The organism is Pantoea sp. USHLN256 (assembly GCF_037149875.1).
GTDB classification, from domain to species: Bacteria; Pseudomonadota; Gammaproteobacteria; order Enterobacterales; family Enterobacteriaceae; genus Pantoea; species Pantoea nemavictus.
Genome location: NZ_JBBCQO010000003.1, coordinates 402,101 through 517,443, shown reverse-complemented (window position 1 = coordinate 517,443; position 115,343 = coordinate 402,101). Strand labels below are relative to the sequence as shown.

The following is a 115,343-nucleotide window of genomic DNA, read 5'->3' as shown; positions in this document are numbered from 1 at the left end:
TTGGCGGCGGCATCCGCAACCGCGATGACGTAGCGGCGCTGCTGGCCGCGGGTGCCACGCGCGTGGTGGTGGGTTCCACCGCGGTGAAGCAACCGGAAGAGGTGAAAAGCTGGTTTAACGAGTTTGGCGCGGACGCCATCGTGCTGGCATTAGATGTGCGCATTGATGGCAACAACCGCAAAGAAGTGGCGATCAGCGGCTGGCAGGAAGCGGCCGGCGTAACGCTGGAAGAGGTGATTGGCTGGTATCAGCCGGTGGGCCTCAAGCATGTGTTGTGTACCGATATTTCGCGCGACGGCACGCTGAGCGGCTCTAACGTTGAACTGTATAAAGAAGTGTCTGCGGCCTTCCCGGACATCGCCTTCCAGTCTTCTGGCGGCATAGGTTCGCTGGATGACATCGCGGCGTTACGCGGTAGCGGCGCGCAGGGCGTGATCGTCGGTCGCGCTTTACTGGAAGATAAATTCACGGTGGCGGAGGCGATTGCATGCTGGCAAAACGGATAATTCCTTGTCTTGATGTACGTGACGGGCAAGTGGTGAAAGGCGTTCAGTTCCGTAACCACGAAATCATCGGCGACATCGTGCCGCTGGCGCAGCGTTATGCGCAGGAAGGCGCGGACGAGCTGGTGTTCTACGATATCACCGCCTCTTCGGATGGCCGCGTAGTGGACAAAAGCTGGGTATCGCGCGTGGCGGAAGTGATCGATATTCCTTTCTGCGTGGCGGGCGGCATCAAAAGTGAAGAGGACGCGGCACGCATTCTGCAGTTCGGTGCCGACAAGATCTCTATCAACTCACCGGCATTGGCCGATCCAACACTGATTACGCGCCTGGCCGATCGCTTTGGCGTGCAGTGCATCGTGGTGGGCATTGATACCTGGTTTGATGAAGCGAGCGGCAAATATCACGTCAATCAGTACACCGGCGACGAAGCGCGCACCAAAGTCACCACATGGGAAACTCTTGATTGGGTGCAGGAAGTGCAGAAGCTTGGTGCGGGTGAAATCGTTCTCAACATGATGAACCAGGATGGCGTGCGGAATGGCTATGATCTGGTGCAGCTGAAGAAAGTGCGCGATGTCTGCAAAGTGCCGCTGATCGCGTCCGGTGGCGCGGGCACCATGCCGCACTTCCTTGAAGCCTTTGAGCAAGCGAACGTCGATGGCGCGCTGGCCGCTTCAGTGTTTCACAAACAAATTATTAATATCGGTGAGTTGAAAAACTTCCTGATCGACAACGGTGTGGAGATTCGCGCGTGTTAACTGCAGAACAACTGAGCAAGCTGGATTGGGTCAAAACCGCGGGCATGATGCCCGTTATCGTCCAGCACAACGTTTCCGGCGAAGTGCTGATGCACGGTTATATGAACGAGGAAGCGCTGCAAAAAACCCTCAGCGAGGGCAACGTGACTTTCTTCTCACGCACCAAAAACCGCTTGTGGACCAAAGGCGAAACCTCGGGCCACTTCCTGCAAGTGGCGAGCATCACGCCGGATTGCGATAACGACACGCTGCTGGTGCTGGCCAATCCGATTGGCCCAACCTGCCATCTCGGCACCTCAAGCTGCTTCTCGCCGGCTGCGCCCGACTGGACTTTCCTCTACCAGCTGGAGCAACTGCTGGCGTCGCGCAAAACCGCCGATCCGGAGAGCTCGTACACCGCGAAACTTTACGCTAGCGGCACCAAGCGCATTGCCCAGAAAGTGGGTGAAGAAGGCGTGGAAACCGCGCTGGCGGCTACGGTTAACGATCGTCACGAGTTGACCAATGAAGCGTCGGACCTGCTTTATCACCTGCTGGTGCTGCTGCAGGATCAGGATCTGGATTTGAGTACCATCATCAATAATCTGCGCAAGCGTCATAAATAACTGATTGTGCAATATGCTGCTCAAAATTGGCTGATGAAGCCAAAATTGAGCAGCATGCTTCTCAAAAAAAACAAAACAAACTAGAATTGAGCAATATACTGCTCAACTTGGGTTTCCCATGCTTACTCTGCAGATCTACCTGGATGGATGCTGGCATGATGCCGCGGTGCTTGATTTTAAAGCGCCGCTCAAAGGCCGCGACGGCGAAGCCCTGCTTGCATACGACTTCAACTATGCCGTTGAACATTTAGACCGCAACGATATGGCCAGCTGCAGCATCAACTATCCGGTCATGCTGATTGGCAGCCATTTTGCTAAACCCTGGTTTGGTTTTCTTGATGACATCATTCCCGCCGGTGCCAGCAGACGTTACTGGATTACGCAGCTGGGTCTGCAAAGTAAACCTGCGAACGAGCAAGATTACACGCTGTTGAAGGCTGGAACCATCGCGCCTGTGGGCAACCTGAGAATAAAAGAGTCACTGCCGCAACTGCCGCCAGACAGCCGACTGAAAAGCCGACGTTTTCCCGCCGAATGGGCGATTGAACGGGATACCGACTTTCTTGAGTACGCGCAGCAAATGGGCGCGGCAAGCGGTGGTGCAACGGGCGCAGGCGGTGAAGCACCAAAATTACTGTTGCGTCGTAATAGCAACAGCGAAGTGTGGATCGATACCTGGCAAGATGATCAGCTGAATCAAGACACACCTTATCTGGTCAAATATCCTCGCGGCGCACGCACGCCAATTGATTGCGACATCCTGCGAGCGGAATACCATTTCTATCACGAACTCACCGCGCTTGGGGTTGCAACCATCGATACGCAACACATGTTGCTGTGCGAAGGCGAGCGCTACCCTTCCCTTTGGCTGCCGCGTTTCGATATTGATTTTATCGCCGGTAAAAAAAACCTATACGGGCTGGAATCCGTTTACTCAATTATGCAAAAAGCGCCGGGTAGCTTTCTCAACCATTTTGAGGTTATACGTTGTCTGGTGCGTGTGCTGAAATTGAACAACAAGCAAACAGCAGAAATGGTTATTGAGTGGGTGAAACGCGACATGCTGAATATCGCCTTTGGTAATTCTGATAATCACGGCCGCAATAGCGCCATTCTGAAGAAAATTGGCTGTATGTGGCTGGCGCCTGTTTATGATTTCGCACCGATGAAAGCCGACCCGGAAGGCGTGGTACGCACCACGCAATGGGGATCGCCGTATGAGGAAGGCGGCAATTATCAATGGCATTTTATTGCGCAGCAACTTAATGACTTGGTATCTGAAAGTGTCCTCCTGCAAGAGCTAAGCGTACTAGCAAATAAGTTGAAAGGATTGAAAGCCCGGCTGAAGGCTCGCGGCGTACCGGCTTCGATATTGGAGATGCCCGGCATCGGCTTTAACCACCTGGATGAGCGCATTGCAGGATGGAAATTATGAACAAAAACCTGTCGCCGTTTGAGCGCGAAGCCATGTTATTAGATTTGCTGCAGCAGTTTATAGAAGAGAAATTCACCCAAGGCGTGTTACTCATGCACCTGCGCAAAAAAGTGTTGGGGTTTTCCCAGGATCGCTATGCCGCACTCGCAGGGATTAGCCGCCGCACGTTATCGGATATTGAGCAGGACAAAGAGAGTGTTACGTTAAGTACGTTGAATCGGGCATTTAAGCCGCTAGGTTTAAAACTCGGTTTACTGCCACGCCAAACACATATGATGCAGGCACTTCTTACTCAACTCACTCAACACGGAGAAAGCCATGACCACGCATGAAAAACTGCTCGCGCTGCTCGAGCAACATCAGGCGCGCTATCGCGTGATTGAGCATGAAGCGACTGGCAAGTGTGAAGCGGTGGCAGCGATTCGTGGCACCGAAGTGGGGCAAGGCGCGAAGGCGCTGGTGTGTCATGTGAAAGGTAATGGCGTTAAACAGCATGTGCTGGCGGTGCTACCGGCCGATCAGCAGGCCGATCTCAGCAAAGTGGCAGCTGCGGTTGGCGGCCGACGCGCTTCACTGGCCTCGCCTGCGGAAGTCGATGCGTTAACCGGCTGTGTGTTCGGTGCTATTCCGCCGTTTAGTTTTCATGCGGATTTACAGCTGGTGGTCGATCCACTGCTGTTCGAACGCTATGACGAAATCGCCTTTAATGCTGGCGTGCTGGAGAAATCGGTGGTGCTGAGTATTACGGATTACCAATTGATCTGCGCGGGGAGTTCAAGCGTGGCGCGGATTATTGCGGAGCAATAACACGCGCCTTTGAGATTATTCTTTATGCTGCTTGGGCTGAATAGTGCACAACGCTACGACGATAGTAAACAGCATTGATGTCGGTGAATAGATCAACACAGAATCGGTCATTCCCATAATGAACAATGCGGCTACCGGCATGGAAATACCCATTAATGCATCGCGCTTGAACCAGATTATAAGTACCGCAGCATATAAGAAGATGAATATTGCTACGCCTAAAATACCTTGTAGAGTAGCGATCTCCAAAAATTCGTTATGCATATTATATTTTACGTTGGCATAACCCTCGGCATTGCCTGGGTGAACACGCGCAATATATTCCCTGGCGGTTACCGTACGTACATCTGGTGAAGAAAAACCAAGATGTTGTGGCAAAAAGTGAATTCCGCTGTCCCAAATGGCGACGCGCGCGCCTACCGATGTTGAACTATTGCTACTGTAATCTTCAATGTCACTGATGCCTTGCTTCCAACGTTCGCTAGTCAATCCGGCTAATATAACAAAGAGAATAAGTGCATACAGCCGATTGCGCTTAGGCCTTAAAATTTCCAGCAGACCGTAAAAGCGGCTAATCTGGCAAAGTGTAATGAACATAAAAGCCAATAGTGAAACACGCGTTCCGCTTAAGATAATCAAACTTAATATGATAACTGCAAATGAGGCATCAGCAAAAATCCATTTACGATTTGCGTCTTTAATTGATAACCACAGATAAGTGCAGTAAAGAAACATGACCATATAAGATGAACTTGAGGCGCCATCTGCAGTGAGTTTAATTCGTTTTCCAGTTTGTAAGTATTCATGTATACCAAACAACAACGCAACTGATACTCCAAGCCAAATCATTGCTTTACTGATATAAATGGTATTTTCTGAAATATCATCGTTATACATAGCAATCACAGCAACAACAAAGGCAGCTAACATCAGTCGTTTACCACCCAGCCTGTAATTATTCAGGATGTTATTGGTTGGCGTAGTAAAATTAGCATAATTGTCATTGATATAAACCGCCCAACCAAAACGTAGCGCCCCCATAATGAACAGCGCTGAGAATAACAGAAGTATATATCTATTCATCCGCATGCGGTTAGATGGCGAGGCAAGCGTATAAATAAATAGAAATCCTGAAAGATAAGCAGCAATGTAGAATACTTTCTGCGCGAAACCGTAGGTAAACAAATTAGTGGCAAGCGTGCAACAAAGTAAGATCACAATCGTATTTACTGTTGCTGCCTTTCCTACCATAGGTAAGTTGGGTTTAACTATGTTCAATCGGAGCGTCCTGATCGATGATATTTGTTAGTTTTTCCATGTAATTTTGCTCGTTGAATGCTATCACACTGTCTTTGATGCTCTGCGCATCTGGCAGTACTTCACCCTCAACAATGGATTGTAAAATTGTGGTCAATCGAACCACATCATTGACGGGATAGAGATATCCATTTACGCCCGATGAAATGATTTCGGACGGACCGCTGACGCAATCAGAAGAAATACAAAAAATTCCGCGCGCCATCGCTTCCAGCAAGATCAGCGGAAATCCTTCATGGTTCGAGGTCAATACTAAGGCTGTCACCTGTTTGATATAAGACGCAATATAATCCCATGCATTTTGCTGCCAGCCATGCCAGTGTATGTTGTCTGCGATACCTAACTGCTGCGCATAGGCTTCACATCTCGCGCGATCGTCCCCATCACCCACAATATCCAATAGCCAGTCACCGCGAACGTGCCGTAATGCATCAAACAGATCTTTCAGCTGTTTCTGTTCTTCAAAGTGCACCCGCCCCACAAACAAGAAACGTGCAGTCTGCGGCTGCGGAATCACAATATTAACCATTTGTACCGGGTTAAATATCACATGTACGTGCTCAGGATGGGCACCAAGCTCAATCAGCTGTGACTTAATCGCCTCACTGATTGCAAGATGCTGATCTGCCAACATCAAATAGTGTGGGCGATAGCGTTGCTTCGGTGGAAGGTGCATCCAGGAATAGAGTGTCGCCTTATGGCCGCTGTAGTTAAGCGCTTTGCGGGCTAGCATGCAGGGGACAGTATTGAGCGCAATGATGTGATCGGGCCGATGCTGACGGATGAATTTTGCCAACCGCTGGACGTGGATAAAATTGTATATTTTAGAATTGCCTGTCAAGCGACGGCTTTTTCCCCATACCAGCTCATTCGCCCAGTTATCGGACGTAATCTTATTAGATGATTCGAAGAGAAACAGTCCAGCGTTGAAGTGACTGTCGCGGTTAAGTTGATCAATAACCTGTCTGGTCACGTTTTCCATGCCACCGTGACCGCTCAGCGTTTCAGCTACAAAGAGAATTTTACTTGGTGTTAGCGTCATGCTTTGGATCTCATTGCAGTATATCGCTGGTCTTTATAAGCAGAATTAAGGCAGAACTTATTGGAACGGTGGCTTTTCTACCATGATTGCCCTGCTTAAGCAACTCACCGCAATTAAACCAACCTAGATGTAGAATATAGCACAGATTAGCAAGGTAATGCTTACAGTACACAATTGCAACAATCTGAAAGTATTGCCTAATTTGATTTGACTGATACCGCGGGTTACTCTGCCAATCTCAATAATACAACGATAGAAGACAGATACTATGGCAAACCCTCGTTTTAGCGCCCGCCTGCGTCAGATGCTGGCGCTGGCTGTGCTGGCCGGTTGCGCATTTGGCGCGCAGGCAAAGATTGATCAGGTGCGTTTCGCGGTTGATCCCACCTATCCTCCTTTCGAATCCAAAACGCCGCAAGGCAAACTGGTCGGTTTTGATATCGATCTCGGCAATGCGCTGTGCGCGCAGATGCAAGCCAAATGCGTGTGGGTAGAGAGCCAGTTCGACGGCATGATTCCGGCATTGAAGGCGCGTAAGTTCGATGCCATTTTGTCTGATATGGGCATCACTGAAGAACGTCTTAAGCAAATCGATTTCACCGTGCCGCTCTACGACACTCATACGCAGCTGATTGCGCGCAAAGGCTCTGGCCTGCTTCCAACCGCTGAATCGCTAAAAGGCAAAACCGTGGGCGTGGAGCAAGGCACCGTACAGGAACGTTACGCTCTCGCAAAATGGCAGCCGCATGGCGTGCAGGTTGTGCCTTATGGCGACCAGGCACAGGTTGAAAGCGATCTGATTTCTGGCCGACTTGATGCAGTGTTTACTGACGCTGCGCAGGCTGCAATCGGCTTCCTGAAACATCCGCAGGGTAAAGACTTTGAACTGGCGGGCCCGATTGTGCAGGATCCGATCATCGGTCCGGGTACTGCGATTGGGCTGCGTAAAGGCGATGCCGAACTGAAAACCGCACTGGACAACGCTTTTGCTGAGATCAAAAAGAACGGCACCTTCGACAAAATCCAGAAACAGTACTTCGCCACTGATATCTCCATTCAGCAGTAACCTTTTGGGCGGCTTTTGTGCCGCCCTTTTCCAGTCGGCACTATAATTCCAATCATCTGATTAAAAAGGCGCGATTGAAACGTGCCGTGAGCAAGGACATCGAAAGCGTTATGCAACAACAACATCATCCTCTACTCAGCGCCTCACTGGGCACGCAACGCGAAATTGTTAGCTTTCACTTCGGCACGGATTCGCAGCAACGCGTCTACATCCAGGCAGCGTTGCATGGCGACGAGCTTCCGGGCATGGCGGTGGCGTGGTATTTGAAGCAGAAGCTGCTGGCGCTTGAGTCTGCCGGACAGCTGAAATCCAAGATCACGCTAGTACCGGTCGCCAATCCTTTGGCGATGGGCCAACACTGGCATGGCAGCCATTTGGGCCGTTTTCATACCTTGTCGGGACAAGACTTTAACCGCCGCTTTCCAGCGTTAGGTGAAGCATTGGTTGAGGAGTTAGCTGAATCACTTACCCAAAGCGAATATGAAAATAAACGGTTGATCAGGGATGCTATTGATCGTCATTACCGTGACCGCATAGCGCGTACCGAATTAGATGCTCAGCGTTTTACGTTGATGCGCATGGCGAGCCAGGCAGATCTGATGATTGATTTGCACTGCGACTGGGATGCGTTGCCACATCTCTATACCACGCCGCACGCATGGCCAGATATTGAACCACTGGCGCGTTGGCTGGGTAGCGAAGTGCAATTGCTGGCACAGATTTCGGGCGGTGAGCCATTTGATGAAGCATGTTGTGAGCCGTGGTTGACTCTGGCTAAACGATTTGGCGATAAGTTTCCTATGCCGCGGGGATTACTGCCGGTGACGTTGGAACTACGTGGTGTTGCGGATGTATCGCCTGAGATGGCGGAGAAGGATGCAGATGCAATCATCAGTGCGCTAATTGAGAGCGGCTATATTGCAGGTGAAGTGGGCGAATCCCCTGCCCTGATCAATCCAGCGACTGCATTGGCAGGTTGTGAGTACATCCATGCGGCACAATCGGGATTGGTGTTGTATCGCCGTAAGTTGGGTGAATGGATCAAGGCCGGTGAAGTGGTGGCAGAGATTGTTGATCCAATTACTGATCAGGTGATGCCGCTGGTAGCAGAGTATGGTGGCGTACTATATGCGAGAAATTTAACCAAGTTTGTGACGGCTGGGATGTTGGTAGTTAGGCTGGCTGGTGAGAATGCGGGGAGACGTGGGGAGTTGTTAGTAGGGTGAAAGAACCGGCCTTAATAGGCCGGTTTGATTATAATTAGTGCCGATTACGATAGCCTCTAACTATAATTCGACCAAGAACAATTGATGAGCCTAACACTCCACCAAGAATAAGCGCGAATAATACTGTTAACGTTTTTTTAGGACTATCGCGTCTTAATGGGAGATCAGCTTTAGCAATGTAACGGAAAGATTGCAAATTATCAGTTTGAATCTGTACATGAGTTACTGCCAGCAATGCACGTTCAGCATTATAATAATCGCCGTCAAAATCTAAGGGCTTAGTCGCTTCATTAACGATCATTGCATTCAATGCATCACTACCTAAAAGGTAAAGAGTATCATCTGATAAATATTCAGCCTGATTGAGTTGCGATTTATTTATTCCAGATTGCCTAGCAATTCTCAATGCCTGATTAATAACATCAATACGATGTTGTTTCTTGTTAATAGCAATCTGTTTATGCGCATCGAGAATGTTAGTAAGTTCTTTTGCTTTAACACTAAGATTTTTTTTAAGATCTAATCCATAATCATTCACAACATCTTCATTAACGGCTGAAATGTATTTCGTCAACTGTTCTTGTGACTGGCGTGCTGTTTCCGAAACAAATGAGATTACTAGAGAATCATTGCTTCCTTTGTTAACCTGATCAATACGCAATGTTAAGGGTTTTTCAAGATTAGCCAGAGAACCTGATAATGCACTCATCGACGAATTAAATCTCGTAAACATCTGATTTTGCAAGTCAGTAATTGAAGGTTTATCCTGTGGATTCTGAGCATAAAGTGTACTTAGTGTGGCATTATAATTAGCAACTTGTCCTGCAGAAGGGAGAGTCACTATCGCTTTTGACGTCCACTTTTCTTTTACTACGCTTAGATAGACAAGACACAATGCGAAAGTAAGAACCATGGTAGCCAGAATAATTAGCTTACCTTTCCATAGTTGCACTATAATTTCAATTAAATCGAATTCGTTATCATTATTATATAGTGTTTGCTGTGAGATAGAGCTATCAGAATTGAGACTTTCACTTTCTTTCATATATAAAAACACTCACAAAAATCAAGAGACTCGTAAAAAAAGCATCTCTCATCACTGAGAGATGCTTAATATAATTAATCTAACCACTCGGTGTGGAATACACCATCTTTATCAATGCGCTTGTAAGTATGGGCACCGAAGTAGTCACGCTGAGCCTGAATCAGATTGGCTGGCAGAACTTCCGAGCGATAGCTGTCGTAATAAGCAATCGCAGCCGAGAAGGTAGGTGTCGGAATACCATTCTGGATTGCATAAGACACGACATCACGCAGGGCTTGCTGGTATTCATCAGCGATGTTCTTGAAATAAGGATCCAGCAACAAGTTTGCGATATCAGCATCTGTAGCATAAGCATCAGTAATTTTCTGCAGGAACTGAGCACGGATAATGCAACCTGCACGGAAGATTTTGGCGATTTCGCCATAATGCAGATTCCACTGGTTCTCTTCTGATGCAGCACGTAACTGAGAGAAGCCCTGAGCGTAAGAAACGATTTTGCCTAAGTACAGAGCACGACGTACTTTCTCTACAAACTCTGCTTTATCACCAATGAAGGCTTTAGCTTGTGGACCGCTCAGTACTTTAGAAGCAGCAACACGCTGAGACTTCAATGAAGAGAGGTAGCGTGCAAACACCGATTCGGTGATCAGAGACAGCGGCTCACCTAAATCCAGTGAACTTTGGCTGGTCCACTTACCCGTACCTTTATTTGCGGCTTCATCAAGAATGACATCAACCAAATATTTTCCATCTTCATCTTTCTTGGTGAAGATATCTTTAGTGATATCGATCAGATAGCTGCTCAGCTCACCGTTGTTCCAGTCAGTAAAGGTTTCAGCCAGCTCTTCGTTGTTCAAACCCAATGCACCTTTCAACAGAGCATAGGCTTCAGCAATCAGCTGCATATCACCATATTCAATGCCGTTGTGCACCATCTTCACATAGTGGCCAGCACCATTTGGTCCGATATAGGCAACACAAGCTTCGCCATCTTCAGCACGCGCAGCAATCTTATCCAAAATTGGTGCGACAAGTTCATAAGCCTCTTTCTGACCGCCTGGCATGATTGATGGACCTTTTAAAGCTCCTTCTTCACCACCGGAAACGCCGGTGCCAATGAAGTTGAACCCTTGGTCTGACAATTCTTTATTACGGCGAATAGTGTCTTTATAGAAGGTATTACCGCCATCGATTAAAATGTCACCTTTATCGAGATGGGGGGTCAGAGAAGCAATAGTCTTATCTGTAGCTTCACCCGCCTGCACCATCAACAAGATGCGACGTGGTTTTTCAAGCGATTCAACGAACTCTTCAACAGTGTAAAAAGGCGCGAGTTTTTTGCCTGAATTCTCAGCAATGACTTCATCGGTCTTCTCACGCGAGCGGTTGAAGATTGAAACGGTATAGCCACGGCTTTCGATGTTAAGAGCCAAGTTACGGCCCATTACAGCCATTCCTACAACGCCGATTTGTTGCTTAGACATTACATACTCCTGTCAGATGTGTTAGCTGCGCATTTTTATTAGCAGCACAAAAGTACTTCGATGTTAACCCACTAAAGATGACACTGGATAGCCTAAGATGCTAAGCACGATTTGTTTGGATAAATGTCAAGCACCAGAATAGAGGAAACATAGCCAAATAACTTATCCACAATACCATTGTGGAAATGATTTGGCATAATCAGGGTCAAAAGGCCCTTCCTTAACCTCAAGCATTAACGCGCGATCCGAGATACACTCGACGCTATGAATATCCCCTGGATGGAATTCAACTAAACAAATACCCGTTTTGGGGCCGGCATTAAACGACTTTAATATTCCGCCATTCGAATCATATAAAGTTATCTCCAGCTCTCCTTCTAATACACTGAATAACTCCCATTGATGGGGTAATTCGTGATAGTGCGGCTCGACATAGCTTCCTTTAACAAGAGCAATGAGTAATTTTTGCACCTTGTCCTTATGAGAATGATGGAGAAGAAGATGGGAACGTTTTCTTTCAGACTTCAATGCATTATCGAATATAGTACTAATTGTGGCATCATCAAAGATTTTCATTGTTAATCTCTAAACTATGTTCAATTATATCTGCAGCAGAAGAAACCGAAAACTGTTCATTTAAAAGATTGAATGCCGCAATTCCTTTGCACTTGCGTAATTCAACATCTTCTAATAGTTTAACTGCCGACTGAAAAAGCAATTCATCTTCGCCATTTAGGTGAATGAAACCTGCTTGAGCATCATTTACAACACCTTCCAAATCATTTCCTGCATTAATACTCCCGAGAATAGGCAAACTTTCGACCATATAGCCTAGTAATTTACCCGGGAAATTGAAAGCAGTATGATTAGCAGCAAGGGAAAACAATCCTACATCCACTTCAGAAAGAATAGATTTGAAAACAGATTGATTTACCGAAGGCAAATAAGTGAAATTTTTAAGTGACCATTCCTTTGCGAGGTCATTAATTAAAGAAACTTCATCACCCTGCCCAAGATATAAAAAATGTGCCTGCTCATATTTCACCATGTTACGAGTTAAGCGCATTAAATTAGCCATATCTTGAGCATGACCAATATTACCGCCATAGAAAAAAATGACTTTATCAGTTAGTTCTAATGACTGTCGAATTGAGACATAATCATTAGATCGAGTTTTAAAAGGTGCGACTTCAGCCCAATTCCTGAGTATTTCACACCTGAGATTTGGGTTGATTTTATTAAAAAGCGTAAGATTGTTTTCTGACATTACACCAATGTTATCAGCATTAGTATATGACTTCATTTCAAAGTGACGGAAGTATTTTTCAATCAGAGAGCCACTTTTTATCATGCCAGCGTCGATTGCCCACTGGGGAAACATGTCGCGCAATACCAAATAAGACCTGCATAGACAACGTTGTTTGATTTTTTTGACCAAGCCACCCCAAAACACACATGGAGAATAATAAACAATTCCGTCGAAAGTATTGGCTTTAATCAGATGACGAACAGCTTTCCAAGCTCGAAGGGATAGTAGCGTTTCGTTTACACCACGAGTCAAATAGCTAACATCTTTAATCGGCCCATTTTTGAAACGCCAGACTGCCACGCCATCTAAAGAATCAATAACGAGATCTTCATGCTGCTCGGCTTTAGGGGTTATAACAGTGACATGGTGTCCGCGTTTAATAAATTCCAGAGCGAGCTCATGGAACATCTTTGCGCCGACACGTGTACTTTCAGGTAGATAATCATCGATGATTAAAGCCAAATTCATTAATATTTTTTCCAGACAACTCGCTTTATGTAATCCGTATAGGAGTGAACAATTCGCACAATCTTATCTGATACATTTGGCATACTGTAATCATTAACCTGCCGAAGCAGCCTCTCCTCACCACGGGGCTGAGTTTCTAATACCGCGAGAGCTTGTAAAACACGATCAGTTTCGAGTCCAACCATCATTACTGATGCTTCCTCAAAACCTTCTGGACGCTCATGAGCTTCGCGAATATTGAGTGCAGGGAAGTTCATAATAGATGACTCTTCCGTAATTGTTCCACTATCTGAAAGTACTGCTCGAGCATTTTTTTGCAAATGATTGTAATCATGAAAACCTAATGGTTTTAACAATTGGATGTTTTCATGGAATAAAATACCATTTTGCTCAATACGATTCCGGGTTCGAGGGTGCGTGGAAACGATTACCGGTAATTGATATTTCTCCGCAATGGTATTAAGAATGTCTGCTAGCTTAACCAATTGTATAGGGGCATCAACATTTTCTTCACGATGAGCACTAACGACAAAAAATTCGTTTTTCTTTAAACCAAGACGATTAAGTACATCAGAACCATCTATTTGTGGCATGTAATGATTCAACACTTCAAACATCGGGCTGCCAGTCTTAATGATACGATCGGCAGGTAATCCCTCTGCGAGGAGGTATTCTCTGGCAATGTCACTATACGTTAAATTCACATCTGCCGTGTGATCAACTATTCGACGATTAGTCTCTTCGGGGACGCGCTGATCGAAACATCTATTACCCGCTTCCATGTGAAAAATAGGAATTTTACGACGTTTCGCAGCGATAGCTGAAATACATGAGTTTGTATCGCCTAAAACCAGCATGGCTTCAGGTTCAACTTCAGCAAAAACCTCATCGACTTTAATAATAACCTGCCCAATAGTTTCAGCTGCATTTTTACCCGCAGCATTTAGAAAATAATCGGGTTTTCTGACATTTAAATCATTGAAAAAAACTTCGTTTAACTCGTAATCATAATTTTGTCCAGTATGGACTAAGATATGATCACAATATAAATCCAGTTTAGCAAGAACGCGGGAAAGTCTAATAATTTCCGGGCGAGTGCCTACCACTGAGACTATTTTTAATTTTTTCATAAGGGTCTCTTATAACGAAGAAGCTATTGTATCCGGATTTTGAGGATCAAAATTTTCATTAGCCCATACGATTGCAATTAATTCATCATCACCGATATTTGTCACATCATGAGACCAACCAGGTATAGTCTCCACTATCATTGAGTGAGTTTTACTAGTGGTTAATTCGTAATATTCATTTGTAATTAAATGACGAAATCTAAATTTAGCCGTACCTTGAACAACTAGGAATTTTTCAGTTTTACTATGATGGTAGTGACCGCCGCGAGTCACACCAGGATGTGCAGTAAAATATGATATCTGCCCTGAAATATCTGTTTTTAAGACTTCAACAAAGCGCCCCCGATCATCCTCGTGCTCCTTAATAGAATAAGAAAATTTTTCTGCAGGAAGGTAACTGACATAAGTAGAATATAGGGCTCTTAGAAATCCAGTTCCAACTTGTTCAGTAATAAGTGTTTCGCGACTGTGCTTAAATTTATTAAGAGTATCCGCAAGTTTCCCTACTGTCGTAGAGTAGATGGGATGTATATCTAAAAACAAATTATCACTAACTTCATTTTCGCCATTCATAGTTTTAAGAAAAACTGATATCACATCATCTATATAAACTAAATTAAGGGCATGCGCACTTTTGTCAATTTTTAAAGGCAGATCGTTTACAATGTTATGACAGAATGTTGCAACAACTGAATTATAATTAGGCTTAGCCCATTTACCAAAAACACCAGGAAGACGACAGATATAGATAGGAATTTCAAATTCTTCTCTTAGCTGTAACAATATATTTTCTGCTTCTCGTTTCGAACGGCCGTAAGGAGTATCCACCTCTGCATGTATTGAAGAAGCGAATAACAATGGGATTTTACGTCCTGTTGTTTCAGCAATAGTTGCTAAATATGAATGCAAGCTTTTTGCAAGGCCAACATTACCAACAATAAATTCGTCAGGATTTTGCGGTCGATTAATTCCTGCGAGGTGAAAAACAAAGTCTACGTCCTGCAATAATGATAATAATTCTTGATCATTTTGTTCACGACTGAAAGTGACAACGGTAACTTGCTTTGTTTCAGCGAGACGAAGAGACAGGTTTTTACCGATAAAACCTTCAGAACCTGTAATCAGAACTTTCACTGATTATTCCTCCGGGTCCGCGTGTTCGCCGAGTGTAATTTTACGCATGAATTCAAGTTTCAATAGTAGTTTGGTCATACCTTCAACATCCAAACGCTGCGTATTATGAGAGTTGTACTCTTCACCACAAAGTGCATCCGTCATTTTTTGCTCGCCTTCTTCAACGAATTTTGCATAGTTCAAATCTCGTGTATCGGCAGGAACTCGGAAATAATCCCCCATATCTTCCGCACAAGCTCGCTCTTCCTTGCCTAGTAACGACTCAAATAACTTTTCTCCATGGCGCGATCCAATAATACTTACCTGATGTTCCGGCTTATGCATTAAATTCAAAATTGCTTTGGTGAGTGTTTCAACTGTTGCAGCAGGCGCTTTCTGTACAAAAATGTCCCCGTTATTACCATGTTCGAATGCATAAAGCACTAAATCAACAGCATCGGCTAAAGTCATCATGAAGCGAGTCATGCTCGGTTCAGTAATGGTTATTGTCTTCCCCTGCTGTACTTGTTGTACAAATAGTGGAATTACAGACCCTCTTGAGGCCATCACATTCCCATAACGCGTACCGCAAATGACGGTATCTGTTCCTTCAAGATTACGACTAGCCGCAACCATAACTTTTTCCATCATAGCCTTACTAATGCCCATAGCATTAATAGGATATACGGCCTTATCTGTGCTTAAACAAACTACACGTTTAACACCAGCTGAAATAGCACAATTTAGAACATTTTCTGTACCTAAAACATTAGTGCGCACAGCTTGCATTGGGTGAAATTCACAGGAAGGGACTTGCTTAAGGGCAGCAGCATGAAAAACATAATCAACTCCTCTTATAGCTGCTGCTATACTTTTTTCGTCACGAACATCACCCAGATAAAACTTAAGCTTACTGCTGTTATATTTTTTCCGCATATCATCTTGTTTTTTCTCATCACGACTAAATATACGAATTTCACCAATATCTGTATCCAAAAATCGCTTTAATACCGCATTACCAAACGAACCCGTCCCACCAGTAATCAATAACACTTTCGACTTAAACATATAGACTCTCACCTATTACTAAAATTTTAAAATGTATGCTTATTTCAATTTAAATCATCGTATTCGCGATCAGCTAACCAACTGTGTTATGACGCTATTTTTCTGAAATGATTTTGAGATACATCTCCGCTCGTTGTTTAGCATCAGGTAGTTTTTTGTGGACATCAAACATGAGATTGCATTTACTTATAATTTGGTCTGGTTTTTCAAAAGCGGCAGTGATCGTAGTAGCCATATCTTTTGGATCTAGCGGATTAAAATAAAACGCCCCCTCTCCACAAATCGTTTTTGAAAAACCGCGATTGGAAGTAAAAATCGGTTTTCTCATGATTCCTGCCTCAATATAAGAAGCACTAAAACATTCTAATAAGGTAGGTAATAAAACAGCATCTGAGTAAGAATATAATGCTGGGCATTGTTTGTTTTCTACATTGCCGACCAATATAAACCTGGATTTTTTTTCTTCGCTTAGACCTTCAATAAAAGATTTTTCCAACGTTAATACGAACTTATAATTATTTGGTAAAAGCTCTAATAAATCAAATATAACACTAAGGTTTTTATGTGGATAATTGTATGAAACCGTTAAAAGCCAAATATCCCCTGCAATTTTCTTTGGCAACCGTTCAATGATTTTCTCATCAAGAACGTAATCGCGGGTGAAATAAGAACTTACAGAGTTGGATACAACAAACACCTTATTCATTTCAAAACCTAACTTGCTATACAAATGTTCTTTCACATCATTAGTTTCAACCACTATTTTTGTTGCATTCAGTCTATAATAATAGGGCTGCAAATATTTAAGAATTATTTTTTTTACTTTTTGGATTAAAGTTAATTTTTTGAAAACTTGCGAGGAATTATATATTAGCCAAGGTAATGCAAAACCTACCGTGTGGTTTTTAACTTTAGGTGTCCAGTAACTTGGGCCAAATACTGTAAAAACAGCATCGATATTATACTCTTGAACCATTTTATTTAGCAACTTACGCGACGAGAAATTAAATAAACCTGAAGGCGTTTTTTTAATAATCAGGCACTTCTTTTTTGCCGATTCAGTAAGTTGAGAATATATTGGTGGGGAAACGGCAGCGATAAAATCCAAATCCATTAAAGTGAACTCTTCAATTACTGACATGCCAACCTGCATGCCCCCTCCGACATATAAGTTACTTGCGTTGATCATAAGCATTATTGATTACTCAACTTCCAATGTAAGTAAACGGCTTTGGCACGTGCCGCGTCATCAGTGCTATTGGAGAATATTTGTATTATAGAATTTGCGTATGGGGTATATTGCTCCCGGAAATATTCATTCATAGTGAAACGTATGAAACTGACGCTTAATATTGCAATAAAAGTTGAACCGATGATTATCCTATTAGCATAAATATTATTAACTTTTAACGAATAGCTAAAGCATATAAGCATTGCGGGTACGAAATACTCATCATAGCGTGATGATATTGTACCAAATGGTAAGAAATAGATATCCACTAATAACATAGTTAAAAACATAACATCTAAAGTTTTAATAGTGGAAAAACTAATTTCCTTGGCCTGACAATAAGTTAATATTTTATTTCTGTTATAAATAAAATAAATGTAAATTATTATTTTAAAAAGTAAGTTAAAAGTGATGCCACTATTTTCATTATTATTGAGGGCATACCATGCGATCTTAGAGAAATATGGACCTCCTATTAACACATTACCAATATTAATAAGTTCTTTCACTGGGTAGATATTGATGAAAGTAAGTAAGACTCCTAATAAAAACAATCCCCTTCCAACTTTCAAAAAACAGTTTGAAATAAACAATGGAAGTACAATCAATGGCAGAAGAGAGATGTGAAGTACAGAACCGATAACACACCATAGATAAAATAAGTACCTTCGCCCCTTCAAATAATCATAAATTGCTATATAAAACAATGCAACTGCTAATATTTGGCGTAACGCTTCAACATTAAAACCGAAAGAAATAATAAAATAACTGCCAAAAACTAAAACAGGATATGGTGAAAATCGATGAGCAAAACGTGCAATTGATATCACAATAGCCAATGTAATCATTGAAACAAAAACCCAAAAGTTAAGCAATAAACTACTTAACCACGAAATCATCTTATAACCAGGCTCAATAGCTAGGGTGTTTTTTACACCTCGATAATCATCATAATAAAACAGCCAATCGACACCAATTTTATATCGCAATCCCAAAAACACAAAGATGATTATAGCTGAAATAAATATTAAATTTTTTTTATGAGAACGACTAAGAACATCTAATAGAATTAAACATATTATCAAAATTAAAAACAGATAGTATTCAACCATTATTAATCACTTAATTTATGATGCAGCTTCATTTTGAATAAGAGAGCGATAGATACTAATGCAATACAAATTTTAACAAAGACCGATTGTAAAACTGACATATTTAATTCAATATATTTTGTAAGATAATACACCATAATTAAACCTAAAAAATAATAAACAACAAACTTAAAACTTATTAAGTTATTCGCTGTTATATATTTAGATGATACATAATGTAATAATGTTAATATCAAATATGAAAATACCGTGGCCCATGCTGAACCAATGATCCCAAACATAGGTATAAGTAAATAATTAAAGCCTATATTTATCATAACGGCAATCAACGTTGCTATCGAAATTATTATCGTTCTTTTCTTATAAAATATGAAATTAACAAATATCAAGTATAGATGAATCAAAGAATTACCTATAATAATTACAGGCAGAACATCAGCACCCGAATAATACGTCTTATCTGCAAATATTAATATCATTTCTTTTGAAAACAATATTACAATAGTACTAATGACAAAAATGATTATTGTGCTTGCCTTAGTAATTTGTAAAATAGTCGATGTATCTTTTTTTTCTATACACTTATATAATCTTGGTTGCCATGAAGAATTCCATGCCATGATTAAGACCAGAATACCGGCCCCAAGATTGTATGCAAATGAATATATACCAGCTGCCGATGCCCCAAGAATATTATTAATAATGATTCTGTCAGCCTGTGAAAGCAATGAGTTAGAAAGAACGTGTATAATCAACGGTATTGAGAATACTAATGCTTCTTTTAGATATTTTATTTTAAAAACACCAATACTTAAATCCCTAAGCCGCCTAAATAGACAAATCAAAATAAAACTGGTCACAACTAGTTGAGCATATATTTTGGACATATATTGCTGTTGTGTCATGACATATGCAAAAATAAAAATCAAAAAAATCTCTGATATTTTCGATATCATATTTATTTTAACATACGCACTGCTTTGCCTTGATGCCTGCAAATAACATGTATATATGTATAAATAACTAAGCATCATGCAAATAACTATTACCCAGATAAAATCTTTTGGATCAATGCCCAAAATTAATGAAATGGGATTGGATAACAATGGGCTAAGCAATAAAATTATTATTTGAAAAGGAAATAGGAACACAATGATAGTCTTAAAATAGTCACCAAACCCTTCTGAAACAAGCATATATCTATTTGTAATTGCATTTTGAAGGTTAAGGCTGACAAAAACATAAACTATCATTATTGCTGTGTTTATTATTGATAACTTGCCATATTCTTCTGGGCTAAGAACTCTCGAAAGCAATGGTAGTGAAATAAATAAAAATCCTTTTACAAATAAATCACCCAACGCATAGTTAGCAAAGTCACGAATTGTTTTATTTTTCATATATTCTTAAGTGAATCCACATAAGAGTTAATTTGAATAGCACTATTATTTTCTACGTTATGCTCAAAGACCCCATTTCTAAGCTTTGGATAATCTTCTTCCATTTTAGATATCGCAAACTTTAAATCTTTAGCATCGTGAGATTTAAATACAATCCCATTTTTATTATTTATCAAATCTTTATGGCATCCTACCCGATCGCTCACAATTACAGGTAATCCTGCAGACAAAGCTTCTTCAACCACTAACCCCCACGGTTCTGATATTGAGGGCAAAACAAAAACATCACATTCATCAAGTAAAGTACGCAACTTATTATTGTGAATATAACCTTTGAAATTTATATTTCCCTTAGCAATTTTTTTTAACTCTTTTTCTTGAGGTCCATCACCTACAATAGTTAATGGTAAATTTAGCTCGTTGAAAACCTCAACAAGTAAATGTAAATTTTTTTCCTCCGAAAGTCGACCTACATAAACATAATTTAATTTATGAACAAGGTTATCTTTACATATTCCTTTTCGGGGAAATACCTTATTAGCTATCCCTACCCCATGTGTATAAAAAACCTGGCCACGAAAGCTCATGCTTTTTAAAATTTCATTTTGTAAAAAACCTGAAGGGTAAGCATAACTCATTCTATTTAAATAAATTCGTTTTAATAAACCAACACTACCTTTAACATTACTTTCATTGATACTACTTTCGATAGCAACAGCATTTTTTTTTAATTCAGTAAGTAGCGATATAAAAAAAAGCTCTTTTATTTCCCATCCAGGGAAAAGTATTCTTTTATAGCGAATTTTTCTAATCTCACGCCAAACTTTAAAAAAAACCTTAAGTGCATTTCGTTCTTCATAACAAGCTTCGCTTAAGAATTCATGATCAAATTTCATATTGTAATTGTAAAAATCATCATTCCTTATTTTTGATGATTTTGAGATAAAAAAAACTTTTATTTTTATTTTTTTTGATATTTCTTCAAATAGATTAACTTTATAAAATGCTGGTACATTTGTAATTATTATTAAATCATACTCATTCATTCCGTGCCCCCTTAATTAACTGCATCCATTGTGCAATAATGACATCAGATTTAAATCTATTTATACTTGATGGACCCAATTCACTCATTTTTTTCTGCAGTTCTTTATCCAACATGAGCCGGGTCATTTCATTTGCAAGAATTTTAACATTTTCTGGCTCAACCAAAATACCATTACCTTGATTAAGTATTGTTTTCGGTCCCGCAGGACAGTTAAAACTGATACATGCCAGACCATACGAAAGCGCCTCAACTAGCACCATTCCCAGCCCCTCATATCTAGAACTTAATACAAAAACCCTTGAGTCATTATAATATTTACTTATGTTGTTTGTGAAAGGTAATATTTGTATGTTTTGCAAATCATGTTCTTTTATATACAACGATAACTTTTCATATTCTTCACCATCACCTACTATTTTTAACGTCCACCCAGGTAAATTAATATATCTCCAGGCTTCTATCAGTAAGTCAAATCCTTTCTGATACGTTAACCGACCTACCGCTAAAACAGTTTTACTTCGACTATCAAATTCACAAACACTTATTGGTTGTTCAACAATATTTGCAATGACAAAGTGTTTGCCGGTTGGTAACCATTTATACTTCCCTTCATCTTCACTCGTCAAACTAACCACAGCCTGAATCTTTTTATAAAGAAATTTTCTTACTAAGCGAAGAACTGGACTAATTACATCATACTCAAAATGCTCTATTGCTATTATATTTTTATAGCCGCTTTTATTTGCGAGAACAGACATTTTTACGTCGGAAGATATTGCTATCACTTGATTTGATTTTTTTGTTTCCTTTATTTTTTTACTTTTATTTTTAATATAAATTAAATCGAAGCACAAACCTTTAAAAAGATTAAAATTCCTATTAAACATACTTACTTCATAATTATTACTGATTACTTCTAAAGTAACTTTATCTGAAATTTTAAACGGCAGACTCTCATTTGATTGATAAAGGCTTATAATCTTCACTGGGTATATGGATGACAGAGCATTTGCCAGAGTTATTGTTACTCTTTCTATACCACCTTTGGATGATACATCACCAAGAAGGAAGTGGAGTTCCATACTACTTGAAGAATTGCCTAAATACTCTTTCACTATTATTCTTATCCTTATGAAGATTTATTATTTCGCATATTTCTTTTCTTTTATATTCAAACCTGTCATTTCCAGATAATAATTTATCTAGTTCATCTAATAGTGCATGCAAGGTATCCACATGAGCTCCAGGCATCCAAAAACTAACCGGTTCCAATGTAAAACCGCCGCGGCTTGAACTATATGCCTCTACGTCTGGTATTAAGAATACCATTGGTCTATTTAACATCATGAAATCAAAATAGGCAGACGAGTAATCGCTAATAAGTATATTAGCTCGTGCCATTAAATGATTTACGTCCATATCATGTTTTCTTAATATTGAGGTCGTCATTAAGGTGATGTTTGTACCAAAATCAATGTTGACTAAAGCTTTTTCCTCGTATGGGTGTAATTTAATAACAAGATGAGCATTGTTTTCCATTAAAAATCGATTAATAATTTCTAATTCAAAATCATCGACTCTCAAAAAATTATCACAATTAATTCCCTTTCCATCAGAGTAATTTAACGCCTCTTGATTCTCACGAAATGTTGGCATATAAAGTATGATTTTTTTGTTTTTGTTTATACTTTCAAATATACCATTTGATTTAATCATATCAAAAAGATAATCATTCCTGGGCTGTCCCGTAATGAATACATTATTAGCTTTTTCCCTAAAGCATGCTGATATAATTGATCTCATTAATTCAGATGAAGCAATACGATAAGAAGAGTAATCCTCCATTCCTTCATGATCATATTCACCTAAGTAGCATATTTTCTTCAAAGGCATACCATGCCATAAACTTATATAACTTTGATTAGCACTCTTAATACCAATCATTTCATTATGAGTTGTGACAATATACTTAGCCGTAACATATTCTTTTAATGCAGATAATGAACCACTATTTACTACCGTGGCATCAATAGGTAATTTCGTACTACCGTCAGTAATCCATACGAGTTTATATTTATCCTTATGATTAATATTAATATATTCATAGAGCGCACGTGCATTCCCGCTAAAATCAGGTCTGCTTTTAAATACAACTTTAGTATTGTTTTTGGGAATTAAATAATTAATTAAAGACAGGACCCGTTTGACTAACCTGACCATTCTTTTTTTTAGAATCATTTTCTTCCTGACCTAACGACTTCTATGATTTCAGTTGTTGAAATTGATGGCGTTCTAGGCAAGTATACTACTCTGCATTCATCCTTTACCCAATCAAACCGGCCCTCCCAATCATCACCCATAACTAAAACATCTGCTTTATACTTTCTAATATAATCTAATTTTTCTTCTAGCGACTCTTCAATAAAAACTTCGCTTACAAACTTAATGCACTCAATTATTTTAACTCGATCTGCTTCTGAATAAATTGGCAACTTATTTTTCTTACTAAAGTTCAACTTGTCTGATGAAACTCCGACTATTAACTCTTCGCCATATTGCGCTGCTCTTTCTAAAATATTGACATGTCCGATATGGAAAACATCAAATGTTCCAAATGTTATTACTCTCGTCATTTCAACCTCATTTATAGTAATGGTTACATATATTCAGAAATTATTAATGAGAAACATCATATAAAACATAATTAATCCGACCTAGATTAATATTTACATCACATAAAATTCTTTTTGTATATTCTTTACTGTTAGTTTTGATATATCATTTTAAATCACTTGTAATCCGAAAAGTACAATCCAAAAAAAACAAATCTAACTTATTATACTTTTAGTTTTAGTTTTAGTTTTAGTTTTAGTTTTAGTTTTAGTTTTAGTTTTAGCTTTAGCTTTAGCTTTAGCTTTAGTTTTAGTTTTAGTTTTAGTTTTAGAGTGATAAAAACTCACAATTAAAATGAACTTTAAGCTTTCTTCAACTAATGCCTAAAATTGACACACATTAACTCCAGAATATACCTACCCGATCTTTTTGTTCTTATTATTTAAGCTAAATATTGTTAGTTTCATTTAACTTAAAATAACACGCTACCGCCCCTGGGTCACAGCTCCCACATAGCTGAAATACAAAGCAAAATCTAGTGATGAACTATCCCTCCACACACTGCTATCGTGATCTATAACTGTATTTTATTACAGCCTTCAACATGTGTATTGTTTGGAGCCGCACTCAAGAATTCTACCACTCGTCAACTTTAATGACGAACAAATTACAGATTTTCCGGGGGTGTTAGTTTAAGTATTGACCGCTTTGGGTCGGAGATGATGTTTGTTGAGTCAATAATTCAACTCAATCAGATTTTGACGAAAGCTGAGATGTGGTGTTTCAGACGAGATGTAGGGAAAATGCGGGCGCCAGGGCCCGCAATAGTGTTACTCAAACCCGTTCGGATTCTTCGACTGCCAGTTCCACGTATCGCGCATCATCGCGTCGATCCCACGTGTAACCCGCCAATCCAGCTCATTGTTCGCCAGAGTTGCATCGGCCCAGAACGCAGGCAAGTCGCCGTCACGGCGCGGTTTGAACTCAAACGGAATCGGCTTGCCAGAGGCTTTCTCAAACGCCTTGATCATCTCCAGCACCGAGAAACCAACGCCGCCGCCAAGGTTGTAAGCTTTGTAGCCTTCAACTTTAGCCAGGTGATCGAGCGCCTTCAGGTGCCCTTCTGCCAGGTCGACAACGTGGATGTAATCGCGCTGAGCGGTGCCATCCGGCGTGTCGTAATCGTCGCCAAACACGCCCAGCTTTTCCAGACGGCCAATCGCCACCTGTGCGATGTACGGCAGCAGGTTGTTCGGGATGCCGGTTGGGTCTTCACCGATTTCGCCAGATTCATGCGCGCCAACCGGGTTGAAGTAGCGCAGCGCGATGGCTTTGAAGTTCGGATCCGCTTTAGCGAAGTCGCGCATCACGAATTCGATCATCAGCTTTGAGGTGCCGTACGGGCTGGTGGTGCCGCCGATTGGCGTGGTTTCCACGTAAGGTACCGGCGCATCTGCACCATACACGGTAGCAGAAGAGCTGAAGATGAAGTTCCACACGCCAGCAGCGCGCATCTCTTCCAGCAGCACCACGGTGCCCGCTACGTTGTTTTCGTAGTATTCCAGCGGCATGCGCGTGGATTCGCCCACGGCTTTCAGCGCGGCGAAGTGAATCACGGCACTGATATCGTTGCTGGCAAACAAGTCACGCAGACACGCACGATCGCGAATATCGCCTTCAACGAACACCGCTTTCTTGCCCGACAACTTTTCCACGCGGTTAATGGCTTCGCGGGAAGCATTGCAAAGGTTATCCAGGACCACAACGTCGTCGCCGCGCTCTAACAGCGCCAGCACCGTATGGGAGCCGATGTAACCTGCCCCGCCCGTTACCAAAATAGCCATGTGTACTCCTTTAAACCGCGCGAATGGCGCGGTAGAGAATGAGGAAGCTTATTTCGCCAGGATTTTCTGAATAGATTCGCGGAAATCACGGCCCTGTGCGTTGTTACGTAAGCCATAAGAGACGAAGGCCTGCATGTAACCCAGTTTACGGCCACAGTCATAGCTGGTACCGGTCAGCAGTTGCACATCTACCGGCTTCTTCTTGCTGAGCGATGCGATGGCATCCGTCAGCTGGATACGACCCCATGCGCCCGGCTCAGTGCGCTCCAGCTCTTCCCAGATATCCGCAGAGAGCACGTAACGACCCACGGCAGTCAGATCAGAATCGGTTGAACCGGCTTCTGGCTTCTCAACAAAGCTGGTGATGGTGCTGATGTCGCCTGGGTTATCAATTGGCTCTTCAGTGGTCAGCACGCCGTATTCGGTCAGGTCTGCACCCGGCATGTGTTTCGCCAGCACCTGGCTGTGGCCGGTATCTTCGAAGCGAGCAACCATCGATGCGAGGTTATAACGCAGGTGGTCAGCGGTTGAATCATCCAGCAGCACGTCTGGCAGCACCACGACAAACGGGTTATCGCCGATCATCGGACGCGCGCACAAAACAGAGTGGCCCAGACCCAGCGGGTTGGCCTGACGCACGTTCATAATGGTCACGCCTGGCGGACAGATTGACTGTACTTCGCTCAGCAGCTGACGCTTAACGCGCGCTTCGAGCAGCGCTTCCAGCTCGTAAGTGGTATCGAAGTGGTTTTCCACTGCATTTTTGGAAGCATGGGTGACCAGCACAATCTCCTTGATGCCCGCCGCGACGCATTCGTCAACAATGTATTGAATCATTGGTTTATCGACGATTGGCAGCATCTCTTTCGGAATGGCTTTGGTCGCAGGAAGCATATGCATACCGAGACCTGCAACGGGGATTACTGCTTTAAGCTTGGTCATATTTATTCCATTTCATGAAGTGAATGCGTGAGGTCGATTATGCAGGATCGGCCGGTCGAGCAAGTATAATCTTAATCTGAAAAACCGGCACTAACTCTCTGTCGCGCCATCAAAAAACGCCAATTCCCCCTTCAACTGCAGCTTGATTTACCAGGCAATCGGCTACGCTAAACTGCTGAAAAACAGTGGAAGGATTGGGTCAACATTGCGACGAGTGAGACCAGAGATTTTCAGAATAGTGAGGTGAGAAAATAGTCCTGCGGAAATGAACAGGGTTCGCACTAATGCGAACCCTGGGAAGATGGCAGGGTCACCCGCCTGGGTGACCACGACACAATTACAGCATGCCTTCAAACCATTCCGGCATGACGAACAGATTGAAATGATTTACCAGCATCATCAGACCAACAAACACCACCGACACCGAAACCCACTGGCGCGCATACGGCATAAAGCGGATGCCAATCACCGGTTTGATGAAGAATGGATGTGCAAAGGCCGAGATCAGCACCTGCGAGATCGACAGCGTCAGCGCCACATACAGCACGTTCGGCCAGATGTAGGTGGTCGCCAGCACGGCCACCACCACCAGGCTGGCAACAATATTCCAGTAAAACTCAACGTTGGTGCGCCCGTTAGCCTGTGAGATCGCACCGGTTAAGCCGCCCATCGGACGCAGCATGCCAAACAACAGCATCAGCGGAATCAGATGGTAAACCTGCTCATGTGCAGGACCGTACAGCACGCGCACAATCACCGGTGACAGAATGCCAATCGCCAGATACATCACGCTGCTGAACAGCATGATGACGAAGGTGCCCTTCAGGAACAGCTTTTTCAGTTGCTCAGGATCGTGCTGCTTCTCAGCAAAACGCGGCAGCGCCAGGCGGTTAATCACCGGCGAAACCAGTTTCAGCGGTTGCAGGATCAATTCTTTTGCCAGCGAGTAGATCCCCAACATCTCGGCGCCCATCACTTTGCCGACGATCAGCGCATCCGCCTGGGTGCGCAGCTGGTTAATTGTTTGCGAACCGAGCTGATACACGCCGTAACGTACCGCGCTAACGAAGGTTTTGCCGTCGAATTCCCAGGTTGGACGCCACGCCTTCTCGCCGAAATAGATCATGCAGAGAATACGCGTGAAGGCGTTGATGAACAGGCCAAGAATCGCCGCCGCCACGGTTAACGAAGTGTAATACAGCATCGCGACGGTACACAGAAACGCAAACAGCTTGGTGGCCATCTCAATTTTCGCCAGCGTCACCATGCGTTTGGTTTTCACATAGTGCGCCTGATACTGCGACAGATGTCCCAGCACCAGGAAGTTGAGGCTGGTGAGCATAATCAAACCCACCAGTTCCGGCAGGTGATAGAACCACGCCACCGGATAAGCGATCGCCAGCATAATTAAGCCGGTACAGAAACTGAGCGAGACGTTCACCCAGTAAATGGTGCTCTGCTCGCGGCGATTAATATCCTGCCGATGCACGATGTAGCTGCTCATGCCCATATCCTGCAGCACTGTCGCCACCGCCAGAATCGCATTGATGATCGCCAGTAAACCCAGCTCGTGCGTTTCGAGTTTGCGCGCCAGTACGGCGAGCTGTAACACCTGAAGCAATGCGGCAAAACAGGTACTACCAAACAGCCAAACGGCCTGTTTTTTTAATCCGCTCACACCATGCGCTCCAGAATTTTCGCCAGCTCGCCGTAAGCGATGTGCTGATTGAACTCAGTTTCGACTTTCTGCCGCGCTGCCGCGACCACCGGTGCCACATCCACATCACCGCGCGACAGACGCAGCAGCGTGGCCGCCAGCTCGTCCGGATCGTTTTCCGCCACCAGCCAGCCGCTGACGTCATTCTCAATCAGCTCAGGAATGCCGCTGTGATAAGTAGACACAACCGGTAAACCCACCGCCATCGCTTCCATCAGCGCCACCGGAATGCCTTCCATATCGCCATCCGCCGCGGTTTTGGACGGCAGCAGGAAGATATCCGCCTCGTTCAACGCCTGACGAATCTCATCCTGTGGCTTAAAGCCCGGCATGGTGACGAACTCCTGCAATCCGGCGCGCGCAATATGCTCGCGCATCATGCCATCCTGCTCGCCGTTACCGATGATGGTGAACTGGAACTGGCCACCGTTATTGCGCAGGATTTCGCTGGCTTTCACTGCCACATCCAGCCCTTTCTTCTCGGTCAGACGCGCGACGGAAACGATGCGCAGCGGTTGATGGAACGCTTCACGCGGACGGAAGTTAAACTTCTCCGGCTCGATGCCCATGCGTGTCACGCGTACCTTCTCACGCGGACAACCCATCTCAATCAGCTTGTTCTCCCACAAGTGGCTGATAGGCAGCATCAACTCGCTCTGTTTGAACAGGTTGATGTAGTCGAGCTTGTGCTCTTCGAGGATGTGGCGACGCGAAATATCCGCGCCGTGGAACACCGTCGCCTGCTTGCCTTTCAACACGCCGAGTTCGCGCAACTTGTTGGCCAGCGCGCCGGCATAGCCGAAGTGCACCAGAAATACATCAGCGGTATAAGGCTGTTTGGTGTTGGCGACAATGGCCGGCAGCAGCAGTTTGCTGGCCTGTGCGCCATAGCGACGAACATTCAGCGACTTAAGTAGCGCGCCTTTGGTGATTTTTGGCAGTATCAAGCCGATACGCTGCGTTAACTTATCGAGGTTGGATACTTTCTCTTCCGGCAGTAAATAGTGGGTTTTCGCTGCCAAATTGTAGTCATCGAACGCAGCGTGGCGATTGATCATATCGCCTGGAAACACGGAGATAATCTCCACGTCGTAGCCTGCGTCGATGAAATGCGTCACCTGATTGAGCACAAACGTCTCAGAGGCAACAGGAAAACGCATGGTGAAAAAGGTCAGCTTCATCACTTCACCCCAGGACGTTGAGAATTTCTGCTGTAATGCGGTTACCAATCTCACGCTCCTGCGCCACCGCGGTATCAACTTTGTGTTTCACGTTGTCGTAGTCGGCCAGCACCGTCTGCACTTTGTCGATGAGTGAACCGTCCATCAGGCTCTGCACATCGGTGGCCATCTGCGGCAGGCCGAGCTGTTTCATCACGCCGAGCGATTTGTGCTCGTAGTTGATGGCCACGGCTGGCGTACCAAAGTTCATGGAGATGATGGCGGAGTGCAGGCGGGTACCAATGGTCAGATGACAATGGCTGAGCAGGATGCCGAGTTCGAGGTCGTTGAACTCGTCCATGATGACATGGTAATGCTCGGGATGCTCGACATGATCGCGCAGCGTCAGCGCCACCATGCGGTCGTCTTTCGCGTAGCTGTCGATACCGGTACAGGTAGAAAACGCAACCACCTGATAACCTTCGGCAATCATCGCGTTGATCACGCGGCCAAAGGCAGCTTCATACTCTTTCTGCGTCACGCCGAGACGTTTATCGAACGGCGCCAGTTCACGCACGGTAATCGCAATGGTTTTACGCGCGCTGATAATCGCCTGCCAGTGCAGCAGGTTATGGCTAGGATTCGCCACTTCACGCGCCTGCACCAGGAACGCGGTATCAACGCCCTTCTTCACTTTGCTGGTGGTCACACCATCTTGTTTCAGTCGATCGTGGCTCACCTCTTCGCGCAGCACCAGGCTGTCGACGCGATCGAACACAAAGTTTGCCAGCGCATTAACGCGCGGGTTTTCAAACGGTCCTACCGAGTGGCCAACCATATGCAGCGGCTTTTTCGCCATCAGCGCACAGAGCGCGTGGTCGAACTGCGTTACACCATACAGGTCGACGAAGAACGAACCGCCAACCTGGATGATTGCATCATATTGCGCGAGGCTTTGGGTGAAGGCCGCCAGGTGCGGTGGCACCGAGAACGATTTGTATAAACCGCCTTTGCCCAGGTGCGCCATCATGATGTCCGGCATCAGACGGTTCGCCACTTTGCGCTTGAGGCTGCCCACCAAACCCTTGCCCGATTTGCTGTTGTGCAGGAACAGGGAATCCTGCTGGATGTGCTGCTGCAGTAAATAGCCAGAGCTTGTTGGATAACGGCTGATGACATCGATATCCAAATCCGCGCGCGCAGATTTGAGCGAATCAATCAGTCCTCGTAAAATCGCGCCATCCCCGCGATTTCCACAGGTATGGTTTCCTACCAATAAGATTTTCATAAAAAAACTCCGGAAAAATTTTTGTAATTTTACAAGCCGCCAATAACCGCACTGGCAAAATGAACTCTGTGTTAAATGACTGCAATGGGAATAAACCCCAAAAAAGCGCTGCTAAATGCATTTCTATTCATTACTGCTTACAAATTATGCATATTCCGTAGCGGCGCAATAAATTGCGCCGCTACGTTAGGTTCCTACGTGTTACGACTTAATGGCGAAATACGGCATCGCAACCTGCTCGCCATTAATGACGACGGAAATAAACCCTTTCGGCTCACGCGCATCCACCTGTTCCGGCTTCAGCGCGCGCGACGCCAACAGCAAATCACCCTGCTCGTTACCGCCGACGCCAGCTTTGCCGTTGTGCAGGCTGAAGCGCTGCGGCGCCTGTTGCGCACCGCTGCCCGGCGCACCTTTATCCATCACAGCATCAACGCGCGCACAGCGACCGGTCAGGAAGCGATCCTTGGCGGTGCTTTTAATCAACACCGCGGTGGTCGGCGTCCAGCCCGCCAGCTTGACGTACACCTTGGTGTCCGTTTCTGTGCGCGGTTCGAAACGTACATCCACCACCGGCGAACTGCCTTCGGCTGACCAGCTGGCTTCCGCTTTGCTCTTCTTGCGCTGCAGATGGATCACCGTACGTCCGCCAGTGCCTTTGCCGTCGATAAGATCCATCAGCGGTTGATTGGCAGTACCGTTACTGAACTGCGACTGACCAAACACTTCGATTTCCCAGCTATCACCCACCGCCGGCGAATAGAAGTTGCCCAGCTCAAACCAGGTCTCCTGATTGGTGTTATTGGTGAGGCGGAAACGTGAAGTGATGTAGTTGTATTTCAGGCTGCCGTCGATAGCGACGCCATAAGATTCAACGCGCGTGGAACCCATCTCCCAGATATTCAGCCAGCGCTCACCTTCCAGCGAGTTATCAATCCAGCTGCCTGCCTGTAAGTTGGTCTGACGCATATTCAGGCGCGAGTTGCGCGCATTCAGCGGGTTCTTACAATCCTCAATGCTTAACGCATCAACAATCCACTGCCCGTTCGAGATATCGCCAGGAAAATCGCTGTGCTCAATCCAGCCGTTGTGAATGATCGATTGGCTACAGCGCGGCAGGTTCAACACCATGCCGCCTTTACAGTGCTGCGCATTAAAGTTGGAGAGCTCAATCGCGGTGCTGTGATCCCACGCACCGGCCTTTTGACCTGACCAGCTGGCTTTAATCACATCACCGGTACAGGCGTTGGCGTACCACTGGTCGATTTTACAATCCAGCGTATCCAGCAGGCTGAGCGAGACGCCGCCCACCTGATTGAAGCGCAAGCACGCGCCACGGAAGAACTGGCCGCCCGGACAGGTATTGCGGAACAACCCCTGTTTATTCGGACGCTTGTCGGTGTTGCCATTGAAGTTCAGGTTGGAGATTTCAGTCCAGCGCGCATTTACCTGGAACAGGAATTCGGAGCGGCCATCGGAAACCAGCGTGGTCGCCGGGAAATAGCCAAAGTTAACCATGGCACCGGAAATACGGAAGAAGCGACGTTGCGTATCACCGAAATCACACTCGGACACGAAGAATGTGCCCGCTGGGAACTGCACGCAGATTTGCTGGCTGGCATCAATCGACCACTGATACATGGCCTTGATCGCCGGTGCAGTATCGGTTTTGCCATCGGCAATGGCACCGAAATCAAACAGCGTCAGACGATTGAAGTCTTCGACCACACGACGCCAGGCGAAACCGTTGCCGCTGAAGTTCACACCGCCATCATCTTTGGCATCGCCAAAGGTGCCGACAAACTCACCACCGCCCACTTCCAGCCCTTCATGCCAGCTTTTCAGCTTAATTTTGGCACCGGCAAACAGCGGACGGGTTTTACGCAACTCCTCCACCGACGGAATTTCACCGATCAGCTGATAACCGTTCGGCTGCGCCAGTCGCTGGCTGAAGTTGCTTTGGTTAGGACGCGACACATCGCTGATTGAGAACAACGTGTTGCCCTGATCGTCCTCGACGACCATTGAGTGCGCAGGATTGGCAATCAACGCGGCATTATCATGAATAAACTGCGCGAAGTTACCCTTGTTCAACGCAATCGGCTGACTGATTTGTGACACTTTGCCATTGGCATCGCGCAGGAATACCGGAATTTGATTGCCGGTTTGGCTGGCATCGCTGCCCGCCTTACCAATCCATAGTTTGCCTTCGAAGTTCTGCCAGAACTGCGGCGGCATGGTATAGACGTTTTCTGGCGTCAGAATCGGCACATCGCCCTGCGGAACGCTGGAAGGATCGACGGCTTTTAACGTTGGCTGACCACTTTTTGCGGCGTAGCTGGAAAACGCGCTAACTGAGAGCGCGGCAACAATGGAGGAGGCTGCGGTCTGCAAGACTTCTCTTCTTTTCATGCTTCAATTCCCGTGGTTATGCGGCCAAAAAGGATTCCCGAGGCACGATAATTGGCACTAAACAAGCGCGAGCCAGCTCTGTTTGATCTGGTTACCGTCAAACTTGAGCGCGGTTTCTTTGGTTTTTTCACTCATGGCGTAGAACAGGCCATCATCACTGGCAAGCTGTTCCATGCGCTTGATAAACTTGGCTTTATCATTCATCGGTACCAGGAAGCCATCTTCACCGTGGTTGATGATCTCCTGCGGCCCGGTTGGGCAGTCGTAAGCCACCACCGGCAGCGACCAGGATTTGGCTTCCAGCAGCACCAGCGGCAAACCTTCATAGCGCGAGGTCATCAGCGCCATGTCACTTTCGCGGTAGTAATCGTTGATGTTGCTGACTTTGCCGACGAAGTTGACGCTGTTAGTGATACCCAGTGCAGCCGCCTGATCGTGCAACTGCTGGCGCAGTTCGCCATCACCGGCAATCACCAGTTTCCACTCCGGGTGTTTCTTACTGAAATCAGCCCAGATATCCAGCAGCAGATCGAAACCTTTTTGGTTATCGAGACGCCCAACCGCTAACGCCTGGCGGCTTCGCGTCTGGCGTTGAAACGCTTTGTACACCACGGGATTGGGGATTTGCTGACTGGCGATGTTCCAGCGATTAAACACCTGATGATCTTTGTCGGTTAAAACAATCACCTGGTCGTAGTAGCGCAGCATCAGCCACTTCAGCAGCTTGATCGGTTTGCTAAACGAGTTAATTGCAATGTGTTCGCAGGCATAGGCTTTGAAACGCTTTTTCTTCAGCGCCATCAGGTTCCAGAACGCAAACATCACGCTCAGGCGTCCCATACTGATCAGGAATACGCTGTCGAAGCTTTCCTGATGAATGCTAGCGACGGCGCTTTTTATTGGGTTGCTGTGGCCTTCAAAGCTGACAATTTTCTTTACCCGATCGAACGGATAAAAGGTTTTGCCGTTGCCTTCCAGCGAATAAATGGTGACTTCATGCTGCTCGCCGAGGCACTCAGACATAAAGTTGCAGATGTTTTCCGTGCCCGCATAGGAGTAGGCATCTTTAATCACCAAAACGATCTTTTTCATAAAATCCTTTCCACCTCAAAAATACCGAATAAAGAGACCCAAATCATTCGTGGCGCAGCAAGGCGGCAAGTGCGTTCATCCCCGGGAGCTTACTTCAGTAAGTGACCGGGGTGGACGTGCGCGGCCAGCGCGGCTGCGGCGCGAAGGATGCCGGGTCTAACGATGCTTCAGAGCGAAGAGGACGCCATTAACCATGTACCACGTGTAATAGTAATATACTTTTAACGGATTGTTTTTATAGATAATTCTTAATAATTCGAGGTGCCACTTCGCCGCTTTATTTTTGTTGCGCGACAGTGAATCGCCCAACTCGTAATAGTTGACCAGGGTTTTCTGGATCACGCGGGCTTGTTTGTAGCGGAGGAACAGCTCATAGAGGAACAGGAAATCTTCGTGGCCTTTGCGCTGGAAGAAGATGCCCTGCGGAGGACGGCGGAAACACACTGAAGAGAAGCACACGCGATACTGCTTCTTCACGAAGTTTTCCTGCTGCAGATAGGGTTTGTTGTAGTTAATGTCGTGGTCGGCAGTTTTGGTTTTGTAGTGATAATGCGTGATAACAAAATCGTCACCCGCGGCAATCGCAGCGGCCTGTTCGGCCAGCTTTTCCCCATGCCACTCATCATCGCTATCGAGGAACGCGATAATCTCTTCTTGCGCCGCGCGCAGACCGACGTTGCGGGTTTCCGCCGCACCGAGATTCTTCTCATTATCGAGGATGGTAATGCGCGCATCCTGACACTGCTCACGCACCACGGCGAGGGAATCATCGGTCGATTTATCGTTAATCAGGTAAAGATGCCAGTCGCTGTAGGTCTGATTGCGGATCGAATCCACCGCACGCAGTACCGTATTTCGCGCGTTATACATCGGCATCACAATACCGATGGTGCCAACATGATTTGTCATTTGTCTACCCGGAGTTTCAGGAACCAAAAAATTGCCCCCGTGATGGGAGCAAGTGAAAGTCTAAAAAATGTGAATCAGGAAACGGCTCTTCTACCAGAAAAGCGCGACTTCACCTTATCGAGTAAGCGATTCATGAAGTAAGCGCGGTTATCACGATTGGTGAGGAAGAAGTAGCGCGCAAAGCTGAGACTGGCTTGCAGCGATTTACCATCCATCTTGTAGCGCAGCGGCAGCTTGAACGCTTTGTAGGTATGGATATCGCGCGTCGTCAGATGCGGCTTCATGGTATCCAGCCAGAAGAAGGAGTATTTCACCGACTCGCCCTTGTGCTTGGAACCAAACTTGGTCACCAGATGGTAAGTCGCCAGCGGCTGGTCGATCATCACGAAGGCGTAACCCATGCGATCGGCACGGATGCAGAAATCGTAATCCTGATGGCGGATATAACGCGCATCAAACTGAATCTGCGCGGCATCTTCACGCTTCAGCACAATGGTGCTGGTCTGAATAAAGCCGTAACAGCCAAACAGATATTCCGCCACGGTTTCATTTTTACCGGGCGGCTGCATCGGCATCACCTTCAGGAAGCTGCCATCCTGATGGATGTTCACCTGGCTAAAGATGACGTAGCGTGATTTGCCCTGCGCCTCCAGTTTGGCGATGGTTTCACTGACCGTCAGCAGCTTGTCCGGGTGCCACTCATCATCAGCATCAAGGAAGCTGATAAAGTCGCCCGTGGCCAATTCGATACCTTTATTACGGGCGCCGGCGCCGTTGAGTTTGACCTCAGACAGCTCCAGTTTGATGTCCAGATCCTGATAACGCTCACCGCGTACCACCTGCGCCAGTTCGGCCGCATCGGCCGATTTGTCATCCACAATAATCACTTCAAAATTGCGGTAAGTTTGCGCTCTGACGCAATCTAGCGTCGTTACAATCGATTTCGACGCGTTATACGCGGGAATTACAATTGAGAAGCGGATGTCCTGCATTGCCAGCACCTCTTAAACAGCTGTTCCAGATTCAACGGTAACGCGTTCAGCCCTGAGAAAGGAATCGGCTTTGCTCTGAAAAATCATGCTGTTAGTTTCTTTTCTCATTAAGACTGTACGTACCATCACGGGAATACCTAAGACTGTGCTGTGTGTATGTGTAAGGATGCAAAACGCACCCCTTAAATTGCTCACCGGTCGCCATTGATGGCGCCCCTACAAGGCGTAGGGTGCGCATTGTTGCGCACCTGGCTTAACCCCTATTCACCATAAAAAAGGGGCGGTAAACCGCCCCACATGGTTACTGCTTAGCTCTTGGTCTCTTTGCCGTATTCGTAGTTGTAATAGTCGTAGCCATAACCGTAGGCATTCGACGCTTTACGTACTACGGCGTTGAGGATCACGCCTTTAATTTCGATGCCGTTCTGCGCGAAGCGCTTGTAGCTGACATCCAGTTCTTTGCTGGTGTTGGTTTCGAAACGCGCCACCATCAGCGACGTGCCTGCCAGCTTACCGATGATTGAAGCATCGGTGACGGCCAGAATCGGCGGTGTATCGATCAGTACCAAATCGTAGTTCTTGCTGGCCCAATCAAGCAGCTCGCTCATACGACGGTGCATCAGCAGCTCAGATGGGTTTGGTGGCACCTGGCCACGCGGCAGGAAGTCGAAGCCGTAAACGCCCTTCTGAATCATCGCCGGTGAGAACTCGCTCTTACCTGACAGCACGTTAGACAGGCCAGATTTGTTATCCGCACCCAGCAATTCATGGGTATAGCCGCGACGCATATCACCATCGATGAACAGCACACGCTGACCCGCTTTTGATACCAGCGTTGCCAGGTTGGCACAGATAAAGGTTTTACCAATGCCTGGGCTAGCGCCGGTGATCATCAGGATGTTGTTTTTCGCTTCCATCATCGCGAAGTGCAGGCTGGTACGCAGGCTACGAATCGCTTCGATGGACAGGTCAGTTGGATTACCCAACGCCAGCAGCGTGTTGTGCGGGTCACTCTTCTCTTTGTGACCGCGACGCGCCAGCGCTTCGGTATCTTTCTTACGCTGCCATTCGGAGAGCGGTACGCTGGCATAGACGTTCATGCCCAGCTCTTCCAGCTGCTCTGGGTTGTCGATACCGTGATGGAACAGCGCTTTCAGCAGCACCAGACCTACCGACAGCATCAGGCCCAGAATCAGACCGGCAGCAATGATCAGCGCCTTCTTCGGTGCAACAGGACTTGCGGCTGTTTCAGCACCATCAATGATACGTACATCACCCACGGTACTGGCTTTGCTGATACCCAGCTCTTGCTGACGATTCAGCAGCTGCATGTAGATTTCCTGACCTGACTGCACATCACGCGTCAGACGCAGAATCTCTTGTTGCGTTTGCGGCATGCCGGCAATTTTCTTGTTCAGCTGTGCCTGCTCGCCTTCCAGCGTTTTGCGTTTTTCCAGCAGGGCGCGGTAGGTCGGGTGATCCTTCGTGAACAGCTGCGATACTTCCGCTTCACGGAACGTCAGCTCGTTCAGCTGAGTCTGCACGCTGACAGAGGAATCCAGCGCAGATTTCGCTTCCAGCGACATATCTACCGACTCGTTCTGACGACGGAAGGTATTCAGCTTATCTTCAGCATCATCCAGCTTAGCGCGTACGTTCGGCAGCTGTCCGCGCAGGAACTCAAGGCTCTTCTCTGCTTGTTCGGATTTGCGCTCTACGTTCTGCAGCAGGTAATTATTGACAATCTGGTTCAGGATGCGGCTGGCCTGCTCTGGATCTTCGTGTTGGAACTCAAGACCCAACACACCGGTGGCTTTGCCTTTATCGGCTACCGTCAGCGCGCCCAGAACGTTTTTAATCGCCTGCAAATCAGTGAGTTTGGTGACATTGAAGCTGGTGCCTTCATCCGCCTGAATATCACTCACCAGCATAGTCACATCGCCATGCTGCTCCAGCTGACCAACACGACCTTTAAACAGCTCATCACCATCGTTGGTGACGGTATAGGTATCCGGGCCGGTGACTTCCAGCTGCACGGTACGCTTTTCGATTGTGCGTGGAATTTCCAGGCGCGAAATAGCGATATTGGCTGGCTTGTTGCCCATCAGGCGTGACAACCCTTTACCAATCACCGGGAAGTAGTTCTGCTGTACGACAGTATCCAGACCGAGGTCGTTTACCGTTTTACCCAGCACCATACGCGACTCAACAATCTGAATCTCGGTATCGGAAGCCGGCGTAGCGGGCAGCACATCCTGCAGTTCGTTCAGAACCGATGCGGTGTTCTTCTGCTCAACCTGCACCATGGCATCGGCGCTGTAGATTGGCGTGGCAAACAGTGTGTAGAGGGTCGCCACCAGCATGAAGAATGCGGTAACGGCAACAATGATCCAGCGATGATCAATCAACTGTCCCACAAGATGCGCCAGATCCCATCCATTCGAATCTTCCTTTGGCGCGGTCATAACCTTGTTTTTGATATTCATGGATAATCCCAACTATCGGCTTAATACGTTGACCCATTTCTGGGTAGCGTTTTCCAGTAACCCGTAGACCTCTTCAAAGGCCTCGCGACTTTTTTTGTACGGATCCGTAATTTCCTGTTGGTTGAGCCAGTGCCCAAGCAGCATGGTTTTTCCGCGTGCGGCTGGATCGATGCGATTCACCTGCTCAACGTGACGCTTTTCCATTACCAGAATCAGGTCGTAGTCACGGCACATACTGGCCGTTAACTGCTGCGCCTGATGGCCTTCGAGCGACACGCCGTGTTCGGCGGCGACATCAATGGCCTTCTGGTCCGCCGGATAGCCTTGCAGAGCACCCAGCCCTGCAGAAGCGATCCGGAGATTAGGTAGCGCGCGCTTGAACAGACGCTCCCCGGTGGGGGAGCGGCAAATGTTGCCGACGCAGACGACTAACACGGACTTAATCATGGCGGACCCTTAGTCCGACCAGTTACGGAAACGAAGTGCCGCGGAGCTGGCATCATCAACACCCACGATGGTCGGCAGCAGGCCTGAAATCACACGGTTCCAACGGGTAATTGGCGTGGCGGTGACGTAGACGATGTCGTACGGCTCAAGCTGGAATTCGGTGCCCATCACCATCGAAGCCGCATCTTTGGTATTCAACTGATAGATGTTGGCAATCTTGGTGCGGTTGGTGCCACGAATTGGACGAATAACGAACACCCCGGTGGCATCAGAGGTGGTCTGATCCATACCTTGCGAGTTGCCCAGCGCTTCAGCCAGAGTCATGCCGCTGCGGTCCATCTTCAGCGTTGACTGCTGCTTCACTTCGCCCATCACAAAGACTTTCAGATCATCATTACGCGGAACGTACAGAATGTCGCCCGGATAGAGCAGATGGTTTTGGCTCAGGTCGCCATTTTGCATCAGCGCCTGCAGCGAAATACGTTGTTCTTTACCGTTGTGCGTCAGCACCACGTTGCGCCAGTCAGCGTCAGCAGCCAGGCCGCCGGCGGCGTTAACCGCATCAAGCACGGTGAGCGGCACGTTGGTGATTGGCTGCTGTCCCGAGGTGGTCACAGAACCGGTGATGTAGGCTTTCTGCGAACGGAACGAGGCAACGTTAACGTCAACCTGTGGGCTTTCAATGAACTGAGCCAGACGACGCGCTACTTCGGTGCGGATCTCGGTCACGGTACGGCCCGCGACGCGGACTTTACCAATGTATGGGTAGAAGATCGTGCCATCAGCCTGCACCCAGTTACCGGTGTCGCTGGCGCTACGGTACTGGCCCGCTGGCGTCGTTAACTCTGGGTGATCCCAGACGGTAACATTAAGCACGTCACCCACGCCGATGCGGTATTCGTAGCTCTGGATCTCATTTTGCAGCAAGGGGTTAGCCTGCGCGACTAACGGCTTCGGACGCATCTGTTCAACCAGACGCGGCGTGAGCGGGAAGACGTTTACATATTTGTCGATGTCATAGTTGCTATCCTGTTGCTCAATGACATCTTTTCCACTGGTGGAAAGGTGAGAACCCGGTTCAATGGTACATCCGGAGAGAAAAGTCGCGGATACCAGTAAAGGTATCAATTTAATTTTCATTATCATCTGATTCTTCGCTATCAGTTAATGATTGATAGAGGCGAAATCGCCCGCTGTGTAAGCGTCTTACAAAAAATTAATGTGACGGGTTAAACACTGAAACTGTGGGTCATTATTATTCGCTCCCTTGGTTTTATGTTGTCACCGTGTCTAAAGACGACATCAATTAAAGTGGGTATTTCATCAACCGGCAAATAACCCGTTTAATCGGGTGCATTAACGGCTGTTGTTTATATCACGACACACCCAGCACCGGCAGTTTTCAACCGGGGACGTTGCTGCCCTTCCCCGGCCTCGCTGTCTATCAATAGGCGCCATCGCGTTTAAGCACTACGCCAACCGTTTTAAACAGAATCGCGATGTCATTCCACAGCGACCAGTTCTTCACATACCACGAGTCGAAATAGACGCGCGTTTCATAGTCAACGTCGTTACGACCGCTAACCTGCCACAATCCCGTCATGCCTGGTTTTGCCATCAGGTAATAATCGACGTCACCCGCATAACGGCACAGTTCATCTTCAATCACCGGGCGGGGACCGACCAGGCTCATATCACCACGAACCACGTTCCACAGCTGCGGCAGCTCATCCAGACTGGTTTTACGGATGAAGTGACCGACTTTGGTAATGCGCGGATCGTTCTTCAGTTTGAAGTCTTTATCCCACTCGGCGCGTGCCACCGGATCGGTACGCAGTACCTCTTCCAGCACCTCTTTCGAGTTGATCACCATTGAGCGGAATTTCAGGCATTTGAATTTGCGACCATTCATACCCACACGTTCGTGACCGTAAATCGGCGGCCCACCATCACGGCCGACCATAAAGCCCAGAACCAGCAATGCAGGTGACAGCGCCAGAATAATGCCCAACGCGCCAACGATATCGAATGCACGCTTCAGGAAGCGCGAAGTGCGTTTCGCCAGATTGTTGTTAACACGCAGAATCATCACTTCATGGCTAAAGATGTAGGCCATGTCGGTGCCGTAGAGCGGTACACCGCGCAGCGTTGGAATCACTGAAACCGAACGGCAGTTATGCTTCGCCAGGTTTTTCAGCCAGTGATCGCGATGCTGGCTCTGTTCGAACTCCACCGCCACAATGAACTGGGTTTCGCTGTTGGTCAGCTGCCACAGCTCCTGCTCATTATGCAGAACGGGTACGCCGGAGATGCTGGCTTGTGGGCAACTTTTATCGACGTCGAAAAAGGCAATGACATCAAAACCCATCACCTCTTCGCTCTGCAGCGCCTGCCAGGCTTCCTGTGCGTTGCGGCTGCTACCGATAATGATGGTTTGCTTCTTCCACATGCCTAAATGATTCAGTACACGTTTAGAGATAGCACGCGCTAAAGGAAGCAGAATCAGTGCCAGAATCCAGGTCATGACCCAGACGAAACGCGACATTTGCCACTGTGAAAGCGCTGAAATTGACAAATCAATGACAGAGAAAATAAGAATGGTACGAAATATCTCTTTGAGCTCGAACCAGAATGGTTTGCGATACGTATAATGACGCAGTCGAACCCAGAACCAGCCTACGCAAATAACCGAAAGCGCAATGTGTGTAGCGATTTTTAAATGCAGGTATTTTTCAGATATATCTGCCAGCGGAGAATCTGTGAACGAATTAATCAACGCCATGGCAATAAACAACGCCGCGTTGAAACAAATTAAATCCGAGCACGCCAGTAAAATTTTGGTCAGAAGACTTTTATATGTAATTTCGTTATCGCGCATATTTAACTCTTTTATATTATTTCCCTAATCCCTAACGCCTCAAGCCTGTGTAATAAATGAGCGATATATTCGCTGCATTTGTTGAGGCAATCTGCGGCAAATTCTCTGAGGCCAAACTCGTTCTCGCTTTAGTAAGCAAGAGAATTATGATGAATACCAACAGATTAGTCTGACTTCCCTTGCCACAATGACAGACTTTATTACCGTACAGAAAGCACTTTTGGCACGCTACCGCCCTTGGCTGTCGCTGCCAATACCGCTTAAATCATCCTATTTACAGCCTGTTTTTATGCGGTATTTATGCGCTAATTACCGGTCGTGGCCCGCGCACGATCACAATTCACAACATTAGAAGGCTAAGGAGCGCGCTATTAACAGCTTTGGCGCAGACATTTACTAGCACGTTGCTATACTAGTTATTACTGGCTTGTTTACAAGTAGGCCCCGTCTTGCATGTACTATTTTAGGAAAAAGACTACCAGCCATAAGTATTGATGCCAGCGCTTTCAGCCCATTCCTCAGCAAAAATCAGAATAATTCGATACTCAGCCTCTAATTACTTTGCATCAAAATTGCACGCACTTGCCTGCCTGGAACAATTAATAGCGATCGTTACTTAGCTAAGTTGTTTATCCATACTTTCGTCTTATCCTTACCCATCAGCAATCAAGAATATTCGCTATGTTTAAGCTGATACGCGGATTTACTGAGCTGGGACGTATTTGTACCCTTTTCTACGATTCACTATCATCAGATTAAGCTCAATTCATAGACATTAAGGTGATTAACGCATGTTGGAGTGGATCGTTGATCCGTCGCTCTGGGCAGGATTAGTAACGCTAATCGTTCTGGAGCTGGTATTGGGCATTGATAACCTGGTTTTCATTGCTATCCTCGTCGAAAAGTTGCCGCCAACCGATCGTGACCGCGCTCGCGTCATCGGACTCCTGCTCGCGCTGCTGTCGCGTTTAGCGCTGCTGGCATCACTTTCCTGGCTGGTTACGCTGACGCAACCGCTGTTTACGCTATGGCATCACCCTTTCAGCGCCCGCGATCTGCTGCTGCTATCCGGCGGCTTCTTTCTTCTTTATAAAGCCACTACGGAATTGAACAGTCGGCTTGAAGGCGCTGACGAGGAAACTGGTCAAAATAAGAACGGTGCTAAATTCTGGCCGGTGGTGGCGCAAATAGTGGTGCTGGACGCCATCTTCTCGCTGGATGCGGTGATTACTGCGGTTGGCATGGTTAATCAGTTACCCGTGATGATGGCTGCGGTGACCGTAGCGATTCTTCTGATGCTGCTCGCGAGTAAGCCTTTAACGCGCTTCGTCAACGGCCATCCCACCATTGTCATTCTTTGCCTGAGTTTCTTACTGATGATCGGCTTTAGCCTGGTTGCCGAAGGATTGGGCTTTATTATTCCCAAAGGCTATCTCTACGCTGCAATTGGTTTCTCAATTGTCATTGAGATACTCAACCAGCTGGCGATGTTTAACCGCCGCCGCTTTCTCACTGCCGGGCGCCCCTTGCGCCAGCGCACCTCCGAAGCGGTTCTGCGTATTCTACGTGGCGAGGCGCAGCGCGCTGAACTTGATGCGGATACCGCTTCACTGGTGAGCGACAGCGAAGAAGGCGCGCTATTCAATCGCCAGGAGCGCCGCATGATTGCGCGCGTGTTAGGGCTGGGTCAGCGGCAGATCAATAGCATTATGACTTCGCGTCATGACGTCGAGCATATCGACCTCGCTGAAGATCCCGCGGAGATTATGGCCAAGCTGGATCGCAATCAGCACACGCGCATTCTCATCACCGAACACGGCCGCGATCCGCTCGGCGTGGTGCACGTGATCGATTTGCTGCATCAATCTTTGCACAGCCAATCACTCGACTTACGCTCGCTGATTCGCCAGCCGCTGATCTTTCCGGAACGCGTCACGTTGCTGCAGGCGCTGGAGCAGTTCCGTAATGCACGGACGCATTTTGCCTTTGTGGTGGATGAGTTCGGTTCGATAGAAGGTGTCGTCACGCTGAGCGACTTGATGGAAACCATCGCCGGTAACCTGCCCAACGAAGGGGAGAAAATTGACGCGCGCTATGACATCCAACCGCTTCCCGACGGCGGCTGGGTGGCCAATGGCCATATGCCGCTGGAGGATTTAGCGGTCTACGTGCAGCTGCCGCTCGACGACAAACGCAATTATCATACGCTGGCGGGTTTACTGATGGATAGCCTGCAACATGTGCCGCAGGAAGGGGAAGAGTTAAAAATTGGCGATTATCTGCTGCGCACCTTGCAGGTAGAAAATCATCGCGTACAGAAAGTAGAGATTGTTCCGCTTACCCCATAAACATCAGGTGCGCATAGCTGCGCACCTGAAATCCTCAAGGCTGCTTCGCGGGCTGCTGGCGATCCAGCCACTGATTCAAGCGCGACTTGGCTTCGCTTTGCAGCTGCTGGCGCACCACGTCGTCCACCGGCAATGAGTACTGCAAATTATCCCAGCCGCCGTACATGCGCAGTGGAATGGTTTGCTGATTCAACAGATTGGCTAACTTGTCGTCGCCTTGCCAGCCGCGCAGCATCATATTAATGGTGATGTCGAGCCGCTGTTTAACCATATCCACATTGCCTTTGGTTTGCACCGCCATGCGACTGTTGCCGCCCTGCAAATCCGGTAACGTGATAATGCCCTGCTTAAGGCTAACCCGACCGCTCAGCTGCTGAATTCCCTGCTCATCAGGCTGATCGTTGGTGACACGACTGCTGACGCGCGCCACGGCACGACGCACCATTTGTTGCAGATTCAGCTGTGACAGCTGCAGGTTGGCCGCTTCGAGATCGGCACTGCCCTGCCAGTAACGTTTTGCCTCTTCGATGCTCAAGCCTGCTCCACTGAGATCGCCTTTCAGTGAGACGGTGCCTTGCAGCGTTTCCGGCAGTTCGAGCGCTTTCAGCAGCGGCGCAATGGCGATGTTATCCAGCTCAGGCTGGAAAGCCACCTGCGTCACCGGTTTGCGAATGTCGACCGCACCCGGTACGGAGAAATGGCCGTCGCCGAACTTGCCCTGCAGCTTACTCAAGGTCATCAGGCCTTGCTGATTGCTGGCGTCGATCTGCAGATTGGTCAGCGTCAAACCGCGCCATACGCTGCTGTCTGCGGCGAGGTTGAGCGTCAGATCCATTTGGTTGAGCGGTGAATCGCTGTTATCGCGCATACGCGGCTCGGCAATCACCGGGGTGCGTATCACGTTGGCCTGCTGAGGCGCGTTGCTATCTGTAGCGGGTGCGCTCGCCATCAGATTATCCAGATTTAACGACGTGGCATGCAGCGCCAGATTAAGCTGCTGTGGCAGGGCCAGACGCCCCTCGGCGCTGCCATCCAGCGTGCTGTCATTAGCGGTTAGCTGCAGCTTCTGCAACGAGAAACGCTGATGGTCGCCATTCCATTCACCCTGACCACGTATGGTGCCTTTGATCCCCTGCGTCGGCAGGTTGGCACCGTCCAGCGTGTAGTTAACCTCATCCAGTTGCCCCACCAAACGATGCGGATACTGCGCCACATTCATTTGGCCTTTGAGATTCACGCTGACATTACGTTGATTGCGCGAAACGCGGGTAGCGAGCTCGATGCTGGCCTGTTTGCTGGCATCCTGATCGAGATTGAGATTGAGATCGCGGAAGTTGTACTCATCACCGCCCGGCTGCTGCCAGATCAACAAGCTATCAGCAAGCCGCAGTTTGCCAATATTGAATGACCAGCCGTTGTTGGTGCCGCTATCCGGTTCCGCATCGCCAGGACCGACGGGGGCGCCCGCCGGTTTCTGCATCGCGCTCTCAGGCGTCACGCGGATGATGGCGTTTTTCAGCATCACCTGACTGACGCTGAGCTGATGTGATAACAAGGGCAACAGATTAACATCCAGCCGCATGTTGTCGGCAGTCACCATCGGCTGGGTGGCGCCGGGCGCAGTCAAACTCATGCGTCCGGCAAGGATGCTAAGCTGCGGCCAGACGTGCCAGCGCAGATCGCCGCTGACCTGAAGCTGATAACCACTGCGCTGTTCTACCTGCTTTACCATATAGGTACGAAAGTCGTTGGGATTGACCAGCAACACCAGTGCCGTCATGCCCGCTACGACCACCACTAACAGGATGGCCAGTGTTGTTATCACTCTTCTCATCAAATCCTCATTGCCTTCATACTTCAAGTTGCAGCAGCGTTGGCTGCGCTCGCTCACCCCAGTCACTCACTGATGTTAGCGCCCGGGGATTTACTCGCTTGCCGCCTTGCTGCACCTCGACGTATTTTGGCAAGCATTTTTTAGTCAGTCTTTGTCGATGCGGCTGGCATCCGCGCCCTGCTGACCACGGTATTTGGCATCTTCGCGGCGGTTATATGGACGTGCTGCCGGGCCCGACAACGGCTCAAAACTCAAGGCGCCAATTAACATGCCGGGACGCAGCGCCAGCGGCAGTTTGCCCGAGTTGTAGAACTCCAACACGATACGGCCTTGCCAGCCAGGATCGATACGGTGCGCCGTCACGTGCACCATCAGACCAAGACGCGCCAGCGAAGAACGGCCATCCAGCCAGCCCACCAGATCGTCGGGAATGGTCACGGATTCCAGCGTTACCGCCAGCGCCAGCTCGCCCGGATGCAGGAAAAACGCTTCGCCTTCCGGCAACACAATCTCATCGCTCATGACGCGGTCCAGCGCGGCACTGACTTCGTGCTTTGGACCACTCAAATCGATAAATGCTGCAGTATGACCGCTAAAGGTGCGGAACTGGTTGCCAAGACGCACGTCTACCGTGGCGCCATTAATGCGTTCCACTGGCGGGCGTGGCTCAATCGCCAACTTTCCGTTGTCCAGCCAGGCTTCAATATCGCGATCGCATAATCTCATCGCAGGTACTCCATGAATTAAGTGTAGCGAAAGGCGACGACAGCGCGTCACGCTAATTCGGACGCCGTGTCGTTAAAGATACTGATTAATCTTGGCCTTAAGGATATCAATTGCGATACGGTTTTTCCCGCCGCGCGGCACAATGATGTCAGCATATTGCTTGGAAGGTTCGATAAATTGCAGGAACATCGGACGCACAGTCTTTTGATACTGGCTCATCACCGAGTCCATCGAGCGACCGCGCTCGTTAACGTCGCGCTTCATGCGGCGCATCAGGCAAATATCCAGCGGGGTATCGACGAAGATGGAGAAGTTCATCTCCTGACGCAGACGCGCATCGGTTAACAGCAGAATGCCTTCAAGAATGATGACTTTCTTCGGCTTGAGATGAATGCAATCGCTGGTGCGCGTGTGCTCAACATAGCTATACACCGGCAGTTCAATATCCTGGCCCGCTTTAATCGCGCGCAGATGCTGCAACAACAAATCATGATCCATCGCACTCGGATGGTCATAGTTGGTTTTCACCCTCTCTTCCATGGTGAGGTGGCTCTGATCTTTATAGTAGGCATCTTCGGGGATCACACCGATATGCTCGTCACCGACCTGGTCACGGATTTCACGATAGAGCGTGCTGGCGATAAGACTTTTTCCGGATGCAGATGCACCTGCGATGCCAACGATCACGCACTGATGAGACTTGTCAGTCATACTTTTTTAAGACCTGATAACTGGAGCCTGCCTAAGCCGAAGCTGCAACGGGCCGAATGAGAGGGTTAGTTGGCGGCAATTATAGGTATTTCACCGGTTTGATGCCAGAGAAATGGGCCAACGGCTTTTCAGAATATCCCCTTTTGCAGCCAGACGCTTAATCGATACACTGTTCATCTGCCAACACTGTAGCTGGCGTTGGCACTCCGAATGTAGCCGCAAGGAAAAGTATGAGCTGGAAAACCCTGACCTATTTTGGCGACAGCATGTTGCTGATCCCCACCGCGGTGATTATCGCGCTGGTATTGCCATGGAAAAGCGACAACCGCCAAACCGTTTGGTATTGGGTGCTGGCGTTTGGTCTCGCTGGCCTGGTGGTGAGCATTTCGAAAATTCTGTTTCTCGGTTTTGGCATTGGTAGCGCCAGATTTAATTTTACCGGCTTCAGCGGACACAGTGCGATGTCGGCCACGCTGTGGCCCGTGATGATGTGGTTGATTTCTGGCCGCTGGTCACCGCGCTGGCGCCTGTTTACCATCGGCATCGGTTATTTAATTCCGTTAATGGTGGGCTTCTCGCGACTGGTGATTCACGCGCACTCCAAAAGCGAAGTGTTGGCTGGACTGATGCTTGGCTTCACGCTGAGCACGGCATTTCTGCTTACCCAGCGCCGTACCGCGCTTAAAGGCTTTAGCCTGCCGCAGATCGGCATAGCGCTGTTGGTGCCGCTGTTGCTATTAGGTCATGGCCGGGTAGCGACCACACAACAGTTCCTTGAGCGCTTCTCCGCAAATCTTGCCGGCTTAGAAAAACCTTTCACTCGCGCCGATCTTTTCCGCTAACACGAATCAGCCCTTTGCCTGCAAAGGGCCAATCAATTCAGTGAATAAACACCAAAATAGATTTCTCCGCAGACATCCTAAACAGATGTGCTAGCATGCAAAATAGAGATTGATTAGCGCATTTTCCCTGCGGCGCAGCTGGATTCTTGCATGACCCTCGAAATATTAACCTCACAGCACGCTCCCCAGCGAATTTGGCTTAATGCCCTGATCATGGGTGGGCTGGCCTTTCTCCTGACGCTGTATTGTCTGGAACTGATTGTCGTCAGTGGACGCATCTCCCCGCTTTGGTACTCTACCGCGCTGATGACGGTGCTGGTATTTCGTGCGCCCTCAAAACGCGTACCGCTGTTACTGCTCGCCTGTGTGATGGGTACCGCGCTGGCTAACCTCATCATCATTGGCCCGGCGCTGAGCAATATCAAATTCGCTATCCTCAATATGGTGCAAGCCATTCTGGGCGGCCTGATGTTGCGCGCGCTGCTTGATCGCCGCGCCCCGCTTAACTCGCTGCTCGACTGGGTGCGTTTTGCCTTGTGCGCGGGCCTGATCGCTCCGCTGTTAGGCGGTGTGGTTGCGCTGTGGATGCTGCATGTCGGCAATAACGCGTCACTGCCCTTTTTCTCCACCTGGGTGATTTCCGAAGTGATTGGCGTGCTGGCGTTTGGCCCGGTGCTGCTGCTGTGGCCAAATAAGCCGCTGCGTCAGCTGATTACCCCGGGCCGCCAGCTGGAAACCTGTCTGACATTGCTGGGCACGCTGCTCGCCAGTTATTTATCGCTGCGTTTTCTGCCGTGGCCTTTCACCTTTATTGTGGTGATCCTTTTTTGGTGCGCGGTGCGCCTGCCCAAGTTCGAAGCGTTTCTACTTATTTTCCTCAATGCGAGTTTCATTTCGATTCTGCTTGCCTTTAATTGGGTCAACCTGGCGCAAAATGGCCTGTTGCTCGGCCAGGCCAATACCTGGCTGCCATTCCTGCTGGTGCTGCTGCCGAGCCACATCATGGCGCTGGTGATGGATGCCTTCCAGCGCGAAAAACATCACATCAGCGAGAGCGAAACCCGCTTTCGTAACGCCATGGAGTATTCAGCCATCGGCATGGCGTTGGTCTCCCCAAACGGAGGTTGGCAGCAGGTAAACCAGTCGCTGTGCCAGACGCTTGGCTTCCCGGCAGATGAACTGAAAAAGCTCACCTTCCAGCAAATCACCCATCCAGACGATCTCAACAGCGATTTGCAGCAGCTGGAACGCCTGATAGCCGGCGACATCATGACTTACACCCTGGAAAAGCGCTATTTCCGTAAAGATGGCGAGATCGTCTGGGCGCGTCTGACGGTTTCGATGGTGCGCGACGCCGCGCTGCAGCCGCACTATTTCATCGCGCAAATTATCGATATCTCAGAGCTGAAACAGAGCGAGCAGGTGAATCGCCGCCTGATGGAGCGCATCACGCTGGCGAACGAAGCCGGCGGAATTGGCGTGTGGGAGTGGAATCTGCTGACCGGCGAAATGCTGTGGGATAAGCGCATGTATGAGCTCTTTGGTTTAAGTCCGCAGCAAACTCCAACCTACGATCTTTGGGTGCATCTGCTCGATCCGGCCGAGCGGGAAAGCGCTGCGCTGGCGGTGCAGCAGGCCATTGAGCGCCGTAGCGCTTTCCAACTGGAGTATCGCATCAATTTGCCGGAGGGGCCGCGCTATGTACGCTCCGAGGCCAACCGCATTCTCAGCCAGGATGGGCATATTGAGCGCATGCTTGGCATCTGCCAGGACATCACGCCGCTACGCGCGCTGAACGAAGCCTTGTTCCAGGAGAAGGAGCGCATGGCGATCACCCTTGATTCCATCGGGGAAGCGGTAATCAGCACTGACGATGAAATGCGCGTCACCTTTATGAATCCAGTGGCAGAAACCTTGAGCGGCTGGTCACAGGAAAAGGCCGCGGGCGTGCCGATCACCGATTTACTGAATATCACGCGTGGTGCTGCAGGTCCGCGCGTCGATAACCTGCTGTTATGCCAGCTGCCGGGGGAGAAAATCTCGCCCGACCTCGATGAGGAGCTGGTGCTGCATACGCCAGATGGCGCGCATGTGGAGATCCATTACAGCATCACGCCGCTAAAAACCTTAACCGGTGCCAGCATTGGCGCGGTGATGGTTATTCAGGATGTGAGTGAATCGCGTAAGGTCATGAAGCGTCTGAGCTACAGCGCCTCACACGATATGCTGACGCGCCTGCCCAACCGCCACAGTTTTGAGCAGCGTCTGAAGCAGTTGGTGCATGATGCGGCGACCCATAAAACGCAGCATGTGTTGGTGTTTATCGATCTCGACAAATTCAAAGCCGTTAACGACACCGCCGGGCACGCCGCTGGCGATGCGCTGCTGCGCGAACTGGCTGAGCTGATGCCACATCATCTGCGCAGCAGCGATCTGTTAGCGCGGCTCGGCGGCGATGAATTCGGCTTGTTGCTGCCAAATTGCGAAGTCGATCAGGTGCGGGATGTGGTGCAGCGCATTGTTGCTGCGGTGAGCGACTATCGCTTTATATGGCAGGATCAGCCTTATCACGTCGGCGCCAGTGCCGGCATCACGCAAATCGATGAACACAACTGCATCAGTAATGTGGTGATGTCACAGGCTGACGTCGCCTGTTACAGCGCAAAACATGCAGGTCGTGGTCAGTATCACGTTTATCAGGAAGTACAGATGTAATCTGCCACGTCTACCCATTGCCAGCCCGCGCTGGCTGCGCTAAAGTCGCCCCCTTTTTTCCGGCATGGGGGATAAATATGTTTATCGGATTCGATTACGGCACGGCTAACTGTTCAATTGCAGTCAGCGAGAATGGCACGCCGCGCCTGCTGACACTGGAGAATGGTCAGCGCCTGCTTCCCTCCATGATTTGTGCACCCACGCGCGAAGCGATCAGCGAATGGCTGCATCGCCATCATCAGGTGCCCACGCCAGACAGCGAAGGTACGGCATTATTGCAGCGCGCGCTGCGTTATAACCGCGAAGAAGATATCGACGTCACGCCAGGCAGCGTGCAGTTCGGCTTAACTGCACTGCAGCAGTATATGGTCGATCCCGAGGAAGTGTGGTTTGTGAAATCACCGAAATCCTTCCTCGGTGCCAACGGCCTGAAACCGCAGCAAATCGCTTTCTTCGAAGATCTGGTGTGCGCCATGATGCTGCACATCCGCCAGCAGGGTGAGACTCAACTCGATCGCCCGATTGAGCAGGCGGTGATTGGTCGCCCGATTAACTTCCAGGGATTAGGCGGTGAAGACGCCAACCAACAGGCGCAAGGTATTTTGCTGCGCGCGGCGCAGCGTGCCGGTTTCCGTGACGTGGAGTTCCAGTTTGAGCCGGTGGCGGCGGGACTGGATTTCGAAGCCACGCTGCAGAAAGAGACACGCGTGCTGGTGGTGGATATCGGCGGCGGAACCACCGACTGCTCGATGCTGCTGATGGGCCCGGAATGGCGCAACAAAACCGATCGGCGTGAAAGTCTGCTCGGTCACAGCGGTTGCCGCGTGGGCGGTAACGATCTCGACATCATGCTGGCATTTAAAACCCTGATGCCGCTGCTTGGTCTCGGCGGCAATACCCAGAAAGGCACCGCGCTGCCCGCATTGCCGTGGTGGAATGCCGTGGCGATCAACGATGTCCCGGCGCAAAGCGATTTTTACTCTGCGGCCAGCGGCAAACTGCTGCGCGATTTGATTCGCGACGCCGAGCACGGCGACAAAGTGGCGCACCTATTGAAAGTGTGGCAGCAGAAGTTGAGCTATCGCTTAGTTCGCGCCGCTGAAGAGAGCAAAATCGCGCTATCGGAAATAGCAAAAACGGATGCATCGCTGGCATTTATCGCCGCTCAGCTACAGGCGCAGATCAGCGCGACACAGCTGGAAGAGGCGATTAATCAGCCGCTGGAGCGGATTCTTGAGCAGGTCCATCTGGCGCTCGCCACCTGCGAAACCAAACCAGAAGTGATCTATCTGACAGGCGGTAGCGCGCGTTCACCGATACTGCGCGCCGCCCTGCAGCAGGCATTGCCCGATACGCCTATCGCCAGCGGCGATGATTTCGGCTCGGTCACCGCCGGTTTAGCCCGCTGGGCTGAAGTAATGTTCGGTTAATGCTAATCCAGTTGCGAACGATCCCCTCTCCCGCTTGCGGGAGAGGGAAAAGTCCGTAATCTTGTGACGTTTTTTATTTTACTTAAACCATTAGAAATTCACGTTCGCGCTAATCCCACCCACAAACGCATCTTTCACTTCGCTCACCGCACCCGGCGCCACCACATACTGCAGATTTGGACGCAGCTGCAGCCATTTGGTCAGCTGAGCGTTGTAGTAAATCTCATAGTTGTACTCTGAACCATCCTGAATCGGCAGATAGGTCGGGCTATCGAAGTTGGTTTCGCCGTTGGCATTATTCTGCTCACGCTGCGAGCGCGTATAAGCGCTATTGACGTGAATACGCGCCGCACCGACACCAATCTCATCCTGCGGACGCGCATCGAACGGTCCTTTCCAGGTGAAGCTGACCGATTGATAGTTGTCGGTTTTCGAGGTCTTGTGGTCGTTCATCACCGCCTGCACGGTGACACCCAAACCACGGCTGGCGTCGCCGCCTTGCGCTGTCAGCTGTTGCTGCAACAGTACGTAGCCACCGTAGGCGTGATCCTTGCTTTGATAAGCGCCATCGCGCCAGCTACCGTAGTTATCGCCATTGGCTGACGAGTAGTAATAACCAATGCGGTAGTTACCCGGCAGTTTGTCCGCGCCCAGGGTGGGTTTCCAGCCCAATTCCACCGGCACCAGATTCCCTTCTGAGTTGCTGGTATCCAGACGGAAGCCGTCGCCGCGATCGTAGTTAGCACGGTTTTGGTTGTAGAAACCGACCTGGAAGAACACTTCAGGCGTGAAGTTTACTTTCACGCGACCACCCCATTGGGAAACCGGCCAGTTGAACCAACGATCGCCACGCCAGTTACCTGCCTGACCGCTACCAAACGCCAGGTTCTGGAACTTACTGTCGAAGTTATCGAAGTCTTCACCAACGGTAACGCGCCCCCCCTTCAGGTTGACGGTGTTATCAAACAGACCTTTGCTCAACCAGAACTGGGTTAAACGCCAGGTTTGGCCACGACCGTAAACTTCCTGGGTGGATGACAACATGCCGGTACGGCGATCGGCAACCTGATCGGAGATGTTCTGACCATTACGATCGGTAATCGTCATCTGAAACTGCGCATCCTGCCAGTTCAGCAGTTTTTCTAAATCGAAGTTGGCGCCAAACGCCCACTGATCGCTGTAACGCATAGACGTGTTGGTGTCAGCGCCGCCCGCCAGATTGGAGGCGCTTTCCATGGTGTAGTTAACGTCGAATTTAATGCCGTCATTTTCCAGCTGCGTTCGATTGCCGCCCCAATCGCCAAACATATAGGGAGAGTCATAACTGAACGCATCAGCGGCTAGCGCAGATGTGCTCAGCATCGCCAACATCAGGGTTCCCGCTGCCACGCGAGGGATGTGCTGCACTGCTTTTTTTCTGTTCATGATGGTTTTTCTTATATGAAGTTACTGGAATGGATCGAACAGAGGATAGTGCTGAGGATTTGTCAATTTTTGCAAATATGTGCGCAGTTTACCTGAAGTTGATAGTGCGTTAGCGCAATTGTGACGCTGGTCGATGATTGAAAATCTTTTGCTGGAAATGGCATTTTTTGTGAGGCAGAACAGAAAATTAGCGGGACGCCGCAGCGTCCCTGAAAACATTACAATTTACTGGCACTCGCCAGCTCTTCGATTTCCTGCTTGCTGAGTTCCAGCTCGGTGGCTTTCACCAGTTCATCCAGTTGCTCCAGTGAAGTGGCACTGACAATCGGCGCAGTGATGCTCGGACGCGCAATCTGCCATGCCAGTGCAACCTGGGTAGCTGACACATCATGTGAAGCAGCAACATCTTCTAGCGCTTCAATGATGCGCTTGCCGCGTTCGTTGAGATATTTATCCACGATGCCCTGCCCGCGCTTACTCTTGCTGGCATCTTCTGGCTTTTTGTATTTACCGCTAAGGAAACCGCTGGCCAGCGAATAGTAGTTGATCACGCCAAGGCCATTTTTCACCGCCACCTGCTCCAGGCCGCCTTCATACTCCTGACGATCGTACAGATTGTATTCCGGCTGCAGGGTTTCATAGCGCGCCAGACCGTGTTGCTTGCTCACGTCCAACGCTTCCTGCAGACGTTCAGCGTTATAATTCGAGGCACCAATGGCGCGCACTTTGCCCTCTTTGATCAGCGAATCGAAAGCTTTAAGCGTGTCCAGCAGCGGCGTCGTGTCATCATCGCGGTGCGCCTGATACAGATCGATGACGTCGGTTTGCAGGCGACGCAGCGAATCTTCCACCGCCTGACGAATATAAGCGGGCTTCAGGCCGGTTTTTTCCGGCGACAGCTCCATGCCCACTTTGGTCGCCAGCACGATACGATCGCGCTTGCCGCTTTTCTTCAGCCATTTACCGATAATGGTTTCCGATTCGCCCCCTTCATTACCTGGCGCCCAGCGCGAGTACACGTCAGCGGTATCGATGAAGAACAATCCTTTCTCCACCAGCGCATCCAGCAGTGAAAACGAGGTTTTCTCATCCACCGTCCAGCCAAATACGTTGCCGCCAAAGGTGAGACGGGGAACTTCTATACCGCTGTCGCCAAGCTGGCGGAGTTTCTGTTGACTCATTATGTTCTCCTTATTTAAACGAGACAGGTCTGTATTGAGCTTAGCAAAGGAAAAACGCGGCGCTTATGCGTATTCCTGCCAGAATATTTACAGAATATGAATACTTAGCCGTACGGGGGCGATATTCTTATTTCCTTCAATTTTTGTCCGGTCCGGGCGACTACAATCATTCGTTTGCGAAATAGGCGTTCCCCGTCAGGGTATTTGATTTCGCATTTTGGGAAAACGACACGCTGGAGAGCACACACCTTGATTAACCGTCGACTAAAAACAAGCTTGCTGGCCGTAGCCGTCATTGCCGTACTGGCAGGGGGATATTACTGGTGGCAGCATCCAGCGGAACCGACCAAACAGCCGCAGGCCGAAGGTCAGCAGCAGCGTGGACGCGGCGCAGGCGCTGGCGCGGCGCGTCGTCCATTAGCGCCAGTGCAGGCTGCGACAGCCAGCACACAAAGCGTACCCTATTATCTCAGCGGCCTCGGTACCGTAACCGCCGCTAACACCGTTACGGTGCGCAGTCGCGTGGATGGGCAACTGATGGCGCTGCACTTCCAGGAGGGACAGCAGGTGGCCGCCGGCGCGCTGCTGGCGGAGATCGATCCGCGTCCCTATCAGGTCGCGTTAACCCAGGCGCAGGGCCAGCTGGCAAAAGACCAGGCCACGCTCGCCAATGCGCGCCGCGATCTCAGCCGCTATGAAAAACTGGCGAAAACCTCGCTGGTATCGCAGCAGGAACTGGATACGCAACGCTCGCTGGTGAGCGAGACGCTCGGTACGCTTAAAGCCGATGAAGGTAACGTTGCCAGTGCCCAACTCAATCTTACCTACAGCCGCATCACTGCGCCGATTGGCGGCCGCGTCGGCTTGAAGCAGGTTGATGTGGGCAACTACATCACCTCCGGCGATACCACCGGTTTGGTGGTCATCACCGAAACGCATCCGATCGATGTGGTGTTCAGCGTGGCGGAAAATAACATCAGCCAAATCCTCAAGGCGCAGAAAAGCGGACAGCCGCTGATTGTCGAAGCCTGGGATCGCAGCAATAAAACCTTACTGACCACCGGTGCATTATTGAGTCTGGATAACCAGATTGATGCCACCACCGGCACCATCAAGCTCAAAGCACGCTTTAACAATCAAGATGACACGCTGTTCCCGAACCAATTTGTTAATGCGCGTTTGAAAGTGGATACCCTGCAGGATGCGGTGGTGATTCCGACCGCCGCGCTGCAGATGAGCAACGATGGTCATTTCGTCTGGGTGGTGAACAGCGACAACAAAGTGAGCAAAAAACGCGTCACCGCCGTATTACAGGATAGCCAGAAAGTGGTGATCAGCGCGGGTCTTGAAGCCGGCGATCGTGTGGTCACCGACGGCCTGGATCGCCTGACCGAAGGTGCAACGGTAGAGATTGTCGCCCCGCAAAGTGCCGCCACACACAGCACCCGCGCTGCACAGCCAGCTCGTGGAGAGCGTCAATAATGCAGGTGATGCCTCCAGACTCAAGCGGCGGCCCATCACGCCAGTTTATTCTGCGCCCGGTCGCCACCACGCTATTAATGATCGCCATTCTGTTGGCGGGCGTGCTCGGCTACCGTTTTCTGCCGGTCTCCGCGCTGCCGGAAGTGGATTACCCGACGATTCAAGTGGTGACGCTCTATCCCGGCGCCAGCCCGGATGTCGTCACGTCGTCAATCACCGCGCCGCTGGAACGCCAGTTTGGCCAGATGTCCGGCCTGAAACAGATGGCGTCGCAGAGTTCAGGCGGCGCGTCGGTCGTGACGTTGCAGTTCCAGCTGACGCTGCCATTGGACGTCGCCGAACAGGAAGTGCAGGCGGCAATCAACTCTGCCACCAATCTGCTGCCCAGCGATCTGCCTAATCCGCCGGTTTATAGCAAAGTAAACCCAGCCGATCCGCCGATCATGACGCTGGCCGTCACCACCACCAGCATGCCGCTCACGCAGGTGCAGGACATGGTAGAAACCCGCGTGGCGCAGAAAATTTCGCAGGTCTCTGGCGTCGGTTTAGTCACGCTGTCGGGTGGACAACGTCCGGCGGTGCGCGTGAAGATGAACACGCAGGCGCTGGCAGCACTCGGCTTGACCAGCGAATCGGTGCGTACCGCCATCACCAATGGCAACGTCAACTCGGCGAAAGGCAGTCTCGACGGCCCAACGCGCTCGATTACGCTGTCGGCCAACGACCAGATGACCTCAGCGGAAGAGTATCGCCAGCTGATCATCAGCTATAACAATGGCGCGCCGGTGCGGCTGGGCGATGTCGCCACCATTGAGCAAGGAGCCGAGAACAGCTGGCTCGGCGCCTGGGCTAACCGCCAGCCGGCGATTGTACTGAACGTGCAGCGCCAGCCCGGCGCCAACATTATCGCCACCGCCGACAATATCCGCGCCATGTTGCCTGGACTTACCGCCACGCTGCCGAAATCGGTGGATGTGAAACTGCTTACCGACCGCACCACCAACATCCGCGCCTCCGTCAGTGATACGCAGCACGAACTGATGCTGGCGATGGGTTTGGTGGTGATGATCATCTATCTGTTCCTGCGTAACGTGCCAGCGACCATTATTCCTGCGGTCGCCGTACCGCTGTCGCTGGTCGGCACCTTTGCCGCGATGTATTTTCTCGGCTTCTCGATTAACAATCTGACGCTGATGGCGCTGACCATCGCCACCGGTTTTGTCGTCGATGACGCCATCGTGGTAATTGAGAACATCTCGCGCTATATCGAAAAAGGCGAAAAGCCGCTAACGGCGGCGCTGAAAGGCGCAGGCGAGATTGGTTTCACCATTATCTCCCTCACCTTCTCGCTGATTGCGGTGTTGATCCCGCTGCTGTTTATGGGCGATGTGATTGGTCGCCTGTTCCGCGAATTCGCTGTGACGCTAGCGGTGGCGATTTTGATCTCCGCCGTGGTATCGCTGACGCTGACGCCAATGATGTGCGCGCGCATGTTGAGCGCTGAATCGCTGCGCAAGCAGAACCGCTTCTCACGCGCTAGCGAAGCGATGTTTGATCGCATTATTGCCCATTATGGTCGCGGTTTAACGCGCGTGCTGCTGCATCCGTGGATCACGCTGTCAGTGGCGCTCGGCACCTTGCTCATCACCGTATTGCTGTGGATTGTCATTCCGAAAGGCTTCTTCCCGCAGCAGGATAACAGCATTATTCAGGGCACCCTGCAGGCACCGCAGTCAGTTTCTTACGCCAACATGTCTGAGCGCACGCGCGATGTCGCCTCGATCATCATGAAAGATCCGGCGGTACAGAGCATGACGTCGTTTGTGGGCGTCGATGGCACCAACGCCGCACTCAACAGCGCCCGCCTGCAGATCAACCTCAAGCCGTTAAATGAGCGCGACGATCGTATCCCGGCCGTGCAACAGCGCCTGCAACAGGCGTTGGCCAAAGTGCCGGGCATCTCACTGTGGCTGCAACCGGTGCAGGATCTAACCATTGATACCCAGGCAAGCCGCACACCGTACCAGTTCACCCTGCAATCGGGCTCGCTGGAGTCGCTGAGTTTGTGGGTGCCGAAACTGCTGGAACAGCTCAACACGCTGCCGCAGCTGCGCGACGTAAGCAGTGACTGGCAGGATCAAGGGCTGGAAGCCTTTGTGCGCGTCGATCGCGACAGCGCCAGTCGGTTGGGCATCAGCATGGCCGACGTCGATAACGCGCTGTATAACGCCTTTGGCCAGCGATTGATCTCCACCATTTACACACAGGCTAACCAGTATCGCGTGGTGCTGGAGCAGAACAACGATGCCACGCCGGGGCTGGCGAGCCTTGAAGGCATTCGCCTGACCAGCAGCGACGGCGGCAGTGTGCCGCTGAGCGCCATCGCCCAGATTGAGGAGCGCCACGCGGCGCTCAGCATCAACCACCTCGACCAATTCCCGTCGGCGACCTTCTCGTTTGACGTCGCAGACGGCTTTTCGCTGGGCGATGCGGTGAAAGCGGTGAGCGCGGCGGAAGATCAGGTCGGTATGCCAGCGGAAATGATGACGCAGTTCCAGGGCAGCACGCTGGCCTTTGAAGCCGCGTTGTCCAGCACCGTGTGGCTGATTGTTGCTGCAGTGGTGGCGATGTATATCGTGCTTGGCGTGCTGTATGAAAGCTTTATCCATCCCATCACCATTCTCTCAACCTTGCCGACTGCGGGTGTCGGCGCGCTGCTGGCGCTGATGCTGAGCGGCAACGAGCTGGATATCATCGCCATCATTGGCATTATCTTGCTGATTGGTATCGTGAAGAAAAACGCCATCATGATGATCGACTTCGCGCTGGCGGCGGAACGTGAGCAAGGCATGCCGCCGCGCGAGGCGATTTATCAGGCGTGCTTGCTGCGTTTCCGTCCCATCCTGATGACCACATTGGCGGCGCTGCTCGGTGCGCTGCCGCTGATGCTGAGTACCGGCGTCGGCGCGGAACTGCGCCGTCCATTAGGTATTGCGATGGTCGGCGGTTTGGTGGTGAGCCAGGTTTTGACGCTATTCACCACGCCGGTGATCTATCTGCTGTTCGATCGTCTCGCCCATGCCACGCGCCGTCGCTTTAAGCGCTCGGAGGCGCAGCCGTGAAGTTTTTCGCGCTGTTTATCCATCGCCCGGTCGCCACGACGTTGCTGACGCTGGCGATTGCGCTGGCCGGTATTCTTGGCTTCCGCCTGCTGCCGGTGGCGCCGCTGCCGCAGCTGGATTTCCCGGTAATTTTGGTCTCTGCATCGTTGCCTGGCGCATCCCCGGAAACCATGGCGGCCTCGGTGGCGACGCCGCTGGAGCGTTCACTCGGGCGCATTGCCGGCGTCAGCGAAATGACCTCCACCAGCTCGCTGGGCAGCACGCGCATCATTCTGGTGTTCGATTTCGATCGTGATATCAACGGCGCGGCACGCGATGTACAGGCGGCGATTAACGCGGCACAAAGCCTGTTGCCGACCGGCATGCCCAGCCGCCCCAGCTATCGCAAAGCCAACCCGTCCGATGCGCCGATCATGATTCTGACGCTAACATCAGACATCTATAATCCCGGTCAACTGTATGATTACGCCTCAACGCAGCTGGCGCAGAAGCTGTCGCAGATTGAAGGCGTGGGCGATGTAACGGTCGGCGGCAGTTCGCTGCCCGCGGTGCGCGTGGAACTCAATCCGCAGGCGCTGTTTAATCAGGGCGTCTCGCTGGATGCGGTGCGCACCGCCATCAGCAATGCCAACCAGCGCCGTCCACAGGGCGCCATTGATGATGTGCAGCAACGCTGGCAGCTGCGCACCAACGGTGAATTACAAACTGCCAGCGAGTATCAGCCGCTGGTGGTGCACTACAACAACGGTGCGGCGGTGCGGCTCAGCGATGTCGCTAACGTACAGGATTCGGTGCAGGACGTGCGCAACGCCGGTATGACCAACGGTAAAGCGGCGGTGCTGCTGGTGGTGCGCAAAGCGCCGGAAGCCAACATCATTGATACCGTCGATCGCATTCGTAGCGAATTGCCGGAACTGCATGACGTGATTCCCGCCGCTATCGACCTGCAAATTGCTCAGGATCGCTCGCCCACCATTCGCGCTTCGCTGCATGAAGTGGAGCAGTCGCTGATCATCGCCGTGGCGCTGGTGATTCTGGTGGTGTTTGCCTTCCTGCGCGACTGGCGCGCCACGCTGATCCCCGCCGCTGCCGTGCCAGTGTCGCTGATTGGCACCTTCGCCGCCATGTATCTGTGCGGGTTCAGCCTGAATAACCTGTCGCTGATGGCGTTAACCATCGCCACCGGTTTTGTCGTCGATGATGCAATTGTGGTGTTGGAGAATATTGCGCGCCACGTTGAAGCGGGCATGAAGCCGTTACAGGCGGCGCTAACCGGCGTGCGCGAAGTGGGTTTCACCGTGCTGTCGATGAGCCTGTCGCTGATTGCGGTGTTCCTGCCGCTGCTGATGATTGGCGGCATTATTGGCCGCTTCTTCTCGGAGTTTGCCATTACGCTGTCGGTGGCGATTCTCATCTCGCTGTTTATCTCGGTCACGCTGACACCGATGATGTGCGCCTACCTGCTTAAACCACAGGTCAAGCGTAGCCAGCCGCGCACGCGCGGTTTCGGCAAACTGTTGATGAAAGTGCAAAACGGTTACGCGCGCTCGCTCGGCTGGGTGCTGAATCACGCCATTTGGGTGTTGATGCTACTGCTCGGCACCGTGGCGCTCACCGTCTGGCTGTTTATTTCGATCCCGAAAACCTTTATGCCTGAGCAAGATACCGGCCGCTTACAAGGATTTATTTCGGCGGACCAGAGCATTTCGTTCCAGGCGATGCGCGGCAAGCTGCAGGATTTCATGAACATTATTAAGGCCGATCCGGCGGTGGATAACGTCACCGGCTTTACCGGCGGTTCGCGCACCAACAGCGGCTCGATGTTCGTCTCGCTCAAGCCACTGTCCGAACGCAGCGAAAGTGCGCAGGAAGTGATTGCCCGGCTGCGCGTTAAGCTGGCGAAAGAGCCGGGCGCCAATCTCTATCTCAACGCGGTGCAGGACATTCGTATTGGCGGACGTGAATCCAACGCCAGCTACCAGTACAGTTTGCTGTCGGATAACCTGAATGATTTACGTGAATGGGAGCCGAAGATTCGTCAGGCGTTTGCCGCCCTGCCGGAACTGGCGGACGTTAACTCCGATCAGCAGGACAACGGCAGCGAAATGAATCTGACCTACGATCGTGAAAGCATGGCGCGACTCGGCATTGATGTTTCTGCCGCTAATGCCCTGCTGAATAACGCCTTTGGACAGCGCCAGATTTCTACCATCTACCAACCGCTTAACCAGTACAAAGTGGTGATGGAAGTGGATCCACGCTACACCCAGGACATCAGCTCGCTCGATCAGATGTTTGTGATTAACAGTGACGGCAAAGCGATTCCGCTCAGCTGGTTTGCTCAGTGGCAACCGGCCAATGCGCCGCTGTCGGTGAATCACGAAGGCTTGTCGGCAGCGTCCACCATTTCGTTCAACCTGCCGGAAGGTGTGTCGCTATCGCAGGCCTCGGAAGCGATTGATCGTACGATCACGGCGCTTGGCGTGCCAGCCAGCGTGCGCGGCAGTTTTGCCGGTACCGCGCAGGTGTTCCAGCAATCGCAATCCAATCAGCTCTATCTGATGCTGGCGGCGATTGCGGCGGTGTATATCGTGCTGGGCATTCTGTATGAGAGCTACGTCCATCCGCTGACCATTCTCTCCACCCTGCCCTCCGCAGGCGTTGGCGCGCTGCTGGCGCTGGAGCTATTCAACACGCCGTTCAGCCTGATTGCGCTGATCGGGATTTTGCTGCTAATCGGCATTGTGAAGAAAAACGCCATCATGATGGTCGACTTTGCGCTCGATGCCGAGCGCAACGGCAATCTATCGGCGCGTGACGCAATTTTCCAGGCGTGCCAGCTACGTTTCCGTCCGATTTTGATGACCACTCTCGCCGCCCTGTTTGGTGCATTGCCGCTGGTGCTCACCAGCGGTGACGGCGCGGAGCTGCGACAGCCGCTCGGTATCACCATCGCTGGCGGCCTGGTGATGAGCCAGTTGCTGACGCTCTACACCACGCCGGTGGTGTATTTGATGATGGATAAGCTGCGGCGCAGGAAAAACAAGGTGTTGGTGAGGGGGTAAGGGAAGTCGCCATGAATGGCGCCCCTACGCACCCCACATTTGTAGGGTCGCCATTTAGGGTGACCGTATAACAGAGGAGATTAAGTGGACACCAAAAACGCCACTGTGCGCTGGCAGCTGTGGATCGTCGCGTTTGGCTTCTTTATGCAGGCGCTGGACACCACCATCGTTAACACCGCGATTCCGTCAATGGCGCGCGATCTCAACGTCAGTCCGCTGAATATGCATTCGGTAATCGTCTCGTACGTGCTTACCGTGGCGATAACGCTACCGATCAGCGGCTGGCTGGCAGATCGTTTTGGCGTGCGCAATATCTTCTTCTGCGCCATCGTACTGTTCAGCATCGGTTCGCTGCTGTGCGCCTTCTCCTCAACACTTGATGAGCTGATCATGGCGCGTGTGGTACAAGGCATTGGTGGCGCGATGATGGTGCCCGTTGGCCGTTTAACGGTGATGAAAATCGTGCCGCGCGAGCAATATATGTCGGCGATGACCTTCGTCACCACGCCAGGGCAAATTGGTCCGCTGCTCGGCCCGGCGCTCGGCGGAATTTTGGTGCAGTACGCCAGCTGGCACTGGATCTTCCTGATTAACATTCCGGTCGGTATTATCGGCGCGATCGCTACGCTGACGCTGATGCCCAATTACACCATGCAGACGCGCCGCTTCGACTTCCTGGGCTTCGCGCTGCTGGCGGTAGGGATGGCGACGCTGACGCTGGCGCTTGATGGCCAACGCAGCTCTGGCGGTTCGCCGCTGTTGCTCGGCTTACTGATTTTGGTTGGGGTGTTTTCGCTGCTGTTCTATCTGATGCACGGTCGCAACAACGAAAATGCGCTGTTCAGCCTCAAATTGTTCGACAACCGCATCTATTCGATTGGTCTGCTCGGCAGTTTTACCGGGCGTATCGGCAGCGGCATGCTGCCCTTTATGACACCGATCTTCCTGCAGGTCGGCCTCGGCTACAGCCCGTTCCACGCCGGTTTAATGATGATTCCGATGGTGCTCGGCAACATGGGCACCAAACGCGTGGTGGTACGTCTGGTTAATATTTTCGGCTATCGCCATGCGCTGGTCGGGGCAACCATTGCGTTGGCGCTGGTGGTGCTGCTGTTCCCGCTGGTGGCGCTGCTTGGCTGGATCTGGCTGCTGCCGGTGGTGCTACTGCTGCAAGGCATGGTGAACGCCATCCGTTTCTCATCCATGAATACCCTGACGTTAAAAGAGCTGCCGGACGATCTGGCCTCGAGCGGCAACAGTTTGCTCTCCATGATTATGCAGCTGTCGATGAGTATCGGCGTCACCGTGGCCGGCTTGCTGTTAGGCGCCTTCGGCCACGGCGTGATCACCGACAGCGCAGCCGCGCATCAGACCTTCATTTACACCTATCTGTGCATGGCGCTGGTGATTGTGCTGCCGGCGTTGGTGTTTTGGCGGGTACCTAAAGATGTGAGTAAAAACGTTGATCTTAGAGGCAGGAGCAAAGGATGAAGCGGCCGATAAAATGGGGCATTGGTGCCAAGCTGTTTGCGGCGATTTTCTCTACCTGCATGCTGGTCATCATCACCATGCACTGGGGCGTGCGGCTTAGCTTTGAGCATGGCTTCGTCGATTACATCAAAAAAGGCAACGAGCAGCGCCTTACGCTATTAAGCGATGCGCTGGCCGATCAGTATGAGCAGCACGGCAACTGGGATTTTCTGCGCAATAACGACCGGCTGATTTTCTCCATTCTGCGCTCGCTGGAACAGAATCCTGGCAGCGTTAACCAACTGCCTCCGCACGGCTGGCGCACGCAGTTCTGGATTATCGACCAGCAATATAAAGTGCTGTCCGGTCCGCGCCAGCCGGTGCCACCAGAAGGTACCCGCCGCAATATCACAACCAGCAATGGCAAAATTGTCGGCTGGGTGATTGCCTCACCGGCGGAACGCCTGACGCGCAGCACCGATATCAACTTCGACCAGCAACAGCGGCGCACCAGCTGGATGATTGTCGCGCTCACCGGTTTACTCGCGGCGCTGGTCACCTGGCTGCTGGCGCGCGGCCTGCTGGCGCCGGTAAAACGCCTGGTAGATGGCACGCACCATCTGGCGGCGGGTAATTTCGCGACCCGCGTGGAAGTGGGCAGCAGTGATGAACTCGGCCAGCTGGGACGCGACTTCAACCTGCTCGCAAGTTCGCTGGAGAAAAACGAGAGTAACCGCCGCGCCTTTATGGCCGACATCTCCCACGAATTGCGCACGCCGCTGGCGATCCTGCGCGGTGAGCTGGAAGCGATGCAGGATGGCGTGCGCAAACTGACGCCGGAAGCCATCAGCTCCCTGCAAAGCGAAGTGTCGCTGCTGACCAAGCTGGTGGACGATCTGCATCAGCTATCGCTTTCCGACGCGGGCGCCCTCGCCTATCGCAAACAGCCGGTCGACCTGGTCAGTTTGCTGGAAGTGGTGGCGGGCAGTTTTGGTGAACGTTATCGCAGCCGCAATCTGGCTCTCAAGCTGGCGCTACCTGCGCAGGCGCAGAGCTTTGGCGACCCCGATCGCCTGATGCAGCTGTTTACTAACCTGCTGGAGAACAGCCTGCGCTATACCGATGCGGGTGGCGAAGTGCAGCTGACCTTGCAACAGGCCGGCGAAAACTGGCAGCTCAAATTTGCCGATAGCGCGCCGGGTGTCGATCCGCTGCATCAGGCACAATTATTCGAACGTTTTTTCCGCGCCGAAAGCTCACGTAATCGTGCCAGCGGCGGCTCTGGGCTTGGGCTGGCGATTTGTAAAAACATTGCCGAAGCGCATAACGGCAGCATCAGTGCGGATCACTCTGATTTAGGTGGGCTGCAAATCACGCTAAACTTGCCGTATGTTCCTCACTAGACGTCACTTATGAGCCCGGAAAATAGCGATCCACTGATTCTTGTTGTAGAAGATGAACCGAAACTGGCGCAGCTGATGATTGATTATCTGCAGGCGTCCAACTATCGCACGCACCACATTGCCGACGGTAACGCAGTACTGAACTACGTGCAGCAAACGCCGCCGGACCTGATGCTGCTGGATTTGATGCTGCCCGGCCGCGACGGCTTGACGCTGTGCCGCGAAATCCGCCGCTTCTCCGAGCTGCCGATAATTATGGTCACCGCACGCACCGAAGAGATCGATCGCTTGCTGGGGCTGGAAATCGGTGCTGATGACTATATCTGTAAGCCGTTCAGCCCGCGCGAAGTGGTGGCGCGCGTCAAAACCATTTTGCGTCGCGTTAAACGTTCGCCGGAAGAAGCCCAGCAGGAATCGCATCTGCAGATTGATGAAAGCCGTTTCCAGGCCAGCTGGCGCGAACAGCAGCTGGAGCTGACGCCCGCTGAGTTTCGTCTGCTAAAAACCCTGGCGCTGGAGCCGGGCAAAGTCTTCTCGCGCGAGCAGCTGCTGAACCATCTCTACGACGATTACCGTGTGGTGACCGACCGCACCATTGATAGCCACATCAAAAATTTGCGCCGCAAGCTGGAAAGCCTCGATGCCGAGCAACCGTTTATTCGCGCGGTATACGGCATGGGATATCGCTGGGAAGCGGACGTCTGCCGTTTGCTCTAGCGAGCAGCGGCTTACATTGATCCAGGTCAATTTACATCGGGTGCGGGCCTGCCTACAATTCCCCACCTTTTGCAGGGCCGTGTAACGCGGCCACTGCACCTGCCATCCACCATGGCATGCTGACCTGACATCAGTGAGAAAATCCATGTTAAAACCTGAACTGCTTTCTCCAGCGGGCTCGCTGAAGAATATGCGTTATGCCTTTGCCTACGGCGCCGATGCGGTATATGCCGGACAACCACGCTACAGCCTGCGCGTACGCAACAACGAATTCACCCACGAGATTCTGGCGAAAGGCATCAATGAAGCCCATCAGCTCGGAAAGAAATTCTACGTGGTAGTCAATATCGCCCCACACAACGCCAAACTAAAAACCTTTATTCGCGACCTGACGCCGGTCGTCGCCATGCAGCCGGACGCGCTGATTATGTCCGATCCTGGCCTGATCATGCTGGTGCGCGAAGCCTTCCCGGATATGCCCATTCACTTGTCGGTTCAGGCCAACGCGGTTAACTGGGCGACGGTGAAATTCTGGCAGCAAATGGGGCTGACGCGGGTGATTCTGTCGCGCGAGCTGTCGCTGGATGAGATCGCTGAAATTCGCCAGCAGGTGCCGGAAATGGAGATTGAGATCTTCGTTCACGGTGCGCTGTGCATGGCCTATTCCGGCCGCTGCCTGCTCTCGGGCTACCTTAACAAACGCGATCCCAACCAAGGCACCTGCACCAATGCTTGCCGCTGGGAATATAAAGTGGAAGAAGGTAAACAGGATGAGATTGGCAACATCGTCGGCTTCCATGAGCCAGTTAAGGTGCAGGAGCCTACGCTGGGCGTGGGCACTACCACCGACCGCGTGTTCCTGCTGGAAGAGAAGATGAAACCGGGCGAAGTGATGAGTGCGTTCGAAGACGAACACGGCACCTACATCATGAACTCTAAAGATCTGCGCGCGGTGGCGCACGTTGAGCGCCTCAGCCAAATGGGTGTGCACTCGCTGAAAATTGAAGGCCGTACTAAATCTTTCTACTACTGCGCGCGCACCGCCCAGGTTTATCGCCGCGCCATTGATGATGCCGCTGCGGGTAAACCGTTTGATCCGGCACTGCTGGAGACGCTGGAAGGACTGGCGCACCGCGGTTACACCGAAGGTTTCCTGCGCCGTCATACGCACGACAGCTATCAAAACTATGAGCAAGGTTTCTCCATCTCCGAGCGCCAGCAGTTTGTCGGAGAATTCACCGGTGAACGCCGCGGCGACTGGGCGCAAATTGCGGTGAAGAACAAGTTTATGCTGGGTGATGCGGTGGAGATCATGACGCCGGAAGGCAACCTCAACTGTACGCTTGAAACCATGCAGAATGATAAAGGATCGGCGGTAGAGGTTGCGCCAGGCGATGGGCATCGCGTGTGGATCCCGGTACCGCAAGCGGTCAATCTGGCCTTTGCACTGCTGCTGCGTAACTTTACTGATGGCAACAGCACTTACGATCCGCACGGGAAAAATCGCACATAAAGAAAAGAAAATGGCGAAGTTAGATTAGGATCACAGACCATCGCTTCGCCTCGCTTTAAAATCGCGCCTGCTGCTAACGAGTAACAATAAAAGCAGGTAGTACCAGGAACCACCTCATTCACCCGCCCGGCTCCCCCGTGCGGGTTTTCTTTTTTTCAGCGCCCGCCGATAAATTTCACTCCCCAGCTATGCTATAACCTGTGCTGTGTATCTCGCATCAAGGAACTGATAATGCAAAACAAACCGCTGACGCTGCTGATCCTCAACGGGAAAGGCGCAGGTAATGAAGATTTGCGTGCTGCGGTGAATACGCTGCGCGATGAAGGCTTTAATCTGGCGGTGCGCGTCACCTGGGAAAAGGGCGACGGCGATCGCTATGTGCAGGAAGCGGTGGCTTTGCAGGCAGAAACCGTGGTGGCCGGCGGCGGCGATGGCACCATTAATGAGATCGCCACCGCGCTCGCGGGACTGCCGGAACAGCAGCGTCCAGCGCTGGGCATTTTACCGCTTGGCACCGCCAATGATTTCGCCACCAGCGTGGGCATTCCAGAAGGTATGGAACCGGCGCTGCGTCTGGCGCTGGTGGGCAAAGCCAGCCCAATTGATTTAGCCTGCGTGAACGGCGATCGCTACTTTATCAACATGGCGACCGGCGGTTTTGGTACGCGCATCACCACCGAAACGCCCGAAAAGTTGAAATCTGCGCTGGGCGGCGTTTCGTACTTTATTCATGGTCTGATGCGGGTTGATGCCCTGAAGCCTGACAGCTGCGAAATCAGCGGACCCGGTTTTAACTGGCAAGGTGATGCGTTAGTGATTGGCATTGGTAACGGACGTCAGGCCGGCGGCGGGCAAAAGCTCTGCCCGGATGCGCTGATCAATGACGGCCAGCTCAATCTCAGCATTGTCACCGCGCAAGAGCTGCTGCCAACCCTATTCCATTCGCTGACGCGCGATGATGAAAACCCCAATATCGTCACGGCGCAGCTGCAGTCGCTGACTATTCGCTCACCACATGAGATGACGTTTAATCTGGATGGTGAACCGCTGACGGGAAGTGCATTCGAAATTGAAGTGATGCCTGGCGCGCTGAGCTGTCGTTTGCCGCCGCAGTGCCCATTGCTTGCCTGATTGGCTTTCAGGTCGCCATAAATGGCGTAATGCCGATCAGTTAAGCACTGAGCAACTTTCGTTCGCCCTCGGCTGGGGCAGTTTCAGCTATGCCGTGCGGCGACCGAGAAGAGGGCGTCTGGCCACGCCCTCTTCACTCCCGGGCCCTGCGCCAGCCCATCCCGCCGCTTCGCGGTGCCTTCACTCCCTCACGATTCCTGACGGACCGGCGGCGATTCGCTCCTGCTCAGCGCCGCCTCTCGCCGCATCCCTGCGGCTCGCCCTGGAATCCCTCACTCGCTCAGCGGGCTGGGATGTCGCCTCAACACCCGCGCTGCAGCATCAATGCCTGGTCCTGAATTATCATCGCTGGAACGCCTGTAGGGTGCACATTGAACGATGTGCACCGGCTGGTTTTCTACACCTTCATCCAGCGACGTTCCAGTGCGGAAACCGCCACCGCTTCCAATACTTTCTGCACCTGCAAACCTTCGGCGAAGTCCGGCCACATACGATCTCCAGCAGCGATGCCGTTAATCAAATCGCGGATCTCAACGGTTTTCTGATCGTTGAAGCCGATGCCGTGCCCGGCTGATACGCAGAAATTGGCGTAATCCGGATGCGCCGGACCGGTCAAAATGGTTTTGAAACCCTGGCGCCCTGCCGGTTCATCATGGATATACAGCTCCAGCTCGGCCATGCGTTCCTGGGTATAGCGCAGCGTGCCTTTGGTGCCGGTCACCACATAAGTCAGACCCATTTTGCTGCCGCAGGCGATGCGCGAGGTTTCAAACACGCCGTGCGCGCCATTTTTAAAACGCAGCAAGGCGCTAGCCTGATCTTCGTTTTCTACCGGCAGCAGGCGCGAAGTCTCCTTCGGATCCGGACGCTCCTTAATCACCGTCATCATATCGCCGCTGACTTCTTCAATATCGCCGACCAGATAATGCGCCATATTCACAATGTGCGCGGCCAGGTCGCCCAGCGCGCCTAATCCCGCCAGCGCTTTCTGGCAGTGCCAGTCGAGCGGGGTTTCCGGACGCGCCAGATAATCTTCGTTGTGCGTGCCATAAAAATGCACCACGTCGCCGATCTCGCCCCGAGCGATGATCTCACGCGCCAGCTGACTGGTAGGGTTTTTCATGTAATTGAAGCCGACCAACGTTTTCACGCCGGCCTGCTGCGCGGCTTGCACCATCTCTTCGGCATCCGCTACCGACAGCGACAGCGGCTTCTCAGAGTAGACATGCTTGCCGTTGCGAATCGCTTCTAACGCCATCTCTTTGTGCAGGAAGTTGGGCGCGCAGATATCAACCACGTCGATGTTAGGATCACGCACCAGCTCACGCCAGTCGCCGGTGGATCGCGTAAAGCCAAAGGTGGCTGCCTGTTTTGCCGCCAGCTCAGGATTCACTTCCGCCAGCATTTCACGCACGATTTCACCTTTCAGGGCAAAAACCGTGGGTGCCTGAGCGTAAGCAATTGCGTGACAACGACCAATATATCCACTGCCGATCATACCGATTCTGACTTTGTTCATGACTATTCCTGCATTCGGGTAACGAGTGATCTGGAATATATGTTTCGCTTTTCAGCGCGACAACGGCGAAATGAAATATCTGTGATCATACATGCGAGGTATCTGACAAAAACGACAAATCAGAATGTAATTTTGCATAGAGTTGGTGATCTTCATCACGAAATTGGCTGTAGAGCCGCTGGTTTAGCGACTTGAAACTCATGCACAGCAGGTAATTGACGCTTTATTCAGCAGTCAGTAAGAATTGTGAAAAAGAGTTTTGACAAGCCGAAGCCCGCTCGTTAATATGCGCCCCGTTCAAACGATTCCTCTGTAGTTCAGTCGGTAGAACGGCGGACTGTTAATCCGTATGTCACTGGTTCGAGTCCAGTCAGAGGAGCCAAATTTAAAAACCCGCTCAGGGAAACCTGAGCGGGTTTTGTCTTTTGTAGGGTCGCCATTGATGGTGACCTGATATCTCGGTTGTTATAAATGGCAACCCTCCAAAATAGTTCCTGAGCGCTGGAACAACTTACCTTCTGCAATCATCCCTCCATGATTCACGCTCTGTGATTCTCTTCACAACTCTGCAACGCCGACTTGTATGGTAGTATTAGTGCGCGTATTTTTTCATCATTGCATTCCCGCTAAAGCCTGCTCAGCTTATCAAGAAGGCAGCAGGCAAGGAGTAGATGATGAAAAGTGTGGTGATTGAACAACCGGGTGAATTGGTATTGGCGGAGCGTCCGCTGCCGCAGCCCGCTGCAGGTGAAGTCCGCGTGAAGGTGCAGTTTGCCAGCATCTGCGGTTCCGATGTGCATATCTGGCACGGTCACAATCCTTTCGCTAAATATCCGCGCGTGATTGGTCATGAATTTTTCGGCCTGATTGATGCGGTCGGTGATGACGTCGCCGCCAGCCGCATCGGTGAGCGCGTGGCGGTTGATCCGGTAGTCAGCTGCGGTCACTGCTATCCCTGCTCAATTGGTCGCCCCAACGTCTGCAAAGAGTTGCAGGTGATCGGCGTGCACCGCGACGGCGGCTTTAGCGAATATGCCGTGGCGCCGGCGAAAAATGCCTTCCGCCTGCCAAATAGTATTCCTGACAAGCTTGCCAGCATGGTTGAACCCTTCACCATCGCGGCCAACATCACCGCCTTTCTCAAACCACAGCCAAACGATGTGGCGCTGATTTACGGTGCCGGCCCGATGGGGCTTACCGCCATTCAGGTGCTGAAAGGTGTGTACGGCGTCGAGCAGGTGCTAGTGGTGGATCGCCTGCCAGAACGTTTGGCGCTGGCGCAGGAGAACGGAGCCGATCGCGTATTCAATAACAGCGAGATTCCCTTAGCCGCGCAACTGGAAGGTGTACAACCCACGCTGATTATTGATGCCGCCTGCCACCCTGCCATTCTGGCTGAAGCCGCCGCCCTCGCCTCGCCAGCGGCGCGCATTGGCCTGCTGGGTTTCTCCGGCGAACCGTGCAGCATCACGCAGCAGAGTCTCACCAGCAAAGAGCTGTCGCTGTTCACCTCACGTCTCAACAGCAATCGCTTCCCGCAGGTGATTGAGTGGATGGAACAGGGGCAGATCCAGCCAGAGAAACTGGTGACGCACTATTTCCCGCTGGCGGAGGTGGAGCAAGCGATGACGCTGTTCGAAAAAGATCCCCGCACCTGCTGCAAAGTGATCCTACAAATGGGTTAAGTTAACCCACACACCAGGTGTCCCCATGCCGGTCACTTACCCGCCGGCATTATTACTATAAAAAAATGACGATGACGGAGTTTCTATGTTTAAGAACCTGCGCTGGACCCTCGTACTGCTGTTGTTCCTGGTGTTTATGATCAACTATCTTGATCGTATCGCCCTCTCTTTGACTGTCCCTTTGGTGGAAAAAGACCTGATGATCAACGCCGAACAGTTCGGCATGATTTTCGGCAGCTTCTTCTTCGGTTACGCCCTGTTCAACTTTATCGGCGGTTTAGCGACCGATAGATTTGGCCCGACTATCGTGCTCGGTACCGCTGTCGGCATGTGGTCGCTGTTCTGTGGCCTGACCGCCATGGCGACCGGCTTCTGGTCAATGATGATTCTGCGCGTGCTGTTTGGCATGGCAGAAGGCCCGATTTCCGCCTCGGCGAACAAAGCCATCAACGGCTGGTTCCCGAAAAAACAGGCCGCCACGGCGATGGGCTTACTGAGCTCAGGTTCGCCGCTGGGCGGTGCTGTCGCCGGGCCGATTGTCGGCTATCTGGCGCTCTCATTCGGCTGGCGTCCAGCGTTTGTGGTGATCGCCGCAATTGGCTTCGTCTGGCTGGCGCTGTGGTTCTTCTTTGCGTCAGATAACCCAGCGAAAAGCAAACGCGTCTCCGCCGAAGAGCGCGCGTTAGTGGAAAAACTGAAAGCCGAAGAACCGGCCGACGTGATCGATCCGAGCGGCAACGCGCACGGTCTGGGCTTCTATCTGCGCCAGCCGATCATTCTGGTCACCGCCTTCGCCTTCTTCTGCTACAACTACATCCTGTTCTTCTTCCTCAGCTGGTTCCCGGCGTATCTGGTGCAGGCGCATGGCCTCGATATCAAAGCGATGAGCATCACCACCATGATCCCGTGGATTGTCGGCTTCGTTGGCCTGGCGCTGGGCGGCTGGATCTCCGATAAAATTTTCAATATCACCGGTAAGCTGCTGCTTTCACGCAAAATTGTGCTGGTGGTTTCACTGACGGCAGCGGCGATTTGCGTGGCGCTGGCAGGTACGATAAAAGAGGTCAACTCGGCGGTGATCATGATGTCGATCTCCATCTTCTTCCTCTACATCACCGGCGCGATTTACTGGGCGATAGTGCAGGACGTAGTGCATAAAAGCCGTGTGGGTAGCATCAGCGGCTTTATCCATCTGATTGGTAGCCTGTCTGGCGTTATCGGCCCCGTCGTCACCGGTTTCATCGTGCAGCACTCCGGTAAGTTTGACAGTGCGTTCATCCTTGCCGGTGCGGTTGCTGGCGTCGGCGCGCTGCTGGTACTGCTGGTGATTCGTGAACCTAAGGCCAACAACAAACCGGTTTCTGTGTAATTCTCATGGGGCGCTAAGCGCCCCATTTGCTAAAAGGAATGACTATGTTAGAGCTTGATCGCCTCCCCGCTGATGTTCAACGTCCGGCTTACGATCGCACGCAACTCAAAACCCGCATGGTGCACATTGGCTTTGGTGCTTTTCATCGCGCGCATCAGGCGCTGGCGACCGATAAGCTGGCCGCGCAGGGCAGCGACTGGGGCTACTGCGAGGTGAATCTCAACAGCGGCACGCTGATTCAGGCGCTGCGTCAACAGGATCTGCTCTACACGCTGACCGAAATGGCCGATGAGAGTTTACATACGCGCGTGATTGGCGTGGTGACGCAAGCCCTGCACGGCAAAGGCGACGGCATTGAGGCGGTCATTGAAGCGATGAGTCAGCCGGATGTGGCGATAGTCTCAATGACGGTCACCGAGAAAGGCTACTGCTACATGCCGTCGAGCGGCAAGCTTAATCCCGATCATCCGGATATCGTGCATGACCTCGCCAATCCAGCAGCACCACGTTCGTTACCGGGGCTGATTCTGGCGGCGATTATCCGCCGTCGTGAACGTAATCTGCCGCCGTTTAGCGTGATGTCGTGCGACAACATGCCGGAAAACGGCCACGTCACGCGCAACGTGATTACCCAACTGGCTGAGTGCCACAGCCCTGCGCTGGCAGACTACATCCAGACGCACATCACCTTCCCTTCGACCATGGTCGATCGCATCGTGCCGGCGATGACCGATGCGGCGTTTGACTCGCTGGCTGAACGCCTGAGCAGCCGCGATCCGGTGGCGGTAGAAGCCGAGCCGTTCTTCCAGTGGGTGATTGAAGATAACTTCGTCAACGGACGCCCGGCATGGGAAAACGCCGGCGCGGAGTTGGTGAGCGACGTGCTGCCGTTCGAAGAGATGAAGCTGCGCATGCTGAATGGCAGCCACTCGTTCCTCGCCTATCTCGGCTTCCTCGCCGGCTATGAGCACATTAGTGATTGCATGGCCGATGCCAGCTATCGTCAGGCGGCACGCGCATTGATGCTGCAGGATCAGGCGCCGACGCTGCGTACTCAAGGCGTCGATCTCGCGGCATATGCCGATTCACTGATTGCGCGCTACGAGAATCGCGCCATCAAACATCGCACCTATCAAATTGCGACTGACGGCACGCAAAAGCTACCGCAGCGCTTGCTGGATAGCGTGCGCTGGCATCTGCGCAACGGCACTTCCTGCGATTTCGTGTTGCTGGGCGTGGCCGGTTGGATGCGGTACGTCGGCGGCGTGAATGAGCAAGGAGAAGCGATTGAGATTCGCGATCCGTTAAAAGATCAGCTGGCGGATATCGTCGCTACCAGTGAGGAAGGCGCAGCCCGCGTAAAGGCGTTACTCGGCCTGAAAGCGGTGTTCGGCGACGATCTGCTGCAGCAAACGGCGTTTGTCACCCGCCTGACCGAACTGTATCAACAACTGGTGCAACAGGGCGCGCGTGCCACGGTTCACAGCCTCGTTACACAAGGCTAAGTGGCTAAACAAATGTGTAGCGCAGACGCAGTGTGCTGATTAGACTTACCCTTTCTCAACGGGCTGGCGCACGCCAGCCGTAATACGGATATTGCTGCATGTCGACTGCCTATACCATAACCACCAGCGAACCGGTAAATCAGCAGATCTATCGCTATCTGCGTAAAGATATTGTGACCTGCGTTATTCATCCGGGCTCGCTGCTGTCGGAGAAGGAAGTGTCGGCGCGCTTTAACGTGTCGCGTCAGCCGGTGCGCGAGGCCTTTATTAAGCTGGCTGAGGCCGGATTGGTGCAGGTTTTGCCGCAGCGCGGCACCTTCGTACGCAAGATCTCCGCCCAGCGTGTGGCCGATGGTCGCTTTATTCGTGAAGCGGTCGAGATTGCCGTGGTACGCCGCGCCGCGCAGGAAATGGGGGCGACAGGATTGATGGCGCTGGAGCATAACTTGCAGCTGCAGCGTTTAGCGGCTGAACGTCATGACAGCCAGGCATTTTTAATGCTGGATGATGAGTTTCATCGCCTGATTGCCGAGGGGATTAATTGCCTGCTGGCGTGGGAAACGGTGGAGAACATCAAAGCCACCATGGACCGCGTGCGCTTCCTGACGTTGAGCGAAGTGTCGCCGCCAGAAAGATTGATTCAGCAGCATGAAGATATCTTTAATTCGTTGAAAGCGCATGATGTTGACGGTGCTGAAAGCGCAATGCGCCGCCATCTGCAGGAGATGATTTTAACCATTACGCCCATTGCCGAGCGCAATAGTGAGTGGTTTGAGGCGCCTTAAGTAGGGTTATCGCTGTCCCCCATCCCGGCCTTCCCCCGCGAGCGGGGGAAGGAGACGCTGCCACATGCAACACCCCAACTAACATATGGCAGCGTCTTCCTCCTCCATTTATGGGGGAGGACCGAGGAGGGGGACAGCCAACACCATCAAGCTATGGTGACATCCTTCGACAAATACACATCCTGCACCGCATTAATCAGCTGCACGCCCTCTTTCAGCGACTTCTTAAACGCCTTGCGACCCAGAATCAGCCCCATGCCGCCCGCACGTTTATTGATCACTGCGGTTCGTACAGACTCCGCGATATCCGTCTCACCCGCCGAAGCACCGCCGGAGTTAATCAACCCTGCACGTCCCATATAGCAGTTTGCCAACTGGTAACGGACCAAATCAATCGGGTTTTCGCTGGTCAGCTTGCTATAAACACGTTCATCGGTGTGACCAAACTTCACCGCGTTGTAACCGCCATTGTTCTCAGCCATCTTCTGCTTAACAATATCCGCACCAATCGTTGCCGCCAGATGATTGGCCTGGCCAGTTAAATCGGCACTGGCATGATAATCAACGCCCTCTTTTTTGAAGGCATCGTTACGCAGATAAGCCCACAGCACCGTCACCATACCCAGCTCGTGTGCGCGCTCAAACGCCGCAGAGATCTCTTCAATCTGACGACGCGATTGCTCAGAGCCAAAATAGATGGTCGCGCCAACTGCTACTGCGCCCAGATTGAAGGCCTGTTCAACGCTGGCATACAGGGTCTGATCATATTGGGTGGGATAGCTCAGGGTTTCGTTATGGTTCAACTTCACCATAAAGGGAATGCGGTGCGCATAACGCCGTGACACAGAGGCCAATACGCCGTAAGTCGATGCCACGCAGTTGCAGCCAGCTTCAATCGCCAACTCTACGATGTTTTTTGGATCGAAATACGCGGGATTAGCAGCAAAGGATGCGCCCGCCGAGTGCTCAACGCCCTGATCGACCGGTAAAATCGACAAATAGCCGGTGCCGGCTAAACGTCCGGTGTTGTATAGCGTTTGCATGTTGCGTAATACGGTGGGAGAACGATTGTTGTCGATCATTACGCGATCAACATAATCCGCGCCTGGTAAATAGAGGCTATCCGCTGGAATGGTCATGCAGCGATGTTGAAGAAGGCTGTCCGCCTCTTTGCCCAATAACTGTACGATGTCCGTCATGTTCGCTCCTGATAAATGGCTGGATTGGAACCGGCAAATGCCGATTCGCCCCCAACAGCCTGGACCGCAATACACCAGGCTGGCAAATTGCTGACTCCATTTTTCAGACGGATACGCAGTGCAAAAGCGGCAATCTGGCGTTACGCCCTACCACCATTGATGAAAATGGTGCACCGGCCCAATGCCTTTACCCACTTCCAGCGAATCGGCGTGCAGCAGCGCCTGCTGCAGCCAGGCTTTAGCTTCGGCCACCGTTGTCGCCCAATCATCATGACGCGGACGCAGCGCCGCTAGCGCCGCAGACAGCGAGCAACCGGTGCCGTGTGTGTGCCGTGTATTCACGCGTGGCGCACTAAAGCGCTGCCGGCCAGCGCGGGTGATCAGCCAATCCGGACTCTCAGCATCGCTGAGATGTCCGCCCTTCATCAGCACCGCTTCGCAGCCAAGATCGAGCAACGCATCACCCTGCTGCAACATGGTTTTTTCATCCTGCGCCATGGCACGTCCTAATAGCGCTGCGGCTTCAGGTAGGTTCGGGGTGATCAGCGACACCTGCGGCAGCAGCAGTTCGCGTACGCTAGCCACCGCATCCGGCGACAGCAACGCATCGCCGCTCTTCGCAATCATCACCGTATCCAGCACCACAAACGGCAGGCTGGCGCGTTTCAGCCTTGCGGCTACCACTTCTACAATCGCCGTTTCTGACAGCATGCCGATCTTAGCCGCGTCGATGCGCACGTCATCCAACACCGAATCAAGTTGGGCGCCGACGAAATCGGGTTCGATGCGATACACCGACTGCACACCGCAGGTGTTCTGCGCCACCAGCGCAGTAATAACGCTGGTGCCATAGGCGCCCAGTGCGGAGAAGGCTTTGAGGTCGGCCTGAATACCTGCGCCACCGCTTGGATCGGTGCCGGCAATGGTCAAAGCATTGATGCGTTTCATACTGCTACCTCCAGCGTCCAGAGCGCATCAAGGAAAGCAGCGACAAAACTGCCCGGTCCTTCGACATTGCGCGCCGTCATTTCACCGGCTAGCGACATCACACGACAGGCGGCAGCGACATGCTGCAGGCGATCGCCAGGCAAGCAGCTAAAGGCCGCCACCACCGCCGACAGCGCGCAACCGGTACCGACCACCCGCGTCATCAGCGGGCTGCCGCCGGGGATCGCCAGCGTTTGTCTGCCATCGGTGACGTAATCGACTTCGCCGGTTACCGCAACCACAGTGTCATAATTCTGCGCCAGCTGTTGGGCAGCATTCAGCGCGGCATCAGCCTGATGCAGGCTATCTACGCCGCGCCCGCCCGTTGCCTGATTAGCCAGGGCGAGAATTTCTGAAGCGTTACCTCGAATCGCCGCCGGATGCAGACCAAGTAGCTGCTGACAAAATTCGGTGCGCAGCGATAAGGCGCCTACCGCGACCGGATCCAGCGTCCATGGCGTGCCCGCTTTTTGCGCTGCCTGCACCGCCGCTAACATCGCATCACGACGATCGCGCGTTAACGTACCGACGTTAATCAATAACGCATCGGCAAAGCCAGCGAATTGCGCCGCTTCTTGCGCATCAATCACCATCGCGGGTGAGGCATGCAGCGCCAGCAGCACGTTGGCAGTGAAGGTTTGCACCACGTCGTTGGTCATGCAGTGCACCAGCGGCGCTTGTTGACGTAGCAATTGTAAAGATTGCGCGAGTTGCGCGGGGGAAAGAGGATCAGGCTGTTTCATAAAGCTCCCAACCGGCGATCAAGAAGGCGAATGCGGTCAGGCATCTGACTTCCCTACGCTGGCATTATCCAGATCAGGTCAGCGGGTGTATCTCAGCCCTGTATTAGAGGGGCACCCCGAGTCAAAACAACGATTCGAGCATAGGGAAGTCAGTAGGTGAAAGCAAGCAAACGCCTTCATTCCTGAATCCCGCTCGCAAAGTGACAAACTGCACCTTCGTGTAACGTATTGATTAAAGCCCTTAAAACGGGCTCTTTTTGCGCGCCACGTCATACTTTGTAATAAATTACATTGATAATTCGCGTCGCGAAAAATAGCATCCTCGCAACTCGTTTCATGATGAAACAGTACGGAAATATTTATTATTAATGGAAGCATCAAGGAGGATTTGCTATGCGCAGGATTTTACGCGCGCCGCTCACTGCGGCAGTGATTACGGCTCTGTTTGCCGGTGTTTTTGTTCCCACTTCCCCCACTCAAGCCAGCGGTTTCATTGACGATTCATCTCTCACTGGAAACATCTTCTACTGGCAACGCCAGCGCGATCGTAAAGAGATGGACGCGCAAAAAGGTAATTACGGTCAATATGATGCCAACCTGCATCACGCTTCTGCCAACGCCAATCTCGATTTCTCATCCGGTTATGCGGGTGATGTGATTGGACTCGATCTGGCGGCTTTTGGTGCGCTGGAACTGAGTCATGGCGGGCCCGCTGCACCGAACGAAATTGGCTTTAGCAACGCCCGCACGCGCTGGGATGAGGACTGGAGCGGAGATAAGAGTGGCTTAAGTCTTTATAAGGCCGCGCTCAAAGCGAAATGGCAGGAAAACTGGCTACGCGCAGGTTATCTGCAACCCAGCGGACAGACCTTACTGGCACCACACTGGAGCTTCCTGCCCGGAACCTATCGCGGTGTTGAAGCCGGCACCACCTTTGATTTTAGCGATGCGGGCGCCCTTTCCCTCGCATGGATGTGGACCGACGAGTACAAAGCGCCGTGGTATCGCGACATGTATAACTTCCGCAAAGCCGATGGCGTGACGGAAATCCCCTGGCTGCAATCCTTCGGTGCCAAATATGATTTTAAGAACCATCTGGTACTGGAAGGCGCTTACGGTCAGGCGGCAGATTACATGGATCAGTATTTTGCCAAAGCGTCTTATCAGCTGCCGCTCGCCAATGGGCCGCTGCGCACCAGCTATCAGTTTTATGGCGCGAAGGACCGCGACAACAGCGGCGCGGGGGCTGTAAACGATGTTTATGATGGCCTCGCCTGGCTGCAGGCGCTGACTTTCGGCTACACGCTAGGCGCATTTGATTTCCGCCTCGAAGGCACCTGGGTAAAAGCCGAGGGCAACCAGGGATTCTTCCTGCAACGTATGACGCCTTCTTATGCCAGCTCCAATGGTCGCCTCGATGTATGGTGGGATTCCCGCTCCGACTGGAACGCCAACGGCGAGAAAGCGCTGTTTGCTGGCGTAATGGTAGATCTGGGGCACTGGCAATTGCCGGGCTGGCAGGTCGGCACTTCTTACGCATACGGTTGGGATGCAAAACCGTCCACCAATCCGGTTTACGATCAAAGTCAGCGCCTGAAAGAGTCAGCGTGGAATCTCGATCTGGTTTACACCATCCAGCAAGGGCGCGCCAAAGACACCCAATTCAAACTGCACTACACCCGCTACGACAATCACAGCAATCTCCCCAGCTATAGCGGTGGTTACGGCAACATCTTCCAGGATGAGAAAGACATCAAATTTATGGTTATTGCGCCATTTACCCTGTTTTGACCCCTACCTGGCAGGAGCCAGAGACATTCATTCGAGGAGAAGGATATCAATATGAAAAAACTAAAAATGAGTTTGCTGGCGTTGGCCGTGACCAGCGTTGCGGCCTGCAGCTCGTCCCCGCACAGTAATCAACAGATTGTTGACCAGATCAGCCAATTCGGCGTGCAATATCAGGTAACTGATAATCAGGCGGCCGATCACGGCATCAATTGCGCGAAGCTCGGTGCCGATTGGGCATCCTGTAATACCGCGACCATCACCCTTACTAATAACGGCCCGGCTCTCACCAGTAAAAACTGGGCGATCTACATGAGCAACGTGCACGAAACGCTGCGGGTTGATAACGATCAATTCAAAATGACGCACATTGTTGGCGATCTGACCCGACTGGAGCCAACGGAGAAATTCAAGGGCATTGCGGCCGGTGAGTCAATTGAGATCCCAATCGTCAATGAGTATTGGCAGCTGTTTATCACTGACGTCATGCCGCGTTGGTACGTCACCGCAGCTGATGCTACACCAAAAATTATCTCCAGCACCGACACTGAGAATCTGAACGATTTCGTCAAACCGTTTGGCAACCAGTGGAAGCGCATCGCCGACGACAAAAACGTACTCATGCTGCCGCAGAGCCGCTTCGCGAAGAATGCTGATGTACAGCAACTTCCCGCGAGCGCACTGCGCGGACAAATCACGCCAACACCGCGTACGGTAAAAGTGCATGCGGCCGATGTTGATCTAAGCCGTGGCGTTGCACTGCACTTAGAGGCCTTGTCGGGCAACCAAGCCGATGCGGTTAGACAGCGCTTTGATTTAATGAATATCAAACAGCACTCGAGCGGCTATGCCGTCCATACGCGCGTGGCAACCAACCATTTTCATGATGCAGATGCCGTTTCCGGCGCCTATGAATTACGCATCACTGCGCGCGGCACGGATATCGTGGGTTATGACCAGGCGGGCGTGTATTACGGTTTAATGTCTTTACTGTCACTGGTTCCTGCCGAAGGTAAACCGATCATCGCTACGCTGGATGCGCAGGATGCACCACGCTTTGCCTATCGCGGCGCTTTCCTTGATGTGGCCCGTAATTTCCACAGCAAACAAGCGGTGTTGCGCATGCTCGATCAGATGGCCGCCTGGAAGATGAACAAATTCCACTTCCACCTGACCGATGACGAAGCCTGGCGCATTGAAATTCCAGGGCTACCGCAGCTGACCGATGTCGGTAGCAAGCGCTGCCACGATCTTACCGAGCAGCAATGCCTGCTGCCGCAGTTAGGCTCGGGGCCATTTAGTGATAACAACGGCAGCGGACACTTTAGCCGTGCGGATTATATTGAGATCGTCAAATACGCTCAGGCGCGCAACATCGAAGTCATTCCTGAGATCGATATGCCAGCGCATGCTCGCGCCGCCGTGATTTCAATGGAAGCACGCTACCAACAATTAATGAAAGCGGGTAAACCGCAACAGGCCAGCGAATATCGTTTAGTGGATCCAACCGATACCTCTAACACCCGCTCGGTGCAGCTTTACGATCGTACCAGCTACCTCAACCCTTGCCTCGACTCCTCAAAACGCTTTGTCGATAAAGTGATTAGTGAAGTACAGGCAATGCATCGCGAAGCCGGCCAGCCGTTGAGCACCTGGCATTTTGGCGGTGATGAAGCGAAAAATATCCGCCTGGGTGCGGGTTACAGCGACATAAAATCCCCGAAAGCGGGAACGGGCATTTTGGACCAAAGCAAAGAGGACAAGCCCTGGGCAAAATCTCAGGTCTGCCAGGCGGTGGTGAAATCCGGCAAGGTGGAAGATCTGGAACACTTACCCAGCCATTTTGCACTGGAAGTCAGCAAGATGGTTAAGGCACACGGCATTCCGGTCATGCAGGCCTGGCAGGATGGATTAAAAGATGCTGCCAATGCCCACGCCTTTGCAACTTCACGCGTACGGGTGAACTTCTGGGACACGCTTTACTGGGGTGGTTTCGACACCGCTAATGACTGGACGATGAAAGATTACGAAGTGGTGATCTCCAATCCGGATTACGTCTACATGGATTTCCCGTATGAAGTAAATCCGCAGGAGCGCGGCTACTACTGGGGGACGCGATTTAGCGATGAGCGCAAGATGTTTGGCTTCGCGCCAGATAATCTGCCGCAAAATGCTGAAACCTCTGTCGACCGCGATGGTAACACCTTCGATGCCACCTCAACGAAACCCTGGTCGGGCGCATATGGTATTTCAGTACATCTGTGGAGCGAAACAACGCGTACCGATCAGCAAATGGATTACATGGTGTTCCCACGCCTGCTGTCGGTTGCCGAACGCGGCTGGCATCGTGCTGACTGGGAGCTGGATTACCAGCAGGGACGTACTTTTAAAGGTGGCGAAACCCATTTTGTTAACCAACAACAGCGTAATCAGGATTGGCAGCGTTTCGCCAATCTGTTAGGCCAGCGTGAGTTAGCCAAAATGGACAAAGCTGGCATCCACTATCGTTTACCGGTGCCCGGTGCACGAGTGGAAAATGGCGTTCTGACCATGAACATTGCCCTGCCGGGTCTGCCGCTGGAGTACAGTCTGGATAACGGTAACCGCTGGCAGCGTTATCAATCTCATGCCAAACCGGCGATCACCGCAGCAGATAAAGTTTGGGTGCGCAGTGTAAGCCCCGATGGTAAACGTTTCAGCCGGGCCGAACAGCTGTAAAAACGATGCTCCTGCGGGAATGCAGGCGCAATGACTGACAAGGATGTCGATGAAAAACTCATCTATTGCTTTTTATTTGGTTGCACTGGGCGCTGGCTTAAGCGGTGCCCTGTTCATTCCCACACTTAGTTTATTTCTCGCCACAGAACTCAAGGTGGCAACCTGGCAGATTGGTGCCTTCTACAGCGTCAATGCGCTGAGCAGTATTGTTATTAGTCTGCTGATTGCACGCTATTCCGATCGTCTGGCGCAGCGTCGGCCACTGTTGCTATTTTGCTTACTCTCGCTGGCGCTTAATTCATTACTGTTTATCTTCTGCCGTAATTATTTATTATTAATTACGCTCGGTTCCTTACTGAGTGCTTGTGGTAGCGCAGCGGTACCACAGCTCTTTGCCTTAGCACGTCAATCCCGTAGTGATAATGGATTTAGCGCCATCCTGCGTGCGCAATTTTCATTGGCCTGGGTATTTGGTCCGCCGCTGGCATTCTGGATTATTCAGCTGGCCGGTTTTGCCTGGCTTTATGTGATCATGTCATTACTGTTAATGAACGTAACCTTGCTGGCCCTCACCTTACCGCCCGGCAAGCCGCCGGCCAACCCAGCACCTGTGACCCAGTTGCACCAACAACCGCTGGGCCACAATCTCACCTTTCTGATGCTCGCTACCTTGCTGGTCTGGAGCTGCAGCTCACTGTATCTGATTGCTTTTCCATTGCATCTGGCACAACAGAGCACGCTTTCAAGCGACTGGACCGGCCTGATGTTTGGCGTCGCCGCGGCGCTGGAAATTCCGATCATGCTGCTCAGTGCGAGAATGCTTAAGCGCTGGAATAAGAAGTTGCAAATGCAGGCCGCCATGCTGTGCGGCATTATCTTTTATGCAGGGATATTCTTCAGCAATGGATTTATCCCGCTGGTATTACTGCAAATTTTCAATGCCATTTTTATCGCCATTATCGCCACCGTTGGATTATTTTGGTTTCAGGACTTACTGCAAAATCGTCAAGGTATGGCGGCTACGCTCTATACCAATTCGATGTCCATCGGCGTGTTGATTGCTGGCGTTTTACAGGGAACTCTCACCGCAGTATCGCCGCTGGCTATTTGGCCAACGGCCTGCGTGCTGTTGGTGATGTCATTACTACTGATAACAAAGGTCGAAAATGTCTGAAATTGATTATTCGTCGTGCATCGCTGCGCGCATCAAAACACATGGAGTGTACATTAATGAATGTCTTAATTACCGGCGGCGCGGGCTATATCGGGTCGCACATTGCACTTAGCCTGCTGCAGAAAAATCATCATGTCATTGTGCTGGATAATTTGTGTAATAGCTCGCCACTCGCTTTGCAGCGCGTGGAAGCATTAAGCGGAAAAAAGCTTAACTTCCTTCAGGGTGATATCCGTCGCCGCTCTGATTTAAACCTGGTTTTCAGTAGCCAACCCATTGATGCTGTAATCCATATGGCCGGACTTAAATCGGTTAATGAATCACTGCAAAAGCCGGTGAAGTATTACCAAAATAATATCGCCGGAACATTAATGCTGTTAGAGATGATGAAACAGCATAGCGTTAAAAAGCTCATTTTCAGCTCTTCTGCCACCGTATATGGCATTCCGGTAAAAATTCCCTTATGTGAAGGCTGCGACACCGGTAACACCACCAATCCTTATGGTGCCTCCAAATATATGGTTGAGAAAATTATGGCTGAAGTCGCTGATGCGCAGCCCGAATTAGCCATTACCGCCCTACGTTATTTTAATCCGGCGGGCGCGCATCCCTCTGGCCAGATTGGCGAACATCCCGAAGGTATTCCCAATAACTTGCTGCCCTATCTGTTTCAGGTGGCCAATGGCCTGCGCAGCCATTTACCGGTATTTGGTGACGACTATGCCACGCCAGACGGTACCGGCGTGCGTGATTACATCCACGTGATGGATTTAGCTGAAGGGCATATTCAGGCGTTGAATCGGTTACAGCCGGGCTATCGTCACTACAACCTCGGTACCGGACAAGGCTACTCGGTACTGGAAATCGTACATATGTTTGAGCAGGTCAGCGGTCGACAAGTACCACTCGATATGCGCGCGCGCCGTCCCGGCGATGTCGCCATCTGTTTATCCGATCCCGGCCAGGCAAGAAAAGAGTTGGGCTGGCAGGCAACGCGCGATCTTGAAGCCATGCTGCGGGATGCATGGCGCTGGCATACGCAAAATCCTCAGGGTTACGTCACGCAGAATGCAGGGAGCGAAATCGCATGACCATGACCAGAGAACATTTTTTATATCACTATGAGCGCCAGCTGCGCGCGTTAAAACAGTGCTTTACCGCACCTGCCACTGTGGACTGGCTGGAAACGCTACACCATTTTAAGCAGTGGCGGCAGCAGCATCAGCCGCATGAGATTGGCGTTGCCGATCTCTCTTCGATGTTTGCAGTGCCCACCAGTCGGCTGACTGGCAAAGAGTGTACGCTGCATCGCGTTTGGCTTGGCGGAGCCACACCCGCGAATGTGAATCTGACCATCGCGCAATGGCAGAACGCCATCGAAGCCAGCCATAGCCAGTTTCAGCAAACGCTGTGGGTTTGGGATGAGCAGCAGCTAGCGGCGGAAGCACGCTTTGTGCTGCAGCAAGATAGCGATGAGCTGCAGCTGGGCATCCTGTTTCTGCCCGATGCTCTGATCAGGGTAAATAGCCTGGGTGCGTTAATGCGGAACTTTGACATGGCACTTAACAACGTCTTGCAGCAATTACACGACAAGCGCTATTACGCCACGTTATCCGATTTCTTCCGGCTGGCGATTTTGAATCAGTGCGGTGGCGTATATCTGGATGCCGATACCCTTCCCGCGCAGCCTGCAACGCTATTTTTGTGTCATCCAGAGCTGCCCGATTTTCCAGCAGAAACGCAGCAACACGTCAACTGGATGAATTTGTTTACCGACGAAACCGGCATGATAATCAGCCATCAAAATAGTGCGGCTCTGTTGCAACTGCAGCAGCAGCTCAGTGCGGTTTATCGCGGCTGGCCACAACCCATACCGGAGAAAACACTCGCAACTGAACGCGCGATTTTCGAACCTTTCTATCAGTTATGGTGTGAGCAGCTGCAGGTGACGCAGCTTAGCCATCAGGATTTCAGCCGCTGTTACGCAGTCCTTGGCTTTGATGTGCCGCAACAACGCGTTTGTGGTATCAAAGGCATGCGTTTGCAGGAAGATATTCTGAGTGGCGAGCGACGTCCACTCAGCGTGGAGGAACAGCAGCACTATCAGCATACGCTGGCACAACTCACGCTGCGCGATTGGCAGCTCAGCCATCCTCTGCAGCTTGATGAGTTTGCGCCATTGTTTGCTGAACAGGATATTCTGCAAATTGCTTATGCACCGCAGTTGCGCGCCGAAATTCCTTACTATCACTATTACGGCGTACTTTCACAGGATGCGGCACTGGATAGAGTTAACGCACTATTTAGCGACTATTTAATTTGCCGTCGTGATAGGGAAATTAAAGCCGGTAATTTCTGGCAACCCGTCGGTGAATGTAAAAAATTACCGCTTTGCTTTAAACCTGGCGCTATTTCTGATGAGCGTGAACAGCGCACGATGGCGAAGCTGATTTTTAGCACCAGTTATCTTGAGTACTGTTCGGTTGATAACGTTTACTCTTCAGACATCATTAGCCTGCAGCTGCGACAAAATATCCTTCCTTTCCTTGAACAGGTTTCCGTTATCACCGATGTGCAAGGAAAGATAATCGGTTTTATCAATGCTGCGTCGGTGCGGGATTACGACCACATCAACGTCGAGTATGGTTATCGCCACGAGGTGCTGCCGCTCGATGAGGCTTACGATACGTTCGTGAATCAGCACAGTCGCCCGGAGGATTACTTTGTTTGTAGCGTGGCGCTATTGCCAGAGCAGCAGGGAAAAGGCTATTTCAATCAAGTGTTATCGCGGATGACGCAACAGGCTAAACAGCAAAAATTGCGACGCATTACCTTATGCGTCTGGCAATCCAACCCGGCATCCATGATCTACCGCAAAAAAGGCTTCGAGGTTGTCGCCTCGATGAAACAAGAAGTTAAGCGATTCAATGACGAACTGCTGTTTATGGCACTGACGCTATAGCTGTTTTACATCAATTATTGTGGCGGGAAAAAAATAACTTTCCCGCTCTCTAATTAACTCATCGATTAAGTTAGCGCTAAGTCAGTGCTAGCACCGTGCAGATTGATGCATATCAAAATATACATCGTTCAGAAACGGCTTAATGGCTCTCCGGATTTGAAGAGAAACTCCGCCCATTCCATTCCGGCAGCGATAATGAAATTAAAATTCTTCAGCTTTATTCCGCATGCACATCGATGGCACAACATCCAGATATCCCGTAAAGGCGCAATTTCGCCAGCGGGTCGCCACTATTTTTCCACTCATGTAGCAGCACAATGCAAAAGCTGCGGTGAACGGCTGCATAAAGTCTATTACCGCGATATCAGCGATGCCGAAGCAAAGCGCTGGTTAGGCTAAGGCCGTATAAAAATAAAAAAAAGCCCCGCAACACAGGTTGCAGGGCAGTTGCGTGGCTATCGCAAAAACTTATTCAGCCGGTTTGGTACGAATCAGATAATCGAAGGCGCTGAGTGAGGCTTTTGCGCCTTCACCGCTGGCGATGATGATCTGCTTGTACGGCACCGTGGTGCAGTCGCCGGCAGCGAACACGCCTTTCAGGCTGGTTTCGCACTTAGCATCAATGATGATTTCGCCCATTTTAGTGCGCTCAACCGCACCTTCCAGCCAGGTGGTATTCGGCAGCAAACCGATCTGCACGAAGATGCCGCTCAGCGCGATTTCGTGGCTGGTTTGGTTATTGCGGTCGATATAGGTCAGGCTGGTGACTTTGCTGCCGTCGCCTTTCACTTCGGTGGTCTGCGCGTTCAGAATCACATCAACGTTTTTCAGGCTGCGCAGTTTGTCCTGCAGCACTTTGTCGGCGCGCATTTCGCTGGCAAATTCCAGCAAGGTGACGTGCTCAACCAGACCGGCCAGATCGATAGCGGCTTCAACGCCTGAGTTACCACCGCCGATCACCGCAGTGCGTTTGCCTTTAAACAGCGGACCGTCGCAGTGCGGGCAGTAGGTGACGCCCTTGGTGCGATACTGCTCTTCGCCCGGTACACCCATGTTGCGCCAGCGTGCACCGGTGGCAATGATGATGCTGCGTGATTTCAGCACTGCGCCGGAGGCGGTTTCAATCGCGTGCAGACCGCCCTCTTTCGCCGCAGGAATCAGCTTAATGGCGCTCTGGGTATCAATCACATCCACGTCATAATCATCAACGTGTGCACGCAGAGAACCGGCCAGCTTAGCGCCTTCCGTTTTCGGTACTGAGATGTAGTTTTCAATGTCGACGGTGTCCAGCACCTGGCCACCAAAGCGTTCGCCCATCAGGCCAGTGCGGATGCCTTTACGCGCCGAGTAGATTGCCGCTGCCGCGCCCGCCGGGCCGCTGCCAACGATCAGCACTTCATAGGCTTCACGTTTGTTCAGCTCTTCCGCCGCGCGTTTATCCGCGTTGGTATCCACTTTACCGACGATCTCCGCCAGGCTCAGACGGCCCTGACCAAACTCTTTGCCGTTGAGGAATACCGCTGGCACGCCCATCACGTTGCGTTCGGTGATTTCGTTCTGGAACATACCGCCGTCAATCGCGGTATGGCTGATGCGCGGATTGAGTACCGCCATCAGGTTCAGCGCCTGCACCACGTCAGGACAGTTGTGGCACGACAGTGAATAGTAGGTTTCGAAATGGAAGTCGCCTTCCAGCGCCACCACCTGATCCAGCAGGCTCTGCGCTTCTTTCGAAGGGTGTCCACCGGTTTGCAGCAAGGCTAAAACCAGTGAAGTGAATTCGTGGCCCATTGGCGAACCGGCAAAGCGCGGGCCGCTATTAGCGCCTGGGTTGGTGATCAGGAATGAGGGCTTACGTACCGGACGATCGTTCTCTTCACGGAAGCTGACTTTATCTGACAAGCTCGCGATATCGGCCAGCAGAGTACGGATCTCTGCCGATTTAGCGCCATCATCCAATGTGGCAATCAACTCAACCGGTTTCGTTAGTTTCTCAAGGTAAGCCTTGAGTTGGGTTTTTAAATTGGTGTCGAGCATAGTGAGTTCCTGTCATGAAAATCGGGTGCCGTAGCACCCGATTGAGAAAGATCGAATGGCAGCTAACTTAGATTTTGCCAACCAGGTCCAGTGATGGAGCCAGCGTTGCTTCGCCTTCTTTCCATTTAGCCGGGCAAACTTCGCCTGGGTGAGAAGCAACGTACTGCGCTGCTTTCACTTTACGGATCAGGTCAGATGCGTCACGGCCAATGCCTTCGGCAGTGATTTCGATCGCCTGGATGATGCCTTCCGGATCAACGATGAAGGTACCACGGTCTGCCAGGCCTTCGTCTTCACGCATGATTTCGAAGTTGCGGGTCAGCGCGCCAGTTGGGTCACCGATCATCGCATATTTGATTTTTGCGATGGTGTCAGAAGAACCGTGCCAGGCTTTGTGGGTAAAGTGCGTGTCGGTAGAAACAGAGTAGATATCTACACCCAGTTTCTGGAATTCTTCGTGATGGTCTGCAACGTCACCCAGTTCGGTTGGGCATACGAAGGTGAAGTCAGCCGGGTAGAAGAAGAAAACACTCCATTTACCTTCAACGTCTTTCTCGGTGACTTCGATGAATTCGCCGTTTTTGAACGCTGCGTTTTTAAATGGTTTGATCTTGGTATTAATGATGGACATGGTGACCTCCGTTAAAAGATGTGATGCAAGTTACAGAATTTTCGGGCCAACTTCTAATATGCAGACGTTATCAATCAGATAACCAAAAGCTATCAAAGCGCCGACGCCAGATTTCATGCGGCTCGCGCGGGCATTCTACACAAAAAAGCCGTTGTTCTGACAGGCTTTATCTTTTCGGCGTGAAACTGCTACTTTAAGTAGCGTTGTTGCACGGATTTGTAGCGGCGCGATTTATCGCGCATCTTTTAGTCGGAACCAAACATCAACTGCACGCAATAAATTGCGCCGCTACAGCATCTGCCTACCTCACTAAATGGAGCTCTCAGGTGCAAATACGTTTTTTTGACGAAGCCGATCGGCCTTTTCTGCGCACGCTGTATCTTGCCGCGCGTCGCCATAACTGGACGTGGCTGGCTGGCGATGATTGGCAGTTAGAAGATTTCGATGCGGTGATTATGGGTGAAACCGTGCTGGTAGCCGAGCTGGACGGGCATCGCGTGGGGTTTGCGGCGGTGCTGGATAACGACAACTTTCTGCATAGCCTGTATGTCGATCCGGCTGCGCAAGGGCAAGGCGTTGGCAGCGCGCTGCTGGAAAAGGTTCAAGCACGTTTCACCTCCACCGGCGCGTTGAAATGCTTGCAACAAAATCAGGCGGCGCTGGATTTTTACCTCAAACATGGTTGGCGACGTGAAGCGGTTGGCGAGGGCGAGCAGGGAAAATATGTGCTGATGCATTTTCCGCTGGCGACACGCGCCAGCGGAAAGGGACGACGTTAAACGGCGCGGAAAGCGATATCGCCCGGGATAATTTCACCCTGCCAGTAGAGCTGTGCCGCGACGCGGCCCGCCAGTTGGCGATACAGCGCGGTAAAATCACTGTCTGGACGGCGCACCACGGTCGGTTCGCCATCATCCAGATCTTCACGCAGCGTCATGTGCAGCGGCAGCTGCGCCAACAAGCGGGTGTTATAATCTTCCACCAGCTTCTGCGCGCCGCCGGTGCCGAAAATCGGCTCGTGGTGGCCGCATTGGCTACAGATGTGCATGCTCATGTTCTCCACCACGCCCAATACCGGCACGCTGACTTTCTCGAACATCACCATGCCTTTACGTGCATCAATCAACGCAATGTCCTGCGGCGTCGTCACCACCAATGCGCCGGTCACCGGCACATTCTGCGCCAGGGTGAGCTGGATATCGCCGGTGCCTGGCGGCATGTCGAGGATTAAATAATCCAGATCCGGCCACATGGTTTCGTTGAGCAGCTGCATCAGCGCTTTGCTGGCCATCGGGCCGCGCCACACCATGGCGTTGTCGTCAGTCACCAAATAACCAATCGAGTTGGTTGCCAGGCCGTGCGCCATGATCGGTGCCATGTGCGTGCCGTCCGGCGAAGTGGGCCGCTGATTTTCGGTGCCGAGCATGTTGGGAATCGACGGTCCGTAAATATCCGCATCAAGAATGCCTACGCGCGCGCCTTCGGCGATCAGCGCCAGCGCCATATTGACTGCGGTGCTGGATTTACCCACGCCACCTTTGCCTGAACTGACGACGATGATGTTTTTCACACCGGTCGCACCCGGATGATTTTTCACCCGCTTCAGCGTGGCAATATCGTGGCGTAGCCGCCAGTCAATGGCGCTGGCTTCGGTCAGACGCAGCAGTTCGGCGCTGGTTTGCGCTTTCAACTCTTCAAAGGCGCTAGCCCAGGCGAACGGCATGATCAGCTCGATGTGCAGCTTATCATCCAGCAGCGCCACGTGGCGCAAGGCTTTCAGCGTGGTCAGATTGTGTTGCAGCGTCGGATGTTCAAAGTCACTCAGCACGCCGATGACCAGGGCCCGCAGCGCTTCAGGTGAATGATGTTGCTGGGATTGTGAAGTCATCCCTACTCCTTGTTTTTTCATCACGCCAGATTGCGGCGGTGTCTGTTCAATAATATCAGATGGGCGCTAAAAGTGACGCGGATGTCCTGTCATGTTTACGTCAGAGAGTGCTTCGGTTAACATCAATCCCCGATTTTTTACTCACGGAACGCTACGCAATCATGACTCAAGTCGCTAAAAAAATTCTGGTAACGTGCGCACTGCCGTACGCAAACGGTTCTATCCATCTCGGTCACATGCTTGAACACATTCAGGCTGACATTTGGGTCCGTTACCAGCGAATGCGTGGCAACCAGGTTCACTTCATCTGTGCTGACGACGCCCACGGCACGCCAATCATGCTGAAAGCTCAGCAGCTGGGCGTGGCGCCAGAGCAGATGATTGCCGAGATGAAGCAAGAGCACGAAACCGATTTTGCCGGCTTCAACATCGGCTACGACAACTATCACTCGACGCACAGCGATGAGAACCGTCAGCTGTCCGAGCTGATTTACGGTCGTCTGAAAGAGAATGGCTTCATTAAGAACCGCACCATTTCGCAGCTGTACGATCCTGAGAAAGGCATGTTCCTGCCGGACCGTTTCGTCAAAGGTACCTGCCCGAAATGTAAATCACCGGATCAGTATGGCGACAACTGCGAAGTGTGCAGCGCGACCTACAGCCCAACGGAGCTGATCGACCCGAAATCGGTGGTTTCTGGCGCCACGCCGGTGCTGCGTGACTCCGAGCATTTCTTCTTCGATCTGCCGTCCTTCAGCGCCATGCTGCAGGCGTGGACGCGCTCAGGTGCGCTGCAAGAGCAGGTTGCTAACAAGATGCAGGAGTGGTTTGAATCGGGTCTGCAACAGTGGGATATCTCCCGCGATGCGCCCTATTTCGGCTTTGAAATTCCTGGCGCGCCGGGCAAATACTTTTATGTCTGGCTGGATGCGCCAATTGGTTACATGGGTTCATTTAAAAACCTGTGCGACCAACGTGGCAATATCGATTTCGACGAGTTCTGGAAGAAAGATTCGACTACCGAGCTGTATCACTTTATCGGTAAAGATATCGTCTATTTCCACAGTCTGTTCTGGCCAGCGATGCTGGAAGGCAGCAACTTCCGCAAGCCAACCAACCTGTTCGTGCACGGTTATGTAACGGTGAACGGCGCGAAGATGTCTAAGTCGCGCGGCACCTTTATTAAAGCCAGCACCTGGTTGCAGCATCTGGATGCCGACAGCCTGCGCTATTACTACGCGGCTAAGCTCTCGTCACGCATCGACGATATCGACCTGAATCTGGAAGATTTCGTGCAGCGTGTGAATGCGGATGTGGTGAACAAAGTGGTTAACCTGGCATCGCGTAACGCGGGCTTCCTGACCAAACGCTTTGGCGGCAAATTGTCTGGCGAACTGGCCGATCCGGCGCTGTATCAGACCTTTGTTGATGCCTCTGAGCGGATTGGCGAAGCCTGGGCCAGTCGCGAATTTAATCGCGCAATCCGTGAAATCATGGCGCTGGCCGATCTGGCTAACCGCTATGTTGATGAGCAAGCACCGTGGGTGGTGGCGAAGCAAGAAGGCCGTGATGCCGATCTGCAAGCAATTTGCTCAATGGGCATCAACCTGTTCCGCGTATTGATGACCTGGCTGAAGCCGGTGCTGCCATCGTTGAGCGAACGTACTGAAGCCTTCCTGCAGAGCGAGCTAAGCTGGGATGCAATTGCTCAGCCGCTGCTTGATCATGACGTGGCACCGTTTAAAGCGCTATATGGCCGTATCGAGATGAGCAAAGTTGAAGCGCTGATTGAGGCCTCGAAAGAGGACGCGGCGGCGGCAAATAAGCCTGCAGCAACCGGGCCGCTGGCCGATGCGCCAATTGGTGACACCATCACCATTGATGATTTCGCCAAGGTCGATATGCGCGTGGCGCTGATTGAGAAAGCGGAGCTGGTGGAAGGTTCTGACAAGCTGCTGCGTCTGGAGCTGGATGTGGGCGGCGAGAAGCGTCAGATTTTCTCTGGCATTCGCGCGGCCTATCCGGATCCCTCCGTGCTGGTCGGCAAGATGACTATCATCGTCGCCAACCTCGCGCCGCGTAAGATGCGCTTCGGTGTTTCAGAAGGCATGGTGCTGTCTGCAGGCCCGGGCGGCAAAGATCTGTTTGTGCTGTCGGTCGATAGCGGCGCAGTGCCTGGAATGCCGGTGAAGTAAGGCGCTTCTTTTCCCTCACCCTAACCCTCTCCCGCTTGCGGGAGAGGGAACCGTTTTAAGCGAATATTTGATTCAATGCTCCACCTAACCATTCCCTTTCCCGCGCGCGGGAGAGGGGACCGTTTTAAGCGAATATTTGATTCAATGCTCCACCTAACCATTCCCTCTCCCGCGCGCGGGAGAGGGCTAGGGTGAGGGCGCAGGCCGCAACATCAACTGCCGATATACCTCATCCATCACCGCATCAAACTCTTCGAAAATCTGATGATTCCAGAAACGAATCACCCGCCAGCCACAACGCTGTAAAAATGCCGTTCGTTGTTCATCATACATTCGCGCCTGATCATCGTTATGCTGCCCGCCGTCCAGCTCAACAATCAGCAGCCTCTCAATACAGGCAAAATCTACGATATAGCACCCAATCGGATGCTGACGCCGAAACTTCACTCCGCACACATTCCGATTTCGTAAAAAATGCCATAGCCGGTATTCAGCTTCTGGCATTTTTTTACGCAGTTCACGTTGCCGTATAACCGATTTCATCCGCACGCTCTCTTTTCGCGATATTTTGCTTAGCCTACGGCATGTGTTCTGGGTGGAAAGAACGCGATAAAAAAGCTGGAATATGTATTCCAATGTGATCGCTAGCACGCTAAGCAGTGAATGCGTATGATAAAGCGCTACGAAAACAGGAGCCTGCCATGCCCGCCGTTCTCTCTGCCTGCTGGCGCTATTTGCGCGCCTTCGTCATCATTTATGCGGCGCTGTACGCCGGAATGGGGATTTCTGCCCTGCTCCCGATAACCATTCCCGGCAGCATCATCGGCATGCTGCTGCTGTTCCTGCTGTTGGCGCTACAAATCCTGCCGGTTGACTGGGTGAAGCCCGGCTGTCATTTGCTGATTCGCTATATGGCGCTGCTCTTTGTCCCCATCAGCGTGGGCGTGATGGGTTATACCGATATTCTCACCGCCCAGTTTGGCCCGATCGTGGTGTCCTGCATTGTCAGTACCTTCCTGGTGTTGCTGATTGTCGGTCTAAGCGCAGAACGGATGCAGCGCCCGCAGGAGAAAAACCATGACTGATGCCTGGTGGTCGCTGCCGCTTACCGTTATCGCCTATCTGCTGGCACGCAAGCTGGCGGCGAAAATCAATATATCCATCGTCAATCCCTTATTGGTGGCGATGGCGATTGTCATTCCGCTTCTGCTGATCACTAACATGCCCTATACACGCTATTTTGCTGGCAGCAGCCTGCTAAACCAGTTACTGCAACCGGCCGTCGTGGCGTTGGCGCTACCGCTGTATGAGCAGATGCATCAAATTCGCGCCCGCTGGAAAACCATTATCAGCGTCTGCTTCATTGGCAGTATTACCGCGATGGTCTCCGGTACCGCGATTGCGCTGTGGATGGGTGCCACGCCGGAAATCGCCGCCACCATCATGCCGAAATCAGTGACTACGCCGATTGCCATGGCGGTGTCAGGATCGCTACACGGTATTCCGGCCATTAGTGCTATCTGCGTATTGATCGCCGGCGTGCTGGGCGCGGTGTTTGGCCATATGCTGCTTAACCTGCTGCAGGTTAAAAACAAATCCTCACGCGGCCTGGCGATTGGCAATGCTTCGCATGCGTTAGGCACCGCGCGCGCAGCGGAGATCGATTATCAGGAAGGCGCGTTCAGCTCATTGGCTCTGGTGATTTGCGGCATCATTACGTCGTTACTGGCACCGTTCCTTTTCCCGCTATTAATGCATTGGTGGGGCTGAAACTTGCGAGAGATCTCGCAAAGTTGAAACAACCCAATCAGCTTGCATTGTCAGAGCGACTTGGATCACATATAAAACGTCAGGCGGCGCATCGCCGTTCATGCGTAACTGAGGCCAACACATCATGCATTCACGATTCACTACTGCTTTTTCTGCCCTGCCCGCTGCGCTGCAAGCTGCGATTCAACCGCTGCTGGATGCGCCTGATTTTCATGGCGTATTGCGTCCGCAGGATATCGCGCAACTGAAACAGCTGACCGGTCTGGATGATGATGCCTTGGCGCTGGAACTGCTGCCGCTGGCCGCCAGTTGCGCCGTGGCAACCGTGTCTCATTTTAATGTCGGCGCGATTTCGCGTGGCGTCAGCGGCCACTGGTACTTCGGCGCCAACATGGAGTTCCTGCACGCGCCGCTGCAACAAACGGTGCACGCAGAGCAAAGTGCCATTACGCATGCCTGGCTGCGCGGTGAAGAGAAACTGGCAGCGATTACCGTCAACTACACGCCGTGCGGCCATTGCCGCCAGTTTATGAACGAGCTGAACAGCGGCACGGCGATTCGCATCAGCCTGCCGGGACGCGCCGTTAGCACGCTGGGCGACTATCTGCCGGATGCGTTCGGTCCCGCCGATTTGAACATTACTGAACGTCTGCTGACGCCGGTCAATCACGGTTTTGCTGTGCAGGGTGAGGCGCTGCAGCAGGCGGCGATTGAAGCCGCGAATCACAGTCACGCCCCTTATAGCCTGAGTTACAGCGGCGTAGCGCTGCTGAGCCACAGCGGCAAGACCTTTACCGGCCGCTATGCAGAAAACGCGGCTTTTAACCCAAGCTTGCCGCCGCTGCAGGCTGCGCTGATTCTGATGAACATGAGTAACGAAGCGCTCGATACCATTCAGCAAGCAGTACTGGCGGAATGTCAGGACAGCACGCTCAGCCAGTTGGATGCCACGCGTGCGACGCTGGCGGCGTTAGGATGTGAGGATTTCTCACTTACTTTAGTTTCGAAAACATCAGTTTAGTGATCCTTTTACCGCTTTTGTGACCTTCTGTTAACAAAAGCTGTACATCTGCAGGAATTTTCATAGGATCGGGCGCCAGAACCTCTTCACTTCAAGATGGACTGGCGTTACCTTTTCCCGGCGATACGTCAGAAAACACTGCAACCGGAGCAAGCACTGCATGGAACTCGACTACGAAAGTAAACGCCCGCTGTATATTCCTTATGCGGGTCCGATCCTGCTGGAATTTCCGCTGTTGAATAAAGGCAGCGCCTTCACCCTCGAAGAACGTAACGAATTTAACCTCAACGGCCTGCTCCCTGAAGCGGTAGAAACCATCGAAGAGCAGGCAGAACGTGCCTGGCGCCAGTTCCTGGATTTCAAAAACAATAACGACAAGCATGTTTACCTGCGCAACATCCAGGATACCAACGAAACCCTGTTCTACCGCCTGCTCGACAATCATCTGGAAGAGATGATGCCAATTATCTACACCCCAACGGTCGGCGCCGCCTGTGAACACTTCTCAGAGATCTACCGTCGCGCGCGCGGCGTATTTATCTCGTATAACAACCGCGACCGCATTGAAGACATGCTGCAGAACGCCACCAAGCAGAATGTAAAAGTGATCGTGGTTACCGATGGCGAGCGTATTCTCGGCCTCGGCGATTTAGGCATCGGCGGCATGGGTATCCCAATCGGTAAGCTGTCTCTGTACACCGCCTGTGGCGGCATCAGCCCGGCTTACACCTTGCCGGTGGTGCTGGATGTCGGCACCAATAACCAGCAGCTGCTGAACGATCCGCTCTACATGGGCTGGCGCCATCCGCGCATCACCGGTGAAGAGTACGAAGAGTTTGTGAACGAGTTCATTCAGGCAGTAAACCGCCGCTGGCCGAACGTGCTGTTGCAATTCGAAGACTTCGCACAGAAAAACGCCATGCCGCTGCTGGAGCGCTATCGCGATGAGATCTGCTGCTTTAACGATGACATTCAGGGCACCGCTGCTGTTACCGTCGGTACGTTGATTGCCGCCAGCCGCGCTGCTGGCAGCCGCCTGTGCGAGCAGAAAGTGGTGTTCCTCGGTGCCGGTTCCGCCGGTTGTGGTATCGCCGAGCAGATCATTGCGCAGATGAAGTCTGAAGGTTTAAGCGATGATGAAGCGCGTGGCCGCGTAATGATGGTGGATCGTTTTGGTCTGCTGACGGACAAACTGCCTAATCTGCTCAATTTCCAAAGCAAACTGGTGCAGAAGAGCGAAAACCTCAAAGATTGGGATACCAGCAGCGACTCGATCTCACTGTTGGATGTGGTACGCAATGCCAAGCCCGATATTCTGATCGGCGTGTCAGGTCAACCTGGCCTGTTCACCGAAGAGATTATCCGTGAGATGCATAAGCACACCAAACGTCCGATCGTGATGCCGCTGTCCAACCCGACCTCACGCGTGGAAGCGACACCAGCCGACATCATCGCCTGGACTGACGGTGCCGCGCTGGTTGCCACCGGCAGCCCGTTCTCACCGGTGAGCTGGAAAGGCAAAACCTATCCAATTGCTCAGTGCAATAACTCCTATATCTTCCCGGGCATCGGTTTAGGTGTGATCGCTTCAGGCGCCAGCCGCGTAACCGATTCAATGCTGATGACCGCGAGCCGCGCGCTGGCCGACTGCTCACCGCTGGCCAACGACGGCGAAGGCCCGGTTCTGCCGGAAATCAAAGATATTCAGGGCGTTTCCAAGCTGATTGCCATTGAAGTGGGCAAAGCTGCACAGCTGGCTGGCGTGGCGGTTGTCACCTCTGAAGATGTCTTATCGAAAGCTGTCAGCAACAACTTCTGGCTGCCGCAATATCGTCACTATCGTCGTACCTCGATTTAAGACGAAACATGCTCGGACCTTGTAGGTCCGAGCATGTTTAAAAAAACGCCGGCCAACTGGCGTTTACTTGCTTCCCCCGCCCGCCTCAAGTAGCCTTTATCCATTCTGAATTCTGCCAACCGAGTGCCCGCGCGCATGATTAAACGCGTTTTCTTTGGTCTGTTTTTCATCATCTTACTGATGGTGGCGACCGCGCTCGGCCTGGATCGCTGGATCAGCTGGAAAACGGCGCCCTTTATTTACGAAGATGTCACCTCGCTGCCGCACCGTCAGGTCGGCGTGGTCTTGGGCACGGCGAAGTACTATCGCACCGGCGTCATCAACCAGTATTACCTCTATCGCATTCAGGGCGCGTTGAACGCCTACAACAGTGGCAAGGTGAATTATCTGCTGCTGAGCGGCGACAATGCACAGCAAAGTTATAACGAACCGATGACCATGCGCCGCGATTTGATTAAAGCGGGCGTCGCGCCGTCGGACATCGTGCTGGATTACGCCGGCTTCCGTACGCTCGATTCGATTGTGCGCACGCGCAAGGTGTTCGATACCAACGATTTCATCATCATTACCCAGCGCTTCCACTGTGAGCGCGCGTTGTATATCGCGCAGCATCTGGGCATTCAGGCGCAGTGTTATGCGGTGCCATCGCCGAAAAACATGCTGTCGGTACGCTTCCGTGAAGTGGGTGCGCGTTTAGGTGCGCTGGCGGATTTGTATTTGATGAAGCGCGAGCCACGCTTCCTCGGCCCATTAGTGCCGATTCCGGCAGTGCATGAAATACCGGAAGATGCGCAGAGTTATCCGGCGGTGACGCCCGAGCAGTTATTAGAACTGGAAGAGAAACTGCAGAAATAAAAAAGGGTCGCATGAAGGCGACCCTTTTTTGATGATGTTTGTTACTTCTTACGCGCGTATTTCAATGAATCCAGTGCCACGGCGAAGATGATGATGCCGCCCTTGATGATGTACTGCCAATAAGGGTTTACGCCGATATAGGTCAGGCCATAGTTGATTACGGTGAAGATGATGACACCGGTCACCACGCCCGCCACAGAACCCACGCCACCGGCAAACGACACGCCGCCGACCACACAGGCTGCAATTGCATCCAGCTCATACATAAAGCCGAGGTTGTTGGTGGCGCTGCCGATACGGCCCGCTTCCAGCATGCCGCCGAACGCATAGAACACGCCAGACAAGGCATACACCAGAATCAGGTTGAACGGTACGTTCACACCAGACACTTTCGCGGCTTCCGGGTTACCACCGATAGCGAAGATGTTTCTGCCGAAGCGGGTTTTATTCCACAGCACCCAGACAAATACGATGGCAATCACGGCGTAGAAGGTGATGAACGACAGTTTGAAATCACCGAAACGCAGGAAGCCTTGGGCAAATTTGGAGAAGCCAGGATCGAAACCAGCAATCGGCGATGCGCCCACAAAGTCGTAATAGAGTGAGTTGATACCGTAAACGATGATCATGGTGCCCAAGGTGGTGATAAATGGCGTTACCTTGAGGTAAGCAATAATCACGCCGTTCACCAGACCAATCACACCACCGATGATGCACACGGTCAGGATAACTACGGGAATGGGTACGGTATCCAGATGCGGAAACACCTTGTTAGCGTTATCCATCGCCTGCAGCAGCGTCGCCGCAACCACCGCGGCCAAGCCCACCTGACGACCGGCCGACAGGTCAGTACCCTGGGTGACAATTAATCCGGCCACACCCAGCGCGATAATAATACGCACCGAGGATTGGGTCAGAATGTTACTCAGGTTCATTAAACTTAAAAACGTCGGATCCTGGAAAATAATAATTGCCAGCAGTACAAACAGGACAACGTAAATGCCGCCCTCTTTTAACCAGGTTAGCGCATTCTTTTTAGTAGTCGCTTTCATGTTAAAGCCCTTGCTTCATTAAAGGTGTAATGACGCTAAACGCAGGATTTCATTCTGCGAGGTCGTTTTGGTATCAACAATGCCCGCTACCTGGCCATTACTCATCACTAGAATACGATCGGTAATACCCAACAGCTCTGGCATTTCAGAAGAGATAATAATGATGCCCTTCTCTTTCTTCGCCAACTCAGCAATAAGTTGGTAAATTTCGAACTTCGCGCCCACATCAATCCCGCGCGTCGGTTCATCAAGCATCAATATTTCCGGCTGCGTTAATAACCAACGACCAATAATTACTTTCTGTTGGTTACCACCGGAAAGCGAACCTATTTGCGTATGATGACCGGGCGTTTTCACGCGCATCGAATCAATCACCCACTGGGTATCGCTCTTCATGCGTTTATTATCGAGCAGACCCATGCTGGATTTATACTTTTTAATATTGGAGATAAGCGAGTTAAAGCCAATATCCAGATAAGCATAAATACCGGTGGAACGACGCTCTTCTGTCACCAGCGCAAAGCCATGGTTTATCGCTTCGTTGGCGCTGTGGTTATTAATGCTCTTGCCGTGCAATTTAATGGTGCCGCCTGACTTCTCGCGAATACCAAACAGCGTTTCGACGATGTCAGTACGCTTGGCGCCTACCAGGCCGGCAATACCCAGAATCTCCCCTTTATGCAGATCAAAAGAGATATCGCGAATCGACGGCTGACGCAGTGAGGTTAAGTGACGCACCTCGAGAATCACTTCACCCGGCACGTTAGTTTTATCCGGGAAACGTTGGTTCAATGAACGACCAACCATCATCGAGATGATTTTGTCCATATCCAGCCCTTCCAGCGGCTGGGTGGCGATCCACTGTCCATCACGCAAAATGGTGATCTCATCGCACAGCTGGAAAATCTCCTCCATCTTATGCGAGATATACACAATGCCGCAGCCACGATCTTTCAGCTTACGGATAATGGTAAACAGGTGATTAACTTCTTTTTCGGTCAGCGACGAGGTTGGCTCATCCATAATGACAATTTTCGCGTCATAGGAGAAAGCCTTGGCAATTTCAATCATCTGCATTTGTGAAACAGACAAGGTCGCCACTTTATCGCGCGGATCGATATCAATATCTAATTCATCAAAGATCGCTTTAGTATCGCGATACATTTTATCCTGATCGACAAACACGCCTTTACGCGGATAACGGCCAAGCCACATGTTATCCATTACGTTGCGTTGCAGAACCAAGTTTAATTCCTGATGCACCATCGACACGCCATTTTCCAGCGCCTCTTTGGAGCTCTTATAATCAATTTCCTCACCCTGAAACAGGATGCTCCCCGTATCCTTTTTATAAATCCCAAACAGACATTTTAATAATGTAGATTTCCCGGCGCCGTTTTCTCCCATTAATGCATGGACGGAGTGCGGCCGCACTTTTAAATTCACATTATCTAAGGCTTTAACCCCTGGAAATGATTTCGAGACATTCGTCATCTCCAGCAGATATTCACGCTGTGTGGTCGGATTCTCACTGGCCATAATTTACCTGGCTAAATAAAGCGTTGGTCAGATGCAATAAGGCGCGGCGAAGTGCCGCGCCCAGGATGAATTACTTCACGAACTGCGACAGATTTTCTTTATCTACTGGTACGTAAGGAACACGTACGATTTTGTTGTCCATCTTGAAGTTAGTACCTGCAGTTGGCTCTTTGCCATCCGCCAGGTTTTTCGCGATATCCAGCGTGGCTTTCGCCTGGTTTTCCGCATCGTTCAATACGGTACCCGCCAGTGCGCCCGATTTCACCAGCGCCAGCGCTTCTGGCAGTGCATCGACGCCAAACACCGGAATGCTGGTTTTGTTGTGCGCTTTCAGCGCTTCAACCGCACCCATCGCCATTGCATCGTTGTTAGCGATGATCACTTCAATTTTGTCGGCGTTCGGGCCAGAGAGCCAGGCGTCAACTTTGTCTTTAGCCTGAGCGGTATCCCACATTGCGGTATCCATCGCCAGCTGCTGCGTTTTCAGACCGTCTTTGTTCAGGGTATCGATCACGTATTTAGTACGCGCTTCGGCATCCGGATGGCCCGGCTCACCTTTCAGCAGCACGAACTGAATCTGGCCATCTTTGTTCAGATCCCAGGCCGGCGTCGCTTTCCAGTGCTTCTCAATCAGCTGACCCTGGATAATGCCCGACTCTTTAGAATCGGTACCGACGTAATAGGCTTTCGGGTAGCTTGCCAGCACTTTCGCGTTCGGCTCTTTGTTGAAGAACACCACTGGCACGTCATTGCCACGCGCTTTATCAATGACAACGGCCGCAGCAGCCGGGTCCACCAGGTTAATCGCCAGCGCTTTCACGCCTTTCGCCATCAACACGTCGATCTGGTCGTTCTGCTTAGATTGGTCATTCTGCGAGTCATTCATCAGCAGCTGAATGCCGCCCAATGATTTCGCCTCTTTCTCAATGTCCTTACGCACCATCGACATGAAGTTGTCGTCGTATTTGTAAATCGTCACGCCAATGCGGGTATCGGCGGCGTGCGCAGTTGCACCAAACATCATGCTGGCAACCAGTGCTGTGAGCGTGAAAACCTTCTTATTCATGGTATCTCCGGTTTTTTATGTAGGGCATTTCATTGCGCCGTATTGCCTGTAGCAACCAGCGCCGTCGGTTTTAACTTGAATCCATGGGGCGGACGCGTAACGCAAAGCCGGGCCACCATCGCCATCCTGACTTCCCTGTAGGTAAACGCTTCCTGAAGAGTGTTGTGAACTATTTCAATCGGCTACTGAAACCTGCTGGCAGAAGGATTGACCAGCGTTACATGATGTTTCAGTCCGGTAAGACGCTGCCATCATAGTGAGCAGCATGTTAATTAACTGTGAATGCAATCACAGATTGGAAACGGTTACACAGGGCTATCGCCTGAATTAGTGACCGACTCCACAATTTGCCGCTGGGCCACCGAATGACGACGTACCAGCGTCGGCATAAAGCAGTGCGTCGCCAGCTCATCTAACTCGCCGGCCGCACCTTTTAGCGCCAATTCTGTCGCTAATTTCGCCATAGAAACAATAGGATAGCGAACCGTGGTTAATTGAGGATCGGTGTAACGTGAGATAGGGATATCGTCAAAACCTATCACCGAGAAATGCTGTGGTACCTGAATGCCATTGTCCTTTAAAGCCGTCAATGCGCCCGCTGCCATGCCGTCATTGTAGGAAAACACCGCTGTTAAATGTAAGTTACGGCCAAGCAGTTCCACCATCGCTGCTTCGCCGCCTTGCATATCGGGTTCCGCATGCGCAATCCACGACTCCTGCGGGCGAATCCCCTGCTCTGCCAAGGCTTGCAGCCAACCTTCACGTCGTTGCGTGACATCTTCAATCGGATGGCTAGAGCTGAGAAAACCAATGCGCTGATGACCAAGATGTAACAACATGCGCGTCGCTACCTGTGCGCCGGTGACGTTATCAAGGCAGACACAACGATGCTCATAACCCGGAATTGTGCGGTTAATCAGGACCATACCAGGAACGTGATCCATAAATTGGATTAATTCTGCGTCTGAAAGCGTTTTCGCGTGCACCACCAACGCATTGCAGCGTTGACGTATTAGCACCTCAATTGCGTGACGCTCTTTCTCCTCCTGGTGCCAGGAGTTGCTGATTAACACGTGTTTGTGCACGCGCTGTGCCACGGTATCCACCGCTTTTACTAACGCGCCAAAGAAGGGGTCGGAGACATCCATCACTACCACACCGATGGTGTCACTGATTTGCGTAGCCAGCGCCTGCGCATTGGCATTTGGGCGATAGCCTAACGCGTCAACCGCTGCCAGCACGGCTTCACGGGTATCGGCGGTGACTGCACTGCTGTTATTGAGCACACGCGACACGGTGGCTACTGACACACCGGCCTGACGGGCGACATCACGAATCGTTATCATGCAGCTGTTCCACAGAGGCTGAAAATGCGCGACGAGCGCGTAACGGCGCTATTTTGTCAGGGCATGTGGCACGGCTGCGTGAATCACGTCACATCAATGAAAACGGTTACATACAATTCTGCAACCTTTGTGATGAACATCATTATCTGATGGAAGATGAGGGGGTTGCTTTGCCGGCAGCCAGACGCGTCAGTTTGCGCCACATCCACTCCATGGGGCCTTGCGGGAAGTAGCGCAGCCACATCACGGAAAACAGGATATTGATCAGCCAGATAACCGGTACAAAGGCCAGCAGCTGCAGACGATCAAACTTGAGGAACAGGTTGAAGCGGTAAAAAAGCGTGGTGCAAATCAGGGTCTGTAACAGGTAATTGCTCAATGCCATGCGGCCAACGCATTGAATCGCGTAGCTGATACGCGTTGCCGCAATTTGCGGCCAGAAACCAAGACAAAGTGCGGCATAGCCCAGGCTGATAAATGGACTGGCGAGATCGCGCGGCACCTGCAGGAAGAAGCCGGTCCAGCGGAACTCCCAGCCAATCATCCACTGCGCGGCAATGCCGGGAATGGCGATCAACCAGCCAATGGTCAGCAGCAGCGCCGCCGAGCGGCGATAGTGTTGCACACTAAAATGCCCGCTGAGCCAGCCGCTGCGCATCAACGCCGCGCCAATCAGCATTAAGCCTGCCAGCTGCCAGCCATATTGTGACGCCAGCGCCATCAGGCCCGATGACAAATGATCAAGCCGATTCTGCACCGCTTCCCAGCCCCCAAGCAGTTTCCAGTAGCTTTCGTATTGCAGATCCGCCGCGCCCGGCAGCCAGGAACGCGTCGGATTTGGGCTAGAAATCGCGCCAAATACCAGCAGCACCGCGCAGCCGACCAAATAGAGTAATGCGCCGGTTTGTAACAGCGCGCGGTCGGACGGCACATCGCGCAGCATGCGCCAGATAATTAGCCCAATCAGGCCATAATCCAGCAGGATGTCGCCTTCCCAGAAAAATAGGCCGTGAATGAAACCGAGCAGTACCAGCAGCGTGAGGCGCGCCGACATCCAGCGGCTGCCGCGCGGTGCTTGCATATACAGCCCGGCACCAAACAACAAAGCAAATAGCGTGAGGAATTTGAGCTGCGCCAGGCCATCCATGATCGCCCATGTCCAGGCATCGGCGAGCGAAACCTCTCCTTGCCACGCGGGATTAAGATAGGCCGCGGCCGGCAACGCAAAGCCGACAATGTTCAGCAGTAAGATGCCGAGAATGGCGCAACCACGAATGAAATCCAGCGCGAGATAGCGTTGCATCGAGTGCCCTGCAGCAGTGAGGAGAGCGGGCGACAAGCCGTCGCCCAAAATGATTAGCTGTGGCGAACCGCGCGCAGGAACTCCTGACGCGTGTTCTGGCTGGATTTGAACAAACCACCCAGCGAAGTGGTGGTGGTCGCGCTGGTGGCATCTTTCACGCCACGCGCTTTCACGCAGTAATGCACCGCATCAATCGATACCGCGACGTTATTGGTGCCGAGCAGCGTTTGCAGCGCCACCAGCACTTGCTGCGTCAGGCGCTCTTGCACCTGCGGGCGTTGGGCAAAGAACTGCACGATACGGTTGATTTTCGACAGGCCAATCACCTTCTCTTTCGGGATATAAGCCACGGTCGCTTTGCCATCGATAATCACAAAGTGATGTTCGCAGGTGCTGGTCAACGTGATATCGCGCACGGTTACCATCTCATCAACCTTCATCTTGTTTTCGATGACGGTGATTTTTGGGAAGTTGGCGTAATCAAGACCTGAGAAGATTTCATCGACATACATTTTGGCGATGCGATGCGGCGTCTCCATCAGGCTGTCATCTTCCAGGTCCAGATTTAGCAGCTGCATAATTTGGGTCATGTGACCAGCGATTTCACGCTTACGCGCGGCGTCATCCATATCACGCACCGGGGCGCGTAATGGCGTTTCCAGACCACGCGCCAACAGCGCTTCGTGAACCAGGGCGGCTTCCTGACTTAAGGTACTCATCTTAACTCTTCTCCGGCAGGTGATGCGCCCGCGGGTCTTCGCCCACGGGGGAAATTCTGAGCGCGTATTGTGAAATACTCCGCGCCCTTAATCCAGCAATCATTCCGATAGAAGATGAAAGCTTTTCATCGCGCGTGGCGACGTAAAACCAGCATCCCGGCAAGGATCAAGCTGACGCCAGCCACCCACAGCGCGGGTTCCAGTCGATGCCACAGCAAGCTGGAGATCCACGACAGCAGCGGACCACCCAACTGCCCTACCGCATAACCGGTGGTTAGCAATCCGGCTAAATAACACGCGTGCTGCGGCGCCAGTTCACGGCCATATTGCAGCGCCAGCTGCACCACACACAGAAAGCCACCACCGATCAATGCGGCGCCAAGCATCAGGCCATTTAAGCCTGGCAGGACAATCGCGGCGATAACGCCCAGCGCCTGCGCCCATAACACGATGGCAAGACGCCGATGGCTGCTGCCCCAATGGCGCGTCAGGATGCCCAACACAATGCCGATGACTGCCGCGCCGCCAAACACTGGCCAGACAAATTGCGCAAACGCGCTGTCAGGGAAACGCGCCGCCGCCATTTGCGACAGAAAAGTGGCGGGCAGAATGTAACCGAAGCCGGCCAGACTGTAGCTCAACACCAATCGCTTAAGATCGCCATTGAGCACCAGCGGCGCAGCGGCTTGATCGGGCCGATGCAGTTGACCGCTGCGCGGTAGAAAGCGCGCAATGGCTGCAATTAATAACAACGCCAGCACACCATAAGCCGCCCACGCAAACGCCGCGCTGACGCCGCTGGCGTGCAGGACCACGGCCAGCATGCCGCTGATGAAAATCCCGGTGCCCGGACCGGCAAATACCGCCGCCAGCATTCCCGGACGTCCGTGATGGTGCAGTTGATCGCTGGCCCAGGCCGCCAGCAATACCATTGCCCAGCCGCTAGCCCAGCCGATCAGGAAGCGAATCAGGCCATGCAGCCACGGTCCACTGACGCACGCCGATAGCAGCGTTAATACCACCGCGCCCCACACGCCCGCCTGCAAACGCCACTCCACGCGATGACGCGCACGCATTGCATCAAAGGATCCAAACAGATAACCCAGATAGTTGAGTGCCGCTACCAGGCTGGCGCTGGTGAGCGTCAGCTGATGGTCATGAATCATCAATGGAACCTGCGGTGTGAAAGCAAATCGCCCAATCCCCATCGCAACCACTAAACTTAAGAACGCGCTAAGCGCAACTCGAAACGCCATACCGACCTCAGGATGTTTTATCACTTGTCACTAGCATGCATGACGTTTAAACTCACGGAAAGTGAATAATACTAACCAAGTTGTTTACGAGAAGAGAATATGGATTTAGTACAGCTCCGCATGTTTTGCTCCGTGGCCGAATCCGGTTCGCTAGCCCGTGCCGCCGAGCAGCTCCATCGCGTACCTTCCAATCTCACCACGCGTCTGCGCCAGCTGGAAGATGAAATTGGCGTGGATTTGTTTATTCGTGAGAAGCAACGCATTCGCCTGTCGCCGATGGGACACAATTTTCTTAACTATGCGCAGCGCATCCTGGCGCTGAGCGATGAGGCGCTGAATATGGCACGCGCCGGAGAACCCGGCGGCAACTTCGCGCTCGGTTCGATGGAGAGCACCGCGGCGACGCGTTTGCCGGCGCTGCTGGCAGCGTATCACCAGCGCTTTCCGGCGGTTGAGCTCTCGCTGATCACCAACACCTCCGGTGAGATCATCGATAAAGTACGTGAAGGCACGCTGGCGGCGGCACTGGTGGACGGCCCGGTGGCGCACGACGATCTCAACGGCTGCATTGCCTTTAATGAGCAGATGGTGCTGATTACCAGTCCGGAACACGCGCCGATTGCCAGCGCGCGCGATGTGCAGGGCGATACATTGTTTGCGTTCCGCAACAGCTGCTCCTACCGCACCAAACTGGAAGCCTGGTATCGCGAGAGCCAAACCGCGCCGAGCAGCGTAATGGAGATTCAGTCCTATCACGCGATGGTGGCCTGCGTCGCGGGTGGCGCGGGCGTGGCGATGATTCCCGCCTCGGTGCTGGCGCAGATGCCAGCCCGTGCGCGCGTCCAGGAGCATGCGTTACCGCCCGCTTACCGCGATACCGCCACCTGGCTAATGTGGCGACGCGATGCGTTTACGCCCAACGTGGAAGCGCTGAAGTATTTGATTATTGAGTTATTTGACGACCGCCCGGTTAACGACGAACTGCGGCATCCGCTGCACGTTACTGAGTGAGTTTCTTTGTTATCGACATCACGACCATCGGGGCCACTTACCCCGTATCTACAGGAAGAGGGATTGCATGAACATGATTAAAACTCGCGCCGCCGTTGCCTGGGCAGCTGGCGAACCGCTGAAAATCGAAGAAGTGGATCTGATGCCGCCGCAGAAAGGTGAAGTGCTGGTGCGCATTGTGGCAACCGGCGTGTGCCATACCGATGCTTACACCTTGTCTGGACAAGATCCTGAAGGCGTATTCCCGGCGATCCTCGGCCATGAAGGCGGCGGCGTAGTAGAAGCCGTCGGCGAAGGCGTCACCAGCGTGGCCGTCGGCGATCACGTGATTCCGCTTTACACGCCAGAGTGCGGCAAGTGTAAGTTCTGTCTCTCCGGTAAAACCAACCTGTGCCAGGCGATTCGCGCCACTCAGGGCAAAGGTTTAATGCCAGACGGTACCACCCGCTTCTTCAAAGATGGCAAGCCGATTTTCCACTACATGGGCACCTCAACCTTCTCTGAGTACACCGTCGTTCCGGAAATATCGCTGGCGGTGATCAGCAAAGAAGCCCCGCTGGAAGAAGTGTGCCTGCTGGGCTGCGGCGTCACTACCGGCATGGGCGCGGTGATGAACACCGCTAAAGTCAAAGAGGGCGACACCGTGGCAATCTTCGGCCTCGGCGGCATCGGTTTGTCAGCCATCATTGGCGCGAAAATGGCGAAAGCGGGCCGCATCATCGGTATCGATCTCAACACCAGCAAATTCGATCTGGCGCGCAAACTGGGCGCAACCGATCTGATCAACCCGAAAGATCACGACAAGCCGATTCAGGATGTGATCGTTGAGCTGACCGACGGCGGTGTCGATTTCTCCTTCGAATGCATCGGTAACGTCAACGTGATGCGTTCGGCGCTGGAGTGCTGCCACAAAGGTTGGGGCGAATCGGTGATTATCGGCGTAGCGGGCGCGGGCCAGGAGATCTCAACCCGTCCGTTCCAGCTGGTGACCGGTCGCGTATGGCGTGGTTCCGCCTTTGGTGGCGTAAAAGGCCGCTCGCAGTTGCCGGGTATCGTGCAGGATTACCTTGATGGTAAGTTTGCGTTGAACGATTTCATCACCCACAACCTGCCGCTGGAAGAGATTAACGACGCCTTTGATCTGATGCATGAAGGGAAATCGATCCGTACGGTAGTGCACTTTAGCAAGTAATCAGGAGACATTATGGCTTCCACTTTGGAGCTGTTAGAAGAGCATCGCATCTTTGGCGGCTGGCAGCAGCGCTGGCGTCATCAGTCGGATGTGTTGAACTGCCCAATGACTTTCAGCATTTTTCTGCCGCCGCCGCAGAGCGACGCGCCGCCGCCGGTGGTGTGGTTCCTCGCCGGGCTGACCTGCAGTGATGAGAACTTCACTACCAAAGCGGGTGCGCAGCGTGTGGCCGCGGAGTTAGGTTTAGTGCTGATCATGCCCGATACCAGCCCGCGCGGTGACGATGTCGCGAACGACAGCGGCTACGATCTCGGTCAGGGTGCCGGTTTTTACCTCAATGCGACGCAGCAGCCGTGGGCAGCGAACTTCCGCATGTTCGACTACCTCAGCGCGGAGTTGCCGGCGCTGATGGCGGATAACTTTAAGCTGAGCGATCGTCAATCGGTGATGGGACATTCGATGGGCGGACACGGTGCGCTGGTGCTGGCACTGCGTCTCGGCGGACGTTTTGCTTCGGCTTCGGCGTTTGCGCCAATCGTCAATCCCACTGAAGTGCCGTGGGGGCAGAAAGCCTTTAGCGCTTATTTGGGCGAGGACCGTCAGACGTGGCGTGAATGGGATAGCTGCCTGTTGATGCGTGAGGCAGAGCAGCGCTTGCCGATTCTGATTGATCAAGGGGATAGCGATCAGTTCCTCGCCGATCAGCTGCGTCCGGAACGGCTGGAAGCGGTGGCGCATGAGCAAGGCTTCCCGCTGGAGTTACGTATTCAGCCGGGCTATGACCACAGCTACTTCTTTATCGCCAGCTTCGTTGAGGATCATCTGCGTTTTCACGCGAAGCATTTGTTGGTTTGATTGTGCTGGCTGTTTTTAGATTGTGCTGGCTGTCCCCCATCCCGGCCTTCCCCCGCAAGCGGGGGAAGGAGACGCTGCCACATGCAGCTTCACAACTCACATATGGCAGCATCTTCCTTCCCCATTTATGGGGGAGGCCCGAGGAGGGGGACAGCGTGCAGTTTGTGAGGGGGACAGCGTGCACCTTACTTAAATCAGCGTCTCCGCCAGTCCATCAATCATCACCTGCGGCATGCCGCGCGAACAGTGCTCAATACGACCCCGCACGCCATACACCTGCGCCAGCGTCTCCGGCGTAATCACCTGCGACGGTTCGCCGTCAGCCAGCAGATTGCCGTCTTTCAACATCAGCGCATGGTCAGCATGACGCAGTGCGATGTTGATATCATGCACCACCACCACCGTTACAATATTACGTAAGCGGGTTTCGCGGCGCACCAAATCCATCACGTGGAATTGGTAGTTGAGATCGAGCGCACTCAGCGGCTCATCCAACAGCAGCAGCTCCGGACGGCGAATCAACGATTGCGCCAGGCCGACTAACTGCTTCTGTCCGCCCGATAGCTGATCAAGATAGCGCATGGCCAGATGAGCAATGCCGAGCTGCTCCAACAGATGCATAATCTCCGCTTCGCTTGAGGCACTATGCAACCCCCCGGACGCACGCTGCGCCACGATGATTGACTCCAGCACGTGCAGATGCACGCCAGCCGGCAAGCTTTGCGGCAGATACACCACGCGCTGCGCCCGGCGGGCAAACGGCTGGCTCATCAGTTCTTCACCGTTTAGCCACAACTCGCCCTGCCCTTTGCTCAAACCGGCCAGCGCGCGCAGCAACGTTGATTTGCCGCAGCCGTTGGGTCCGAGCAGCACCGTAATTTTACCGCGCGGCAGTTCCGGCACGTTGAGATCTTCAATCACCTTACGCTTCGGGTAACCGGCATAGAAATGGCTAAGACGTAATCCCTGCTCCATTACACCGTCCCCCGATGACGCAGAATAATACTGAGGAAGAACGGCACGCCAACCAGCGATGTGACGATCCCCACCGGAATGATCACGCCTGGAATCAGGTTTTTCGATGCAACGGACGCCAGGGACAGCACCAGCGCGCCGACCAGCGCACTGGCTGGCAGATAATAGCGGTGATCTTCACCAAACATCATGCGCGCAATATGCGGCGCGACCAGACCGATAAAGCCAATCGGCCCAACGAATGCCACCGCCAGCGCGGAGAGAATACTGATACGCAGCAGCGTCGCCAGACGCAGACGTTTCACGTCAATGCCAAAGCTCACCGCGCGATCTTCGCCGAGGCGCAGCGCGGTCAGCTTCCAGCTGCTGAGCATCGAGAACGGAATCAGGATGGCAAAGGCGGCGGTCAATACGCCAAGCTTTTCCCACGAGGCACGCGCCAGGCTGCCCATGGTCCAGAACACTAAGCCTTGCAAGGTGTCTTCACTGGCGATGAACTGCATCATCGATACCAGCGCGTTGAAGGTGAACACCAGCGCAATACCAAACAGCACCACGCCAGAAGTTGAGACTTTGGTCCAGCGCGTCACGCCATCCAGCATCAGCGCGGCAAACAGCGCGAACACAAAGGCGTTAGCTGAGATAAACCACTGATCGGGGACGCCAGGAATACCAATGCCGAGGATGATGGCCAATGCGGCGCCAAAGGCGGCGGCCGACGAGACGCCAAGCGTAAACGGACTGGCGAGCGGGTTATTGAGGATGGTTTGCATCTCAGCACCGGCCAGGCCAAGCGAGAAGCCCACCACTACCGCCATCAACGCATAGGGCAAGCGGATGTCCCAGACAATCACGCGGGTGCCGGCATCAACCGCATCGGGATGTGTCAGCGTTTGCCATAAGGTTTCGAGAGAGAGGCCAGCCGGGCCGAGAGTGAAATCAAGAATGACCGATGCCAGTATCGCCAGCACCAGCACGCCAATCAACAGCAGTCGCTGGCGCAGCACCTGACGATAACGCGTCATGGTATCGGTTTCGAGGCCGTTTTCCGCCACCAGCGTGGCGTCCGTGGTACGCATTGTTCTACCTGTTTCGTGTCGAAATCATAACGGCAGCCACAATAGTGCAGGTGATAATAATTATCAATTATATCCAGGTAACAAATGTTAAAAAAAAGCGCGCATAATGCGCGCCCTGTGTCGTGGGGTCGCCATTCATGGCGACCACGGATGATTCACTCTTTAAACGTTGGGAATTCCATTTCGCTGTACTTCACGAAGCGTGAGCCGCGCGTCAGCTTGTAGCCCAACCAGATAATCAGGAACAGCGGAATACCGATATAGGTGGCGGCGACGCCATACCAGTCAATACGATCGGCGAGGAAGGCCTGATAGTTCTGTCCTAACGTAATGATCAGACACAGAATGAAGGCAAAAATCGGTCCCAGCGGGAAGAAGCCGGAACGGTATGGCAAATCGGCCAGGCTGTGTCCCTGCGCGACATAGCCGCGACGGAAACGATAATGGCTGATGGCAATGCCCAACCAGGCGATAAAGCCGGTCATACCAGACGTGTTCAGCAGCCACAGATAGACTTCCTGGTTACCAAATTTCGAACTCAGGAAGCACAATCCGGCGACCACGGTGGTGGCAATCAGCGCGTTACGCGGCACGCCGCCCTTCGACAGCTTGCCAAAAATGCGCGGCGCTTTGCCTTCACGTGCCAGGTTGAACAGCATACGCGTTGAGGCGTACATACCTGAGTTACCCGCCGACAACACTGCCGTCAGAATCACCGCGTTCATCACCGCCGCCGCAGACAGCAGACCGGCATTCTGGAACACCAGGGTGAACGGGCTCACGGCGATATCCGTCACATCGTTATGCAGCAGCTGCGGATCGGTATACGGCAGAATCAGGCTGATGATCAGAATCGCGAAGATATAGAACAGCAGGATGCGCCAGAACACCTGACGCACCGCGCGCGGGATGTTTTTCGCGGGATCTTGCGATTCTCCCGCCGCGATGCCAATCAGCTCGGTGCCCTGGAAAGAGAAGCCGACGATCATCGCTACGCCAATCATCGCGGCAAAACCACCGGCAAACGGCGCTTCGCCCACGGTCCAGTTGTGCCAGCCGGCGTTTTCAGCACCGCGCATGATGCCGGTGATCATTAATACGCCAACCACGATAAAGATGATGACGGTGGTCACTTTGATCAGCGAGAACCAGTATTCCGCTTCGCCGAAGCCTTTAACCGAAATGTAGTTGAGCAGGAACATCAGGCCGAGGAACAGCGCGCTCCAGATCCAGCCGGGCGTGTCCGGGAACCAGTAGTTCATGACGAGCTGCGAGGCGACGAGGTCAACGGCGATGGTCACCGCCCAGTTGTACCAGTAGTTCCAGCCCAGCGCGAAGCCGAAGCCTTCTTCTACATATTTAGAGCCGTAAGTCGAGAAGGAGCCGGAAACCGGCATAAATGCCGCGAGTTCCCCGAGACTGGTCATCAGGAAGTAAACCATCAGGCCAATCAGCGCATAGGAGAGCAGCGCGCCGCCAGGTCCGGCCTGAGAAATGGTAGCACCCGAGGCGACAAACAGGCCGGTACCGATGGAACCGCCAATGGCGATCATGGTGAGATGACGCGATTTTAATTCACGGCGCAATCCAGGTTGTTGTATTGTTTTTGAGTCATTATGCATGTGTAAACGCTATGCTGGATAAAAATAGGGCGCGATTGTAGCACTCAGACCCAAGCTGTATAGCATTCACGTCGGGTTATTAGTTACCTTCATGATCGGCCAGAAATTATTAGCCGCAGCACAATCAAAGCCGCAACTATTCGCGGCAATACGACAGGAAACGGCTTAACGCTTTCGACACATGTTTCTGGCGATGATGGATGCGATACAGCGTCCGCGTCAGGCGTGGCAGCGGTATCGCCACTTCCACCAGCGTGCCCGCTTCCAGCAAATCTTCAATCACGCGACGCGATAAACAGCTGATGCCCATGCCGTGGCGCACCGCGTGTTTAATCGCCTCTGAATTACCCAATTCCATACCGAGCTGAAACTGCGGCAAATGCGACAGCAGCAGATAATCGACAATTTCACGCGTACCTGAACCACGCTCACGCAGAATCCAGGGTGCGGCAGCGAGGGTTGCCAGAGTAATCGGCTGCTGCAGAATCGCGGCATCCGGCGCGGCAAATACCACCAGCTCATCTTCCAGCCACGGCTCGCTAATAATATCCAGCTCGTGACACGGACCTTCAAT

93 protein-coding genes, 1 tRNA gene and 1 riboswitch (2 of these 95 running past the window's edge) are annotated in these 115,343 nt (G+C 51.7%); of the genes, 41 read left to right on the top strand and 53 right to left on the bottom strand.

What is annotated here, in order from left to right; translation table 11 throughout:
* From hisA to WFL93_RS11565, 6 genes are all read left to right on the top strand, one after another.
* Positions 1-506: the 3' portion of a 1-(5-phosphoribosyl)-5-[(5-phosphoribosylamino)methylideneamino]imidazole-4-carboxamide isomerase gene (hisA, locus tag WFL93_RS11590; RefSeq protein ID WP_007888879.1), read on the top strand. The gene continues 232 nt to the left of window position 1, outside the view; only the last 506 of its 738 coding nucleotides appear in the window; its start codon lies off the left edge, out of view; its stop codon occupies positions 504-506.
* Positions 488-1,264: an imidazole glycerol phosphate synthase subunit HisF gene (gene hisF / locus WFL93_RS11585; protein WP_007888882.1), complete on the top strand. Its 777-nt coding sequence runs from the start codon at positions 488-490 to the stop codon at positions 1,262-1,264. The genes hisA and hisF overlap by 19 nt, the downstream gene beginning before the upstream one ends.
* Entirely contained in the window at positions 1,258-1,869 is a 612-nt protein-coding gene (hisIE, locus tag WFL93_RS11580; protein ID WP_180822120.1) for a bifunctional phosphoribosyl-AMP cyclohydrolase/phosphoribosyl-ATP diphosphatase HisIE, read from the top strand. Before hisF ends, hisIE begins: the two co-directional genes overlap by 7 nt.
* 118 nt (positions 1,870-1,987) lie before the next feature.
* Positions 1,988-3,304, top strand: a complete 1,317-nt coding sequence (locus WFL93_RS11575; protein WP_336778163.1) for a type II toxin-antitoxin system HipA family toxin — start codon at positions 1,988-1,990, stop codon at positions 3,302-3,304.
* Positions 3,301-3,636, top strand: a complete 336-nt coding sequence (locus WFL93_RS11570; protein ID WP_180822122.1) for a helix-turn-helix domain-containing protein — start codon at positions 3,301-3,303, stop codon at positions 3,634-3,636. Before WFL93_RS11575 ends, WFL93_RS11570 begins: the two co-directional genes overlap by 4 nt.
* On the top strand, positions 3,623-4,111 hold the full coding sequence (locus WFL93_RS11565; RefSeq protein WP_336778162.1) for a YbaK/prolyl-tRNA synthetase associated domain-containing protein: 489 nt from the start codon (positions 3,623-3,625) through the stop codon (positions 4,109-4,111). The genes WFL93_RS11570 and WFL93_RS11565 overlap by 14 nt, the downstream gene beginning before the upstream one ends.
* 15 nt (positions 4,112-4,126) lie before the next feature.
* Here the strand turns inward: WFL93_RS11565 and WFL93_RS11560 are convergent, their stop codons facing one another.
* Positions 4,127-5,389: an O-antigen ligase family protein gene (locus WFL93_RS11560; protein ID WP_336778161.1), complete on the bottom strand. Its 1,263-nt coding sequence runs from the start codon at positions 5,387-5,389 to the stop codon at positions 4,127-4,129.
* A complete protein-coding gene (locus tag WFL93_RS11555) occupies positions 5,376-6,470 on the bottom strand; it encodes a glycosyltransferase (protein WP_336778160.1) in 1,095 nt (364 codons plus the stop codon). The genes WFL93_RS11560 and WFL93_RS11555 overlap by 14 nt, the downstream gene beginning before the upstream one ends.
* A gap of 268 nt (positions 6,471-6,738) precedes the next feature.
* Here WFL93_RS11555 and WFL93_RS11550 point away from each other — a divergent pair, with 268 nt between their 5' ends.
* Together WFL93_RS11550 and WFL93_RS11545 are read left to right on the top strand one after the other, a co-directional pair.
* Positions 6,739-7,536, top strand: a complete 798-nt coding sequence (locus tag WFL93_RS11550; RefSeq protein ID WP_336778159.1) for an ABC transporter substrate-binding protein — start codon at positions 6,739-6,741, stop codon at positions 7,534-7,536.
* A 110-nt stretch (positions 7,537-7,646) separates the two neighbouring features.
* A complete protein-coding gene (locus WFL93_RS11545; RefSeq protein ID WP_336778158.1) occupies positions 7,647-8,762 on the top strand; it encodes a succinylglutamate desuccinylase/aspartoacylase family protein in 1,116 nt (371 codons plus the stop codon).
* 34 nt (positions 8,763-8,796) lie between these two features.
* Here the strand turns inward: WFL93_RS11545 and wzzB are convergent, their stop codons facing one another.
* The 27 genes from wzzB to wbaP form a co-directional block, all read right to left on the bottom strand.
* On the bottom strand, positions 8,797-9,807 hold the full coding sequence (gene wzzB, locus WFL93_RS11540) for an LPS O-antigen chain length determinant protein WzzB (RefSeq protein ID WP_336778157.1): 1,011 nt from the start codon (positions 9,805-9,807) through the stop codon (positions 8,797-8,799).
* A gap of 74 nt (positions 9,808-9,881) precedes the next feature.
* The gene (gene gndA / locus WFL93_RS11535) at positions 9,882-11,291 is read right to left on the bottom strand and encodes an NADP-dependent phosphogluconate dehydrogenase (RefSeq protein WP_336778156.1); all 1,410 of its coding nucleotides are present in this window, start codon (positions 11,289-11,291) and stop codon (positions 9,882-9,884) included.
* 162 nt (positions 11,292-11,453) lie between these two features.
* Positions 11,454-11,867 (bottom strand): WbuC family cupin fold metalloprotein, encoded by a 414-nt coding sequence (locus WFL93_RS11530; RefSeq protein WP_336778155.1) that lies wholly within the window; start codon positions 11,865-11,867, stop codon positions 11,454-11,456.
* Positions 11,854-13,068 (bottom strand): glycosyltransferase family 4 protein, encoded by a 1,215-nt coding sequence (locus tag WFL93_RS11525; protein ID WP_336778154.1) that lies wholly within the window; start codon positions 13,066-13,068, stop codon positions 11,854-11,856. Before WFL93_RS11525 ends, WFL93_RS11530 begins: the two co-directional genes overlap by 14 nt.
* The gene (gene wecB / locus WFL93_RS11520; protein ID WP_336778153.1) at positions 13,068-14,198 is read right to left on the bottom strand and encodes a non-hydrolyzing UDP-N-acetylglucosamine 2-epimerase; all 1,131 of its coding nucleotides are present in this window, start codon (positions 14,196-14,198) and stop codon (positions 13,068-13,070) included. The genes WFL93_RS11525 and wecB overlap by 1 nt, the downstream gene beginning before the upstream one ends.
* Before the next feature lie 9 nt (positions 14,199-14,207).
* Positions 14,208-15,332 (bottom strand): UDP-2-acetamido-2,6-beta-L-arabino-hexul-4-ose reductase, encoded by a 1,125-nt coding sequence (gene wbjC, locus WFL93_RS11515; protein ID WP_336778152.1) that lies wholly within the window; start codon positions 15,330-15,332, stop codon positions 14,208-14,210.
* 3 nt (positions 15,333-15,335) lie between these two features.
* Positions 15,336-16,379, bottom strand: a complete 1,044-nt coding sequence (locus WFL93_RS11510; protein ID WP_049852467.1) for a polysaccharide biosynthesis protein — start codon at positions 16,377-16,379, stop codon at positions 15,336-15,338.
* Between the two features lie 94 nt (positions 16,380-16,473).
* Positions 16,474-17,532, bottom strand: a complete 1,059-nt coding sequence (locus WFL93_RS11505) for a glycosyltransferase (RefSeq protein WP_336778151.1) — start codon at positions 17,530-17,532, stop codon at positions 16,474-16,476.
* A 41-nt stretch (positions 17,533-17,573) separates the two neighbouring features.
* Entirely contained in the window at positions 17,574-18,722 is a 1,149-nt protein-coding gene (locus tag WFL93_RS11500) for an EpsG family protein (protein WP_336778150.1), read from the bottom strand.
* 2 nt (positions 18,723-18,724) lie between these two features.
* Positions 18,725-20,122, bottom strand: a complete 1,398-nt coding sequence (locus WFL93_RS11495; RefSeq protein WP_336778149.1) for a lipopolysaccharide biosynthesis protein — start codon at positions 20,120-20,122, stop codon at positions 18,725-18,727.
* A complete protein-coding gene (locus tag WFL93_RS11490; protein WP_336778148.1) occupies positions 20,119-21,168 on the bottom strand; it encodes a glycosyltransferase in 1,050 nt (349 codons plus the stop codon). The genes WFL93_RS11495 and WFL93_RS11490 overlap by 4 nt, the downstream gene beginning before the upstream one ends.
* Positions 21,161-22,285, bottom strand: a complete 1,125-nt coding sequence (locus WFL93_RS11485) for a glycosyltransferase family 4 protein (protein ID WP_336778147.1) — start codon at positions 22,283-22,285, stop codon at positions 21,161-21,163. The genes WFL93_RS11490 and WFL93_RS11485 overlap by 8 nt, the downstream gene beginning before the upstream one ends.
* A complete protein-coding gene (locus WFL93_RS11480; RefSeq protein ID WP_336778146.1) occupies positions 22,254-23,408 on the bottom strand; it encodes a CDP-glycerol glycerophosphotransferase family protein in 1,155 nt (384 codons plus the stop codon). The genes WFL93_RS11485 and WFL93_RS11480 overlap by 32 nt, the downstream gene beginning before the upstream one ends.
* The gene (locus WFL93_RS11475) at positions 23,405-23,803 is read right to left on the bottom strand and encodes an adenylyltransferase/cytidyltransferase family protein (RefSeq protein ID WP_049852460.1); all 399 of its coding nucleotides are present in this window, start codon (positions 23,801-23,803) and stop codon (positions 23,405-23,407) included. The genes WFL93_RS11480 and WFL93_RS11475 overlap by 4 nt, the downstream gene beginning before the upstream one ends.
* An 810-nt stretch (positions 23,804-24,613) precedes the next feature.
* The gene (gene galE, locus WFL93_RS11470) at positions 24,614-25,627 is read right to left on the bottom strand and encodes a UDP-glucose 4-epimerase GalE (RefSeq protein WP_336778145.1); all 1,014 of its coding nucleotides are present in this window, start codon (positions 25,625-25,627) and stop codon (positions 24,614-24,616) included.
* A gap of 48 nt (positions 25,628-25,675) precedes the next feature.
* A complete protein-coding gene (gene galF / locus WFL93_RS11465; RefSeq protein ID WP_007888920.1) occupies positions 25,676-26,569 on the bottom strand; it encodes a UTP--glucose-1-phosphate uridylyltransferase GalF in 894 nt (297 codons plus the stop codon).
* Positions 26,570-26,906: 337 nt separating this feature from the next.
* Positions 26,907-28,247, bottom strand: coding sequence for an MOP flippase family protein (locus tag WFL93_RS11460; protein WP_336778144.1), 1,341 nt, complete (start codon positions 28,245-28,247; stop codon positions 26,907-26,909).
* Entirely contained in the window at positions 28,244-29,467 is a 1,224-nt protein-coding gene (locus WFL93_RS11455) for a glycosyltransferase (RefSeq protein ID WP_036620816.1), read from the bottom strand. The genes WFL93_RS11460 and WFL93_RS11455 overlap by 4 nt, the downstream gene beginning before the upstream one ends.
* Positions 29,468-29,471: 4 nt before the next feature.
* Entirely contained in the window at positions 29,472-30,734 is a 1,263-nt protein-coding gene (gene wcaK / locus WFL93_RS11450; protein ID WP_007888926.1) for a colanic acid biosynthesis pyruvyl transferase WcaK, read from the bottom strand.
* Positions 30,735-30,935: 201 nt separating this feature from the next.
* A complete protein-coding gene (locus WFL93_RS11445) occupies positions 30,936-33,146 on the bottom strand; it encodes a phage tailspike protein (RefSeq protein ID WP_007888927.1) in 2,211 nt (736 codons plus the stop codon).
* 57 nt (positions 33,147-33,203) lie between these two features.
* Positions 33,204-34,238 carry a glycosyltransferase family 4 protein gene (locus tag WFL93_RS11440; protein WP_336778143.1) on the bottom strand — a complete coding sequence of 345 codons (1,035 nt, stop codon included), beginning with the start codon at positions 34,236-34,238 and terminating at the stop codon, positions 33,204-33,206.
* A 156-nt stretch (positions 34,239-34,394) separates the two neighbouring features.
* Positions 34,395-35,147, bottom strand: a complete 753-nt coding sequence (locus tag WFL93_RS11435) for a glycosyltransferase family 2 protein (protein WP_007888929.1) — start codon at positions 35,145-35,147, stop codon at positions 34,395-34,397.
* A gap of 74 nt (positions 35,148-35,221) precedes the next feature.
* Positions 35,222-36,139 (bottom strand): glycosyltransferase family 2 protein, encoded by a 918-nt coding sequence (locus WFL93_RS11430; protein ID WP_007888930.1) that lies wholly within the window; start codon positions 36,137-36,139, stop codon positions 35,222-35,224.
* A gap of 308 nt (positions 36,140-36,447) precedes the next feature.
* A complete protein-coding gene (gene wzc / locus WFL93_RS11425) occupies positions 36,448-38,625 on the bottom strand; it encodes a tyrosine-protein kinase Wzc (protein ID WP_007888931.1) in 2,178 nt (725 codons plus the stop codon).
* A gap of 12 nt (positions 38,626-38,637) precedes the next feature.
* Positions 38,638-39,072: an arsenate reductase/protein-tyrosine-phosphatase family protein gene (locus WFL93_RS11420; protein WP_007888932.1), complete on the bottom strand. Its 435-nt coding sequence runs from the start codon at positions 39,070-39,072 to the stop codon at positions 38,638-38,640.
* Between the two features lie 9 nt (positions 39,073-39,081).
* On the bottom strand, positions 39,082-40,212 hold the full coding sequence (locus tag WFL93_RS11415; protein WP_007888937.1) for a polysaccharide export protein: 1,131 nt from the start codon (positions 40,210-40,212) through the stop codon (positions 39,082-39,084).
* Positions 40,213-40,516: 304 nt separating this feature from the next.
* Positions 40,517-41,950: an undecaprenyl-phosphate galactose phosphotransferase WbaP gene (wbaP, locus tag WFL93_RS11410; protein WP_336778142.1), complete on the bottom strand. Its 1,434-nt coding sequence runs from the start codon at positions 41,948-41,950 to the stop codon at positions 40,517-40,519.
* Positions 41,951-42,741: 791 nt separating this feature from the next.
* Here wbaP and WFL93_RS11405 point away from each other — a divergent pair.
* A complete protein-coding gene (locus tag WFL93_RS11405; protein WP_336778141.1) occupies positions 42,742-44,298 on the top strand; it encodes a TerC family protein in 1,557 nt (518 codons plus the stop codon).
* Between the two features lie 34 nt (positions 44,299-44,332).
* Here WFL93_RS11405 and asmA read toward each other — a convergent pair whose 3' ends face one another.
* The 3 genes from asmA to udk all read right to left on the bottom strand — a co-directional run bounded on the left by asmA (position 44,333) and on the right by udk (position 47,569).
* Entirely contained in the window at positions 44,333-46,132 is a 1,800-nt protein-coding gene (gene asmA, locus WFL93_RS11400; protein ID WP_336778140.1) for an outer membrane assembly protein AsmA, read from the bottom strand.
* 144 nt (positions 46,133-46,276) lie between these two features.
* Positions 46,277-46,858: a dCTP deaminase gene (gene dcd / locus WFL93_RS11395; protein WP_007888946.1), complete on the bottom strand. Its 582-nt coding sequence runs from the start codon at positions 46,856-46,858 to the stop codon at positions 46,277-46,279.
* Between the two features lie 72 nt (positions 46,859-46,930).
* On the bottom strand, positions 46,931-47,569 hold the full coding sequence (gene udk / locus WFL93_RS11390) for a uridine kinase (RefSeq protein ID WP_007888949.1): 639 nt from the start codon (positions 47,567-47,569) through the stop codon (positions 46,931-46,933).
* A 230-nt stretch (positions 47,570-47,799) separates the two neighbouring features.
* Here udk and WFL93_RS11385 point away from each other — a divergent pair, with 230 nt between their 5' ends.
* The 3 genes from WFL93_RS11385 (at position 47,800) to yegD (ending at position 52,556) form a co-directional block, all read left to right on the top strand.
* Positions 47,800-48,411, top strand: coding sequence for a phosphatase PAP2 family protein (locus WFL93_RS11385; protein ID WP_007888956.1), 612 nt, complete (start codon positions 47,800-47,802; stop codon positions 48,409-48,411).
* Positions 48,412-48,561: 150 nt separating this feature from the next.
* The gene (locus WFL93_RS11380; protein WP_336778139.1) at positions 48,562-51,126 is read left to right on the top strand and encodes a diguanylate cyclase; all 2,565 of its coding nucleotides are present in this window, start codon (positions 48,562-48,564) and stop codon (positions 51,124-51,126) included.
* 77 nt (positions 51,127-51,203) lie between these two features.
* On the top strand, positions 51,204-52,556 hold the full coding sequence (gene yegD / locus WFL93_RS11375) for a molecular chaperone (protein WP_336778138.1): 1,353 nt from the start codon (positions 51,204-51,206) through the stop codon (positions 52,554-52,556).
* Positions 52,557-52,646: 90 nt separating this feature from the next.
* On the opposite strand, the gene WFL93_RS11370 is transcribed toward yegD, so the two are convergent.
* Complete coding sequence (locus WFL93_RS11370) at positions 52,647-53,981, bottom strand: carbohydrate porin (RefSeq protein WP_036620795.1); 1,335 nt, start codon at positions 53,979-53,981, stop codon at positions 52,647-52,649.
* 218 nt (positions 53,982-54,199) lie between these two features.
* Entirely contained in the window at positions 54,200-55,162 is a 963-nt protein-coding gene (locus tag WFL93_RS11365) for an aldo/keto reductase (RefSeq protein WP_336778137.1), read from the bottom strand.
* A gap of 252 nt (positions 55,163-55,414) precedes the next feature.
* Between WFL93_RS11365 and WFL93_RS11360 the strand changes: the two genes are divergently transcribed.
* The 8 genes from WFL93_RS11360 to yegS all read left to right on the top strand — a co-directional run bounded on the left by WFL93_RS11360 (position 55,415) and on the right by yegS (position 69,065).
* Positions 55,415-56,644, top strand: a complete 1,230-nt coding sequence (locus tag WFL93_RS11360; protein ID WP_336778179.1) for an MdtA/MuxA family multidrug efflux RND transporter periplasmic adaptor subunit — start codon at positions 55,415-55,417, stop codon at positions 56,642-56,644.
* Entirely contained in the window at positions 56,644-59,766 is a 3,123-nt protein-coding gene (locus tag WFL93_RS11355; protein WP_336778136.1) for an MdtB/MuxB family multidrug efflux RND transporter permease subunit, read from the top strand. Before WFL93_RS11360 ends, WFL93_RS11355 begins: the two co-directional genes overlap by 1 nt.
* A complete protein-coding gene (mdtC, locus tag WFL93_RS11350; RefSeq protein WP_336778135.1) occupies positions 59,763-62,831 on the top strand; it encodes a multidrug efflux RND transporter permease subunit MdtC in 3,069 nt (1,022 codons plus the stop codon). Before WFL93_RS11355 ends, mdtC begins: the two co-directional genes overlap by 4 nt.
* A gap of 84 nt (positions 62,832-62,915) precedes the next feature.
* Positions 62,916-64,322 (top strand): multidrug transporter subunit MdtD, encoded by a 1,407-nt coding sequence (mdtD, locus tag WFL93_RS11345; protein WP_049852449.1) that lies wholly within the window; start codon positions 62,916-62,918, stop codon positions 64,320-64,322.
* Positions 64,319-65,704: a two-component system sensor histidine kinase BaeS gene (baeS, locus tag WFL93_RS11340; protein WP_007888977.1), complete on the top strand. Its 1,386-nt coding sequence runs from the start codon at positions 64,319-64,321 to the stop codon at positions 65,702-65,704. The genes mdtD and baeS overlap by 4 nt, the downstream gene beginning before the upstream one ends.
* 9 nt (positions 65,705-65,713) lie before the next feature.
* The gene (gene baeR, locus WFL93_RS11335) at positions 65,714-66,421 is read left to right on the top strand and encodes a two-component system response regulator BaeR (RefSeq protein ID WP_007888978.1); all 708 of its coding nucleotides are present in this window, start codon (positions 65,714-65,716) and stop codon (positions 66,419-66,421) included.
* 145 nt (positions 66,422-66,566) lie between these two features.
* Positions 66,567-67,934: a prephenate-dependent tRNA uridine(34) hydroxylase TrhP gene (trhP, locus tag WFL93_RS11330; RefSeq protein ID WP_336778134.1), complete on the top strand. Its 1,368-nt coding sequence runs from the start codon at positions 66,567-66,569 to the stop codon at positions 67,932-67,934.
* Between the two features lie 231 nt (positions 67,935-68,165).
* Positions 68,166-69,065 carry a lipid kinase YegS gene (yegS, locus tag WFL93_RS11325; RefSeq protein WP_007888981.1) on the top strand — a complete coding sequence of 300 codons (900 nt, stop codon included), beginning with the start codon at positions 68,166-68,168 and terminating at the stop codon, positions 69,063-69,065.
* Positions 69,066-69,462: 397 nt separating this feature from the next.
* On the opposite strand, the gene WFL93_RS11320 is transcribed toward yegS, so the two are convergent.
* On the bottom strand, positions 69,463-70,584 hold the full coding sequence (locus WFL93_RS11320; RefSeq protein ID WP_336778133.1) for a Gfo/Idh/MocA family protein: 1,122 nt from the start codon (positions 70,582-70,584) through the stop codon (positions 69,463-69,465).
* A 306-nt stretch (positions 70,585-70,890) separates the two neighbouring features.
* On the opposite strand from WFL93_RS11320, the gene WFL93_RS11315 reads away from it, so the two are divergent.
* The 5 genes from WFL93_RS11315 to WFL93_RS11295 all read left to right on the top strand — a co-directional run bounded on the left by WFL93_RS11315 (position 70,891) and on the right by WFL93_RS11295 (position 75,928).
* A tRNA-Asn gene (locus WFL93_RS11315) sits at positions 70,891-70,966 on the top strand.
* Between the two features lie 292 nt (positions 70,967-71,258).
* On the top strand, positions 71,259-72,269 hold the full coding sequence (locus WFL93_RS11310; protein ID WP_180822153.1) for a Zn-dependent oxidoreductase: 1,011 nt from the start codon (positions 71,259-71,261) through the stop codon (positions 72,267-72,269).
* 85 nt (positions 72,270-72,354) lie between these two features.
* Positions 72,355-73,638, top strand: coding sequence for an MFS transporter (locus WFL93_RS11305; RefSeq protein ID WP_180822154.1), 1,284 nt, complete (start codon positions 72,355-72,357; stop codon positions 73,636-73,638).
* 44 nt (positions 73,639-73,682) lie between these two features.
* A complete protein-coding gene (locus WFL93_RS11300; protein WP_336778132.1) occupies positions 73,683-75,143 on the top strand; it encodes a mannitol dehydrogenase family protein in 1,461 nt (486 codons plus the stop codon).
* A gap of 98 nt (positions 75,144-75,241) precedes the next feature.
* The gene (locus WFL93_RS11295; protein WP_336778131.1) at positions 75,242-75,928 is read left to right on the top strand and encodes a GntR family transcriptional regulator; all 687 of its coding nucleotides are present in this window, start codon (positions 75,242-75,244) and stop codon (positions 75,926-75,928) included.
* 146 nt (positions 75,929-76,074) lie between these two features.
* On the opposite strand, the gene fbaB is transcribed toward WFL93_RS11295, so the two are convergent.
* From fbaB to thiM, 3 genes are all read right to left on the bottom strand, one after another.
* Positions 76,075-77,127 carry a class I fructose-bisphosphate aldolase gene (fbaB, locus tag WFL93_RS11290; RefSeq protein ID WP_007889531.1) on the bottom strand — a complete coding sequence of 351 codons (1,053 nt, stop codon included), beginning with the start codon at positions 77,125-77,127 and terminating at the stop codon, positions 76,075-76,077.
* Between the two features lie 147 nt (positions 77,128-77,274).
* Positions 77,275-78,075: a bifunctional hydroxymethylpyrimidine kinase/phosphomethylpyrimidine kinase gene (thiD, locus tag WFL93_RS11285; protein ID WP_336778130.1), complete on the bottom strand. Its 801-nt coding sequence runs from the start codon at positions 78,073-78,075 to the stop codon at positions 77,275-77,277.
* The gene (thiM, locus tag WFL93_RS11280) at positions 78,072-78,857 is read right to left on the bottom strand and encodes a hydroxyethylthiazole kinase (RefSeq protein WP_336778129.1); all 786 of its coding nucleotides are present in this window, start codon (positions 78,855-78,857) and stop codon (positions 78,072-78,074) included. Before thiM ends, thiD begins: the two co-directional genes overlap by 4 nt.
* Positions 78,858-78,890: 33 nt before the next feature.
* A riboswitch (TPP riboswitch) is annotated at positions 78,891-78,986 on the bottom strand.
* Positions 78,987-79,250: 264 nt separating this feature from the next.
* Between thiM and chiP the strand changes: the two genes are divergently transcribed.
* The 6 genes from chiP to WFL93_RS11250 all read left to right on the top strand — a co-directional run bounded on the left by chiP (position 79,251) and on the right by WFL93_RS11250 (position 87,898).
* Positions 79,251-80,648: a chitoporin ChiP gene (chiP, locus tag WFL93_RS11275; protein WP_336778128.1), complete on the top strand. Its 1,398-nt coding sequence runs from the start codon at positions 79,251-79,253 to the stop codon at positions 80,646-80,648.
* Between the two features lie 51 nt (positions 80,649-80,699).
* On the top strand, positions 80,700-83,363 hold the full coding sequence (locus tag WFL93_RS11270) for a beta-N-acetylhexosaminidase (RefSeq protein WP_336778127.1): 2,664 nt from the start codon (positions 80,700-80,702) through the stop codon (positions 83,361-83,363).
* Positions 83,364-83,412: 49 nt separating this feature from the next.
* Positions 83,413-84,537: a sugar efflux transporter gene (locus WFL93_RS11265; RefSeq protein WP_336778126.1), complete on the top strand. Its 1,125-nt coding sequence runs from the start codon at positions 83,413-83,415 to the stop codon at positions 84,535-84,537.
* Between the two features lie 56 nt (positions 84,538-84,593).
* The gene (gene galE, locus WFL93_RS11260; protein WP_336778125.1) at positions 84,594-85,628 is read left to right on the top strand and encodes a UDP-glucose 4-epimerase GalE; all 1,035 of its coding nucleotides are present in this window, start codon (positions 84,594-84,596) and stop codon (positions 85,626-85,628) included.
* The gene (locus WFL93_RS11255; RefSeq protein ID WP_336778124.1) at positions 85,625-87,499 is read left to right on the top strand and encodes a GNAT family N-acetyltransferase; all 1,875 of its coding nucleotides are present in this window, start codon (positions 85,625-85,627) and stop codon (positions 87,497-87,499) included. Before galE (WFL93_RS11260) ends, WFL93_RS11255 begins: the two co-directional genes overlap by 4 nt.
* A gap of 195 nt (positions 87,500-87,694) precedes the next feature.
* The gene (locus WFL93_RS11250; RefSeq protein ID WP_036620912.1) at positions 87,695-87,898 is read left to right on the top strand and encodes a hypothetical protein; all 204 of its coding nucleotides are present in this window, start codon (positions 87,695-87,697) and stop codon (positions 87,896-87,898) included.
* A 69-nt stretch (positions 87,899-87,967) separates the two neighbouring features.
* Here WFL93_RS11250 and ahpF read toward each other — a convergent pair whose 3' ends face one another.
* Positions 87,968-89,536, bottom strand: coding sequence for an alkyl hydroperoxide reductase subunit F (gene ahpF, locus WFL93_RS11245; protein WP_007889515.1), 1,569 nt, complete (start codon positions 89,534-89,536; stop codon positions 87,968-87,970).
* A gap of 67 nt (positions 89,537-89,603) precedes the next feature.
* Complete coding sequence (gene ahpC / locus WFL93_RS11240; protein ID WP_007889514.1) at positions 89,604-90,167, bottom strand: alkyl hydroperoxide reductase subunit C; 564 nt, start codon at positions 90,165-90,167, stop codon at positions 89,604-89,606.
* A gap of 326 nt (positions 90,168-90,493) precedes the next feature.
* On the opposite strand from ahpC, the gene WFL93_RS11235 reads away from it, so the two are divergent.
* Positions 90,494-90,946 carry a GNAT family N-acetyltransferase gene (locus WFL93_RS11235; RefSeq protein WP_336778123.1) on the top strand — a complete coding sequence of 151 codons (453 nt, stop codon included), beginning with the start codon at positions 90,494-90,496 and terminating at the stop codon, positions 90,944-90,946.
* Here the strand turns inward: WFL93_RS11235 and apbC are convergent.
* Entirely contained in the window at positions 90,943-92,055 is a 1,113-nt protein-coding gene (apbC, locus tag WFL93_RS11230) for an iron-sulfur cluster carrier protein ApbC (RefSeq protein WP_336778122.1), read from the bottom strand. The genes WFL93_RS11235 and apbC overlap by 4 nt on opposite strands.
* 161 nt (positions 92,056-92,216) lie before the next feature.
* Here apbC and metG point away from each other — a divergent pair, with 161 nt between their 5' ends.
* Positions 92,217-94,250, top strand: coding sequence for a methionine--tRNA ligase (gene metG / locus WFL93_RS11225; RefSeq protein ID WP_007889511.1), 2,034 nt, complete (start codon positions 92,217-92,219; stop codon positions 94,248-94,250).
* A gap of 186 nt (positions 94,251-94,436) precedes the next feature.
* Here the strand turns inward: metG and WFL93_RS11220 are convergent, their stop codons facing one another.
* On the bottom strand, positions 94,437-94,793 hold the full coding sequence (locus WFL93_RS11220) for an endonuclease domain-containing protein (protein WP_336778178.1): 357 nt from the start codon (positions 94,791-94,793) through the stop codon (positions 94,437-94,439).
* 158 nt (positions 94,794-94,951) lie between these two features.
* Between WFL93_RS11220 and WFL93_RS11215 the strand changes: the two genes are divergently transcribed.
* The 5 genes from WFL93_RS11215 (at position 94,952) to sanA (ending at position 99,754) form a co-directional block, all read left to right on the top strand.
* Entirely contained in the window at positions 94,952-95,335 is a 384-nt protein-coding gene (locus WFL93_RS11215) for a CidA/LrgA family protein (RefSeq protein ID WP_007889510.1), read from the top strand.
* Positions 95,328-96,020 (top strand): CidB/LrgB family autolysis modulator, encoded by a 693-nt coding sequence (locus WFL93_RS11210; RefSeq protein ID WP_336778121.1) that lies wholly within the window; start codon positions 95,328-95,330, stop codon positions 96,018-96,020. Before WFL93_RS11215 ends, WFL93_RS11210 begins: the two co-directional genes overlap by 8 nt.
* A gap of 124 nt (positions 96,021-96,144) precedes the next feature.
* On the top strand, positions 96,145-97,041 hold the full coding sequence (gene cdd / locus WFL93_RS11205) for a cytidine deaminase (RefSeq protein WP_336778120.1): 897 nt from the start codon (positions 96,145-96,147) through the stop codon (positions 97,039-97,041).
* A gap of 160 nt (positions 97,042-97,201) precedes the next feature.
* Positions 97,202-98,899, top strand: a complete 1,698-nt coding sequence (locus WFL93_RS11200) for an NAD-dependent malic enzyme (protein ID WP_007889504.1) — start codon at positions 97,202-97,204, stop codon at positions 98,897-98,899.
* Between the two features lie 135 nt (positions 98,900-99,034).
* A complete protein-coding gene (gene sanA / locus WFL93_RS11195) occupies positions 99,035-99,754 on the top strand; it encodes an outer membrane permeability protein SanA (protein ID WP_007889503.1) in 720 nt (239 codons plus the stop codon).
* A 41-nt stretch (positions 99,755-99,795) separates the two neighbouring features.
* Here sanA and mglC read toward each other — a convergent pair whose 3' ends face one another.
* The 7 genes from mglC to WFL93_RS11160 all read right to left on the bottom strand — a co-directional run bounded on the left by mglC (position 99,796) and on the right by WFL93_RS11160 (position 108,035).
* Complete coding sequence (gene mglC, locus WFL93_RS11190; protein WP_007889502.1) at positions 99,796-100,806, bottom strand: galactose/methyl galactoside ABC transporter permease MglC; 1,011 nt, start codon at positions 100,804-100,806, stop codon at positions 99,796-99,798.
* Between the two features lie 18 nt (positions 100,807-100,824).
* Positions 100,825-102,345: a galactose/methyl galactoside ABC transporter ATP-binding protein MglA gene (gene mglA / locus WFL93_RS11185; protein WP_007889501.1), complete on the bottom strand. Its 1,521-nt coding sequence runs from the start codon at positions 102,343-102,345 to the stop codon at positions 100,825-100,827.
* Between the two features lie 70 nt (positions 102,346-102,415).
* The gene (mglB, locus tag WFL93_RS11180; RefSeq protein WP_336778119.1) at positions 102,416-103,411 is read right to left on the bottom strand and encodes a galactose/glucose ABC transporter substrate-binding protein MglB; all 996 of its coding nucleotides are present in this window, start codon (positions 103,409-103,411) and stop codon (positions 102,416-102,418) included.
* 305 nt (positions 103,412-103,716) lie between these two features.
* Positions 103,717-104,757: an HTH-type transcriptional regulator GalS gene (galS, locus tag WFL93_RS11175; protein ID WP_007889499.1), complete on the bottom strand. Its 1,041-nt coding sequence runs from the start codon at positions 104,755-104,757 to the stop codon at positions 103,717-103,719.
* A 142-nt stretch (positions 104,758-104,899) separates the two neighbouring features.
* Entirely contained in the window at positions 104,900-106,060 is a 1,161-nt protein-coding gene (gene yeiB, locus WFL93_RS11170; protein WP_336778118.1) for a DUF418 domain-containing protein YeiB, read from the bottom strand.
* Positions 106,061-106,113: 53 nt separating this feature from the next.
* Positions 106,114-106,779 (bottom strand): GTP cyclohydrolase I FolE, encoded by a 666-nt coding sequence (gene folE, locus WFL93_RS11165; RefSeq protein WP_007889495.1) that lies wholly within the window; start codon positions 106,777-106,779, stop codon positions 106,114-106,116.
* Between the two features lie 125 nt (positions 106,780-106,904).
* Positions 106,905-108,035 (bottom strand): YbfB/YjiJ family MFS transporter, encoded by a 1,131-nt coding sequence (locus WFL93_RS11160; RefSeq protein WP_336778117.1) that lies wholly within the window; start codon positions 108,033-108,035, stop codon positions 106,905-106,907.
* A 99-nt stretch (positions 108,036-108,134) separates the two neighbouring features.
* Here WFL93_RS11160 and ptrR point away from each other — a divergent pair, with 99 nt between their 5' ends.
* The 3 genes from ptrR to fghA all read left to right on the top strand — a co-directional run bounded on the left by ptrR (position 108,135) and on the right by fghA (position 111,093).
* Positions 108,135-109,046 carry a putrescine utilization regulator PtrR gene (gene ptrR / locus WFL93_RS11155; protein WP_007889490.1) on the top strand — a complete coding sequence of 304 codons (912 nt, stop codon included), beginning with the start codon at positions 108,135-108,137 and terminating at the stop codon, positions 109,044-109,046.
* Positions 109,047-109,113: 67 nt separating this feature from the next.
* Complete coding sequence (locus tag WFL93_RS11150; protein WP_007889488.1) at positions 109,114-110,238, top strand: S-(hydroxymethyl)glutathione dehydrogenase/class III alcohol dehydrogenase; 1,125 nt, start codon at positions 109,114-109,116, stop codon at positions 110,236-110,238.
* A 12-nt stretch (positions 110,239-110,250) separates the two neighbouring features.
* Positions 110,251-111,093, top strand: a complete 843-nt coding sequence (fghA, locus tag WFL93_RS11145) for an S-formylglutathione hydrolase (protein WP_007889486.1) — start codon at positions 110,251-110,253, stop codon at positions 111,091-111,093.
* Between the two features lie 189 nt (positions 111,094-111,282).
* Here the strand turns inward: fghA and WFL93_RS11140 are convergent, their stop codons facing one another.
* The 4 genes from WFL93_RS11140 to yieE form a co-directional block, all read right to left on the bottom strand.
* Positions 111,283-112,068 carry an ABC transporter ATP-binding protein gene (locus WFL93_RS11140; protein WP_049852428.1) on the bottom strand — a complete coding sequence of 262 codons (786 nt, stop codon included), beginning with the start codon at positions 112,066-112,068 and terminating at the stop codon, positions 111,283-111,285.
* Positions 112,068-113,147 (bottom strand): FecCD family ABC transporter permease, encoded by a 1,080-nt coding sequence (locus WFL93_RS11135; RefSeq protein WP_007889479.1) that lies wholly within the window; start codon positions 113,145-113,147, stop codon positions 112,068-112,070. The genes WFL93_RS11140 and WFL93_RS11135 overlap by 1 nt, the downstream gene beginning before the upstream one ends.
* A 155-nt stretch (positions 113,148-113,302) precedes the next feature.
* Positions 113,303-114,769: an amino acid permease gene (locus tag WFL93_RS11130; RefSeq protein ID WP_007889477.1), complete on the bottom strand. Its 1,467-nt coding sequence runs from the start codon at positions 114,767-114,769 to the stop codon at positions 113,303-113,305.
* Between the two features lie 136 nt (positions 114,770-114,905).
* Positions 114,906-115,343, bottom strand: partial view of a DNA-binding transcriptional regulator YeiE gene (gene yieE, locus WFL93_RS11125; RefSeq protein WP_180822173.1) — the 3' portion only. The gene runs 429 nt beyond the window's last position; the window shows 438 of its 867 coding nt (coding positions 430-867); the start codon falls outside the window, past its right edge; its stop codon occupies positions 114,906-114,908.

What these genes read in the sequence shown, in the direction of transcription:
- WFL93_RS11160 (WP_336778117.1), bottom strand. Translation starts at nt 108,035, where the DNA reads ATGGCGTTTCGAGTTGCGCTTAGCGCGTTCTTAAGTTTAGTGGTTGCG.
- apbC (WP_336778122.1), bottom strand. Translation starts at nt 92,055, where the DNA reads ATGACTTCACAATCCCAGCAACATCATTCACCTGAAGCGCTGCGGGCC.
- WFL93_RS11380 (WP_336778139.1), top strand. Translation starts at nt 48,562, where the DNA reads ATGACCCTCGAAATATTAACCTCACAGCACGCTCCCCAGCGAATTTGG.
- sanA (WP_007889503.1), top strand. Translation starts at nt 99,035, where the DNA reads ATGATTAAACGCGTTTTCTTTGGTCTGTTTTTCATCATCTTACTGATG.
- WFL93_RS11445 (WP_007888927.1), bottom strand. Translation starts at nt 33,146, where the DNA reads ATGAAAAGAAGAGAAGTCTTGCAGACCGCAGCCTCCTCCATTGTTGCC.
- WFL93_RS11370 (WP_036620795.1), bottom strand. Translation starts at nt 53,981, where the DNA reads ATGAACAGAAAAAAAGCAGTGCAGCACATCCCTCGCGTGGCAGCGGGA.
- WFL93_RS11140 (WP_049852428.1), bottom strand. Translation starts at nt 112,068, where the DNA reads ATGGAGCAGGGATTACGTCTTAGCCATTTCTATGCCGGTTACCCGAAG.
- WFL93_RS11480 (WP_336778146.1), bottom strand. Translation starts at nt 23,408, where the DNA reads ATGATTCTAAAAAAAAGAATGGTCAGGTTAGTCAAACGGGTCCTGTCT.
- galF (WP_007888920.1), bottom strand. Translation starts at nt 26,569, where the DNA reads ATGACCAAGCTTAAAGCAGTAATCCCCGTTGCAGGTCTCGGTATGCAT.
- thiM (WP_336778129.1), bottom strand. Translation starts at nt 78,857, where the DNA reads ATGAAACAGCCTGATCCTCTTTCCCCCGCGCAACTCGCGCAATCTTTA.
- WFL93_RS11430 (WP_007888930.1), bottom strand. Translation starts at nt 36,139, where the DNA reads ATGCAGGACATCCGCTTCTCAATTGTAATTCCCGCGTATAACGCGTCG.
- cdd (WP_336778120.1), top strand. Translation starts at nt 96,145, where the DNA reads ATGCATTCACGATTCACTACTGCTTTTTCTGCCCTGCCCGCTGCGCTG.
- yegS (WP_007888981.1), top strand. Translation starts at nt 68,166, where the DNA reads ATGCAAAACAAACCGCTGACGCTGCTGATCCTCAACGGGAAAGGCGCA.
- WFL93_RS11420 (WP_007888932.1), bottom strand. Translation starts at nt 39,072, where the DNA reads ATGATTAAGTCCGTGTTAGTCGTCTGCGTCGGCAACATTTGCCGCTCC.
- WFL93_RS11255 (WP_336778124.1), top strand. Translation starts at nt 85,625, where the DNA reads ATGACCATGACCAGAGAACATTTTTTATATCACTATGAGCGCCAGCTG.
- WFL93_RS11215 (WP_007889510.1), top strand. Translation starts at nt 94,952, where the DNA reads ATGCCCGCCGTTCTCTCTGCCTGCTGGCGCTATTTGCGCGCCTTCGTC.
- mglB (WP_336778119.1), bottom strand. Translation starts at nt 103,411, where the DNA reads ATGAATAAGAAGGTTTTCACGCTCACAGCACTGGTTGCCAGCATGATG.
- WFL93_RS11510 (WP_049852467.1), bottom strand. Translation starts at nt 16,379, where the DNA reads ATGTTTAAGTCGAAAGTGTTATTGATTACTGGTGGGACGGGTTCGTTT.
- ahpF (WP_007889515.1), bottom strand. Translation starts at nt 89,536, where the DNA reads ATGCTCGACACCAATTTAAAAACCCAACTCAAGGCTTACCTTGAGAAA.
- WFL93_RS11435 (WP_007888929.1), bottom strand. Translation starts at nt 35,147, where the DNA reads ATGACAAATCATGTTGGCACCATCGGTATTGTGATGCCGATGTATAAC.
- WFL93_RS11455 (WP_036620816.1), bottom strand. Translation starts at nt 29,467, where the DNA reads ATGAAGCTGACCTTTTTCACCATGCGTTTTCCTGTTGCCTCTGAGACG.
- WFL93_RS11475 (WP_049852460.1), bottom strand. Translation starts at nt 23,803, where the DNA reads ATGACGAGAGTAATAACATTTGGAACATTTGATGTTTTCCATATCGGA.
- WFL93_RS11385 (WP_007888956.1), top strand. Translation starts at nt 47,800, where the DNA reads ATGAGCTGGAAAACCCTGACCTATTTTGGCGACAGCATGTTGCTGATC.
- thiD (WP_336778130.1), bottom strand. Translation starts at nt 78,075, where the DNA reads ATGAAACGCATCAATGCTTTGACCATTGCCGGCACCGATCCAAGCGGT.
- WFL93_RS11150 (WP_007889488.1), top strand. Translation starts at nt 109,114, where the DNA reads ATGAACATGATTAAAACTCGCGCCGCCGTTGCCTGGGCAGCTGGCGAA.
- WFL93_RS11565 (WP_336778162.1), top strand. Translation starts at nt 3,623, where the DNA reads ATGACCACGCATGAAAAACTGCTCGCGCTGCTCGAGCAACATCAGGCG.
- mglA (WP_007889501.1), bottom strand. Translation starts at nt 102,345, where the DNA reads ATGGCCAGTGAGAATCCGACCACACAGCGTGAATATCTGCTGGAGATG.
- WFL93_RS11250 (WP_036620912.1), top strand. Translation starts at nt 87,695, where the DNA reads ATGAAATTAAAATTCTTCAGCTTTATTCCGCATGCACATCGATGGCAC.
- WFL93_RS11525 (WP_336778154.1), bottom strand. Translation starts at nt 13,068, where the DNA reads ATGAATTTGGCTTTAATCATCGATGATTATCTACCTGAAAGTACACGT.
- chiP (WP_336778128.1), top strand. Translation starts at nt 79,251, where the DNA reads ATGCGCAGGATTTTACGCGCGCCGCTCACTGCGGCAGTGATTACGGCT.
- dcd (WP_007888946.1), bottom strand. Translation starts at nt 46,858, where the DNA reads ATGAGATTATGCGATCGCGATATTGAAGCCTGGCTGGACAACGGAAAG.
- WFL93_RS11200 (WP_007889504.1), top strand. Translation starts at nt 97,202, where the DNA reads ATGGAACTCGACTACGAAAGTAAACGCCCGCTGTATATTCCTTATGCG.
- WFL93_RS11355 (WP_336778136.1), top strand. Translation starts at nt 56,644, where the DNA reads ATGCAGGTGATGCCTCCAGACTCAAGCGGCGGCCCATCACGCCAGTTT.
- WFL93_RS11300 (WP_336778132.1), top strand. Translation starts at nt 73,683, where the DNA reads ATGTTAGAGCTTGATCGCCTCCCCGCTGATGTTCAACGTCCGGCTTAC.
- wzc (WP_007888931.1), bottom strand. Translation starts at nt 38,625, where the DNA reads ATGAATATCAAAAACAAGGTTATGACCGCGCCAAAGGAAGATTCGAAT.
- folE (WP_007889495.1), bottom strand. Translation starts at nt 106,779, where the DNA reads ATGAGTACCTTAAGTCAGGAAGCCGCCCTGGTTCACGAAGCGCTGTTG.
- WFL93_RS11415 (WP_007888937.1), bottom strand. Translation starts at nt 40,212, where the DNA reads ATGAAAATTAAATTGATACCTTTACTGGTATCCGCGACTTTTCTCTCC.
- WFL93_RS11295 (WP_336778131.1), top strand. Translation starts at nt 75,242, where the DNA reads ATGTCGACTGCCTATACCATAACCACCAGCGAACCGGTAAATCAGCAG.
- WFL93_RS11310 (WP_180822153.1), top strand. Translation starts at nt 71,259, where the DNA reads ATGAAAAGTGTGGTGATTGAACAACCGGGTGAATTGGTATTGGCGGAG.
- ahpC (WP_007889514.1), bottom strand. Translation starts at nt 90,167, where the DNA reads ATGTCCATCATTAATACCAAGATCAAACCATTTAAAAACGCAGCGTTC.
- WFL93_RS11405 (WP_336778141.1), top strand. Translation starts at nt 42,742, where the DNA reads ATGTTGGAGTGGATCGTTGATCCGTCGCTCTGGGCAGGATTAGTAACG.
- WFL93_RS11500 (WP_336778150.1), bottom strand. Translation starts at nt 18,722, where the DNA reads ATGGTTGAATACTATCTGTTTTTAATTTTGATAATATGTTTAATTCTA.
- WFL93_RS11130 (WP_007889477.1), bottom strand. Translation starts at nt 114,769, where the DNA reads ATGCATAATGACTCAAAAACAATACAACAACCTGGATTGCGCCGTGAA.
- WFL93_RS11365 (WP_336778137.1), bottom strand. Translation starts at nt 55,162, where the DNA reads ATGAGTCAACAGAAACTCCGCCAGCTTGGCGACAGCGGTATAGAAGTT.
- ptrR (WP_007889490.1), top strand. Translation starts at nt 108,135, where the DNA reads ATGGATTTAGTACAGCTCCGCATGTTTTGCTCCGTGGCCGAATCCGGT.
- WFL93_RS11440 (WP_336778143.1), bottom strand. Translation starts at nt 34,238, where the DNA reads ATGAAAAAGATCGTTTTGGTGATTAAAGATGCCTACTCCTATGCGGGC.
- gndA (WP_336778156.1), bottom strand. Translation starts at nt 11,291, where the DNA reads ATGTCTAAGCAACAAATCGGCGTTGTAGGAATGGCTGTAATGGGCCGT.
- wcaK (WP_007888926.1), bottom strand. Translation starts at nt 30,734, where the DNA reads ATGAAAATCTTATTGGTAGGAAACCATACCTGTGGAAATCGCGGGGAT.
- WFL93_RS11505 (WP_336778151.1), bottom strand. Translation starts at nt 17,532, where the DNA reads ATGCAGGTTGGCATGTCAGTAATTGAAGAGTTCACTTTAATGGATTTG.
- WFL93_RS11220 (WP_336778178.1), bottom strand. Translation starts at nt 94,793, where the DNA reads ATGAAATCGGTTATACGGCAACGTGAACTGCGTAAAAAAATGCCAGAA.
- WFL93_RS11135 (WP_007889479.1), bottom strand. Translation starts at nt 113,147, where the DNA reads ATGCGTACCACGGACGCCACGCTGGTGGCGGAAAACGGCCTCGAAACC.
- baeR (WP_007888978.1), top strand. Translation starts at nt 65,714, where the DNA reads ATGAGCCCGGAAAATAGCGATCCACTGATTCTTGTTGTAGAAGATGAA.
- WFL93_RS11555 (WP_336778160.1), bottom strand. Translation starts at nt 6,470, where the DNA reads ATGACGCTAACACCAAGTAAAATTCTCTTTGTAGCTGAAACGCTGAGC.
- galE (WP_336778145.1), bottom strand. Translation starts at nt 25,627, where the DNA reads ATGGCTATTTTGGTAACGGGCGGGGCAGGTTACATCGGCTCCCATACG.
- yegD (WP_336778138.1), top strand. Translation starts at nt 51,204, where the DNA reads ATGTTTATCGGATTCGATTACGGCACGGCTAACTGTTCAATTGCAGTC.
- WFL93_RS11265 (WP_336778126.1), top strand. Translation starts at nt 83,413, where the DNA reads ATGAAAAACTCATCTATTGCTTTTTATTTGGTTGCACTGGGCGCTGGC.
- metG (WP_007889511.1), top strand. Translation starts at nt 92,217, where the DNA reads ATGACTCAAGTCGCTAAAAAAATTCTGGTAACGTGCGCACTGCCGTAC.
- mglC (WP_007889502.1), bottom strand. Translation starts at nt 100,806, where the DNA reads ATGAAAGCGACTACTAAAAAGAATGCGCTAACCTGGTTAAAAGAGGGC.
- WFL93_RS11210 (WP_336778121.1), top strand. Translation starts at nt 95,328, where the DNA reads ATGACTGATGCCTGGTGGTCGCTGCCGCTTACCGTTATCGCCTATCTG.
- galE (WP_336778125.1), top strand. Translation starts at nt 84,594, where the DNA reads ATGAATGTCTTAATTACCGGCGGCGCGGGCTATATCGGGTCGCACATT.
- WFL93_RS11490 (WP_336778148.1), bottom strand. Translation starts at nt 21,168, where the DNA reads ATGAATGAGTATGATTTAATAATAATTACAAATGTACCAGCATTTTAT.
- yeiB (WP_336778118.1), bottom strand. Translation starts at nt 106,060, where the DNA reads ATGCAACGCTATCTCGCGCTGGATTTCATTCGTGGTTGCGCCATTCTC.
- WFL93_RS11570 (WP_180822122.1), top strand. Translation starts at nt 3,301, where the DNA reads ATGAACAAAAACCTGTCGCCGTTTGAGCGCGAAGCCATGTTATTAGAT.
- wbaP (WP_336778142.1), bottom strand. Translation starts at nt 41,950, where the DNA reads ATGCGCGATAACGAAATTACATATAAAAGTCTTCTGACCAAAATTTTA.
- WFL93_RS11320 (WP_336778133.1), bottom strand. Translation starts at nt 70,584, where the DNA reads ATGAACAAAGTCAGAATCGGTATGATCGGCAGTGGATATATTGGTCGT.
- WFL93_RS11495 (WP_336778149.1), bottom strand. Translation starts at nt 20,122, where the DNA reads ATGAAAAATAAAACAATTCGTGACTTTGCTAACTATGCGTTGGGTGAT.
- wecB (WP_336778153.1), bottom strand. Translation starts at nt 14,198, where the DNA reads ATGAAAAAATTAAAAATAGTCTCAGTGGTAGGCACTCGCCCGGAAATT.
- WFL93_RS11305 (WP_180822154.1), top strand. Translation starts at nt 72,355, where the DNA reads ATGTTTAAGAACCTGCGCTGGACCCTCGTACTGCTGTTGTTCCTGGTG.
- galS (WP_007889499.1), bottom strand. Translation starts at nt 104,757, where the DNA reads ATGATAACGATTCGTGATGTCGCCCGTCAGGCCGGTGTGTCAGTAGCC.
- WFL93_RS11575 (WP_336778163.1), top strand. Translation starts at nt 1,988, where the DNA reads ATGCTTACTCTGCAGATCTACCTGGATGGATGCTGGCATGATGCCGCG.
- baeS (WP_007888977.1), top strand. Translation starts at nt 64,319, where the DNA reads ATGAAGCGGCCGATAAAATGGGGCATTGGTGCCAAGCTGTTTGCGGCG.
- hisF (WP_007888882.1), top strand. Translation starts at nt 488, where the DNA reads ATGCTGGCAAAACGGATAATTCCTTGTCTTGATGTACGTGACGGGCAA.
- WFL93_RS11550 (WP_336778159.1), top strand. Translation starts at nt 6,739, where the DNA reads ATGGCAAACCCTCGTTTTAGCGCCCGCCTGCGTCAGATGCTGGCGCTG.
- WFL93_RS11270 (WP_336778127.1), top strand. Translation starts at nt 80,700, where the DNA reads ATGAAAAAACTAAAAATGAGTTTGCTGGCGTTGGCCGTGACCAGCGTT.
- asmA (WP_336778140.1), bottom strand. Translation starts at nt 46,132, where the DNA reads ATGAGAAGAGTGATAACAACACTGGCCATCCTGTTAGTGGTGGTCGTA.
- fbaB (WP_007889531.1), bottom strand. Translation starts at nt 77,127, where the DNA reads ATGACGGACATCGTACAGTTATTGGGCAAAGAGGCGGACAGCCTTCTT.
- trhP (WP_336778134.1), top strand. Translation starts at nt 66,567, where the DNA reads ATGTTAAAACCTGAACTGCTTTCTCCAGCGGGCTCGCTGAAGAATATG.
- wzzB (WP_336778157.1), bottom strand. Translation starts at nt 9,807, where the DNA reads ATGAAAGAAAGTGAAAGTCTCAATTCTGATAGCTCTATCTCACAGCAA.
- fghA (WP_007889486.1), top strand. Translation starts at nt 110,251, where the DNA reads ATGGCTTCCACTTTGGAGCTGTTAGAAGAGCATCGCATCTTTGGCGGC.
- WFL93_RS11530 (WP_336778155.1), bottom strand. Translation starts at nt 11,867, where the DNA reads ATGAAAATCTTTGATGATGCCACAATTAGTACTATATTCGATAATGCA.
- WFL93_RS11545 (WP_336778158.1), top strand. Translation starts at nt 7,647, where the DNA reads ATGCAACAACAACATCATCCTCTACTCAGCGCCTCACTGGGCACGCAA.
- udk (WP_007888949.1), bottom strand. Translation starts at nt 47,569, where the DNA reads ATGACTGACAAGTCTCATCAGTGCGTGATCGTTGGCATCGCAGGTGCA.